The 112,422-nt window shown below is 63.5% G+C and carries 104 protein-coding genes, 2 tRNA genes and 5 pseudogenes (2 of these 111 cut by a window edge); 64 read left to right on the top strand and 47 right to left on the bottom strand.

The features are described 5' to 3' along the window. The 4 genes from ACVIGB_RS30535 to rpsT form a co-directional block, all read right to left on the bottom strand. Positions 1-218, bottom strand: partial view of a GIY-YIG nuclease family protein gene (locus ACVIGB_RS30535; RefSeq protein WP_456719865.1) — the 5' portion only. It extends 70 nt beyond the left edge of the window; only the first 218 of its 288 coding nucleotides appear in the window; the start codon lies at positions 216-218; its stop codon lies off the left edge, out of view. Between the two features lie 51 nt (positions 219-269). Beyond that, entirely contained in the window at positions 270-1,388 is a 1,119-nt protein-coding gene (gene dnaN, locus ACVIGB_RS30530) for a DNA polymerase III subunit beta (protein ID WP_074126563.1), read from the bottom strand. Between the two features lie 280 nt (positions 1,389-1,668). Then, a complete protein-coding gene (gene dnaA / locus ACVIGB_RS30525; RefSeq protein WP_456719866.1) occupies positions 1,669-3,099 on the bottom strand; it encodes a chromosomal replication initiator protein DnaA in 1,431 nt (476 codons plus the stop codon). A gap of 1,239 nt (positions 3,100-4,338) precedes the next feature. Further along, a complete protein-coding gene (gene rpsT, locus ACVIGB_RS30520; RefSeq protein WP_029079417.1) occupies positions 4,339-4,605 on the bottom strand; it encodes a 30S ribosomal protein S20 in 267 nt (88 codons plus the stop codon). A gap of 371 nt (positions 4,606-4,976) precedes the next feature. Here rpsT and ACVIGB_RS30515 point away from each other — a divergent pair, with 371 nt between their 5' ends. The 3 genes from ACVIGB_RS30515 (at position 4,977) to ACVIGB_RS30505 (ending at position 6,967) form a co-directional block, all read left to right on the top strand. Beyond that, positions 4,977-5,294, top strand: a complete 318-nt coding sequence (locus ACVIGB_RS30515) for a hypothetical protein (protein WP_092120555.1) — start codon at positions 4,977-4,979, stop codon at positions 5,292-5,294. 140 nt (positions 5,295-5,434) lie between these two features. After that, positions 5,435-6,091, top strand: coding sequence for a peptide-methionine (S)-S-oxide reductase MsrA (gene msrA, locus ACVIGB_RS30510; protein ID WP_092120552.1), 657 nt, complete (start codon positions 5,435-5,437; stop codon positions 6,089-6,091). A 126-nt stretch (positions 6,092-6,217) separates the two neighbouring features. Continuing rightward, positions 6,218-6,967, top strand: coding sequence for a polysaccharide biosynthesis/export family protein (locus tag ACVIGB_RS30505; protein ID WP_456719867.1), 750 nt, complete (start codon positions 6,218-6,220; stop codon positions 6,965-6,967). A 135-nt stretch (positions 6,968-7,102) separates the two neighbouring features. Here the strand turns inward: ACVIGB_RS30505 and ACVIGB_RS30500 are convergent, their stop codons facing one another. The 3 genes from ACVIGB_RS30500 to ACVIGB_RS30490 are packed head-to-tail and all read right to left on the bottom strand — an operon-like array spanning position 7,103 to position 8,954. Beyond that, a complete protein-coding gene (locus ACVIGB_RS30500; RefSeq protein ID WP_456719868.1) occupies positions 7,103-7,777 on the bottom strand; it encodes a dienelactone hydrolase family protein in 675 nt (224 codons plus the stop codon). Positions 7,778-7,827: 50 nt separating this feature from the next. Further along, positions 7,828-8,169 (bottom strand): hypothetical protein, encoded by a 342-nt coding sequence (locus tag ACVIGB_RS30495; protein ID WP_456719869.1) that lies wholly within the window; start codon positions 8,167-8,169, stop codon positions 7,828-7,830. After that, positions 8,166-8,954: an alpha/beta fold hydrolase gene (locus tag ACVIGB_RS30490; protein WP_456719870.1), complete on the bottom strand. Its 789-nt coding sequence runs from the start codon at positions 8,952-8,954 to the stop codon at positions 8,166-8,168. Before ACVIGB_RS30490 ends, ACVIGB_RS30495 begins: the two co-directional genes overlap by 4 nt. A gap of 287 nt (positions 8,955-9,241) precedes the next feature. Between ACVIGB_RS30490 and ACVIGB_RS30485 the strand changes: the two genes are divergently transcribed. The 4 genes and pseudogenes from ACVIGB_RS30485 (at position 9,242) to ACVIGB_RS30470 (ending at position 14,840) form a co-directional block, all read left to right on the top strand. Next, on the top strand, positions 9,242-9,733 hold the full coding sequence (locus ACVIGB_RS30485) for a (2Fe-2S)-binding protein (RefSeq protein WP_176534725.1): 492 nt from the start codon (positions 9,242-9,244) through the stop codon (positions 9,731-9,733). Next, positions 9,730-12,016: pseudogene (locus ACVIGB_RS30480) on the top strand (molybdopterin cofactor-binding domain-containing protein). Before ACVIGB_RS30485 ends, ACVIGB_RS30480 begins: the two are co-directional and overlap by 4 nt. A 294-nt stretch (positions 12,017-12,310) precedes the next feature. Next, positions 12,311-13,408 carry an HD-GYP domain-containing protein gene (locus tag ACVIGB_RS30475; protein WP_456719872.1) on the top strand — a complete coding sequence of 366 codons (1,098 nt, stop codon included), beginning with the start codon at positions 12,311-12,313 and terminating at the stop codon, positions 13,406-13,408. A 142-nt stretch (positions 13,409-13,550) separates the two neighbouring features. After that, entirely contained in the window at positions 13,551-14,840 is a 1,290-nt protein-coding gene (locus ACVIGB_RS30470) for a cytochrome P450 (RefSeq protein ID WP_456719873.1), read from the top strand. Positions 14,841-14,953: 113 nt separating this feature from the next. Here ACVIGB_RS30470 and ACVIGB_RS30465 read toward each other — a convergent pair whose 3' ends face one another. Beyond that, a complete protein-coding gene (locus tag ACVIGB_RS30465) occupies positions 14,954-16,534 on the bottom strand; it encodes an AMP-binding protein (protein ID WP_456719874.1) in 1,581 nt (526 codons plus the stop codon). Positions 16,535-16,752: 218 nt separating this feature from the next. After that, positions 16,753-17,172 (bottom strand): VOC family protein, encoded by a 420-nt coding sequence (locus tag ACVIGB_RS30460; RefSeq protein ID WP_456719875.1) that lies wholly within the window; start codon positions 17,170-17,172, stop codon positions 16,753-16,755. A gap of 199 nt (positions 17,173-17,371) precedes the next feature. Here ACVIGB_RS30460 and ACVIGB_RS30455 point away from each other — a divergent pair, with 199 nt between their 5' ends. The 14 genes and pseudogenes from ACVIGB_RS30455 (at position 17,372) to ACVIGB_RS30390 (ending at position 26,776) form a co-directional block, all read left to right on the top strand. After that, complete coding sequence (locus tag ACVIGB_RS30455; RefSeq protein WP_456719876.1) at positions 17,372-18,343, top strand: Bug family tripartite tricarboxylate transporter substrate binding protein; 972 nt, start codon at positions 17,372-17,374, stop codon at positions 18,341-18,343. Positions 18,344-18,512: 169 nt separating this feature from the next. Further along, positions 18,513-18,800: a DUF3551 domain-containing protein gene (locus ACVIGB_RS30450; RefSeq protein WP_456719877.1), complete on the top strand. Its 288-nt coding sequence runs from the start codon at positions 18,513-18,515 to the stop codon at positions 18,798-18,800. Positions 18,801-18,934: 134 nt separating this feature from the next. Continuing rightward, positions 18,935-19,126 (top strand): annotated as a pseudogene (locus ACVIGB_RS30445) (ArsR/SmtB family transcription factor); the annotation flags it as partial. A 137-nt stretch (positions 19,127-19,263) separates the two neighbouring features. Next, on the top strand, positions 19,264-19,743 hold the full coding sequence (locus tag ACVIGB_RS30440) for an SRPBCC family protein (protein ID WP_456719878.1): 480 nt from the start codon (positions 19,264-19,266) through the stop codon (positions 19,741-19,743). Between the two features lie 18 nt (positions 19,744-19,761). Beyond that, positions 19,762-20,499: a DUF899 domain-containing protein gene (locus ACVIGB_RS30435; protein ID WP_456719879.1), complete on the top strand. Its 738-nt coding sequence runs from the start codon at positions 19,762-19,764 to the stop codon at positions 20,497-20,499. Between the two features lie 111 nt (positions 20,500-20,610). Further along, positions 20,611-20,970: a DUF1428 domain-containing protein gene (locus tag ACVIGB_RS30430; RefSeq protein WP_456719880.1), complete on the top strand. Its 360-nt coding sequence runs from the start codon at positions 20,611-20,613 to the stop codon at positions 20,968-20,970. 128 nt (positions 20,971-21,098) lie between these two features. Next, positions 21,099-21,716, top strand: coding sequence for a hypothetical protein (locus ACVIGB_RS30425; RefSeq protein WP_456719881.1), 618 nt, complete (start codon positions 21,099-21,101; stop codon positions 21,714-21,716). Next, the gene (locus tag ACVIGB_RS30420; RefSeq protein WP_456719882.1) at positions 21,703-22,083 is read left to right on the top strand and encodes a transcriptional regulator; all 381 of its coding nucleotides are present in this window, start codon (positions 21,703-21,705) and stop codon (positions 22,081-22,083) included. The genes ACVIGB_RS30425 and ACVIGB_RS30420 overlap by 14 nt, the downstream gene beginning before the upstream one ends. Positions 22,084-22,112: 29 nt before the next feature. After that, positions 22,113-22,853 carry a di-trans,poly-cis-decaprenylcistransferase gene (locus ACVIGB_RS30415; protein ID WP_092120498.1) on the top strand — a complete coding sequence of 247 codons (741 nt, stop codon included), beginning with the start codon at positions 22,113-22,115 and terminating at the stop codon, positions 22,851-22,853. A gap of 107 nt (positions 22,854-22,960) precedes the next feature. After that, positions 22,961-24,487, top strand: a complete 1,527-nt coding sequence (bchE, locus tag ACVIGB_RS30410) for a magnesium-protoporphyrin IX monomethyl ester anaerobic oxidative cyclase (RefSeq protein WP_456719883.1) — start codon at positions 22,961-22,963, stop codon at positions 24,485-24,487. A 124-nt stretch (positions 24,488-24,611) separates the two neighbouring features. After that, the gene (locus ACVIGB_RS30405) at positions 24,612-25,022 is read left to right on the top strand and encodes an aminoacyl-tRNA deacylase (protein WP_456719884.1); all 411 of its coding nucleotides are present in this window, start codon (positions 24,612-24,614) and stop codon (positions 25,020-25,022) included. 54 nt (positions 25,023-25,076) lie between these two features. Further along, positions 25,077-25,232, top strand: coding sequence for a response regulator (locus ACVIGB_RS30400; protein ID WP_224943765.1), 156 nt, complete (start codon positions 25,077-25,079; stop codon positions 25,230-25,232). Positions 25,233-25,321: 89 nt separating this feature from the next. After that, complete coding sequence (locus tag ACVIGB_RS30395) at positions 25,322-25,471, top strand: hypothetical protein (protein WP_456719885.1); 150 nt, start codon at positions 25,322-25,324, stop codon at positions 25,469-25,471. Between the two features lie 66 nt (positions 25,472-25,537). Next, entirely contained in the window at positions 25,538-26,776 is a 1,239-nt protein-coding gene (locus ACVIGB_RS30390) for a threonine ammonia-lyase (protein ID WP_456719886.1), read from the top strand. A 167-nt stretch (positions 26,777-26,943) separates the two neighbouring features. Here ACVIGB_RS30390 and ACVIGB_RS30385 read toward each other — a convergent pair whose 3' ends face one another. The 3 genes from ACVIGB_RS30385 to ACVIGB_RS30375 all read right to left on the bottom strand — a co-directional run bounded on the left by ACVIGB_RS30385 (position 26,944) and on the right by ACVIGB_RS30375 (position 28,523). After that, on the bottom strand, positions 26,944-27,459 hold the full coding sequence (locus ACVIGB_RS30385) for a DUF1697 domain-containing protein (protein ID WP_456719887.1): 516 nt from the start codon (positions 27,457-27,459) through the stop codon (positions 26,944-26,946). A gap of 7 nt (positions 27,460-27,466) precedes the next feature. Further along, complete coding sequence (locus ACVIGB_RS30380) at positions 27,467-28,108, bottom strand: glutathione S-transferase family protein (RefSeq protein WP_456719888.1); 642 nt, start codon at positions 28,106-28,108, stop codon at positions 27,467-27,469. Positions 28,109-28,217: 109 nt separating this feature from the next. Beyond that, positions 28,218-28,523 carry a hypothetical protein gene (locus ACVIGB_RS30375; protein WP_456719889.1) on the bottom strand — a complete coding sequence of 102 codons (306 nt, stop codon included), beginning with the start codon at positions 28,521-28,523 and terminating at the stop codon, positions 28,218-28,220. A gap of 219 nt (positions 28,524-28,742) precedes the next feature. Between ACVIGB_RS30375 and ACVIGB_RS30370 the strand changes: the two genes are divergently transcribed. The 6 genes from ACVIGB_RS30370 (at position 28,743) to greA (ending at position 36,339) form a co-directional block, all read left to right on the top strand. Beyond that, a complete protein-coding gene (locus tag ACVIGB_RS30370) occupies positions 28,743-29,042 on the top strand; it encodes a hypothetical protein (protein WP_456719890.1) in 300 nt (99 codons plus the stop codon). Positions 29,043-29,110: 68 nt separating this feature from the next. Next, positions 29,111-29,551: a hypothetical protein gene (locus tag ACVIGB_RS30365; protein WP_456719891.1), complete on the top strand. Its 441-nt coding sequence runs from the start codon at positions 29,111-29,113 to the stop codon at positions 29,549-29,551. A gap of 301 nt (positions 29,552-29,852) precedes the next feature. Next, positions 29,853-30,986 carry a hypothetical protein gene (locus tag ACVIGB_RS30360; RefSeq protein ID WP_456719892.1) on the top strand — a complete coding sequence of 378 codons (1,134 nt, stop codon included), beginning with the start codon at positions 29,853-29,855 and terminating at the stop codon, positions 30,984-30,986. A 362-nt stretch (positions 30,987-31,348) separates the two neighbouring features. Next, the gene (locus ACVIGB_RS30355) at positions 31,349-32,584 is read left to right on the top strand and encodes an efflux RND transporter periplasmic adaptor subunit (RefSeq protein ID WP_456719893.1); all 1,236 of its coding nucleotides are present in this window, start codon (positions 31,349-31,351) and stop codon (positions 32,582-32,584) included. Continuing rightward, positions 32,581-35,727 (top strand): efflux RND transporter permease subunit, encoded by a 3,147-nt coding sequence (locus tag ACVIGB_RS30350; RefSeq protein ID WP_456719894.1) that lies wholly within the window; start codon positions 32,581-32,583, stop codon positions 35,725-35,727. Before ACVIGB_RS30355 ends, ACVIGB_RS30350 begins: the two co-directional genes overlap by 4 nt. 129 nt (positions 35,728-35,856) lie before the next feature. Further along, the gene (greA, locus tag ACVIGB_RS30345) at positions 35,857-36,339 is read left to right on the top strand and encodes a transcription elongation factor GreA (protein ID WP_092120461.1); all 483 of its coding nucleotides are present in this window, start codon (positions 35,857-35,859) and stop codon (positions 36,337-36,339) included. A 190-nt stretch (positions 36,340-36,529) separates the two neighbouring features. On the opposite strand, the gene ACVIGB_RS30340 is transcribed toward greA, so the two are convergent. After that, positions 36,530-37,168: a GntR family transcriptional regulator gene (locus tag ACVIGB_RS30340; RefSeq protein WP_456719895.1), complete on the bottom strand. Its 639-nt coding sequence runs from the start codon at positions 37,166-37,168 to the stop codon at positions 36,530-36,532. Positions 37,169-37,291: 123 nt separating this feature from the next. On the opposite strand from ACVIGB_RS30340, the gene bioB reads away from it, so the two are divergent. The 5 genes from bioB to ACVIGB_RS30315 all read left to right on the top strand — a co-directional run bounded on the left by bioB (position 37,292) and on the right by ACVIGB_RS30315 (position 42,976). Further along, entirely contained in the window at positions 37,292-38,287 is a 996-nt protein-coding gene (gene bioB / locus ACVIGB_RS30335) for a biotin synthase BioB (protein ID WP_456719896.1), read from the top strand. Positions 38,288-38,353: 66 nt separating this feature from the next. After that, positions 38,354-39,508, top strand: a complete 1,155-nt coding sequence (locus ACVIGB_RS30330) for an 8-amino-7-oxononanoate synthase (RefSeq protein WP_456719897.1) — start codon at positions 38,354-38,356, stop codon at positions 39,506-39,508. After that, positions 39,505-40,137, top strand: coding sequence for a dethiobiotin synthase (gene bioD, locus ACVIGB_RS30325; RefSeq protein WP_456719898.1), 633 nt, complete (start codon positions 39,505-39,507; stop codon positions 40,135-40,137). The genes ACVIGB_RS30330 and bioD overlap by 4 nt, the downstream gene beginning before the upstream one ends. Then, entirely contained in the window at positions 40,134-41,396 is a 1,263-nt protein-coding gene (locus tag ACVIGB_RS30320; protein ID WP_456719899.1) for an adenosylmethionine--8-amino-7-oxononanoate transaminase, read from the top strand. Before bioD ends, ACVIGB_RS30320 begins: the two co-directional genes overlap by 4 nt. A 377-nt stretch (positions 41,397-41,773) precedes the next feature. Next, a complete protein-coding gene (locus tag ACVIGB_RS30315) occupies positions 41,774-42,976 on the top strand; it encodes a TIR domain-containing protein (RefSeq protein ID WP_456719900.1) in 1,203 nt (400 codons plus the stop codon). Between the two features lie 188 nt (positions 42,977-43,164). Here the strand turns inward: ACVIGB_RS30315 and ACVIGB_RS30310 are convergent, their stop codons facing one another. Further along, positions 43,165-44,397 carry a hypothetical protein gene (locus ACVIGB_RS30310; RefSeq protein ID WP_456719901.1) on the bottom strand — a complete coding sequence of 411 codons (1,233 nt, stop codon included), beginning with the start codon at positions 44,395-44,397 and terminating at the stop codon, positions 43,165-43,167. A gap of 299 nt (positions 44,398-44,696) precedes the next feature. Between ACVIGB_RS30310 and ACVIGB_RS30305 the strand changes: the two genes are divergently transcribed. Then, entirely contained in the window at positions 44,697-46,106 is a 1,410-nt protein-coding gene (locus ACVIGB_RS30305; protein ID WP_456719902.1) for an MFS transporter, read from the top strand. Here the strand turns inward: ACVIGB_RS30305 and ACVIGB_RS30300 are convergent. Next, positions 46,103-47,005 (bottom strand): LysR family transcriptional regulator, encoded by a 903-nt coding sequence (locus ACVIGB_RS30300; RefSeq protein ID WP_456719903.1) that lies wholly within the window; start codon positions 47,003-47,005, stop codon positions 46,103-46,105. The two genes, ACVIGB_RS30305 and ACVIGB_RS30300, sit on opposite strands and share 4 nt — an antisense overlap. Positions 47,006-47,101: 96 nt before the next feature. On the opposite strand from ACVIGB_RS30300, the gene ACVIGB_RS30295 reads away from it, so the two are divergent. The 6 genes from ACVIGB_RS30295 (at position 47,102) to ACVIGB_RS30270 (ending at position 51,669) form a co-directional block, all read left to right on the top strand. Then, complete coding sequence (locus ACVIGB_RS30295) at positions 47,102-47,803, top strand: haloacid dehalogenase type II (RefSeq protein WP_456719904.1); 702 nt, start codon at positions 47,102-47,104, stop codon at positions 47,801-47,803. Then, positions 47,790-49,028 carry a CaiB/BaiF CoA transferase family protein gene (locus ACVIGB_RS30290; RefSeq protein WP_456719905.1) on the top strand — a complete coding sequence of 413 codons (1,239 nt, stop codon included), beginning with the start codon at positions 47,790-47,792 and terminating at the stop codon, positions 49,026-49,028. The genes ACVIGB_RS30295 and ACVIGB_RS30290 overlap by 14 nt, the downstream gene beginning before the upstream one ends. Before the next feature lie 25 nt (positions 49,029-49,053). After that, positions 49,054-49,476 carry a PaaI family thioesterase gene (locus ACVIGB_RS30285; RefSeq protein WP_092126350.1) on the top strand — a complete coding sequence of 141 codons (423 nt, stop codon included), beginning with the start codon at positions 49,054-49,056 and terminating at the stop codon, positions 49,474-49,476. 247 nt (positions 49,477-49,723) lie between these two features. After that, a complete protein-coding gene (locus ACVIGB_RS30280) occupies positions 49,724-50,536 on the top strand; it encodes a pentapeptide repeat-containing protein (protein ID WP_456719906.1) in 813 nt (270 codons plus the stop codon). A gap of 121 nt (positions 50,537-50,657) precedes the next feature. Then, on the top strand, positions 50,658-51,128 hold the full coding sequence (locus ACVIGB_RS30275; protein WP_456719907.1) for an aminoacyl-tRNA deacylase: 471 nt from the start codon (positions 50,658-50,660) through the stop codon (positions 51,126-51,128). Positions 51,129-51,249: 121 nt separating this feature from the next. Then, entirely contained in the window at positions 51,250-51,669 is a 420-nt protein-coding gene (locus ACVIGB_RS30270; protein WP_092120432.1) for a CBS domain-containing protein, read from the top strand. 76 nt (positions 51,670-51,745) lie between these two features. Here the strand turns inward: ACVIGB_RS30270 and ACVIGB_RS30265 are convergent. After that, a tRNA-Ser gene (locus tag ACVIGB_RS30265) sits at positions 51,746-51,833 on the bottom strand. A gap of 601 nt (positions 51,834-52,434) precedes the next feature. On the opposite strand from ACVIGB_RS30265, the gene ACVIGB_RS30260 reads away from it, so the two are divergent. Continuing rightward, positions 52,435-52,716: a hypothetical protein gene (locus tag ACVIGB_RS30260; RefSeq protein WP_456719908.1), complete on the top strand. Its 282-nt coding sequence runs from the start codon at positions 52,435-52,437 to the stop codon at positions 52,714-52,716. Between the two features lie 899 nt (positions 52,717-53,615). Here the strand turns inward: ACVIGB_RS30260 and ACVIGB_RS30255 are convergent. The 9 genes and pseudogenes from ACVIGB_RS30255 to ACVIGB_RS30215 all read right to left on the bottom strand — a co-directional run bounded on the left by ACVIGB_RS30255 (position 53,616) and on the right by ACVIGB_RS30215 (position 59,862). Continuing rightward, the gene (locus tag ACVIGB_RS30255; RefSeq protein WP_456719909.1) at positions 53,616-53,837 is read right to left on the bottom strand and encodes a hypothetical protein; all 222 of its coding nucleotides are present in this window, start codon (positions 53,835-53,837) and stop codon (positions 53,616-53,618) included. A gap of 62 nt (positions 53,838-53,899) precedes the next feature. Then, positions 53,900-54,475 (bottom strand): hypothetical protein, encoded by a 576-nt coding sequence (locus ACVIGB_RS30250; RefSeq protein ID WP_456719910.1) that lies wholly within the window; start codon positions 54,473-54,475, stop codon positions 53,900-53,902. 289 nt (positions 54,476-54,764) lie between these two features. Further along, on the bottom strand, positions 54,765-55,628 hold the full coding sequence (locus ACVIGB_RS30245) for a GIY-YIG nuclease family protein (RefSeq protein ID WP_456719911.1): 864 nt from the start codon (positions 55,626-55,628) through the stop codon (positions 54,765-54,767). Positions 55,629-55,938: 310 nt separating this feature from the next. Then, positions 55,939-56,406: a DUF6998 domain-containing protein gene (locus tag ACVIGB_RS30240; protein ID WP_456719912.1), complete on the bottom strand. Its 468-nt coding sequence runs from the start codon at positions 56,404-56,406 to the stop codon at positions 55,939-55,941. 69 nt (positions 56,407-56,475) lie between these two features. Further along, a complete protein-coding gene (locus ACVIGB_RS30235) occupies positions 56,476-57,054 on the bottom strand; it encodes a tetratricopeptide repeat protein (RefSeq protein WP_456719913.1) in 579 nt (192 codons plus the stop codon). Between the two features lie 88 nt (positions 57,055-57,142). Next, on the bottom strand, positions 57,143-57,730 hold the full coding sequence (locus tag ACVIGB_RS30230) for a type ISP restriction/modification enzyme (RefSeq protein WP_456725042.1): 588 nt from the start codon (positions 57,728-57,730) through the stop codon (positions 57,143-57,145). 468 nt (positions 57,731-58,198) lie between these two features. Beyond that, complete coding sequence (locus tag ACVIGB_RS30225) at positions 58,199-58,531, bottom strand: hypothetical protein (RefSeq protein ID WP_456725314.1); 333 nt, start codon at positions 58,529-58,531, stop codon at positions 58,199-58,201. Between the two features lie 178 nt (positions 58,532-58,709). Further along, positions 58,710-59,276, bottom strand: a pseudogene (locus ACVIGB_RS30220) (site-specific integrase); the annotation flags it as partial. Between the two features lie 509 nt (positions 59,277-59,785). Further along, a tRNA-Arg gene (locus ACVIGB_RS30215) sits at positions 59,786-59,862 on the bottom strand. A 231-nt stretch (positions 59,863-60,093) separates the two neighbouring features. On the opposite strand from ACVIGB_RS30215, the gene ACVIGB_RS30210 reads away from it, so the two are divergent. Next, complete coding sequence (locus ACVIGB_RS30210; protein ID WP_092120429.1) at positions 60,094-61,173, top strand: LLM class flavin-dependent oxidoreductase; 1,080 nt, start codon at positions 60,094-60,096, stop codon at positions 61,171-61,173. A 105-nt stretch (positions 61,174-61,278) separates the two neighbouring features. Continuing rightward, on the top strand, positions 61,279-62,316 hold the full coding sequence (locus tag ACVIGB_RS30205; RefSeq protein WP_456719914.1) for an alpha/beta fold hydrolase: 1,038 nt from the start codon (positions 61,279-61,281) through the stop codon (positions 62,314-62,316). Positions 62,317-62,354: 38 nt separating this feature from the next. Here the strand turns inward: ACVIGB_RS30205 and ACVIGB_RS30200 are convergent, their stop codons facing one another. After that, the gene (locus ACVIGB_RS30200; protein ID WP_092120423.1) at positions 62,355-62,759 is read right to left on the bottom strand and encodes a YccF domain-containing protein; all 405 of its coding nucleotides are present in this window, start codon (positions 62,757-62,759) and stop codon (positions 62,355-62,357) included. Positions 62,760-63,028: 269 nt separating this feature from the next. Between ACVIGB_RS30200 and ACVIGB_RS30195 the strand changes: the two genes are divergently transcribed. Beyond that, positions 63,029-63,670, top strand: coding sequence for a carboxymuconolactone decarboxylase family protein (locus ACVIGB_RS30195; RefSeq protein ID WP_456719915.1), 642 nt, complete (start codon positions 63,029-63,031; stop codon positions 63,668-63,670). 192 nt (positions 63,671-63,862) lie between these two features. Here ACVIGB_RS30195 and ACVIGB_RS30190 read toward each other — a convergent pair whose 3' ends face one another. Both ACVIGB_RS30190 and ACVIGB_RS30185 read right to left on the bottom strand, forming a co-directional pair. Then, positions 63,863-65,635 (bottom strand): putative bifunctional diguanylate cyclase/phosphodiesterase, encoded by a 1,773-nt coding sequence (locus ACVIGB_RS30190; RefSeq protein ID WP_456719916.1) that lies wholly within the window; start codon positions 65,633-65,635, stop codon positions 63,863-63,865. Positions 65,636-65,848: 213 nt separating this feature from the next. After that, positions 65,849-66,811: a sensor histidine kinase gene (locus ACVIGB_RS30185; protein ID WP_092120417.1), complete on the bottom strand. Its 963-nt coding sequence runs from the start codon at positions 66,809-66,811 to the stop codon at positions 65,849-65,851. A 177-nt stretch (positions 66,812-66,988) separates the two neighbouring features. On the opposite strand from ACVIGB_RS30185, the gene ACVIGB_RS30180 reads away from it, so the two are divergent. Continuing rightward, on the top strand, positions 66,989-67,831 hold the full coding sequence (locus ACVIGB_RS30180) for an SDR family NAD(P)-dependent oxidoreductase (protein WP_092120415.1): 843 nt from the start codon (positions 66,989-66,991) through the stop codon (positions 67,829-67,831). Positions 67,832-67,978: 147 nt separating this feature from the next. Next, positions 67,979-68,998: an adenylate/guanylate cyclase domain-containing protein gene (locus ACVIGB_RS30175; protein WP_456719917.1), complete on the top strand. Its 1,020-nt coding sequence runs from the start codon at positions 67,979-67,981 to the stop codon at positions 68,996-68,998. Between the two features lie 492 nt (positions 68,999-69,490). Here the strand turns inward: ACVIGB_RS30175 and ACVIGB_RS30170 are convergent, their stop codons facing one another. The 6 genes from ACVIGB_RS30170 to ACVIGB_RS30145 form a co-directional block, all read right to left on the bottom strand. Next, a complete protein-coding gene (locus ACVIGB_RS30170; protein ID WP_456719918.1) occupies positions 69,491-69,982 on the bottom strand; it encodes a hypothetical protein in 492 nt (163 codons plus the stop codon). Between the two features lie 58 nt (positions 69,983-70,040). After that, the gene (locus ACVIGB_RS30165; RefSeq protein WP_456719919.1) at positions 70,041-70,601 is read right to left on the bottom strand and encodes a methylated-DNA--[protein]-cysteine S-methyltransferase; all 561 of its coding nucleotides are present in this window, start codon (positions 70,599-70,601) and stop codon (positions 70,041-70,043) included. Positions 70,602-70,767: 166 nt separating this feature from the next. Further along, positions 70,768-71,127 (bottom strand): hypothetical protein, encoded by a 360-nt coding sequence (locus ACVIGB_RS30160; protein WP_456719920.1) that lies wholly within the window; start codon positions 71,125-71,127, stop codon positions 70,768-70,770. A 55-nt stretch (positions 71,128-71,182) separates the two neighbouring features. Further along, on the bottom strand, positions 71,183-72,295 hold the full coding sequence (gene ada / locus ACVIGB_RS30155; RefSeq protein ID WP_456719921.1) for a bifunctional DNA-binding transcriptional regulator/O6-methylguanine-DNA methyltransferase Ada: 1,113 nt from the start codon (positions 72,293-72,295) through the stop codon (positions 71,183-71,185). A gap of 237 nt (positions 72,296-72,532) precedes the next feature. Continuing rightward, complete coding sequence (locus ACVIGB_RS30150) at positions 72,533-72,982, bottom strand: ester cyclase (RefSeq protein ID WP_456719922.1); 450 nt, start codon at positions 72,980-72,982, stop codon at positions 72,533-72,535. A gap of 869 nt (positions 72,983-73,851) precedes the next feature. Further along, the gene (locus ACVIGB_RS30145) at positions 73,852-75,093 is read right to left on the bottom strand and encodes an LLM class flavin-dependent oxidoreductase (RefSeq protein WP_456719923.1); all 1,242 of its coding nucleotides are present in this window, start codon (positions 75,091-75,093) and stop codon (positions 73,852-73,854) included. A gap of 299 nt (positions 75,094-75,392) precedes the next feature. Between ACVIGB_RS30145 and ACVIGB_RS30140 the strand changes: the two genes are divergently transcribed. After that, entirely contained in the window at positions 75,393-76,799 is a 1,407-nt protein-coding gene (locus ACVIGB_RS30140; RefSeq protein ID WP_456719924.1) for an MFS transporter, read from the top strand. Positions 76,800-77,008: 209 nt separating this feature from the next. Then, complete coding sequence (locus ACVIGB_RS30135; protein WP_456719925.1) at positions 77,009-78,184, top strand: extracellular catalytic domain type 1 short-chain-length polyhydroxyalkanoate depolymerase; 1,176 nt, start codon at positions 77,009-77,011, stop codon at positions 78,182-78,184. A 15-nt stretch (positions 78,185-78,199) separates the two neighbouring features. Here the strand turns inward: ACVIGB_RS30135 and ACVIGB_RS30130 are convergent, their stop codons facing one another. Next, complete coding sequence (locus tag ACVIGB_RS30130) at positions 78,200-78,868, bottom strand: MBL fold metallo-hydrolase (protein ID WP_092120384.1); 669 nt, start codon at positions 78,866-78,868, stop codon at positions 78,200-78,202. A gap of 175 nt (positions 78,869-79,043) precedes the next feature. Between ACVIGB_RS30130 and ACVIGB_RS30125 the strand changes: the two genes are divergently transcribed. Both ACVIGB_RS30125 and ACVIGB_RS30120 read left to right on the top strand, forming a co-directional pair. Then, positions 79,044-79,856: an RMD1 family protein gene (locus ACVIGB_RS30125; protein WP_092120381.1), complete on the top strand. Its 813-nt coding sequence runs from the start codon at positions 79,044-79,046 to the stop codon at positions 79,854-79,856. A gap of 108 nt (positions 79,857-79,964) precedes the next feature. Continuing rightward, positions 79,965-81,572 carry an alpha-amylase family glycosyl hydrolase gene (locus ACVIGB_RS30120; RefSeq protein ID WP_456719926.1) on the top strand — a complete coding sequence of 536 codons (1,608 nt, stop codon included), beginning with the start codon at positions 79,965-79,967 and terminating at the stop codon, positions 81,570-81,572. On the opposite strand, the gene ACVIGB_RS30115 is transcribed toward ACVIGB_RS30120, so the two are convergent. Then, positions 81,569-83,260, bottom strand: a complete 1,692-nt coding sequence (locus ACVIGB_RS30115; RefSeq protein ID WP_456719927.1) for an alpha-amylase family protein — start codon at positions 83,258-83,260, stop codon at positions 81,569-81,571. The two genes, ACVIGB_RS30120 and ACVIGB_RS30115, sit on opposite strands and share 4 nt — an antisense overlap. A gap of 130 nt (positions 83,261-83,390) precedes the next feature. Here ACVIGB_RS30115 and ACVIGB_RS30110 point away from each other — a divergent pair, with 130 nt between their 5' ends. Continuing rightward, positions 83,391-83,873 (top strand): MmcB family DNA repair protein, encoded by a 483-nt coding sequence (locus ACVIGB_RS30110; RefSeq protein ID WP_456725043.1) that lies wholly within the window; start codon positions 83,391-83,393, stop codon positions 83,871-83,873. Between the two features lie 314 nt (positions 83,874-84,187). Here ACVIGB_RS30110 and ACVIGB_RS30105 read toward each other — a convergent pair whose 3' ends face one another. Together ACVIGB_RS30105 and ACVIGB_RS30100 are read right to left on the bottom strand one after the other, a co-directional pair. Next, positions 84,188-84,742 carry an ActR/PrrA/RegA family redox response regulator transcription factor gene (locus ACVIGB_RS30105; protein ID WP_092120369.1) on the bottom strand — a complete coding sequence of 185 codons (555 nt, stop codon included), beginning with the start codon at positions 84,740-84,742 and terminating at the stop codon, positions 84,188-84,190. Positions 84,743-84,876: 134 nt separating this feature from the next. After that, positions 84,877-86,196, bottom strand: a complete 1,320-nt coding sequence (locus ACVIGB_RS30100; RefSeq protein ID WP_456719928.1) for an ActS/PrrB/RegB family redox-sensitive histidine kinase — start codon at positions 86,194-86,196, stop codon at positions 84,877-84,879. Positions 86,197-86,301: 105 nt separating this feature from the next. Here ACVIGB_RS30100 and ACVIGB_RS30095 point away from each other — a divergent pair, with 105 nt between their 5' ends. The 4 genes and pseudogenes from ACVIGB_RS30095 to ACVIGB_RS30080 all read left to right on the top strand — a co-directional run bounded on the left by ACVIGB_RS30095 (position 86,302) and on the right by ACVIGB_RS30080 (position 90,455). Continuing rightward, positions 86,302-87,138: an ABC transporter ATP-binding protein gene (locus tag ACVIGB_RS30095; RefSeq protein WP_456719929.1), complete on the top strand. Its 837-nt coding sequence runs from the start codon at positions 86,302-86,304 to the stop codon at positions 87,136-87,138. Further along, the gene (locus tag ACVIGB_RS30090; RefSeq protein ID WP_456719930.1) at positions 87,135-87,959 is read left to right on the top strand and encodes an ABC transporter permease; all 825 of its coding nucleotides are present in this window, start codon (positions 87,135-87,137) and stop codon (positions 87,957-87,959) included. Before ACVIGB_RS30095 ends, ACVIGB_RS30090 begins: the two co-directional genes overlap by 4 nt. Positions 87,960-88,087: 128 nt before the next feature. Further along, positions 88,088-89,417: pseudogene (locus ACVIGB_RS30085) on the top strand (polyhydroxyalkanoate depolymerase). A 198-nt stretch (positions 89,418-89,615) separates the two neighbouring features. Further along, positions 89,616-90,455 (top strand): M48 family metallopeptidase, encoded by an 840-nt coding sequence (locus tag ACVIGB_RS30080; RefSeq protein WP_456719932.1) that lies wholly within the window; start codon positions 89,616-89,618, stop codon positions 90,453-90,455. 207 nt (positions 90,456-90,662) lie between these two features. Here the strand turns inward: ACVIGB_RS30080 and ACVIGB_RS30075 are convergent, their stop codons facing one another. Further along, a complete protein-coding gene (locus tag ACVIGB_RS30075; RefSeq protein ID WP_456719933.1) occupies positions 90,663-92,906 on the bottom strand; it encodes a transglycosylase domain-containing protein in 2,244 nt (747 codons plus the stop codon). Between the two features lie 139 nt (positions 92,907-93,045). Here ACVIGB_RS30075 and ACVIGB_RS30070 point away from each other — a divergent pair, with 139 nt between their 5' ends. Next, positions 93,046-93,471: a DUF1330 domain-containing protein gene (locus ACVIGB_RS30070; RefSeq protein ID WP_212312075.1), complete on the top strand. Its 426-nt coding sequence runs from the start codon at positions 93,046-93,048 to the stop codon at positions 93,469-93,471. A gap of 205 nt (positions 93,472-93,676) precedes the next feature. Here ACVIGB_RS30070 and ACVIGB_RS30065 read toward each other — a convergent pair whose 3' ends face one another. From ACVIGB_RS30065 to ACVIGB_RS30055, 3 genes are all read right to left on the bottom strand, one after another. After that, complete coding sequence (locus ACVIGB_RS30065) at positions 93,677-94,903, bottom strand: ABC transporter substrate-binding protein (protein WP_456719934.1); 1,227 nt, start codon at positions 94,901-94,903, stop codon at positions 93,677-93,679. A 229-nt stretch (positions 94,904-95,132) separates the two neighbouring features. Next, the gene (locus ACVIGB_RS30060) at positions 95,133-96,353 is read right to left on the bottom strand and encodes an ABC transporter substrate-binding protein (RefSeq protein WP_456719935.1); all 1,221 of its coding nucleotides are present in this window, start codon (positions 96,351-96,353) and stop codon (positions 95,133-95,135) included. A 360-nt stretch (positions 96,354-96,713) separates the two neighbouring features. Then, entirely contained in the window at positions 96,714-97,076 is a 363-nt protein-coding gene (locus tag ACVIGB_RS30055; RefSeq protein WP_456719936.1) for a DUF1304 domain-containing protein, read from the bottom strand. Positions 97,077-97,282: 206 nt separating this feature from the next. Between ACVIGB_RS30055 and ACVIGB_RS30050 the strand changes: the two genes are divergently transcribed. Beyond that, entirely contained in the window at positions 97,283-97,807 is a 525-nt protein-coding gene (locus tag ACVIGB_RS30050) for a methylated-DNA--[protein]-cysteine S-methyltransferase (RefSeq protein WP_456725044.1), read from the top strand. Between the two features lie 203 nt (positions 97,808-98,010). Here ACVIGB_RS30050 and ACVIGB_RS30045 read toward each other — a convergent pair whose 3' ends face one another. The 4 genes from ACVIGB_RS30045 to ACVIGB_RS30030 form a co-directional block, all read right to left on the bottom strand. Continuing rightward, positions 98,011-98,226: a hypothetical protein gene (locus ACVIGB_RS30045; protein WP_456719937.1), complete on the bottom strand. Its 216-nt coding sequence runs from the start codon at positions 98,224-98,226 to the stop codon at positions 98,011-98,013. A 330-nt stretch (positions 98,227-98,556) separates the two neighbouring features. Next, entirely contained in the window at positions 98,557-98,943 is a 387-nt protein-coding gene (locus ACVIGB_RS30040) for a response regulator transcription factor (RefSeq protein ID WP_456719938.1), read from the bottom strand. Positions 98,944-99,033: 90 nt separating this feature from the next. Continuing rightward, positions 99,034-99,708 (bottom strand): response regulator transcription factor, encoded by a 675-nt coding sequence (locus ACVIGB_RS30035; RefSeq protein WP_092120332.1) that lies wholly within the window; start codon positions 99,706-99,708, stop codon positions 99,034-99,036. Continuing rightward, on the bottom strand, positions 99,702-101,453 hold the full coding sequence (locus ACVIGB_RS30030) for a PAS domain-containing sensor histidine kinase (protein ID WP_456719939.1): 1,752 nt from the start codon (positions 101,451-101,453) through the stop codon (positions 99,702-99,704). The genes ACVIGB_RS30035 and ACVIGB_RS30030 overlap by 7 nt, the downstream gene beginning before the upstream one ends. A 371-nt stretch (positions 101,454-101,824) precedes the next feature. On the opposite strand from ACVIGB_RS30030, the gene ACVIGB_RS30025 reads away from it, so the two are divergent. The 3 genes from ACVIGB_RS30025 (at position 101,825) to ACVIGB_RS30015 (ending at position 105,724) form a co-directional block, all read left to right on the top strand. Next, a complete protein-coding gene (locus ACVIGB_RS30025) occupies positions 101,825-102,088 on the top strand; it encodes a hypothetical protein (protein WP_456719940.1) in 264 nt (87 codons plus the stop codon). Positions 102,089-102,413: 325 nt separating this feature from the next. Continuing rightward, positions 102,414-103,781 (top strand): HlyD family secretion protein, encoded by a 1,368-nt coding sequence (locus ACVIGB_RS30020; RefSeq protein WP_456719941.1) that lies wholly within the window; start codon positions 102,414-102,416, stop codon positions 103,779-103,781. Beyond that, positions 103,778-105,724 (top strand): glycosyltransferase, encoded by a 1,947-nt coding sequence (locus ACVIGB_RS30015; RefSeq protein WP_456719942.1) that lies wholly within the window; start codon positions 103,778-103,780, stop codon positions 105,722-105,724. Before ACVIGB_RS30020 ends, ACVIGB_RS30015 begins: the two co-directional genes overlap by 4 nt. A gap of 98 nt (positions 105,725-105,822) precedes the next feature. On the opposite strand, the gene ACVIGB_RS30010 is transcribed toward ACVIGB_RS30015, so the two are convergent. After that, positions 105,823-108,615, bottom strand: a complete 2,793-nt coding sequence (locus ACVIGB_RS30010) for a [protein-PII] uridylyltransferase (RefSeq protein WP_456749247.1) — start codon at positions 108,613-108,615, stop codon at positions 105,823-105,825. A gap of 198 nt (positions 108,616-108,813) precedes the next feature. Between ACVIGB_RS30010 and ACVIGB_RS30005 the strand changes: the two genes are divergently transcribed. From ACVIGB_RS30005 to ACVIGB_RS29985, 5 genes and pseudogenes are all read left to right on the top strand, one after another. Beyond that, entirely contained in the window at positions 108,814-109,788 is a 975-nt protein-coding gene (locus ACVIGB_RS30005; RefSeq protein ID WP_456719943.1) for an aliphatic sulfonate ABC transporter substrate-binding protein, read from the top strand. Positions 109,789-110,008: 220 nt separating this feature from the next. Beyond that, complete coding sequence (locus ACVIGB_RS30000; RefSeq protein ID WP_456725045.1) at positions 110,009-110,845, top strand: ABC transporter permease; 837 nt, start codon at positions 110,009-110,011, stop codon at positions 110,843-110,845. Then, positions 110,845-111,630, top strand: a complete 786-nt coding sequence (locus tag ACVIGB_RS29995; RefSeq protein WP_456719944.1) for an ABC transporter ATP-binding protein — start codon at positions 110,845-110,847, stop codon at positions 111,628-111,630. The genes ACVIGB_RS30000 and ACVIGB_RS29995 overlap by 1 nt, the downstream gene beginning before the upstream one ends. Before the next feature lie 56 nt (positions 111,631-111,686). Continuing rightward, positions 111,687-112,196: an OsmC family protein gene (locus ACVIGB_RS29990; protein ID WP_092120317.1), complete on the top strand. Its 510-nt coding sequence runs from the start codon at positions 111,687-111,689 to the stop codon at positions 112,194-112,196. Positions 112,197-112,354: 158 nt separating this feature from the next. Continuing rightward, positions 112,355-112,422 (top strand): annotated as a pseudogene (locus tag ACVIGB_RS29985) (hypothetical protein); its annotated part runs 475 nt beyond the window's last position; the annotation flags it as partial.

The raw sequence follows: 112,422 nt of genomic DNA, 5'->3' as shown, positions 1-112,422 counted from the left end.
TCACGCGACCAGTGCTTGATGTTTTTGTCGCGCTGAAGCGCCGCGGCGATTGTCTCATGCGCCTCAAAGTAGACGAGGGTCTTGATGCCGTGCCGCTTGGTAAAGCCTTCGGCGAGACCCTCGCGATGTTCGTAAACTCGCCGGACCAGATTATTGGTCACGCCAACGTAGAGAGTTCCACCGGGCTTGCTCGCGAGGATGTACACCCAATAGGTCATCTCTTGTTCGATGGATGGCCGGATCAAGCCCGGCCATGACGAGAGGAGAAGTCACACTCGCATCGGCATCAGCACGTAGAGCGCGCCCTTGCTGTCGCGGTCCTGCACTAGGGTCGGCGAGCCGGGATCGGCGAGCTTCAGCACCGCGACCTCGCCCTCGATCTGGGCGGCGATGTCGAGCAGATAGCGCGAGTTGAAGCCGATATCGAGCGCATCGGAAGCGTACTCGACCTCGAGCTCTTCGGTGGCGCTGCCGGAATCCGGGTTGGTGACCGAGAGCACCAGCTTGCCGGCGGACAAAGCCAGCTTCACGGCGCGGCCGCGTTCGCTGGAAATGGTCGAGACGCGATCGACGGCGGCCTCGAAATCCTTCTTGTCGACCACCAGTTCCTTGTCGTTGTTCTGCGGAATGACGCGGCCATAGTCCGGGAAGGTGCCGTCGATCAGCTTCGAGGTCAGCACCACATTGCCGAGCGTGAAGCGGATCTTGCCATCCGACAGCTCGATCGAGATCTCGGCGTCGTCGCCCTCGATCAGCCGCTGCACCTCGCCGACCGTCTTGCGCGGGACGATCACGCCGGGCATGCCGGTCGCGCCCTTGGGCAGCGCGAGGTCGATCTGCGCCAGACGATGGCCGTCGGTCGCAACCCCGCGCAGGGTCGCCGCCTTGGCGCTGCCGGCGGCGTGCAGATAGATGCCGTTGAGGTAATAGCGGGTCTCTTCGGTCGAGATCGCAAACTGGGTGCGGTCGATCAGCCGCTTGATGTCGGAGGCCGGCAGTGAGAACGAATGCGTCATGTCGCCGGCGGCAAGGCCCGGGAAATCGCTTTCGGGCAGGGTCTGCAGCGTGAAGCGCGAGCGGCCGGCGCGCACCGCGAGCACCGAGCGGTCGCCGTCGGCCTCCAGCACGATCTGCGAACCGTCGGGCAGCTTGCGGACGATGTCGTAGAACATGTGCGCCGGCACCGTGGTCGAGCCGGCGGTTCCGGTCTCGGCGGCCAAGGTCTCCGTCACCTCGAGATCGAGGTCGGTTGCCTTCAGCGACAATTTGGCGCCCTCGGCGCGGATCAACACGTTGCCGAGGATCGGGATGGTGTTGCGGCGCTCGACCACGCGGTGAACGTGACCCAGCGATTTCAGGAGTTGCGCGCGCTCGACGGTGACCTTCATTGCAATACCCGCCAGATCCCTCAGATGGAAAAGCCGGGCGGCCGTTCAGGGCAGCACCGCGGCATTGGAAACCCGATAAGCCGGATCAATACCGGATTTGATCAAACCCACGGGGGGACCGCAAGGTGGCGCGGATGGGCGGCCGGTGCAAGGGATACGGGCGCGAAACGGGCCCCGTTCCCCACGTTTTGGGCCGGAAAAAAGTTTAGCCCTCCCCTCTTGATAAAGGGGAGGGCTATGGAACGAGCCAGCCAAATGAGGCGGCCTCATTCCTGCAGTCTTATTCCTGCAATTGACGCTTCAGCGATTCGACTTCCTCCGACAGCGTCGTGTCCTTGGCGACCAGTGCCTCAATCTTGCGCACCGCGTGCAACACCGTGGTGTGATCGCGGCCGCCGAAGCGCCGGCCGATCTCCGGCAGCGAGCGCAGGGTCAGCGTCTTGGCCAGATACATTGCAACCTGGCGCGGACGCACCACGTTGGCGGTGCGGCGGGACGACAAGAGGTCGGAGCGGCTGACATTGTACTGCCGGGCGACCACGCGCTGGATGTCCTCGATCTTGATCCGCTTCGGCTCCTGCGGGCGGATCAGGTCGCGCACCTCGCGCTCGGCCATCTCCAGCGTCACCGGCTGGTTGTTGAGCTTGGAGTGCGCCAAGAGGCGGTTGATCGCGCCCTCGAGGTCGCGGCCGTTATGGGTGATGGTGCGCGCCAGATAGTCGAGCACTTCTTCCGGCACATCGAAGGTCGCATGGTGGGCGCGGGCCGCGGCGACGCGCGACTTGAGGATACCAAGCCGCAGTTCCTCGCCGAGCGAACCCATCTCGACCACTAGGCCACCGGCGAGCCGCGAGCGCACGCGGTCGTCGAGGCTTTCGAGGTCGGACGGCGGACGGTCGGCGGCGATCACGACCTGACGGCCAGCGTCGATCAGCGCGTTCAGCGTGTGGCAGAACTCGGCCTGCGTCGACTTGCCCTGCAGGAACTGCAGATCGTCGATGACCAGCACGTCGATGCCGCGCAGCGCCTCCTTGAACGCCAGCGCCGTCTGCGTCTTCAGCGCTGCGACGAAGCCGTACATGAACTTCTCGGCCGTGAGATACAGCACCTTGCGCTCGCCGCCGGAATTGCCGGCCCAGGTCACCGCTTGCAGCAGGTGCGTCTTGCCGAGGCCGACGCCGGCATGGATGTAGAGCGGGTTGAACATCACGGGATCGCCGCGGCGACCTTCCGCGACCTGGCGCGCAGCCGCATGGGCCAGCGTGTTCGAACGGCCGACGACGAAGCTTGCAAAGGTCAGGCGCGGATCGAGCGGCGAGCCGCCGAGCGCATCATGGCTGGCGGACACCGGCGCCGTCGCGAACGAGCGCAGTTCAGGCGCGGGACGGCCGTCATTGCGCTCGACACGGCGCGCTTCCACCGGTGCAGCCGCTTCCTTCACGGGGGCCATCGCGCGGATCGCCGAGCGCACGGTGAGGTCGATGCGATGCACTTCGGGCATCTCGGCCTGCCAGCAGGAGAGCACGCGTTCGGCGTAATGCGCCTGGATCCAGCTCTTGAGGAACCGGGTCGGAACCGACAGATGCACGCTCTCATCGTGCACGCTCTCGAGATCCATCCGCGCGAACCAACTCGTGTAGACGTCCTCGCCAACGCTCGTCCGCAAACGTCCCTTTACCCGCGACCAGCGATCCTGTTCCGTGTTCGTCATTGCCTTCGTACTTTTCCAAAACTGAGAGATGATGATTGCGAAAGCGCCGCGCAGGGGTCCTGCCACGACGCGACCTCTAGCGGGCGCGGTCTGCTCCGGACAAAGCTCTCCCGTGTGGCGGCCATGCGCCACGCGACAGGTCAGCTGTTTGGAGAAGATGCGTCCCGCGAGGTCAGCGCGTACTCGACGGCCTCTGCGGGTAAGAGCCAGCGTCCGAGGGGTTGATTACGGCACCACAGGAAATCTGCACTTGGGCTGTCGTTGGTTCGACTGCAGTGATGATACCGTAAGGCATAAGTCCTCCCCCTCCCACCGCGACGTATCGCGGCAAGTTGCCAGTTTGCTCGTGTCTTCAAAATCGAACTGCCGCTACCGAACACCGAGATGCCCGGCGCTTCGCCGCCGCGTGTCGTCGTCAACCCGTTCGCCCGCGCCGCGTTCCCGTTGCCAGATTCCGACTGACGCCCTGGTCTCTCTTGTTCGATCCCCCAAATCGTCGGGGGCACCGCCGGAGATATTTTGACACAGGTCGACCGTCCTCATATCGCTATGAGCCGTCAATCTAGCTTCGCTTGGAAAGCGTCGCTAACGCGCACACCGCCGCCGATTTGCACGTCCGCCCTTGGGTCTCAAACCGCGCTGATCTGGAGATCCGTGGGCGTCGCGAACAAGAAATAAATACACCAAGCGCATTTCCTGACAATCCGTGGATTCGACGGGGGTCGAGACTCTTGGCGACTGTTGCGGTGTTGCCGACGCTGAGTTGCGAAAGCAAGGTTTTGAATCAGCGCACAGATTCACGCGTGTCACAAACGACGGTGCAATACCAAAAATTTTTCATAGAAAATTTACATTTGGTCTCGCGCCGGTCATTTTTCCAATCGCTGTTCAGCGCTATGTGCATAAGTAATTCGCGAGACGTCATTTTTCGCGATTGCTTTTGCAGGGTAACCCCGCTGCGCAATTTTCAACGCGAGATATTCGCGCGCTATTCCATCTATCCAGCTTAGTGCAGAACAATCTGTGGGCGAGTGCGGCGCGTTAAGCATAATGAGCCGGTAGAACTACGGACGCGACGAAACATGGCACGCAGTTCGTTGCGCGGCAACGCCGACTCTTCTCGCGCTACGAAACTTCCACGACAAAATGCGAGACCAAAACAAAAAGCCCGGCGCGAGCCGGGCTTCGTGACAAATGTGTTCTTCGGTCAGCTCACGCGGCGAGCTGTACTCGCTGAGCTTACTTGGCGAGCTTGGCGATGCTCTGCGTGAGGCGCGACACCTTACGGCTCGCGAGGTTCTTGTGAATGATGTTGCGCTGCGCTGCCTTCATCAGTTCGGGCTCGGCCTTGCTCATCGCCTTCAGTGCCGCCTCGCGGTCGCCGCTCTTGATTGCTTCCTCGACGGTGCGCACCGCGCCACGCATCTGCGTGCGGCGCGACTTGTTGACGATGGTGCGGCGGGCAATCTTGCGGGTCGCCTTCTTGGCGGAGGTGGTGTTGGCCATGGTTCTCTAACTGTCCTTCGGCGGTGATCGCTCGGTGGTCGGGCTTGCGCGCACCGGCCGGTTCAAATCTCAACTCTGATGTATTTGTCCAAGGTGTTTTCTTGGGTGTCCTTGAGGCGGCCATGCCAAGGCGCATAATGCTGCCCCCGCATGCGGCACTGTCCAAAGAACAGCGGCGGCAGGATTGCGCCCGCCGCCATCGGCCGGTCTTATAGATGGCGCAGACTTAACCGTCAACGCTTTCGGGACCGAAAAAGGGCCTGAAATCGGCCTCGCGAGGTCCGGATAAGCCGCTGAAGAGGTTGAATTTCCGGGGGGCGCCCGGTAAGGCCTGTCGACGCGTGGGGCGCGACAGGGAGTTAGGGTGACGCATGATCCGCGGCTTTTTCCGCCTGATCGGCCTTTTGCTGCTGGCCGGCAGTTTCATCTTCATGGTCTATGACGGGGCCCGCTACGTCGCCGACCAGAGCCTGCGGTTCACCCAATTCGGCCAGTTCTGGAACGATATCCATCAGTCGAGCCAGCAGGCGTTCCATGCCTGGGTGGATCGCTTCGCGCCCTGGCTCTGGAACGGCGTGATCCGCGTGCTTCTGGAGCAGCCGGTGTTCGCGGTGCTTGGCATTGCCGGCATCCTGCTGATGATCCTGTTCCGGCCGCGCAAGCCGCTGATCGGCTACGCACGCGACTGAGCTGGCTGCAGCCCGCTTGAGCTTCTCTTGGCCGCAGCCGTCAGTAACGGGGCTGCCATCATCCGCGTAAGGACATATATAGGTGACAGCCGGCCCGCAGGCCGTTGCCGCGTCGGCCGATGTCCCGCCCGGAGGTATCCATGTTGTTCATGCGCAAGACCACCGCGTTGCCAAGCGCCGCCGAGGCGCTGCCAGGCCGCGCGACGCCGATCCCGACCGCGACCACGCATTTCGTCAATGGCAGCAAATTGACGCCGCCCTATCCGCAAGGCCTCGAGCAGGCCGTGTTCGGCCTCGGCTGCTTCTGGGGCGCGGAACGGAAGTTCTGGGAACTCGGCGACGGCATCTACACCACCGCGGTCGGCTATGCCGGCGGCCACACGCCGAACCCGACCTATGAAGAGGTGTGCTCGGGACGCACCGGCCACACCGAAGTCGTGCTGGTCGTGTTCGACCCGAAGAAGATCTCCTACGAGAAGCTGCTGAAGACGTTCTGGGAGAACCACAACCCGACGCAGGGCATGCGCCAGGGCAACGACATCGGCACGCAGTATCGTTCCGCGATCTACACGTTCAGCGACGCGCAGCACAAAGCCGCCGATGCGTCGCAGGCGATGTATCAGAAGGCGCTCGCCGCCAAGGGCCTCGGCGCGATCACGACGGAAGTGGCACCGGCCGGCGAGTTCTACTTCGCCGAGGACTACCATCAGCAATACCTCGCCAAGAATCCGGCGGGCTATTGCGGGCTTGGTGGCACCGGCGTGTCCTGCCCGATCGGCGTTGGCGTCACCGCCTGATCGCTCTGTCATGCGCTAAATCGAAGGGGAGGCGGGCTTTCGTCTCCCCATTCGGTCCTCGAAAACCCTTTATTAACCATAAGTGGTGCAAGACTGGGCTTGTCTCGCCGTTGAGGGATAGGTCCGGTGCCGGTTGCACGCGCGTTACGATTGCCGATCACTGCCGTTGTGGCTGCGCTCGCGCTGTCTGGCTGCATGAGCACGTCCGGTCCAGTCGCCGTGGGCCCCCAAGGTGTCGATGCCGTCACCTATGGACCGGCTTACGCATCCGCCCCGGTTGCTGACGGAGGCGGCGGAGGTGCGATCAGCGCACTGCGTTCCGCCTTCGCCAGCTCTTCTCCCGCTTATGGCTATACCGCGCCGGGTGCCGCCCCGGTGGTTTATGCCGCCGCACCGGGTGGGCCCGCCGGTTACGACAACTCCTATCATCTCGGCCCGGGCGACAAGCTCCGCGTCGTGGTCTACGGCCAGGAAGGCCTGACCAACTCCTACGCGATCGACGCCGCCGGCTCGATCACCATGCCGCTGATCGGCTCGGTGCCGGCACGTGGCCGCACGCCGGCCGGGCTCGCCGGCGAAATCTCGGCACGGCTGCGCAACGGCTTCATCCGCGATCCTTCGGTGGCGGTCGAGATCGAGTCCTACCGGCCGTTCTTCATCCTCGGCGAGGTCCAGGCTCCCGGCCAGTATCCCTACGTGCCGAACATGACCGTCGAAAGCGCGGTCGCGATAGCCGGCGGCTTCTCGCCGCGCGCCAAGCGCGACCAGGTCACCCTCACCCATACGGATGCGTCCGGCTCCGGCCGCTTCGTGGTGCCGCTGGGCACGCCGATGAGCCCGGGCGATACGGTGTTCGTCGGCGAGCGCTGGTTTTAAAGCAACGTCTCTCCATTAGTCATTCCGGGGCGCGCGAAGCGCGAACCCGGAATCCATCACTCCGCGCGTCTTGCGGCGAAATGGATTCCGGGCCTGCGCCTTGCGGCGCATCCCGGAATGACGAGATGGAAAGAGCTATCGCCGCAAATACTTCGCGAAAAATTCCATGCTGCGCGGCCAGGCGATGTCGGCGCTCGCCTTGTCGTAGCTGGCGCGCTCGTCGCAATGGAAGCCGTGCTGCGCGCCCGGATAGATGAACACCTCGACCTCGGGCCGCTTCGACTTGATGGTCTCGACATCGCTCAAGGGAATGCCGGCATCCTTCTCGCCGAAATGTAGCTGCGTCGGCACGGCCGGCTTGTCGTCGGCGAAGCGGATGATGGCGCCGCCGTAATAGCCGATGGCAGCCGAGAGCCCGGTCAACTTGGTGGCGGCCGCATAGGCGATGCTGCCGCCAAGGCAGAAGCCGATGATGCCGACCGGCCCGACCGACTTCACCGCGTCGATCGCCGCCTGGCTGTCGCGCAGCATCGCGGCAAAGTCCGGATTGGCGACGAACTTTCGCGCCTCGGCCACCTCATCGGGGGAGTAGCCGCTCTGGAAGTTCGGTGTGATGCGGTCGAAGATCGACGGCGCAACCGCGACATAGCCTTCCTTCGCCAGCCGGTCGCAAACCGAGCGGATGTGGTGGTTGACGCCAAAGATCTCCTGGATCACCACGATCGCGCCCTTCGGCGCGCCGGCGGGATCGGCGCGATAGGCACCGAGTTCAAATCCGTCCGAAGCCTTGAGTTTGATGTCTTGTCCCATGGTCCATCCTTGTCATGTTGGGGGTTGCATGAAGCTTTCGATGATGAGGTTTAGCGCCACATCCAGTTCTCGCCCCAGTCGCCCTTCCAGCCGGCGAGCCGGCCCTTGCGGAATTGCAGGAAGAGACGGTCATGGTGCGGGAACAGCCCGCTGCCGCCGAGGTCGCGGAAGGTCAGGAAGACCTCGTTGCCGGGCCGCCCGCTGACATGGGTGAAGGGGGTGCCGAGCGCGCGCTGCGCGTCCGCGACGTCCATGCCGAACACCAGCGGTGTGTTGTTCGACAGCGTCGCGGTGAAGGTCGGCGTGGCCGGGTCGGCGAACGGCCGTAGCTTCTGGGCGTTCGCTCCCGTCGCGGCCGCCGTCAGCAGCAAGGCGACGACAATCGTCTTCATGAGGCGGCCTTTCCCGGCGCGCCGGCTTCAAGGCTATCGAGGAACGGCAGCACGGCGGCGATGAAGGCCTGCGGCTGGTCGATGTTGACGGCATGGCCGGCGTTCGGAATCACCGCTTTCTGCGCACCCGGGATCTTCGCCGCCATGTAGTCGGACGCCGCCAGGAACGGCGTGTCGTCAGCCCCGACCACGACCAGCGACGGGACCTTGATCCCGGGCAATGACTCGATCACCCGCGCATCGCGTTGCGCCAGCATGCCGCGCGCGGCGAGCGCGAGGCCCCTGGCGTTGCGATGCGTGACCGACGCGCGCTCGGCGCTCAAGGACTTCAGCACCTCGAGCCCCTCACGATCGAAGCGGTCGCCGGTGTCGCGGGCGCGCGTGTTCCAGACCTCGCGGGCGTCGTCCTTCTTGAATCCCGGGCCGGTGTCGATGATCAAGAGCGCGCGCACCCGCTCCGGATGGGCGCGATGAAAGGCGAGCGACATGTAGCCGCCGAGCGACAGGCCGCCGACGATCGCCTTGTCGGCGCCGGCAACATCGAGCAGAGCGGCGATGTCGCCGACCGTCGCCGCTTCACTATAAGCATCCGGATTGTCAGGATAGTCGGACTGGCCGTGCCCGCGCATGTCCCACAGGATCAGCCTGTGCCGCTTCGACAGCGCCTCGATCTGGCCCTGCCACATCGCCGAGGTCGACGAATAGCCGTGGGTGAGGATCAGGGGCGGGCCGCTGCCGTGAATCTCGTAATAGATATCGACGCCGCTGCGGTTGAGCTTGGCCATTGACAGGCTCCTTCTGTTGTCGGTGTCAGGTCCGGCAGCGCTACCGACCTTGGTAGGAGTGATCGATACGGCATCAATACTGGCATTTCAAAAGCTTCATGCCGTTGCCGCATCGCACAACAGGCAGTTTCCGAAATTTATTCTTTTCGAGCAATTCCAAATTGGATTGCCTCCAGCCGGGAACCGGATCATTGTTTCGGCAACTGTCGCTTACCCGGTGGGCGCCAGCCATGACCCAACAGTGAGTTGCCGCCGTAAGCGGCTTCCGACACCGGAAGGGGAGAGAGATGCCAAATCTCAATATCAACGGACGGAATATGTCCGTCGAGGCGGCCAATGACACGCCGCTGCTTTGGGTCATCCGCGAGCAATTGCAGATGACGGGCACCAAATTCGGTTGCGGCGCCGGTCTCTGTGGCGCCTGCACGGTTCACGTCAACGGCGAAGCGGTGCGGTCCTGCCAGACCTCGCTCGCCGACGCCGTCGGCAAGAAGATCACCACCATCGAAGGCCTCTCCGCCAAGGGCGAACATCCCTTGCAGAAGGCCTGGGTCGCCGAGCAGGTGCCGCAATGCGGCTACTGCCAGTCCGGCCAGATCATGCAGGCGGCAGCGCTGCTGTCGAAGAACACCAACCCGACGAAGGAAGAAGTCGTCGCGCATATGGACGGCAATCTCTGCCGTTGCATGACCTATTCACGAATCCAGAAGGCGATCATGCGCGCTGCGTCCGACATGCGCACCGCATCGGCCACCGGATCCGAGCGGAGGGCCACATGAACAAGCACGTGAAAAACCTCGCTCCTGGGACGACCGATCTCAGCCGCCGTTCCTTCCTGGTCGGCACCGCTGCAACCGGCCTCGTGCTCGGCTACGCCGCATCCGGCATCGATGAGGCGCTCGCGGCTACCGCGCCCGCCAACTTCGAGCCGAGCGTCTGGTACTCGATCGCGCCCGATGGTCTCGTCACCGTGACCTGCGGCAAGGCCGACATGGGCCAGCACGTCGCCTCGACGATGGCGCAGATCGTGGCCGAAGAGCTCGGCGCGAACTGGAAGGACATGCGGGTCCAGCTCGCCTCCAACGATCCGAAGTTCAACGATCCCGTGCTGGGCGCGCAGATCACCGGCGGCAGCTGGTCGACGATGATGAACTTCGACGCCATGAGCCGCGCCGGCGCTGCCGGCCGCATCGCATTGACCGAGGCGGCGGCGGCCTCGATGGGCGTGCCGGCCAGCGAGCTGGTGGTGCGTGCGTCGACGATCAGCCATCCGAAGTCGAAGAAGTCGATGTCGTTTGCCGAAGTGGTGAAGAGCGGCAAGGCGACCAAGACCTTCACGGCGGATGATCTGAAGGCGATCAAGCTGAAGTCTGCCGACCAGTACACCATGATCGGCGTCTCGGTGCCGCAGCTCGACATTCCGTTGAAGGTCAACGGCACGGCCAAGTACGGCATCGACGTGATGCTGCCGGGCATGGTCTACGGCGCGCTGGTCACCCCGCCGGTCCGCTACGGCGCCACCGTGAAGTCAGTGGACGATAGCGCGGCGAAGAAGGTGCCGGGCTTCATCAAGGCCGTCACCCTGGACGACAAGACCACGACCACGACCGGCTGGGTCGTCGCGGTCGCCAACACCTATGCGCAGGCCAAGAAAGCGGCCGAGGCGCTGAAGGTGAGCTATGACGGCGGTCCGAACGCCAAACTGTCGAGCGAATCGCTGTTCGCCGAGGCCAAGCGGCTGCAGGGGCTCAGCGATTCCGGTGAGTTCTTCGTCAAGGACGGCGATCCGAACGCAGCCTTCGGCACGGCGGCCAAGGTGTTGGAGGCGGAATACACCACCAACATCAACATCCACGCGCCGATGGAGCCGATGAACGCCACCGCGGAGTTCAAGGGCGACATCCTGCACATCTATTCCGGCAACCAGTTCGCGACGCGCTCCGGTGCGATCGCCGCCGGCGCCGCCGGGATCGATCCGAAGTTCGTGGTGATGCATCAGATGTGGTTGGGCGGCGGCTTCGGCCGGCGTCTCGACGCCGACATGATGGTGCCCGCGGTGCAGGCGGCCAAGGCCGTCGGCAAGCCGGTCAAGGTCATCTACACGCGCGAGAACGACATGACGATGGATTTCTCGCGTCCGCTGACCTACCAAAAAGTAAAGGCTGGCGTGGACGGCGACGGCAAGCTCGTCGCGTTGAGCCACGATGTCGTCTCTGCCTGGCCGACCCAGCGTTGGGGCATCCCCGACTTCCTGTCGCCCTCGGTCGACAAGAAGGGACCGCTCGATGCTTTCACGGTGAACGGTTCGGACTTCTTCTACACTGTCCCCAACCACTATGTGCGGGCGATCAAGAACGAGATGGCGCACAACGCCACCCCGTCGGGTCAGCTCCGTTCGGTGGCGCCGGGGCTGGACGTTCTGGGCGGTCGAAAGCATGGTCGATGAGATCGCGCATGCGACCGGCAAGGATCCGGCCCTGCTTCGCGTCGAGCTGCTCGACGGCAAGGGCAAGAACGACGGCGGCGCGCAGCGTCTCCGTAACACCTTGCTCGCGGCGATGGGTCTCGCCGGCTACGGCACCAAGAAGCTGCCCAAGGGCGAAGGCATGGGCGTTGCCTGCGTGTCGTCGCAGGAGCGCGCCACGGCGAGCTGGACCGCCTGCGTCGCCCACGTCGCCGTCGCCCCGTCGGGCGAGGTGACGGTGAAGAAGCTGACGGTTGCGACCGACGTTGGTACGCAAGTGAATCCTGACGGCATCCGGGCCCAGGTCGAGGGCGCGGCGCTGTGGGGCATGTCACTGGCGCTGTTCGAGAAGGCGACGTTGAAGGACGGCGGCATCGAGCAGACCAATTTCGACACCTACACGCCGCTTCGGATGAGCCAGCTGCCGGAAGTCGCGGTCAATGTCATCGCCAATGGCGAGAAGGCGACCGGCGTCGGCGAGCCCGCCGTGACGGTGGTGGCGCCGGCGATCGGCAATGCCGTCTTCAACGCGGTCGGCGCCCGCGTCCGCGGCCTGCCGATCACCGCGGAGGCCGTCAAGGCCGCGATGAAGGCGTAACGGCCTGAACCAATGAGGACGCCGGAGAGCTTGACCGCTCTCCGGCGTTTTTCTTTGCTCCAGGCGTCCGCCGGATGGTGGCGGCGTCGACGCCTTGATGCTGCAAAAATTCATGATTCGCCGGCGCTGCAGCCGCCCGCCTGCATTTGCGGCGGGCCTGATTCTGCTGGCGGATTCCGCGGTTCCTCAAATTGTATCCATTGCGCTTAACCGCCATTCAGCATCCCCATTAAGCCGGAGGGAACGCATCGTCAGGTAGCGTCTGCTGTCGGTCGTTACCGCGACGGGGATGTCATGACTGCCTTGGCCAATAACCAGACTTCGAAGCGCCGCCTGCTGCTGGCGTCAGATCGAAGCGATCAGAGCAACGAACTCGCCAGCATCCTGCGCTCGGTGGGCGAGGTCGATACCGTTCCGACCTCGGATATTCCCGAGCAGCCGGCCCGCGATCTCTCCGGCATCGTGGTCGACATCAATTTGCGCTCGCCCGAAGCCGTGCAAATGGTCCGCGCCAAGCTGCAGACCGACGCCTATCGCGAGATGCCGCGGCTGTTCGTGCTGGCGGATGCGTTGCATCACGCCTCGATGCAGGCCTGGGCGCTCGGCGCCACCGACACGATCTCGCGGCCGTTCGATGCGCGGGGCATCCTGCAGCGCATCCGCGCCGCGTTTCCCGACAACAGCGGCTATGACGAAACCGACCGCGGCAAGGCGCTCAATCGCGGCGTCGAAGCTGCGCACGGCGTCATGGTCAAGATGTTCGAGCGGATGCGCGCCGGCGAGCCGCTCAGGTTCGAGGACATCGTTGCCGCCGAAAACAAGATCCTCAAGGCGATCAAGCACAACTCGCTGCGTGAATGGCTGACCACGGTCGGCTGCCATCACCAGGAGACCTATCGCCACTGCCTGTTCGTGACCGGCTTTGCGGTGGCGTTCGCGCAGCATCTCGGCATGCGCGACGACGACCAGCGCCGGCTCGCCCGTGCCGCACTGCTGCATGATGTCGGCAAGGCGTTCGTTCCGGTCGCGCTGCTCGACAAGCCCGGCGCTTTCACGGTCGAGGAAATGGCCGAGATGCGCGAACATCCGCGCCGCGGCTACGAGGCGCTGTCGGCGCAGGGCGGCTTCCCGCCGGAAATGCTCGACGTGATCCTGCATCATCACGAATTCCTCGACGGCACCGGCTATCCGAACGGGCTGAGCGGCAACCAGATCAGCGACATCGTCCGCGTCACCACGATCGTCGATGTCTATGCCGCTTTGGTCGAGAAGCGCGCCTACCGGCTGCAATTCACCCACGCCAAGGCGTTCTCCATGATGGAGGAGATGGGCGGCAAGCTCGACCAGCAATTGCTGCAGGCGTTCCGCCCGGTCGCGTTCGGGCATTACTGAGCCCGCCATCATTGCTCCGCCACGCCGCGCAATAGCGTGTGTGGCGCGGCGTTTAGCCAATCAACGCAAGTCGTCCTCCTTACCTCCGCCTAGATTTCGGCGATCATCGGCGCGACCGGTGCTTCGGCAGGTGAGGACGATCATGGACACGACAACGACCGGGGATCTCGATATCCCCGCCAACATCGCGGAAACCCTCGTCGATCCCGTCGCCTATGCCGACGACCGCATCCACGACAGCTATCGCTGGCTGCGCGCCAACAACCCGCTCGGCATCGCGCGGCCCGACCGCTTCGACCCGTTCTGGGTGGTGACCAAGCACGCCCATATCCAGGCAATCAGCCGGCAGAACGACCTGTTCCACAATGCCGACCGCCCGACCACGCTGACGACGCAGGCGCTCGAGGAGCGGGTGCGCAAGATCACCGGCGGGCCCAATCTGGTGCGCTCGCTGGTGCAGATGGATGCGCCCGACCATCCGAAGTACCGCGCGCTGACGCAGGGCTGGTTCATGCCGGCCAATCTCGGCAAGTTCGAGGGCCGCGTCCGCGAGATCGCGCGTGCCACGGTGCAGCGCATGCTCGACCGCGGCGGCGCCTGCGATTTCGTCGAGGACGTCGCGCTCGGCTATCCCCTGCACGTCATCATGGAGATCCTCGGCGTGCCCGAGGCGGACGAGCCGCGGATGCTCAAGTTAACGCAGGAGCTGTTCGGCCCGCAGGATCCCGACACCGCGCGCGTCCGCGAGGCGCTGAGCGCGGAACAGGTCTCGGCGATGTTGCAGGCGATCGTCGCCGACTTCTCCGCCTACTTCCGCAAGATCACCGAAAATCGCCGCCAGAGCCCGCGCGACGATCTCGCCACCGTGATCGCGAATGCGAAGATCGGCGGTGACTACATGCCCGAGCACGATCAGACCAGCTACTACATGATCGTCGCGACCGCGGGCCACGACACCACCTCATCCTCGACCGCGGGCGCGATCTGGGCGCTGGCCAGGGACCCCGCGGAATTTGCCAAGGTGAAGGCCAACCCGGCATTGATCCCAGGCCTGGTCGACGAGGCGATCCGCTGGATGACGCCGGTCAAGCACTTCATGCGCTCGGCCACCGCGGATACCGAACTCGGCGGCCGCAAGATCGCGAAAGGCGACTGGCTGATGCTGTGCTACGCCTCCGGCAATCGCGACGAGGAGGTGTTCGAGGATCCCGATCGCTTCCGCAGCGACCGCAAGCCCAATCGCCACGTCGCGTTCGGCTATGGCGCGCATCTCTGCCTCGGCCAGTATCTGGCCAAGCTCGAGATGCGCATTCTGTTCGAGGAGCTGCTGCCGCACCTGAAATCACTGTCGCTCGACGGCGAGGTGAAGATGACGCAGGCCTATTTTGTCAGTGGCCCGAAGAAGCTGCCGATCCGGTTTGAGGTGAATTGAGCACTTCGCGTCATTGCGACGAGCGAAGCGACGAAGCAATCCATACTTCAGCGTATGCTTAGGGGTGGATTGCTTCGCTTCGCTCGCAATGACGGCGAGGCAAAGCGTCGTTCCTACTCCAGAATCTTCCGCAGCTCCGCCTTCGCAACCTTCTCCAGCGTCGAGCGCGGCATCTCGTCGACGAAGCGGATTTCCCGCGGTACCTTGAAGTCGGCGAGCGCGGAGCGGCAGGCGGTCATGACCTTGTCGTGCAGGTCGGCGGGCAGCGCCGCGACGCCGGTTTGCGGGATGATGAAGACGACCGGCACCTCGTCCAGCATCGGATGCTTCTTCGCCACCACGGCGGCCTCGCGCACGCCCGGCACCACCGCGATCACCTGCTCGATCTCGGAGGCGGCGACATTCTCGCCGCCGACCTTGAGCATGTCCTTGGAGCGATCGCCGAACCTGACATAGCCGCGCTCCAGCATCGTGACGCGGTCGCCGGTGATGAAATAGCCGTGCTCGTCAAAGCTCTCGCGCGTGGCCTTCTCGTTATGCAGATATTCGGCGAACAGCGACAGGCCGGGGATACCCTTGATCAGGAGATTGCCGGTCTCACCGACGCCGGTCGGCGTACCATCATCGTTGGTGATGCGGATTTCATACTCCGGCGCAGCGCGGCCGATCGACATCGGCGGGTTCGGCTGGTCGACCTCGCCGATGATGCCGTGGGTGATGGTCTCGGTCATGCCCCACCAGCCGATGATCTTGATGCCGAACACGGCGAATGCCGGCGGCTCGTTCACGGCCGTGCCCCAGAGGCGGAACTTGTGGTTCTTCGGAACCTCGTGCTCCAGCAGCGCCTTCATGCAGAACGGGATTGTCGAGGTCCAGGTCGAGCCGTGCTCCAGCGCCACCGGCCAGAAGCGGCTCGCCGAGAAGCGCGGCTGGATCACGCAGGTCGCGCCGACCCACAGGCTCGCCAGCATCGAATAGGCCAGCGCGTTGGTGTGGAACAGCGGCAGATAGGTCTGGTGCACGTCGGTCGCGTGCAGGTCCTGATGCGCGGCGTTGATCTTGGCGCCCCACAGCGCGTTGGCATGCGTCCATAGCACCGCCTTCGGCCGCGACGTGGTGCCCGAGGTATATTGCACACTGCACGGTGCGAGCGGATCGATCGGGCGCTTCGGCCGGTCGGCGCTGTCGGCGAACAGCGCGTCAAAACTGTCGCCGCGCGCGGGCGGCTGTGCCGGCGTCTGCCCCGCGTCATGCGAGGTCACCGCGATCCAGCGCAGCCCCTTGCAGTTGGCTGATATCAGTTCGGCACAGGCCGGCTGGGTGATCGCGGCGACCGCGCCGCAATGGCCGGCAAAATATTCGATCTCGGCCGCAGCCGAGCGGGTGTTGGTGGTGACGGCAATGGCGCCGAGCTCGACACAGGCGAACCACGACATGATCGCCTCGACGCAGTTATCGAGATGGATCAGGACATAGTCGCCCTGCTTGATGCCGCGCTTGGCGAGGCCCACCGCGAGCGCGCCGACGCGCTCATGGAATTCGCCGTAGCTCCAGCGCCGCGCCGGCGCATCGAACGGCGCCCAGATCAGGAACGGATGATCGCAGCGCACCTCGGCGCGCATCCTGAGCAGCCATGGCACGTCCAGCCCCGCAAACGGTCCGACGATGCCCGGCACTGGCTGTGAATTGGTCATATGTCCTCCCGCGCAGCCTTGCCGGCCGCCATTGATCTTGGTTGGGAGCAGTTCTGCCATCGGCGTGCGCCGAGAGCAAATCGGGATTTGCAAAGTCATCTTGCGCTGACCCGACGAAGCAATTCCGTTCCGCCGCACGGAACGGACGGATCTATTCGCGCTGCCTGTCGTCGGGCGCGCATTCGCGCGAACAGTTGGCTCGCAGTGACGAACGATGGCTAGCCTGGATCCCTCTCATACGACGAGATCTCGATCAGGCTGCCGTCGGGGTCGCGGCAATAGACCGAGCGCAGCGTGCCGCGCGCGCCCTGCTTGGCGACGGGGCCTTCCTCGATCTTGACGCCATGGGCCTTCAGATGCGCAACCACCGCCTCGGGCGTGCTCGAGGTGAGGAAGCAGAGATCGTCGCTGCCGACCGCTTCATGATCGGCGGTGAACCAGTCCACCTTGTCGGCGTCGCGCGGCCGCACATTGATCTTCTGGTTGCCGAACACCAGCGAGGTGCGCGGTGTCTTGCCCTTGCCGGGGTCGAACACCTTCACCTCCATGCCGAGGATCCTGCTGTACCAGGCAACCGAGCGCACCACATCGGTGACGTTGATCACGAGATGGTCGAGCCCATTCACCTTGACGGACATGATCGATCCTCTTCGGTCCAGAGTCTTAGACAAGAATTCAACGCTTCGGCCTGATGCAGAGCCGAGGCTTAGCCTTTCGTCGCGGTCGGTGTCGCACGTGTCGCACTGGCCGCTTCAGACATTGTTTGTTAAAACCGCGCCGCACGCAACGCAACAGAAACGGGCAGGGGTCAAACCCTGCGGGATTGGGAGAGACTTCATGATTTCACGCCGCGCCGCGCTGGGCCTGATCGGGTCGGGGATTTCGACATTCGCGATCGGCCGCGCTTCGGCTGCCGACTATCCGGCGCGACCGGTGCGCTGGATTGTTGGCTATCCGCCGGGCGGCGCCACCGACATCATCGCGCGCCTGATCGGGCAGCGGCTGTCGGAGAAGCTCGGCCAGCAGTTCGTGATCGAGAACAAGCCGGGCGCCGGCAACAATATCGGCACCGAAGCTGCGATCAACGCCGAGCCGGATGGCTACACCGTGCTGCTGGTCAATCCGGCGAACTACATCAACGCCTCGCTCTACGCCAATCTGAAGTTCAATTTCGTGCACGATGTCGCACCGGTGGCTTCCTTCAACCGCGTGCCGAACGTGATGACCGTCAACAAGGACGTGCCGGCGAAGAACGTCGCCGAGTTCATCGAGTATGTGAAGGCCAATCCCGGCAAGGTGAACATGGCCTCTTCGGGCAACGGCACCTCTGTGCACCTCTCCGGCGAGATGTTCATGTCGATGACCGGCTGCAAGATGCAGCACGTGCCGTATCGCGGCGCTGCGCCTGCGATCACCGACATGCTCGGTGGCCAGGTGCAGGTGATCTTCGACAACATGCCTTCGATCATCCAGCACATCCGCGCCGGTTCGCTGCGCGCGCTCGGCGTGACCACGACGGAGCGCTCCTCGCAATTGCCGGACGTGCCGGCGATCGCCGAGACTGTGAAGGGCTATGAAGCAAGCGCGCTGTTCGGCATGGGCGCGCCGAAGAACACGCCGAAGGAGCTGATCGCCAAGCTCAACACCGAGATCAACGCCGTGCTCGCCGAGCCCGATATGAGGAAACGCCTGGTCGAGCTCGGCGGCGACTCGCTGATCCAGACGCCGGACGCCTTCGGCAACGACATCAAGGCCGAGACCGACAAGTGGAAGAAGGTGGTCGAGTTCGCCGGCCTCAAGGTCGAGTAATCTCACACTGAACGGGCAGGACGAGTCCGGCCGCCAGCGCGGACTCGTCCTGCACCCCGGCCGCAAAAGTTGACCGGTCCTGATGCGGAATAAAGTGGCCTTCAGGTACCATACCGGTTATGCCGCGCTTGATTGACTGCGGCTCTTCAGAACCGGAACGGGTGGGATCATGCGGACATCGCGATTGGCAGTGCTGGTGTTGGGAACGATGACGCTGGCCGCCGTGGCCGGCATCGATCGCGCGTCCGCCGATCCCTATGATTACCCGTGGTGCGCACAGGGCCCGAGCCTCGGCTATCCCGGTGAATGCGCCTATCGGACCTACGATCAGTGCCTTGCAAGCGTGTCCGGACGCTTCCTTGCTTGCGGAGAAAATCCGCGATTCCTGTTTCGCGAGCAGCTCGAGCCGGAGCAGCCTCGGCCGCACCGTCACCGGCATCGGCACCACCGGCAGTAGCCGCCGGCTTGGGAGGGCGCTTCTGCTCTCCGCCTGCGATCGTCCCAACCATCCGGCGTCGTGCCGCCTCGGCATTGACGTGATCGTGAAGCCGGGCGCTTGACGCCGCGCCGTTTGCGTCTATACTAAACCACATGGTTAAGTATCAGGACGAAACGCTGGACCGCACTTTTGCGGCGCTTTCCGACCCCACCCGCCGCGCGCTTCTGGCGCGGCTCGGCGAGCAGGAAAGCCTGTCGGTGAGCGAGCTGGCGCAGCCATTCGCGATGTCGTTGCCGGCGATCATGAAGCATCTCGACGTACTCACGGATGCCGGCCTGGTCGCGCGCGAAAAGACCGGCCGCACGGTGGCGTGCCGGCTCACCGCGAGGCCGATGGAGCAGGCGATGAACTGGCTCAATCGCTATGCGCAATTCTGGTCTGACAATCTCGACCGCCTTGCCGCTTTTGTGGAGGAAGACCCATGGCAATTAAATCGGCAAACACAGTTGCAGCCGACGCCGGCCTTGCCGCGCGCCCAAGCCTCACCCTCACGCGGCGCCTCCGCGCCCGGCCGGAAAAAGTCTACGCCGCATGGACCGAGCCGGAAAACCTAGTGGAGTGGTTCGGCCCGGGCCAGGTCAAGCCTGGCACGACGCAGGCCGAGCTCGATGTCCGTGTCGGCGGCCGCTACCGGATCAAGTTCACCGGTGCCAACGGCGAATATCACGAGGTCGGCGGCGTCTATCGCGAGGTGGTGCCGAACGAGAGACTGGTGTTCAGCTGGGCCTGGCATTCGACGCCGGAACGCGAGTCCGAGGTGACCGTGTCGATCAAGCCCGACGCCGGCGGCACGTTGCTCACCTTCCATCACGCGCAGTTCGTCGACGAGACCGCGCGCGACAACCACCAGCGCGGCTGGACCGAATTCCTCGGCAATCTGGCACAGTACGTCGACGCCTGAACCGCAAAGGAGCATCTCATGCAACAGCACAAGATCGTCTCGCGCGAAGAATGGATCGCAGCCCGCAAGGCATTGATGGCCGGCGAGAAGGAGCTCACCCAGGCCCGCGAAGCGCTGAGCCGGCAGCGCCGCGAACTGCCGTGGGTGAAGGTCGACAAGGACTATGTGTTCGACGGACCGGATGGCAAGGTGACGCTCGGCGATCTCTTCAAGGGCAGGCCGCAGCTCGTGGTGCAGCACGTGATGTTCGCGCCCGAGTGGGACGCAGCCTGCAAGAGCTGCTCGTTCTGGGTCGACGGTTTCGAGCGCATGGTGCCGCATCTGGCCGCGCGCGACACCACGATGGTGGCGATCTCGCTTGCGCCGTTGGCCAAGCTGGAGGCCTTCAAGCAGCGGATGGGCTGGACCTTCGACTGGGTGTCGTCGGGCGTCAATGACTTCAATTACGATTACGGTGTGTCGTTCACGCAAGGGCAGATCGATTCGGGCGACGCGAAATACAATTATGGAACGACCCCGCTCTATGGCCCTGAACTGCCTGGCATCAGCGTGTTCTTCCGCGACGAGAACGGGAGCGTGTTCCACACTTACTCGACCTTCGCGCGCGGCCTCGACATGATGAATGCGGCCTATCACTATCTCGACCTGACGCCACTCGGCCGCCATGAGGAAGGGTTGCCCTATCCGATGGATTGGGTGCGGCTACGTGACCAGTACCAACCGGCGCCGGTTCAGGCATCCTGCTGTCACTCCTGATCGTCATTGCGAGCGAAGCGAAGCAATCCATCGCGCCGCAAGCGTCGAGATGGATTGCTTCGTCGCTTTGCTCCTCGCAATGACGACGGAACCAAACAGCAGGAAACGCCCATGCCCTACGTCGATGGTTTCGTCGTCGCTGTGCCGAAGAAGAAACTCAAGGCCTATGCGCGGCTCTCCAGGAAGGCCGGCAAGGTCTGGCGCGAACACGGTGCGCTGGATTATCGCGAATGGGTTGCCGACGACGTCAAGCCGGGCAAGCTGACCTCGTTTCCGCAGAGTGTGAAACTGAAGGCCGGCGAAACCGTCGTGTTCGCCTGGATCACCTACAAGTCGCGCGCCCAGCGCGACAGGATCAACGCCAAGGTGATGGCCGATCCCCGCCTGGCGTCGTCGATGGATCCGAAGACGGCGCCGTTCGACGTCAAGCGTATGATCTATGGCGGCTTTGCGAGTCTGGTGAAGGTGTGACGCGGCACGGTTTCGCCGCAATCCGCGCAGTAACCGGCCGTTAAACATCGCGCTCGGCACGCCGCGCGATGCCGCTTGCGTTTACTTGGCAATCCCGTATACTTTGCATTACAAAGTGCGGGCAAAATATGCGCGACCTCGACAAGGCGTTGGCCGATATTCTCGCGATCCGCAGCCAGATTGCGGCCGGAACCGCGTTCCGCGGCTACGGTCCGGCGACGGTCGCCGCCACCAGCGGCATCGCGCTGGTCACGGCGCTTGCGCAATATCTCTGGCTCGATGATCCGACTCATCATCCGATCTTGTTCCTCGCGGGCTGGGCCACAGCCGCGTTGCTCTCTGCGGTCTTGATCTGGCTCGAGATGCAGGCGCGCTCGCGGCGGCATCATTCGGGCCTGGCGGATGCGATGATCCAGCAGGCGATCGAGCAATTCGTTCCCGCTGTTATCGCCGGCGTGCTGCTCGCGATCCTGCAATGGAAATTCGCGCCCGAGACGCTGTGGATGCTGCCCGGCCTGTGGCAGGTGCTGGTCAGCCTCGGCGTGTTCGCCTCGGTCCGCCTGCTGCCACGCACGATCGCGCTCGGCGGCGCCTGGTATTTCCTGTCGGGCTTCACGGTGCTGCTGATCGCAAGCCAGAGCCACGCACTGTCGCCCTGGACCATGGGCCTGCCATTCGCGATCGGCCAGTTGCTGCTCGCAGCACTGTTGTATTTCGCTTCCGGAGGCAATGATGTCGAAGATTGACCTGACCACCGCGCCATTCGCCTATGATGGCCTCGACCGCGTCATCCACGAGAAGGCACGGCTCGGCCTGTTGACCTCGCTGATGGCGCATCCGAAGGGGCTCGCCTTCGCCGATCTCAAGCAGCTGTGCGGCCTGACCGACGGCAATCTCAGCCGGCATCTGCAGGTGCTGCAGGAGGCCGGCCTCGTCGATGTCATCAAGGGCTATGAAGGCAATCGCCCGCACACCACCTGTCGCCTGACCAAGAGCGGCCGCCGCCGTTTCCTCGATTATCTCGCCGTGCTCGAGCAGCTTGTGCGCGACGCGGCCAGCGCCGCCGGCAAAGACGAAGGCAGGTCTGGCCGCCTTGGTATCCAGCCGATTTGATCATCCCATTTTTGTCCGGAGACTTTGTGATGCAAAGTAACGTCGCGCTCAAGCCGGAGGTGGCCGGACGGCTCCACGTCGGCATCATCATGGACGGCAACGGCCGCTGGGCGACACGGCGCGGCCTGTCGCGCCTCCGCGGACATGAGGCGGGCGTCGAGGCGATCCGCCGCATCGTCGAGGCCGCACCGGACCAGGGCGTCGGCACGCTGACGCTCTACGCGTTCTCGAGCGACAATTGGCGCCGCCCGAAGGCCGAAGTCACGGCGCTGATGGGGCTGCTGCGGTTCTATCTCGCCAACGAGATCGCAGCCCTGGTGCGCAACGGCGTTCGCCTCACCGTGATCGGCCGCCGTGACCGGCTGCCCGACGGCATCGCCGCCGCGATCACGCGCGCCGAGGCCGAGACCGCCGATGGCACCACGCTGCATCTGCGCATCGCGATCGACTATTCGGCGCGCGATGCGATTCTGAATGCGGCCGCCCGTGTCGCCGGCGCCGGCCCGCTGAGCCGTGAGGCCTTTGCCGATCTCATCACCGGCGAGGCCGGCCTGCGCGACGTCGACCTGATCATCCGCACCTCGGGCGAGAAGCGGCTGTCGGACTTCCTGCTCTGGGAAGGCGCCTATGCCGAGCTGCATTTCACCGAGCGGATGTGGCCCGAATTCGATGCCGACGATCTCGCGGACGCGCTCTCTTCGTTCCATCGCCGCGAGCGCCGTTTCGGCGGGCTGACCGCGATCGTACCGGCGGAGGTGCCGAACCTCTAGCGCGCGGTTGCGCTAGTTGCTGCAAAAGCCCGGCCGGGGGGTTGGGCTCTCCTAACACAAGATGCGGGGACGAACGATCACGCCAACCAAAGCGGGAGCGATCATCCATGCGCATACTTCTCATCAACGTGCCGCATCCGGCGATCGGCAGCCGGATTCCCGACGACCATTTGCCGCCGCTCGGCCTGCTGTCGATCGGCGGTCCCCTGATCGATGACGGACATGAAGTCCGGCTTCTCGATGCCGAGTTCGGGCCGATGCCGCTGACTACCATTCTGGCGGAGGCATCGCGGTTTTCGCCGGATGCGGTGTTGTTCGGCCACTCCGGCTCGACCTCGGGCCATCCCGTCATCGCCGAGGTGGCGCAGGCGATCGTCAGGGCTGTGCCCGAGACGCTGATCGTCTACGGCGGTGTGTTCCCGACCTATCACTGGCGCGAGATTCTGCGCGAGGAGCCCTATGTCACCGCGATCGTGCGCGGCGAGGGTGAGGAGACCGCGCGCCGCCTGATGCGGGCGCTGGAATATGGCGGCGATCTTGCCGGCATCGACGGCATCGCATTCCGCGACCATGATGAGCCGCGTGCCACCCGGCCCGCGCCTGTCATCCGCGATCTCGATGCCTATCGCGTCGGCTGGGAGTTGATCGATCACGCGCGCTACAGCTACTGGGGCGGGCTGCGCGCCGTCGTGGTGCAGTTCTCGCGCGGCTGTCCGCATCTCTGCAGCTATTGCGGCCAGCGCGGCTTCTGGACGCGATGGCGGCACCGCGATCCCGTGCGCTTCGCCAGGGAACTGGCGCGACTCCATCGCGAGCACGGCGTCAAGGTGATCAATTTTGCCGACGAGAATCCGACCGTCTCGAAGAAGGCCTGGCGGACCTTCCTCGAGGCCCTGATCGCGGAGAATGTCGATTTGATCCTGGTCGGCTCGACCCGCGCCGACGACATCGTCCGCGATGCCGACATCCTGCATCTCTACAAGAAGGCGGGCTGGCAGCGCTTCCTGCTCGGCATGGAGAACACCGACGAGAAGACGTTGGAGCTGATCCGCAAGGGCGCGACTACCACGATTGATCGCGAGGCCATCCGCCTGATGCGTCAACACGGCATCCTGTCGATGGCGACCTGGGTGGTCGGCTTCGAGGAGGAGACCGATCGCGATCACTGGCGCGGCCTGCGGCAGCTGCTGTCCTACGATCCCGATCAGATCCAGATGCTCTACGTCACGCCGCATCGCTGGACGCCGTATTTCCGTCTCGCGGCAGATCGGCGCGTCATCCAGACCGATCGCCGGCTCTGGGACTACAAGCATCAGGTGCTGGCGACACGGCACATGCCGCCGTGGCGCGTGCTGCTGTGGTTCAAGTTCACCGAGATGGTGCTGCAGTGCCGCCCGAAAGCCTTGCTCCGCGTGCTGCTGCATCGCGACGCCGGACTTCGTCATGCGATGCGCTGGTACACGCAGATGGGGCGCCGGGTCTGGCCGCACGAAATTCTCGGCTTCCTGCGCGCCCGCAGGTTGAAGCACGGGCCGACCGTGCGGGAATTTTGGGGCGCGCCCCAGGATATGGAAGAGGAATCGATGTCGTCGCAGCGGCCCGAGCGCCGCGTCGGCACATCACGCGTAGCGTAAATCGATACCGTCATGCCGTCTTCTGGATAACTGGCGCTGATGACTGGACGCCTGAGTCATCAGCGCGATAATTTCCAGATCGGCTGCGCAGAACAAAAAGAACCGTGGCGGTCGAGGCGTCGAGTTGAGCATACAGGTTGCGATCTTAAAAATATTGGCCAGTCACGTCAGCGGCAGAACCACGCTCGATTCACTCAAGCATGACCTCGCCATTCTCTCGTCGAGCGGCGACGATTGGCATGCGCGGATCAAGCGCCTCGCGTCGCGGGTTCCCGAACTCGACATCTTTAGCAATGGCTACGTGCTGCGTGACGCCGAAGGCTGGGAGATCACAGCGGCCGGTCGCGAGTTCCTGCGCGCGCTGGAGGCCGTCACCCAAGACAATCTGCCGCCTGAGCCATTGGCCGAGGCCGCGATCCGCGAAGAAGGCAAGCTGATCGTGGTCGGTCACCGCTTCAGGAACAGGGCACGGCCGCAGCGTGACCCGGAGCCGAGTGCATCGGTGCGCCGCCGGCCGTTCCGCGAGCCGCGTTGAACCTCATAGCCCTGCGCGCGACCTAACTTCGGGACGTGGCTCTGGAGGTCGCAAATGACTGCTTTGGCTCAATCGATCGCACGCGTGTTTCCGGCCAATTCGCTTCGGAGCAGCATCGCCCGGCATGTCCTGCTGTTCGGCTTCGCGGTCCTGTTCGTCGCGGTGCTCAGGGCGAGCTACGGTCTCGATCTCAGCGCGGGCTTCTTCTAGATTTTCCGACGGCACGTCATATTGGGTTAACCGGACCGGGATAGCTAAGCGCACGCTTTCCTTGCATCTCGAACCCGGGTCGATTTTCCATGGACAAGCCGATGCGCTGCCGGTGCGGCAGGACGCGCACCATTGTGCTCGACAAGCATTTCCGGACCGCGCTGGTTTGCCCCAAATGCGATGAGATCGAGCTGGCCGGGCCGGCCAAGCCGGAGGAAGAGGCATCGACCGAGCGATAGCGCGGTCGTTTTCGGCGTCGAAACACGCTAGGTTCCGTCTGACGAAACGGTCCAAAGCGAAACCCGATGCCGCGTCCTTCCGATCCTACCGCCGTAACTCCTGCTGACGTCACTCTTGCTGACGTGCGCCGTGCCGCCGACGTGATCCGGGATTCGGTCATGGTCACGGCGTGCAACGAGAGCCGCACGCTGGGCGAGATCTGCGGCTGCCGCCTGTTCCTCAAATTCGAGAACCTGCAGTTCACCTCGACCTTCAAGGAGCGCGGTGCGCTGAACCGGCTGCAGGCGCTGACCCCCGAAGAGCGCAAGCGCGGGGTGATCGCGATGTCGGCCGGCAATCACGCCCAGGGCGTGGCCTATCACGCCAAGCGGCTCGGCATCCCCGCCACCATCGTGATGCCAATTGGCACGCCGATGGTGAAGATCGAGAACACCCGGCGGCACGGCGCCGAGGTCATCATCACCGGGCAGACGCTGGAAGAATGCTTCGCGTTCGTCAGCGCGCATGCCGCGGATCGGGGCCTGATCCTGATCCATCCCTATGACGATCCGCTGATCATTGCCGGACAGGGCACGATCGGACTCGAGATGCTCGCGGCGGTGCCGGAGCTCGAGATCCTGGTGGTGCCGATCGGCGGCGGCGGGCTGATCTCGGGCATCGCCACGGCGGCGAAGGCGATCAAGCCGTCGGTGCAGGTCGTCGGCGTGCAGGCCCAGCTCTATCCGTCGATGTACAATGCCGTCAAAGGCGAGCAACTGCCGATGCGCGGCGATACGCTCGCCGAGGGCATCGCCGTCAAGGCGCCCGGGCAGATCACCACCAGAATCGTCCGCGAGCTCGTCGACGATATCGTCCTGGTCAGCGAGGACCAGATCGAGCGCGCGGTCGCGACCCTGATCTCGATCGAGAAGACGGTGGTCGAGGGCGCCGGCGCCGCCGGCCTCGCCGCGGTGCTCGCGGCACCCGGGCGCTTTGCCGGCCGCAATGTCGGCCTCGTGCTCACCGGCGGCAATATCGACACCAGGCTGATCGCCTCGGTCCTGACCCGCGAGCTGGCGCGCGAGGGACGGCTGACCCAACTGGCGCTCGACATCGTCGACCGGCCCGGCCAGCTCGCGGCGGTGTCGATCCTGCTTGCGGATGCCGGCGCCAACATCATCGAGGTCTCGCATCAGCGCACCTTCTCCGACCTGCCGGCGAAGGCAACGCTGCTCGAGCTCGTGATCGAAACCCGCGACCGCGCGCATTTGGAAGAGGTGCTGGCCAGGCTCGGCGCCGAAGGATTCGCGGTGCGGGAGAGCTAGCAATGCTGCTCCTATCCGCGAGTCAAAGCACCTAACCCGTCATCCTGAGGTGCGAGCTCTTGCGAGCCTCGAAGGATGCACGGCCCGGCTGGTGGCCGATTCATCCTTCGAGGCTCGCCGAAGTGGCTCGCACCTCAGGATGACGGGGTTGGGTTCTCGGACTGGGCTCAATCCTCGCCCGCCGCCAGCTCGGCGAGCTTCGCGATCGTGTTGAGGTTGCGCGCGGTGCCGTTGGCGGCGGCGGGGATCTTCAGCTTCGAGCGGCCCATGCCGCTGCCATAGGCGACATAGATCTCGCGCTTGCCGAGCCGCATCTGCTCATCCTGCTGGCCCTTGACGTCCTTCAGGGCATCCTTGGGCGGCGGCTCGTCGAGGAAGATCGCGACCGTCGTGTTCGGCGGCGCTTTCGGAAACGGATTGGCCTTCAGCACCGCGGCGATCTCGTCCGCGCTTCGCACTGCGACGCCGACCGGCTTGCCGGCATAAGCCTGCAGCCGCTTCTCCAGCGCGGCCTTGACCTTGGGCGCGCCGAGCTTCGAGGAGAACACGACATTGCCGCTGGCGATATAGGTCTGCACGTCGGCAAATCCCTCGTCGACGCACATCGCCTTCAACTCAGTCATCGGCAGCTTGCCGGTACCGCCGACATTGACCGCGCGCAACAGAGCGACGTAACGCGGCATCACGATCTCACGTCAGCAGCAGCGCCATGCCCGGATCGCCCTTCTGCATCGCGCGCTGATAGGCCGGGCGTGCGGCGATGCGGCCGAGATAATTCCTGATGTTGGGGCAGCGGCCGAGGTCGTAGGGCAGGAAATAGCGCATCGTCGTCAGCGAGAATCCGATCATGATATCGGCCGTCGTGAACGCCTCGCCCGCGAGATATTCGGCGTCGCGCACCCGTGCCTCGATCAGATCGAACGACCGGTCGACCCGCGCCCGGGTCGCAACCAGCATCGGATTGTCGGCCGCGAGGTTGAGCCGGTTCAGGATCATGCTGCGGCCCATCTGCGCCTGCAGCGTGCCGTTGGCGAAGTGAAACCAGTACAGGAACTGCGCGAAGTCGGGATGGTCCAATGTCAGCGTCAGCCGTCCATTGCCATACCTGGCGACGATATACTCGACGACCGCGCCGGATTCGGCCAGCACCAGGGCGCCGTCGGTGATGACGGGCGCGGCGCCGATCGGGTGCAGCGCCTTGTAGTCGGCCGGCGCGAGCATCGTGACCGGATCGCGCGTGGTGCACTTCAGCTCGTACGGGATCGCAAGCTCCTCGCACAGCCAGACGATCCGCTCCGATTGCGACTTGCCGAGATGGTGAACGGTGAGCATGGGCGCTCCTAATGCATTTTCGAGCGAAGTGGATACCGGTTCGCGTGAAGAAAATGCGTCAAAACAAGAATCTAGAGCCCCGTTCCGATTCAATCGGAACGGAAGAGGCTCACGCGTCCGCTTTCTTCTTCGCAGCCTTCTTGGCCGGCGGCGGCTCTTCCATCGCCTTCTTCATGGCGCGGGCATAGGCGTCGGCGGCGTTCTCCGCGGAATTCTGCAAGCGCTTGGCGGTCGCGGTCGCATTCAGGATGGTGCTCTTGGCGAGGAAGCGAAAGCGCGCCTTGGTCTCCTTGTCCTTGGCCTTGGCGGCGCGCGCGACCCAGACGGCCTGGCGCTTCTTGGCAGCCGCCATCACGGCCTTGGTCTGCGTTCTTGCGGTTTGCCGGATGACGGCGTCGAGGTCGGCTTCGGCCATTCAGATACACTCATTGACTGGACATGCGCCGGGGAGGGCGCACGGTGGGAGGAGGGGAGGTATCACTAGCGCAACCCGGGCCGTTTGAACATGCGATCCTTTGCGATGCCCCCGAGGGGTGTGGCCCGGCGGATGGTTGCACGCTCTATCGGGCGTGCAGTTCGGCATAATATAGCGGCGCGGCCGGGCCGGGGGCCGTGCAGTCCAGGCGAGGTTTCGATGCAAGCGATCAGCCGAAGGAGCCTGCTCGGCGGCGTTGCCCTGCTGGCGGCGTCGCCTTCACTTGCCGCGGCGACGGCCGAGCAGCTGACTGCCGGCGAAGGCCGCGTCACGTTCAGCCGGTTTGCCTCGGAGCGCAGCGGCAAGCGGCCGGCCGTGCTTGTCCTGCACGGATCGCGCGGCTTCGAACTCAGGCCGCAGGCCTATGAGCGTTGTGCCAAAGCGCTGACGGCAGACGGCATCGACGCTTATTTCGTTCGTTACTACACCTCGCCGACGAGCAGGCATTCAGGACACTGAACACGCGCGAAACCCGCGAGGCCTACGAGACCGGGCGCTTCGATGCCTGGGCCGCGCGCGTCTCGTCGGTGCTGTCAGCGGTGCTGCTCTACACGGCCAAGGCCAAGTACCAGACGGGTTCATGGACATTCGGCGTCGGGTCGTCGCGAACGGTCTCGGACACCACGCTCTCGTTTGCATCGCTCGATGTCGGGCAGTCGAACGAGGCCTCGGTCAGCTACAAATTCGACGACAAGAACGCCGTCAGCCTGCTGGCGCGCTATCGCCGCGACGATTATCTCAACACCGATCTGTGGAGCACGACGTTCCTCACCGGCCTCGATTTCGCGCACGATTTCGGCGACGCACATATCGGCACGGCCGGAGCCTCCATCCGCCAGGTCCGGCGGCCCGACGAGGTGCAGCCCTGGGCGCCGAACGTGCAGATCGGCTTCCAGAAGAAGCTCGATTTTGGCGACGCGCCGAAGGCCGCCGATGCCAAGGTCACCGAGGTCAAGCCCAAGACTTGATCAAGATCTGAAAATCAAGACGTGAAGGTCACGGCCTGAAGATCGAGACAAGGCCTGACCGATCATCGCCGCGTGTGGCGAAATTGAACCTGCGAGACAGTCAGACATATTTCCGAAGCGTCTCGAAACGTATTCGGATGAATTGCTGCGGCGCGAGGCCCGCAAGCGTCACACGTTTGCAACGCTGCGCGCGATCATTCGACCATGAACATCCTTTAATTTGTATCCGCGCGACTTGTCGCGCCTGTTAGGCGGCGATCCGTGACAAGCAGTCGAGCCATCGCCGGCTCGGGGAGGGCCGATGATCAGCCGCAGGGCACTTTCCGGATTGTTGATGACGCTGGTCGGGCCCTCATCGGTCACCGGCAACACGTTGACGCTGAGTCACTGCCAGGGATCGTGCGCGAATGTCGATCTGCCGGCGCTTGGCTACGATACGTTCTGCCGGTCGTTCTTCGATATCGCGACGCGAGGAAAGCTGCGCGCCGTCGCCAGCGGCCCCGGCATTCGAAGGGAGATGCACTCGCTGTTCCGGGAGCGGCGGCTGTATCGGCCATCGCACGACGAGATCCGGGTTCTATGGCGCGGCACGGCGGATGGATTCTCGGTCGTGAAGGTCGAGTTCGATCTGGAATGCGGCGTGCCGGTGCGCGGATGTCTCGGGATTCCCGACGGCGCGTTCAAGGGATTGATCCTGCTCGGCCACGGCATGGCGAGTACGCCGGAGCGGTGCTTCGATGATGCCGACAAGGATTACATGAACGCGCTCGGCAAGCAGCTTTGCCAGGACGGCTATGTCGTGTGGTGCCCCTACATCGTCCAGATCGGAAATCAGGAAAGCCAGAACAACATCGCCGCGATGCTGGCATCCCATGGCGTCTCCGCGCACAACGTGTCGTGCGCATCGATCGACGCCGGCGAAACCGTCTGCCGGAAGCTGACCGGCGCGTCCGGTTTGAATGTCGGCGTCTATGGGGTGTCCTCGGGCGCCTTTCTCGCGCTGCACCTGGAAGCGGCGACGGGGCGGATGCGGCCGACCGTCGCCTCCGGATATATGCGTGACGAGAAGAAGTTTCTGACGTCGTCCGCCATCAGCAAGAACCTCGGCATCGAACTTGCGGCCTACATTCATTTCGCCAACAGCCGCGCCAAATACACCGGCGCGGAGCTGGCGTACCTGCTCTGTCCGTGTCCGCTGTTCGTCGAGATCGGCAGCCGCGATGCTGCAAACGCGATCGAGCTGGGGCGGGATGAGAAGTTCGCGGAAATGCAGTCCGTCTATACGTCATCGGCCCATTCGCATCTGATCGACATGGACGTCTTCGACGGCGTGCACGAGGCCAGCGGCAGGTGCGCAAGACCGTGGCTGTACGGCCATCTGGCGTCGCCGGCCTATCAAGGGACGTCGCGTTTGAAGAACGCGATCGCGTTGTAAGGGACGGCAGCCATCCTCGCTGCGATACGTTGCCGGGCCTGCACCGTCTTGCGAGCACCCACGCCTGACTTCAATCAGGTCACGCTTTCGCGCATCACATTCATGAGAGCTTTCGGCGTCCGCGACGTCCCCCGGTGCGGACGGTATGGTTGCAATCGCCATGGCATCGCGGCGTCGCGACGTTTCTCGAAGCGGCCTGCTGTCGGGATCAGCGAAGCGGGCGATCGGGCTACAGGATTGTCGGATTGGCCGCGTTATGATCTCCTGTGATGTACCTTGCCCATCCTGACCTTCCCGGTCTGAGGGAACTCGACGTCATATCCGTCTCGTAGAGCTTGTTGGTAGCCGAAGGGTTGGACAGCATGAGTGGTACGGAACGAATGCTCGGTGGATTGGCAGGGCTTCTGGTATCGGCGGGATTGGCGGCTCTCGGGATGTCGGCGGCCCATGCGCAGGCGGGGCCGCCCGGGCCTCCTGCCGTGGGCGTGTTCGAGGCGGTGAAGCGGCCGGTCACCGAAACCAGTGAATTCCTGGGACGCATCGAGGCCCCCAACCGCGTCAACGTGGTGGCGCGTGTCACGGCCTTCCTGGAAAAGCGGAACTTCGTCGAGGGCGCCGAGGTCAAGTCCGGCGACCTCCTGTATCAGCTCGAGCGGGGTCCGTTCGAGGCCGACCTTGCATCGAAGAAGGCGCAGGTCGCCCAGTTGCAGGCGACCCTGGTCAACGCCAAGCTGACGGCCGATCGCGCCAAGGCGCTGCTCGGCGGGCCGGCCGGCCAGCAATCGAGCGTCGACGCCGCAGTCGCCAACCAGCAGAGTCTCGAGGCGCAGATACAGGCCGCGCAGGCACAGGTCGACCTGTCCCAGATCAATCTCGATTATACCCTGATCCATTCCCCGATCGACGGCAGGATCGGCCGCACCGCGGTCACCGAAGGCAACGTCGTGACGCCGAGCTCGGGAACTCTGACGACCATCGTCAGCCAGGACCCGATGTATGTGACTTTCCCGGTGCCGGTGCGTGAGTCGCTCGATCTGCGCGAACGCTATGCGACACGCGGCGGCTTCAAGGCTGTCGTCATCCGCGTGCGTTTGCCGGACGGCCGGCTCTACGACAAGGTCGGCGAGCTGAATTTCGTCAACAACACCATCGCGCAGAACACCGACACCATCACCTTGCGCGGCACTATCCCCAATCCGTCGATCTACAACTCCGCCGAAACCGGCGGCCCGGTCCGCGAGCTCACCGACAATGAGTTCGTCACCGTGCTGCTGGAAGGCGTGCAGCCGATCGAGGTGCTGGCGATCCCGCGTTCGGCGGTGCTGTCGGACCAGCAGGGCGAATATGTCTACGTCGTCGGCGCGGACAACAAGGCCGAGCAAAAGCGGATACAGCTTGGCCAATCGACGTCGACGATCGCGGCGGTGACGAGCGGCATCGCGCTCGGCGACAAGGTCATCGTCGAGGGGTTGCAGAAGGTCAAGCCGGGCGAGGTGGTCGCGCCGGGGCCCGCCAGCGCGCTGATCCAGTCCAGCATGAAGGTTTCGGCGGACGGCGGCGCCGGCAGCACGCCGAAAGCGACGGGCAATAACCCATGATTTCCGCTGTCTTCGTCGATCGTCCGCGGCTTTCGATCGTCATCGCGTTCGTGATCACGATCGCGGGCGCGCTGGCGCTGATGCAAATCCCGGTCGCCCAGTTCCCGGACATTGTACCGCCGCAGGTGACGGTCTCGGCCGTATTCCCCGGTGCTTCGGCCGAAGTGGTGGAATCGAGCGTCGCCCAGCCGCTGGAAGCGCAGGTCGTCGGCGTCGACAAGATGCTCTACATGAAGTCGACCAGCGGCAATGACGGCAGCTATACGCTGACGGTCTCGTTCGCGCTCGGCACCGACCCCGACATCAACACCGTCAACGTCAACAACCGGGTGCAGAGCGCGCTCGCGCAATTGCCGACCGAGGTGCAGGCGCAGGGCCTGACCGTGCAGAAGAAATCCTCGGCCGTGCTGCAGTTCATCGTGCTCTACAGCAAGAGCGGCGAGCAGGACCCGCTGTTCATCACCAACTACGCCATCATCAACGTGCTGGACGCGATCTCGCGCACGCCCGGCGTCGGACAGGCCTCGCTGTTCGCCAAGCTGAACTATTCGATGCGGATCTGGTTCGACACCCAGCGCCTGACCAGCCTCAATTTGGCGCCGTCGGACGTGATCGCCGCGATCCGTGCCCAGAGCGTGCAGGCGCCGGTCGGCCGCATCGGCGCGCGTCCGATCAGCAACGACCAGCAATTCCAGTTCAACGTGCAGACCCAGGGCCGCCTGACGACATCCAAGCAGTTCGGCGACATCGTGCTACGGGCCAATCCGGACGGATCGGTGCTGCGGATCAGGGATGTCGCCCGCGTCGAAATCGGCGCGCAGAACATGGATTCGGAATCGCGGATCGACGGCAATCCCGGTGTGCCGATGGGCATCTATCTCGCACCCGGCGCCAACGCCGTGACCACGGCCAGGGCCGTGCAGGCCACGCTTGCGAAGTTGTCGGAGCGGTTCCCGTCGGGTCTGACCTACCTCGTGCAGTACGACTCCACGACCTTCGTCTCCGATACGATCAAGGAAGTGATGAAGACGCTCGGCGAGGCCTTCGTGCTCGTCGTGATCGTGGTGTTCCTGTTCCTCGGCAATCTGCGCGCCACGGTGATTCCCGCGGTCGCGGTTCCGGTCAGCCTGATCGGCGCCTTCGCGGTGCTTCTGGCGCTCGGCTATTCCGCCAACACCGTCTCGCTGCTGGCGATGGTGCTTGCGATCGGCATCGTCGTCGACGATGCCATCGTCGTGGTCGAGAACGTCGAACGGGTCATGGAGGAGGAGCCGGAGCTGTCGCCGGCGGATGCCACCAAGAAGGCGATGGCGCAGATCACGGCGCCGATCATCGCGATCTCGCTGGTGCTGCTCTCGGTGTTCGTGCCGATTGCGTTCATTCCCGGCATCTCAGGTACGCTGTTCCGCCAGTTCGCGGTGACGATCAGCGCCGCGATGGTGATCTCGGCGCTGAATGCGCTTACGCTGTCGCCGGCGCTATGTGCCGTGTTCCTGCGTCACGGCGGGCCGCGCCGCGGCATCATGGGACGGGTGCTCCGCGGCATCGACTGGGTGCGTGACGGCTATGCCGGCGTGGTGCAGCGGCTGGTCCGCGTGGCGGTACTGTCGCTGGTCGCGGTGCTGGTGTTTGCCGGTGCGGTGTTCGGCGTGTCGAAGATCACGCCGACCGGATTCCTGCCCGAGGAAGACCAGGGCGCCTTCTTCATCGCGGTGCAGCTGCCTGACGGCGCGTCGGTGGCGCGCACCAGCGAGGTGACCAAGCAGGTCGAAGCGATCCTGAAGAAGAACCCGGCGGTCGACCATGTGCTGTCGATCATCGGCTTCTCGCTGCTCGACGGCGCCAGCGAGCCTAACTCGACATTCATGGTGGCGCGCATGAAGCCGTTCGCCGATCGCAAGGCCGTCACCGACTCGGTGCAGGCCGCGATCCGGCAGACCTTCATCGCGGGATCGCAGATCCGTTCGGCCTCGGTGCTGCCGTTCAACCTGCCGCCGATCATCGGGCTCTCGACCTCCGGCGGCTTCGAATATCAGCTCGAGGCGCTGGAAGGGCAGGATCCGGCTGCCCTCAGCAGCGTGATGGGTGGGTTGATCGGCGCCGCGAACCGCAATCCAAGTCTGACCCGCGTGTTCTCGACCTTCACCGCGACCAACCCATCGGTCTATCTCGATATCGACCGCGCCAAGGCGCAGGCGCTCGGTCTCAACATGGCCGACGTGTTCACCGCGCTGCAGGCCACGCTCGGCGGCATCTATGTCAACAATTTCAACCTGTTTGGCCGTACCTGGCAGGTCAACGTGCAGGGCGATGCGGCCGACCGCGGCGACATCCCCGACATCTGGCAGATCTATGTGCGCAACACCGGCGGCGAGATGGTGCCAATCCGCTCGATCGCAAGCTTGCGGATCGTCACCGGCCCGCAGGTGATCACGCGCTACAACAATTATCGCTCGGTCACGGTGAACGGTAGCCCGGCGGCGGGCGTGTCCTCGGGCACCGCGATTGCGACGATGGCCGACCTGTCCAAGACGACGCTGCCTTCAGGCTATTCCTATGAATGGACCGGCACCGCCTATCAGGAGCAGGCGGCCTCCGGCCAGACCGGCATCATCCTCGCGCTCGCGGTGCTGTTTGCCTATCTGTTCCTGGTGGCGCTGTATGAGAGCTGGACGATCCCGATTCCGGTGCTGCTATCGGTCACCGTCGGCGTGCTGGGTTCCTATCTCGGCATCAAGCTCGCGGGCCTCAATCTCGATCTCTACGGCCAGATCGGCCTCGTGGTGCTGATCGCGCTCGCCGCCAAGAACGGCATCCTGATCGTCGAATTCGCCAAGGAGCAGCGCGAGGCCGGCAGGCCGATTGCGGAGGCCGCGACGATGGGCGCGCAGATGCGCTTCCGCGCGGTCATGATGACCTCGATCGCCTTCATCCTCGGCCTGGTGCCGCTGGTGGTCGCGACCGGCGCGGCGGAAATCAGCCGCCGTGCGGTCGGCACCGCGGTGTTCGGCGGCATGCTGGCCGCGAGCTCGATCGGCATCTTCCTGGTGCCGATGCTGTTTGTCACCTTCCAGGGCTGGCGCGAGGGTGTAAAGAACCGGTTTGGTCGTCGGGGCAAGGCGGAACAGCCGGCGTCGCATTAGCGCATGATCCGGAAGGATCATGCGTGAACAATGAGCTAATCTGCGATGACGATCAGCCTAATCCCATCGCGCATTAGCGGCGCGGGTGAGGCGGGGCTATACTGCCCGCCTCAGCGATGGAGTTCTGGATTGAGCGTTGCCTTCACCAAGGAAGAAAGTGCCGAGACCGCGTCCGAAACGCTGTTGCCGGACCGCCCGATTTCGCCGCATCCCAATCTGGTGACCGAAGCAGGACGCAAGGCGCTGGAGCGCCAACTCCAGGAAGCACGCGAGGCCTACGAGACCGCGCAGCAGCTCGACGACGTCAACGAACGGCGGCGGCAGTCGGCGGTGCCGTTGCGCGACACACGCTATCTGACGGAAAGGCTCCGCACCGCGCAGGTGGTGCCTGACCCGGCTTCGACCGAAACCGTTGCCTTCGGCAGCACCGTGACGTTCAGCCGCGCCGATGGCCGCGTGCAGACCTATCGCATTGTCGGCGAGGACGAAGCCGATCCAAAGGCCGGCTCGATCTCCTTCGTCTCGCCGGTGGCGAGGTCGCTGATGGGCAAAGCCGTGGGCGACGTCGCAGGGTCGGGCGCCCAGGAGCTGGAGATCGTGGCGATCGCTTAAGTGCGAAATCAGCGCGTCCCGCATATTCGGTTCGCCTCTCCCGCACGCGGGGGAGGCCGACGCGCGTAGCGCGGCGGGTGGGGGTCACTCCACAATGGGGATTCGTGGCGAGACCCCCACCCCAGCCCTCCCCCGCAAGCGGGAGAGGGGGCAGACCAACTTCGCGGTTGCCAGTTCAACCAGGTCCCGATCACGCCGCCGGCAGGGCAAGCCGCTCGATCGTCTGAATATGCCGCGCGAGCAGGCTGCAGGCTTGCGCGATGTTGCGCGCGCGCAGCGCTTGCAGGATCACACGATGATCCTGGCTCGGCCGTGGTCGCCAGCCGGCGTTGCGCGCCATCGCGAATACCAGTCGTGAATTTGCGAGCTGCAGGCCGTCGAGGCTGGCGAGCAGACGCGGCATCGCGCAAGGCGCCACCAGCGCGTGATGAAAGGCGCGATTGGCCAGTTCGAATTCCTGAACCGTCTCGGCGTTGTCGCCTTCGATCAGCGCGACCTCGATGCGTGCCAGATGGGCGGACGTGAATTTCGGCGCCGCATTGCGCAGCGCGACCACCTCGAGCGCGGCGCGCATCTCGGCGATCTCCTTCACCGACTTGGTGTCGAGCGGAGCAACCCGCACCCCGCGACGCGGCACGGCAACGACCAGATGCTGCGCCTCCAATTGCCTGAAGGCCTCGCGCACCGGGACGTGGCTGGAATGGAATTCCCGCGCGACATGGTCCTGCCGGAGCGGAGCATCCGGTGGCAAGGCGCCGCTGATGATGCGCTCGCCGATCGCCTCGGCAATGCGCCCGGCAGTCGTCGTGTTCTCGCCCTCGCCGGTCATAGATTATCTATCACAAAAACGGGTGCGCTCATGATCGGGCTCAGCTAGCATCATTCTAAGGTTTAATATCATAGATAATATATAGAATTATCTATGATTTCCACAAGCAAGAAGGTAAGCCCGATGGTTGATGTCGTTGAGATCGAACGGACCGACAGCCGCAGCAGCGCACTGTTCCGCAAGAACTGGGAGCGCGCCGAGGCCGAGGCGCTCTACAACCTGCCGTTCGCGGATCTGATGTTCCAGGCGCAGGGCGTCCACCGCGCCAACTTCAATCCGAACCACGTCGAAACCGCGAGCCTGCTCAGCATCAAGACCGGCGGCTGCGCGGAAGACTGCGGCTACTGCTCCCAGAGCGCGCATTACGACACCGGCCTGAAGGCTACCCGCCTGATGCCGCGGGACGAGGTGGTCGCGGTCGCGCAGCGGGCCAAGGACGCCGGCGCAACCCGCTTCTGCATGGCCGCGGCCTGGCGCAGTCCCAAGGACCGCGATCTCGATCAGGTCTGCGACATGGTCAGCGCGGTGAAGGGCCTCGGCATGGAAACCTGCGTCACGCTCGGCATGCTGACGCCAAAGCAGGCCGAACGGCTCTCCGACGCCGGGCTCGATTTCTACAACCACAACGTCGATACCTCGCCCGAGTTCTACGACAAGATCATCACCACCCGCACCCTGCAGGACCGCATCGATACGCTCGCGCATGTGCGCGACGCCGGCATCAAGGTCTGCTGCGGCGGCATTATCGGCATGGGTGAACAGGTCGAGGACCGGCTCGGCATGCTGATGCTGCTCGCCAATCTCCCGAGCCATCCGGAGAGCGTGCCGATCAATCTGTGGAACGAGGTCAAGGGCGTGCCGGTCAACGACACCGCCGAGCGGCCCGATCCGATCGCGCTGGTGCGGCTCGTTGCGACGGCGCGGATCATGATGCCGAAGAGCGTGGTGCGGTTGTCGGCCGGACGGCAATACATGACCGATGAACTGCAGGCGATGTGCTTCCTCGCCGGCGCGAACTCGATCTTCATCGGCGATGTGCTGCTCACCACCAAGAACCCGCAGCGCGATCGGGACGCCGATCTGCTGGATCGGCTCGGCATCACATCCCGCCTCGCCTGACCGCAACCTTCGGCGTGCGCGGCGTCATTCGCCGCGCGACCAGCCACCATCCTGAGAGTAAGAGCATTGAGCGCAATCCATGCGGCCAAGGCCGCTGATTACGCCGCGGCCTTGCACGCCCTGAGCAAGGACGATCGGCTGCGCGGTCTCAAGCCGCGCGCGGGCATCGATTTCGTATCGAACGACTATCTGGCGCTCGCGAGCGCGCCACGCATCAAGCAGGCCGTGTCGGCCGCGCTCGAGGCCGGCACGCCGGTCGGCGCCGGCGGGTCGCGGCTGTTGCGCGGCAATTGCGAGGAGCATGAACGGCTGGAGGCCGAGGCCGCCGCGTTCTTCCGCGTCGAGACCGCGCTGTTCTTCGGCGGTGGTTATGTCGCCAACTTTGCCGTGCTGACGACGCTGCCGCAGCGCGGCGATCTGCTCGTTCTCGATTCGCTGGTGCACGCCAGCATCCACGAAGGCGCGCGGGCAGGCCGGGCCGCGTTCCGGTTCAGCGCGCACAACGACCCCGGGTCGGTCGAGGACACCATTCGCGACTGGCGCGCCGAGGGCGGAACGGGCCGGGTCTGGATCGTGGTCGAAAGCGTCTACAGCATGGACGGCGATGTCGCGCCGCTCGACGACCTCGTCGCCATCGCCGAACGACACGACGCGTTCCTGATGGTGGACGAGGCGCACGGCACCGGGGTCTACGGCGAACAGGGGCGGGGGCTGACGGCGCCCTATGAAGGCCGCGAAAACCTCGTGATCGTTCATACCTGCGGCAAGGCGCTGGGCGCCGCCGGCGCATTGGTCACGGCCTCGACCGTGCTGCGCGACTTCATGGTCAATCGCTGCCGCCCGTTCATCTTCGCCACCGCGCCGTCACCGCTTGTGGCCGTCGCCGTCCGCGAGGCGCTGCTGATCCTGCGAGAGGAGCCCGAGCGCCAACAACGCCTCGCAGAACTGGTCGCGTTCACGCATCGCGAGCTCGATCGGCGCGGCTTGCGCAGTCCGTCGCGCTCGCAGATCGTGCCCCATATCGTCGGCGACAATGCGCGCGCGATGCAGCTTGCCTCGGCGTTGCAGGCGCGCGGCTTCGACGTCAGAGGCATCCGCCCGCCGACCGTGCCGGCGGGCACCGCGCGGTTGCGCATTGCCCTGACCCTCAATGTCGACGAGGGCGATGTGCGCGCGCTGCTCGATGCGCTTGTCGAGGAGACGAAAGGCTGGTCGCGATGATCAGCCGGATCGTGGTGACCGGCACCGATACCGGGATTGGAAAGACGGTCTTCTCCGCGGGCCTCACTGGCTTCCTCGGCGCGAGCTACTGGAAGCCGGTTCAGTCCGGCCTTGAGGAAGAGACCGATGCGCAACTGGTGACGCGGCTTGCAGGTCTCGCGGCCGATCGCATCGTGCCGGAGTGTTACCGTCTTCGCACGCCGGCTTCGCCGCATCAGTCCGCGGCGATCGACGGCGTGCGCATCGATCCCGCCGCGCTCGATCTGCCCGACAGGGGGGACCGGCCGCTGGTGATCGAGGGCGCCGGCGGGCTGATGGTGCCGCTGAATGGCGACACGCTCTTTATCGACATGTTCGAGCGGTGGCGGCTTCCGGTCGTGCTCTGCGCCCGCACCGCGCTCGGCACCATCAATCACTCGCTGTTGTCGGTCGAGGCGCTGCGCAAGCGCAACATCAATGTTCTCGGGATCGCCTTCATCGGCGAGAGTAATCCCGAGAGCGAGCGCGCCATCTGCGAGATCGGGCAAGTGCGCCGGCTGGGCCGGTTGCCCTGGCTGTCTCCGCTCGCGGCAGACACGCTGCAAACGGCTTTCCACGCCTCGTTCCGGCGCGACGATTTCAACCCATGATATCAGCGCAGAAGTCGCCGATCTGGCACCCGTTCACCCAGCACGCGCTGCACGATCAGATGACCAGGATCGTGCGCGGGGAGGGCGCCTATCTCTACACCGCGGAGGGACGCCGCATCATCGATGCGATCGCATCCTGGTGGGTCGTGACCCACGGCCATTGCCATCCGCATATCGTACGCGCGATCCAGAACCAGGCGGAACAGCTCAACCAGATCATCTTTGCCGGCCATACCCATGATCCAGCCGAAGAGGTTGCGGCGCAGCTCCTGAAGCTGGCGCCGCGTGGCCTGGAATATGTGTTCTTCTCCGACTCTGGTTCGACCAGCGTGGAAGTGGCGCTGAAGATGGCGCTCGGCTACTGGCACAATATCGGCGTGTCGCGCACGCGCATCATCGTCATGCAGCACTCCTACCACGGCGACACCGTGGGGACGATGTCGGTCGGCGCGCGCGGCGTCTTCAACAAGGCTTACGAGCCGCTGCTGTTCGACGTCGCGTCAATCCCGTTTCCGGCCGCCGGTCACGAGCAGGCGACACTCGATGCGCTCGAAGCCGCGTGCAGGACGGAAACCGCGGCGGCATTCATCGTCGAACCGCTGATCCTGGGCGCCGGCGGGATGCTGATGTATCCAGCGTGGGTGCTGAAGGAGATGAAGCGCATCTGCGAAGCCCATGATGTGCTGTTCGTTGCCGATGAGGTGATGACCGGCTGGGGCCGCACCGGCACGTTGTTCGCGTGCGAGCAGGCGGACGTCACGCCCGACATCGCCTGCTATTCGAAAGGTCTCACCGGCGGATCGCTGCCGCTCGCAGTGACGCTCTGCCGCCCCGAGATCTTCGACGCGCATTATTCCAGCGATCGTTCGCGAACCTTCTTCCATTCGAGTTCCTATACGGCAAACCCGGTCGCCTGCGCCGCCGCAAGGGCAAACCTCGAACTCTGGCAACGCGGCACGGGCGAGCGCACAGCCTCGCTCGCCGCGATGCAGGAGCGCCTGATCGCACCATTCCGCGCCGACGCACGCTTCGAGAACGTCCGCCGTACCGGCACCATCACCGCGCTTGACCTGAAGGCAAGCGATGCCGGCTATCTCGCAGGCATCGGCCCAAAGCTTCAGGCCTTCTTCGCGCGTCGAAACCTGCTGCTGCGCCCGCTCGGCAACACGATCTACGTCATGCCGCCCTACTGCGTCACCGAGGCAGACTTGGAAGAAATCTACGCTGCAATCAAGGATGCGGCCGACGAGCTGGGCTGACGGCGCGCGTCGCGGGCCTCGCCAGCAATCAGGCTAACCAAGACGCAAATTTTGAATGGCGCGTCCCGCAAGATGAAGTTATATTTCAACTGTAGATTGCTGAACTGCTGCGGAAGACAAGATTCGCTTCGCGCCCATGTCGGTCAACCAGCCCTCTTCGACCGGCCTCCCCGGCGGGCGCACGACCGCTGACTGCTTCGCTGACTGTGCTTGGCGAGCGTCAGCGCGAAGCGGTCTTTGAGCGCTGACAGTTCTGGCAGCAAGTCGATGTGCTGTGGATCATAGTCGGGATCGTTGTAAACGTCCCGGCTCGCCGAATTCGTTCGATGTTTAAGTTAAATCGCCGATGCTGGCCTGACCCGACAAGGGGATGTGACATGCTCAAGTTGCGGCGCCTTCCGACTGATACGGAGCAGCTTTTGAGAAGGCTGGATGTGCTTGAGAAATGGGAGACCGCCGGAAAGATAGAGCCGTCGTCTGCGGTGGTTCTTGCTGAGTGGGCTCGCCTGACAAAGGATCGGACGGACAATCCGCCCCCGACCACTCGCGAGCATCGCGATATGTTTCTCGACAAGGAACTGCTCGGGATCATGCGCGCGCAAGCCGATGGTCCTTGGGCTGTTTACGTCGATCAAGCACGAGGAGAGGCGGCGGCCGCCAATGTGGGGGAAGGTCTCACGGCTCTCGATTTGGCGTCCAGCCCCGCACCCGAACCGCTCCCCGATGCGAAGGATCTAATTATGACAGAGCCGCTGTTTCCCGACCACAAGTGGGATGTCGCTATCTCCTACGCCGGCGAGGATGCCGGAACCGTCGACCCGATCGTTAAGCGTCTCCGATTGGCCGGTCTGCGCGTCTTCTACGCCAATTGGGACGAGACCCGGGCCTACCTCTGGGGAAAAGATCTGGTTACCGAACTACCGCGCATCTATCAGGAGGAAGCCGCGTATTGCATCGTCTTTGTATCGGAGGCCTACGCACGCAGTGTATGGACGCGTCTCGAACTCAAGAATTCGTTAGCCCGTGCCTTGGAGAACGAGGAATACGTGAAGCCCATCCGGCTTGACGACGCCAAGCTGGCCGGGTTGTCGCCCACGGTTTCATATCTCGATGCGCGCCCGGGTCACCTCTACTCCGATCCCTCGAGATTGGTCCCGCTCATGCTGCATGCAATAAGTTGCCGCGGCCAATTCAAGCCGACACCTCTTCGCCCCGAAGCAACGTCCTCCGCTTTGACGGTCAACGAGTATTTCGAAACCGTCCTGCCGGCCATGGTGCGATGGCGGGGCGAAGCCGCAACAAGCGTCGGGGGCACAGTCCTGTTCGTTCTGACCGCAGCCGAGGCGGGCGTATGGCTGTTGCGGCTTTGCCCACCGGAGGCCACCGTCAAACGGATATTGCCGGACGATGACATGAACGCGCTCTCGCTGCCGCGTCACCTCGAAATTAACATCACTCCCACGGAGATGGCGAAGATGCTGACCGGCCAGTTCGATGCGCGCAAGGCGCTGATCGAAGGAAACGTCGAACTCAAAGGCGACCTCACGCTCCTCAAACAGGTTGGAGCTTTTTTTTCTTAGTCCTTCGCCTGTCGTGGTCGGCGGCATAAGTCACCAGGCGCCGGCACAATGTCCTGCAACGCGGAACGGGAGATGAGAAGGCGGGCGCTCCCATGAAGGCTTCGCTACCCTTCGTTTCCGACGCCGTCAGCGATTGGTCCTTATGTGAAATCGGCGTGCCCTTGCAGGCACGCCGACGAACTGGATCGTCAGTGCTTGTGCGGCGCCGGATGCGGCCGCGCAGCAGGATGCGGCCGCGGTGCGGGATGAGGCCGCGGTGCCGGCCGTGACACATGCGGCGGCGGCGCACGCCGGGGCGGCGCCGGAGGACGGTGCACGGCCGGCCGCGCGACGTGTGGCGCCGGCGGATGCACGACCGCGCGTGGCGGCGGTGGTGCATGCTGCGCGAGCTGCGGCCTGGGTGCATGCACGACCGGCGCAGCGACGTGCGGCGTCGGTGCGGGATGATTGCCCGCGCCGGGCACGGCGTGCGCTGTCGGCAGCGCGTGGGCTGCCGGCAGAGCGTGTCCCGCAGGCAAGGCATGTCCAGCTGGCGGTGTGTGCGCTGGCGGCAGAGCGCTTCCGCTCGGTAGTGCATGTGCCGCCGGTAAAGCGTTTCCTGTCGGCAGTGCGTGTCCTGGCGGCAGCGCATTCCCCGTCGGCAGAGCGTGTCCGGTCGCGGGTTGCGCATGCCGGGGCGGCGGCGCCGCGATCGGCTTGCCCGGGTGCGCTGCGATCACGCCCGCGCCGCTGAACTTTGCTGCGTGCGCAGTCGCGGCGATCGCCGGGTGACCATGATTGCTGGCCAGCGCCAGCGCCGGATCCTTCATCGCCGCTTCCGCGTGCCGAGTCTGCTCGCCGGTCGCAGCCACGTGGTGCTCGCTCGCGGCGGCGAGCTGCTGCGGCGTCGGTCTCACCGTGGTGCCACCGGTGCCGCCGTTGTAGCTGATGTTGGCCGTGTTGTTGATGACGGTCTTGTTGTAGACGTTGGTGACCGAGACGTTCGTGATGTTGGTGACGGAGCGGTTGTAGAAGAAGCTGCCGCCGCGCCAGTAGCCGCCGTCATAGCCGAGGCCGGTGTAGCCGAAGCCGTAAGCGATGCCGCCGTAGAAGCCGACGCTCGCTCCCCAATATCCGGCGTGGAACGCGTAGACGCCATCGTTCCAGCCCCAGTAGCCGGGTGTCCATAGCAATTCAGGCGCGGGCGGCAGCACCCACGTGCCGGGCACCCAGTAGTAACCGATATCGTCGCTCCACGCCCAATAGCCTGGGGTCCAGATGTAGCCGTCGCCGGGGATCGGCGGCTGCTCGTACACCGGCAATGGCGGCGGTGCCGCATCGACGGTGATGCTGATGGCGAGCTGCGCGCGCGCAGCGGGAGGTGGCGAGAGACAGCAGAGGCTGAGAGCCAAGGCGAAAGGCAGTCCGGCGATGCGGCGCATGGCAGATACTCCAATCTTGCTTCCCCCAGCTTCGGACTCGAATAGTCGCGCCGGCATGAACCCGTTGTGAATGCGTGCGTCGATGAGCGATCACGTGATCGCGCGACGACGGGATCGTTAACGACGGCAGATGCAAGTCAGCTCGGTGTCAGGATGGAACGCGATCGTGCGGTTTCGGCGGCTTCATCACTGCGCCAAATAGTCGAATTTTCGTTTTGAATTGGACGGCGACCCCCTGCGCGTCATCAATCGATCATTGGAGCATCCGGCTCGCACAAGGCCGGGCAGGGAGGTTTGGAATGGCGCGATCCGCCGACATCGACATCAACGCGGGCGCGCGCCTCGACAGGCTGCCGATCTGCGGATTCCACTGGCGCATCCTGGCCCTGATCGGCGCCGGCATGTTCCTTGACGCATTCGACATTTATCTGGCCGGCGGTGTGCTGGGCGCGGTGCTCAAGGAAGGCTGGTCCACGCTCGAGCTCAACGCCGCATTTGTCTCCGCGACCTTTGTCGGAATGACGATCGGCGCCTGGTTCTCCGGCATCCTTGGCGACCGCTTCGGTCGCCGCTTCTCCTACCAGATGAACCTTGCGATCTTCGGCCTCGCGTCGATCGCCGCCGCCTTCGCGCCCGGCATGACGGTTCTGATCGGCCTGCGTTTCATCATCGGCATCGGGCTCGGCGCCGAGATCGTGGTCGGCTATGCGACCTTGACGGAGTTCGTGCCGGCCGCCTCGCGCGGACGTTGGATCGGGCTGCTGGCTGTCATCACCAACTTCTCGCTGTTCGCGTCGTCCATGATCGGGCTGTGGCTGATCCCGACGCTGGGATGGCGCTACATGTTCGCTCTCGTCGGCCTCCTCGCGATGATCGTCTGGTTCCTGCGCAAGTCGATGCCGGAATCGCCGCGTTGGCTCGCCGCCAACGGCCGCGCCGACGACGCGGAGGCAATTCTTTCGGCGATCGAAGCGGAGGCCGCGCGCAAGGGAGCGCTGGCTCCCGTCGCCGCCGGCGCGCAGGCGCAGGAATCGCCCGGCGCTGTCTGGCGCCTGTTCCAGCCGCCATATCTCGCGCGCACGCTGCTCGGCAGCCTGCTGCACATCGTCGTCGGCTTCAGTCTTTACGGGTTCATCGGCTGGCTGCCGACCTTTATGGTCAAGGGCGGCCACAGCGTGGTCTCCTCGCTGGGCTACACCACCGTGATGGCGCTGGGCGGGCCAGTCGGATCGCTGATCGGGCTTGTGCTGGCGGACCGGCTTGGACGCAGGCTCTCGATCGTCTGCTCGTCGATTGCGGCTGCGGTGCTCGGTATCGCCTATCCGTACATGGCGGACGGTGTTGCGCTCGCAGGCGTGGGCTTCCTGCTGGTCACCGCGATCTACGTCATGCTGGCGACCGGCTTCGCGATGCATGTCCCCGAACTGTTCCCGACGCGGTATCGGCTTCGTGGCACGGCGATCTGCGCCACGTCCGGACGGATGGCGACCGCGCTGGTGCAGTACGTCGTGGTCGCGATCTTCGCCTGGCATGGCTTGGCCGGCGTGCTGACGACGCTGGCGGGCATCCTCGTGTTCCAGGCCGTGGTGTTTCTTGTGTTCGGATTCGAAACCAAGGGACGCTCGCTGGAGGACGCGTCGGCCGTCACGGACGCCGAGGCAGGACATCCATCGTCGATCGCGAGGAGGCCGGCGGACATCGGGGCCTAGCCCAGATCGGAGCACGCCGCCCTGAGCCGATCGCGGAGCCAGCCGTTGGCATTGCTCTGATCGTATCTGCGATGCCAGTACAACATCCAGTCGAACGGCGCGGACTCGAACGGCAGTTCCTCCATCCGCAGACCGTCGTCCATCAGCACGGCGGCGAGATGCCTCGGCATCACCGCGAGCAGATCGGTGCTCTTCAAGACATGAGGTACGACCAGCCAATGCGGCACGTTCAGTGCGATGCGTCTCCGATGGCCGCGTTCGGCGAGCACGTCGTCGACGAAGCGAAGATCGGTCGGGCTCATCGAGACCTTCATGTGCTCCTGCGCGATGAAGCGCTCGAAGGTCAGCCGCCCGCGCTTGATCTGGTGACCGCCCCGCATCAGGCAGACCATGCGGTCGCGCAGCAGCGTCTCGGAACGGATCGATGCGGAATGCTCGAGCCCCATGCTGACCGCGACATCGATCTCGTCCCGCTCCAGCGCATCGATCGTCAAAGCGGGCGGCAGATGGATCGTGTTGTAGGAGATCCGCGCATCGGGTGGCCGCGCCGCGGCGAGTCGCGGCAGCAGCAAGCAGGCGAGAATGTCCGACATTCTGATCGTGAAGGTGCGTTCGATCCGGGCTGGATCGAAGCCGGCGTCGCTCGCCATCACCCGCTCGACCTGGCGCAGCACCTGGCGCAGCGGCTCCGCCAGTTCGGTGGCACGGGGCGTGGGCTTCATCCCGCTCGTCGTCCGCACCAGCAGCTCGTCCTCGAACATCGCACGCAGCCGGTTGAGTGCGTTGCTCATCGCAGGTTGACTGAGGCCCACGCGGTCGGCCGCCTTGGTGACATGACGCTCGGTCAGCAGTGCATCCAACGCGACGAGCAGATTGAGGTCGATGGATCGGAGGTTCATGCCATCATTCATATCGTGAATAGTGAGAGATCACAAATCCATTTCATCTATGGCGATGCGGCGCGTATCCAATCGATCTGAACCAAGGAGGCACCAATGAATTCCGAGACGATCAAACGCGAAGTGAAGATCTGCATGTTCGATCAGTACGGCACGGTCGTCGACATGCAGGGCGGCCTGACCAGGATCGCGGCGCCGTTCCTCGCGAAGAAGGGCTGGAAGGGCGATCCGAATTCCTTCGTCACATGGTGGCGTCGCACGCATTTCGAGAATTCGATGATCGATGCGCTGCTGCATCGCGAGCACACGCCCTATCGCGAGATCGGCCATCGCGCGGTGTCGCACGTGATGGACCGCGCCAAGATCGACTACACGATGGATGAGGTGCGTTACCTCGTCGGCGAGATCGAGAAGCTGGTGCCGTTTCCCGAGGTGCCGGAAGCGCTGGCGCGGTTGCAAGCCAAATACAAGCTGGTGGTGCTCTCGAACGGCGATCCGGACATGCTCGAGACCGCGAAGCAGTATCACAAGGTCCCGTTCGATCGCGTGATCTCGGTGGCCGAGGCCAATTCGTTCAAGCCGCATGTCGCGACCTACACCAAAGCAGCCGAGATCATGGGCGTGAAGCCGGCCGAGGTGCTGTTCGTGGCCAATCATGCCTTCGACTGCATCGGCGCCAAGTCCGCCGGCATGCGGACGGCCTTCATCGACCGGCGCAGCCGCCCGTTCGGCATCACGCCGCACCAGCCCGACATCCTGGTGCCGTCGATGAAGGACCTCGCTGATGCGATCGTCTGATCGCGAGCCGCTGTCGGGCATCAGAGTTCTCGACCTCTGCCGGGTGGTCTCCGGCCCCTTTGCCACGATGCAGCTCGGCGATCTCGGCGCCGACATCGTCAAGATCGAGGATCCGCGGCAAGGCGACGAAAGCCGCCGCTACGGACCGCCCTTCGTCGGCGGCGAGAGCGCGTATTTCCTCTCGGTGAACCGCAACAAGCGAAGTTGCGCCATCGATTTGAAGTCGCCGGCGGGGCGCGACGCGGTGCTCGATCTTGCATCCGCAGCCGACGTCGTGATCGAGAATTTTCGCCCGGGCACACTCGACAAATGGGGCCTCGGCTTCGACGCGCTGCGCGCCCGCAAGCCCGACATCATCCTGTGTAGCATCTCGGGGTTTGGGCGCACCGGTGCGGACGCCGGGCGCCCCGGCTACGATCTGATCCTGCAGGGCGAATCCGGCGTGATGGACATCACCGGTGATCCGATTGGGCCGCCGACCAAGGTCGGCACCTCGATCGCCGATCTCGTCACCGGCCTGTATGCGTCGCATTCGGTGCTCGCCGCCCTGATGCGGAAGAACCGGACGGGCGAAGGTGGGCGGGTCGACGTCTCCATGCTCGACGCCATGGCATCGCTGCTGACGTTCAACGCCGGCATGTATTTCGCCTCGGGACAAAGCCCGAGGCGCCGGGGCAACGTCCATCCAACCATCAGCCCGTACGAGCCGTTCGAGGCGAGCGACGGCTGGATCAATGTCGGAGTCGCGAACGACAAGTTCTGGGCGGCCTTTTGCGATGTCATCGGCCGTCCGGAGCTGCGCGATGACGTGCGTTTCGAAACTGCCCCGAAGCGCGCGGCGAGCCGCAATGAACTCGTCGCGATCCTCGCCCCCATCCTTGTCCGGAAGAGCCGCGCCTATTGGCTGCAGGCGCTCGCTGCCGCCGGCATTCCCTGCGGCGCGATCAAGTCGGTCGGCGAGGTCTGCGAGACGCCGCAACTCACGCAGCGCGGCATGGTCCAGAGCGTCCGCCATCCAGCCGCCGGGGATGTGAGGTTCATCGCGAGGCCAACGCGGTTCGGTGACGAGCCGCCGGCGCCTTCCACGCCGCCGCCAATGCTTGGCGAACACACGCGCGAGGTGCTTGCGGAATGGCTCGGCTGGACCGACGATCGGCTGGAGAGATTCGCGCTCGAAGGCGCGTTCGGAGACTTTGGACGGAGCTTCGTGCGATCGCCCACGTGAGTATCGTGATCAAATGAGTGTCGTCATGAGAGATATCGCCGAGCAGATGATGCGTCGCGCCGTCGAGGACGAGCGGCAGGAATTCGGGTCGTTCTTCCTGTCGCGCTTCTTCGGCCTCGAGATCGCCTACCAAAGCGAGGCGTGCATCGTCTCGTTCGACGTCGAGAGGCCGCTGTTCAACCCGCAAGGCACGCTGCACGGCGGGGTTCTCGCGACCGCGCTCGACATCTCGATGGGGCATCTGGTCAACCACGTCGCCGGTGCCGGCACCACGCTCGAGATGAAGGTGCAGTATCTCGCCGCGGTGCGCGAAGGGCGCGTGACCTGTCACGCGACCTTCCTGAAGCGCGGCCGGAAGACCTTCTTCGTGCAGTCCCAGGCCTCCACCGCAGCCGGCGAGCCGATCGCGCATGCCACGTCAACCTGGCAGCTGCTGAACCGAGGCTGAGAAGCGCGGCCGGTTCGCGTCGGGTCGTTGTCGCGCTGCAAAAACGTGGGTTTCGCGGCGGAGCGGACCCTGGCGCGAATCTCCGATGTCTGAAAGCACGACCTCCCGAGGCCCCGTTCCTTCGTACGAAACGGCCACGAGCATTGCCAGGATCATGATCCGGTTTCATACTCGGAACGCCGGAAGCGCATCTCCACGGCGTGGCCGGCGCGAAGAGAGGCGATACCTCAAAAGCGGAAAGACGGCGATGCGGTTTCGTCTCGCATTTGCCTTTGTATCGATGGCGGCGCTGCTCGTTGATCCGATTGCCGCCACGTCACAGGACATGTTGCGTAGCGTCGACCTCGACAGTCCCGAGATGACGACGTCGGAGATGACGCGCGCCGAGGTCGACGCGCTCCTCAAGGCCGTGCATCAAGGGGACCGACGCAGCGCAGATTTGGAAGGCAAGCGGCTGTCGCACCTCGATCTCTCGGGCCTCGACTTCTCCGGTGGCAACCTTCATCTCGTCAAGCTCAACCGAACCAATCTGAAAGCCGCGCGCTTCGATCGGGCCATACTGAACCAGGCTTGGCTCATCGACGCAGATCTGACGGGGGCGTCCCTCGTTAAGGCATCGCTGCTCGGCACGCAGATGCAGCGCGCCAAGCTTGGCGGCGCCGATTTGAGCGGCGCTCGCATCACCGGCGATCTATCCGGTGCCAGCCTGATCGGGGCCAAACTCGCGGACGCGGATTTGAGCGCCGATATGCGCAACCAATCGATGGGTCTGATGCGTGGCGTGCTCAAATCCGCCGATCTCCGGAATGCGGATCTGAGCGGCGCCAATCTTGCGCGCGCTGATCTCGAATTCGCGCAGTTGCAGAACGCCAATTTGGCGAACTGCAACCTCAGCAAGGCTGACCTTGCGGGAGCCGATCTATCGGGCGCCAATCTCGCCGGCGCCGATTTCACCGAGACCGACCTCGCGTCGGCCCTCTTGCCGAGCGCGGCCGCGCTGGCAGAGGCCCGCAATCTGGACAAGGCCCGGAATTTGAGCCTGGCGCGGCGTCCAAATTAGGGATCGCATTGCGGTGTCCTGCAGCAGGACATATATTTTGCCTCGAGAACCACGCAGCCGCTCATCGTGCGGCGGGCAGGGACCACGCTGGATGGTTGCATGTCGCACCGGAGGTGACGCCATGACCATTTCTCCCACACTGCACAAATATCTCGCAGCGGAAAACATCGCGTACGACGAAATCCCGCATGTGCTGACGATGTCGTCAGCCCTGACCGCCCAGGCATGTCACGTCCCGGGTGATCGCCTGGCCAAGGCCATTGTGTTGCGTCGCAATGGCGGCTACCTGCTCGCCGTGCTGCCGGCATCGCATCACCTCAGGCTGGCGGATCTGAGGGCGGGCTTCGGTGATGATGTTGCGATGGCCGCTGAAAGCGAGATCGATCGACTGTTCGCGGACTGTGCGCATGGGGCGGTTCCCGCTGCCGGCATCTGCTATGGACTCGACGTTATCGTTGATGACAGCATCCAGATGCAGCCCGAGATCTATATCGAAGCCGGCGATCATGAGACGTTGCTTCACCTCGGTCGTGCGCAATTCGCGCGCTTGACCGCCGGCTGCCTGCACGGCCGCTTCAGTACGCACGACTGAGGGCGTGATAGCCGGAGCACCTGTCGCTGCGCGCTGACCAGGGCGCAGCACACATGCGGTCACGCCCGATCTGCTGTATAGTTGCAAGCGAGGGGCTGCTGCCTTGCAAGGGAGGTCCTCCATGAAGGTCAAGGACGTGATGCACAAGGGCGTCGATTGGGTCAGCCCAGATACCCCGATCACTGAAATCGCAAAATTGATGCAAGGGCACGACGTCGGCTGCATTCCGGTCGGACAAGACGATCGTCTGATCGGAATGGTGACGGATCGCGACCTCGTCTGCAAAGGTCTTGCGAGCAAGAGCTTCAACTCTGCGCGCACCACAGCGCGCGATGTGATGACCGAAGGCATCCACTGCTGCCGGGAAGACGACGATCTGGCGAAAGCGGTGCATCACATGGAGACGCTGAAGATCCGCAGGCTGCCTGTCATCAACAAGAGCAAACGGATGGTCGGCATGGTCAGCCTGGGGGATATCGGCCACTTTGCCGGTGCCGATCTCATGTCCCAATGCATGAAGAGCGTGTCGGCTCATCATTGAGGCGAGGCCGGTCTGCTGGAAACCGGCAGATCGGCCGGCACCATGGCCGGACATCGAAGCGGACGAAAAATCGAAGTGGCGCACCCGACACGATTCGAACGTGTGACCTTTGCCTTCGGAGGGCAACTCGATCTGGTTTGCGCCGGTTGGCTTCTCTGACGTGCTTGTCTCTAAGTCCCTTAAAACACAGCCAATCTGTGAAGTAAGCTAGGGTGGTACCCCCCTTAAGGTCAAGTCCAAGCCGAGCGATTTGGTGTGACCGCTGTGACCGAGTTGTGACCGTTGCGCCGAACCAGTCGGAGCGGCACGGGGGGAACTCGCGTGCGGTTGATCTTGGATTCCCCCACAAAAAAATCCGTCATTTCTGGCATCTAAACTTGGCGCAGTCGCCCGGTTATCAGGAGAAATCTTTCTCCTGCACATCTTTGGGTGATTCGGGCCGGTTTCCCATGACGCCCCTTGACCCGACTCACGAAGAGGACCACTAAGCCCGAAGGGCAACTCCACTTTTTTCATAAGGAGAGTTGCGCCTATGTCCGATCACCAACTGCGCTTCAAAGGCCCGTTCTTCGAGTTCGACGGTAAAGGATTGGGTATCCTTGCTGCAATCGTACTCGTAGCCATGCTGATCTTTTCCCGCTTCTTGTACTGATGGTCATGCCGAGGAAGCTCAAGCCCATTCCGGCGGTCCCTTTCGATGTGCTCATAAGGGGCCACGAGGCCGTAATCGCGGATCGCGAGCGGCTAGGTCCAGGAGACCCGTCCATGTCGCTGATAGCGGCTCTGCACAAAGAACAGAAGCCGGACGTAATCATCGCCCTCGACTACAGGCTCCGCGCACTAGCCAAGCTAATAGGCGATGGGGAAGGAAAGCCTTGGACGTATGCCATCGCGGAAGACGGCGGCCACATGGTCAACGAGGCCCTATTCAGAGCAGCCGCACGTGCCCCGCTGTTCGAGGCAAAGACGGTCGGGGACGTTGCTTTCAAGCCCGATGAGTTCATGAAGATCGCCCTTGAGGAAAGCGAGGCAGACGGACGAGCCTAGCGCGTTGTCCCGGCCCGCAGCCGAGTCCGCCTGTGCGTTAAAACTGGCGCACCCTACAGGTTGCTCCTGCTCCTATACTTGGCGATGAGCGGCGCAATGATACGACGGGCGGCATCCGTGGCATTGTACCAAAGGTTTTTTATCTCCGGAGTTCTCTGCGGAGTTCCGCTGGGCAGCAAGCCGCTTCGCTTGGCGCACACAGTACGTCGCCTTGCAGTCCGGTGCGTTGCACTCGTCTCCCTCTGGGCAGGAGAAATACTTCCTCTCCATCGACGGTCCTCTCGTCTGATACGCTCCAAATATACAGCACCACCATTCGCTCCCGTCCTTTCTAGCCAGTAGCCGGAAGGCCACTTAGCCGGCGTCTCTGGCGATACTGGCCGGAGGGAAACCGTCATCGAACATCTGGCAAACGAAGCTCTCCGCCTCCACCTTTTCTTTCGCGCCTAGCTTCACGGAATGCACGCCGCCTAGATGCAGGTAATTGCACCGATTGTAATACAGGTACGCTCCTGGGTTCTCGGGCGGCCAATGTTCTGCAGTCACGTGGGAACCCACAAGGATGCCACGGTTAAGTACGTAGCCAGCCAACAAGAGCGCCAAGCCAAAAAAAGCCCAGCCTACAGAATGTATTCGCATTTCCCCTGCGTGCCCCTTTACGTCGTGGACCACAATGCGGGAATGCGGGTGGACATTCCGGCATCACGTTGAAAGCTACTCGCAATCGGACTAGGCCTGCATCATGACGGCGTGCAGTAGATAAGACCGAGATGTATAGTTGCGCCCAGTCACAGCGTCGATGTGCGCCGCACCGCGAGCACCGATCGGCAAGAGAACGTTTCTGTTTTTGTCTGTTCCAAACCTTAGAAGGAACGAAAGGACTACAGCCGACGATCGCGTCACAGCAGCCAATGTGGTATGCCAAAGAAGAATGACCAGAGACCAAGGAAGCCTGCAACTAGTGCGAACGGTCCCAAAATCCCGAAGAAAAACATTCCGAACTTGCCGAGGATAATGGACATCCACATCCAGTAAGCCCAGCCCAGTGTCCCCGCCGCCAGGAAAATTATACCGAACGCCGAACTGGTCAGCGACGCCAGCAGCCCCTTGATTGCCCCCATTGCTCTCTCCTCGCCCTAAGATGGAATTGCAGAAGTGCAAAGTTAATGAAGAATATGCGTGCTCAAAGGCTTCGCGTACCTGTATACACGTCGCGAAAGCTGCGGTCGTTTTCGAGCAGAAACGATGCAAACACTCCCGCCTGTGACATCAACTGGACTGCGATAGGCTTACCCGCAAACAACACATCCAAGCATTGATCCGTATGCTCATGAAGAACATACAGTTGGTTTGCGGTAGCAGTTGCCTCGACCCTAAGAATAATGGCCGTGTATTGCTTGACTGAATCGTGCGGGGCAAAGTTGGCAGCCAGAAAGCCTCCTCCGTCTCCCATTCGAGGTTGCACAACGAAGTAGATCAGCGGCTTCGCCGATTCATTTCCGACAGGTTTGGTTTGTCGGCAGCGGATTTCGATCTTCCGATGCTCGTTTGGAGGAGGAAGCCCCTCAAATTGGTATGTCCTAACTATTTCGAGATGCGGATGAGTAATCATCGTCCATGCAGTGTGTTCTGAGCGGACTATCGAGCCATCACTTGGCGATATGAACTCCGCTCGTCCCCCTCTTGAGAGCGATTCCCGCTTCGCGGGGGCGGACTGATTGTTCCGCCCGATGCCAAAGAGCTTGTCGAACAGTCCCATGCAGTTTTCCTTCGATACGGACTTGAGTGCGGATACACGACGTATGATGCCGCCCATATGTGAGGACTTAGCTAGTTTCTCGGTCGGGGAATGCCTTCTGACGATTGCCTAGCAAAGATGGGGCGTGCCTTATGCGGAAGTCCCGGCCTCGTGCAGAAGCAGTAAGATCGATGCTGCCTCAAGGGGCACCTTGAGAGTCGGCCGGCTGTGTCGTCGTCCCGTCCGATTGAGAGCCGGTTGAAAGCCGCTCGCCTTCGGCCTCCGCTTCTTTCAAGGCGGCTTGCCGAAACTAGCCGTAGGTCCTGTCTGTGCCTGCTAGTTTCCAATTCGCAGGCCCGCTCATCGAAGCGCCGTAAACAACTGAGGCTGCAGCAGATGGGCTGGTGAACGCCACGTCTCGTGTAAATATCAGCGTTTGATTCTCTCCTTGCACCAATGCCCCGTCAGTTTTCAGTTTCATTCTCAATGATCGATACCCGTCATTGAGAGAACCTGCTTCGCTGTCTCTTGCAACAGAACCATTTTTAACAATGAAGTCGCCGTCTAGCTCTACGGCCTTCGCTAGCGTGGGGCCGACTTTCAACTCAAACGTTGGGCTCGAATTGGTCGAATCGAGCGCAGGCATTGCAGAGCCAGGCTTCGGATTCGTCGCTCGCAATGTTGCAACTGGTCTGAGCACATCCAGACCTAATACCGGCAGGACAATCTCTATCTGATCGAGAAAATACTCCATGTCAGCCACGTCTGCCTCGGGCAACGCGGCGCCACCAGGATTGTTCGTGTTCGTGGGAGTTGAACGACCCGCGGCTTTTATTCTACCCGTTAGATGACGCTCTAAGAACCGAGCATGAGCGTTTGTGAGATTCTCATCCTTGCTCACAAAGACAATAGCTCGGTCGAAGAAATCTTTCTTGGGGTCGCTGTCGTGTTCGACAAGCCGACGTCCCACCGTCTCGCTCTGTCCCACGTAGAGAAGTTGACGGAAGGGATCGTCGGGATCGGGGCCGGTTAGAATATAGACACCGGCACTCTGAGCCTCCTCTCTCTTGAGAAAGCCAGCGAAGGCAGGCCGTGGGACCACGAGTGCCTTTCCAGTCCAGTTGACGATTTCAGCGATGATCAATCCGGTGGGCGTTCCGTCGGCGAGGAACATCCGTATAGAGCGGCCCCTGGGCTTTGGTGTCACGACAATACTCTTGAAAGAGAGAAGGGCGGGAATAAATTGGACCATACTCGCTGAGGTATATAGCCTTGTTCCGTAGCCGAATCTACCTGCGCATGCGTATTTGGGCTCGTAGCCGCCGGCTTTCAGCGGGCTTCTCGGGCGATCCTGACCGGGAGTTTAGGCGTTCGCAAGGTGGCATTCGAAAGGAAAAATAGAAGGCGACGTGAATGCACGTCGGCATTCGGTCAATTTCAGACCAATCGCCTGATGCCCTCAATCCTTGACTTGCCAGTTGAGCTTAGCGTCGAACCAAGTTGAGATTGCGCATTCGCGGTATACGTTCATGATTGGCGACCTCAGCATTGAGAGCCCGCAGTCGCCCCATCGCCATCGAATGCTGACCGTTCTTTGACGGCTTGACGCTGGCGCACTTCCAGGCGATCTCGCCAGGGCCGTTGAATACCTCAACTACTTCTTGGCGGCCGACAAGTTGCAACGCGATGAGATGTTGGGGCTTAGAATAGATGCCGTAACCGGACTTTCCTGCCGTGAATTTGATCTGCACCAGCGTCCTGCCGTCCTTCGTCTCAGCATCATGGGTCTCAAGCGACGGATCGGCGAGCACCAAATCGTACATGTACACCGCCATCGCTTCGCCGAGGCTACCCATGAGGTGCCCATCGGGAGTGAACTTGCACCCGAACGCTCTTCCAACTCGTCCGTTAGTTCGTAGAGTTGCGTTATCAAGCGCGGCACTTCTCGCCAATGCTCACTCACGCCGGCTCCCCATGAAGTGTCGCGGTACCACAAGCCACTGCCTAGCAGCTCAAACCCGTTATCGCCCCTTCAATGCTTTCCATTCCCGTGCTCGCTTCTGCGCCTCGGCGACCTGAGCGGCAGTCATGCTTTGCCCAACGGCATCTCGAAATTGCGCGGCTCTTTGATTGCCTTCGGTCGCCAAATGGAGCCACATATATGCAAGCACGTAGTCCTGCGGAACGGATTGTCCTTTCGCGTACATTATTCCGAGCATACCCTGAGCATTAGCTAGCCCCTGTTCAGCGGCCCTGCGAAACCACTTCACCGCCTCGCCATCGTTCTTGGCGACGCCATCGCCGGACATATACATGTCTCCAACTCGAAACTGCGAATGGGCATGGCCCTGTTCCGCGGCGAGGCGAAACCATTTAAACGCCTCAGTATAGTTTTTTGCAACGCCAAGCCCTCCATCGTACGCGGTCCCAAGCTTGTACTGGGAATCGACATCTCCTTTCTCAGCAAGGGAACGAAGATGGCGATCAAATGAAGCCGCATCCTTCGTTTGCGCCGCGGCCTGCGTTAGAGCAAACCAACTGCTCAGCAAAACAATTCCAACAATTGGACTAGACAGTGCCGACCGCTTCCGTCTCGTCATCCCACCTCCACGCAGTTCCCTGCAAAGTTTGCCGACGACCATCGGGACGTGCAACGCGAGCCCTGGCCATGTCAGCTACTGAAATATTCTACCTTTTCTCTACTTTCATCGCGTCAACGATTCGCATCGTCTCGACGCTCACGCGCGTGACCCGCATAAGGAGATCGATGACCTTCTCTTTGTGATCAGCAAACCGATAGGTGTTGAACTTATCGCGAATGGTTGCATCCTTTGGCGTCCATTCTTTGTATTGGTCGAGTATCCACTCTAGCGCCGATCGATTTGCGAGTTGATAAGCCCACGCCTCATCTGGAATCGCGGTCAGTTTCGTCTCAGAATCCAGTGCAATGATGCCGTTGTCTCGGTCCACCTTGAGTGCAGGCTTCGGCGAACTGTCAGCCTTTGTGGACTTCGCGTCAGCGGCTTCTACACGTTTCAGCTTCCATGGCTTCACAGTTTCGTAGCCGACGTGCATTGCTATCAGCTTCTCTCCCCATTCCGCCCATTTCCAGAAGTCAGCATAAAACGGAATGCGGGGAAATTCGCGCTTGAGATTCTGCGCATACCTTTCGCGATAAACAGGGTCATGAAGAACGCCGTAACCAACACGGGACTCTCGGTCATCGCTTGTATCGTCGCTGGAGCTTTCCCATGTGCTGCCAAAGCTATATGCAATCCGGCTCTATCATTGATCCGGATCGCAACCGTGCTGGCTTCCTCGGTGAACTTGGTGACGATCAGTGCAGCGGGGTGGCACTCAAGTCCAGGCCCTGCACAGAGGCCTGTAAGAGCTTCTGTCTTTCCGGTACCCGTTGGCCACTGGATGATTTGCCACTTGCGTTGATCAACAGCAGTAGCTACCGCCTGCTCCAATTGGTGCCAGCCTTCGATCAATCCCTTCGGACACGGACGCGATCGGAAGAGTTGGGTCATGCTTTCGATGAAGTGAGATTTCATGTTCTCGCAGTTCTGTTTTCGGTTTGTAGAATGAGAAAAGGCCCACCGTTCTTGCGAACGGCAGGCCCTTGGGTCGCGCAGGGAAAATCCGACAGGTTTCCCTATAGGACTATCTTATGGGGGAATTGTCGTATTATCCGGCCAATCCGGGACGAGGTCGGTTCTTCCTAAAAGGGAGGTAATGGATTTACTCGTCAGGTAGCTCTCGGCTTCTTGGGCGTAACCTAGAGGCATTGCGTCTTTTTGGTCTCGCTTGTCGCTTATTGGCCGCCAGAAATGCCAGCACCTTCTTGAGCGCCATTGCCCCCGAAGGTTCCGCAACGACGGTGGTCTTGCGCGGCCGTTCACTGTTTAGCTTCTCTTCTAAAAGCGCGCTTCGTATCAACGACAGGTTCTCTTCCGTGAATAGTTTGCGATTGCCGTTTGGGTAATAAAAGGGGTGACGCTTTACAATGTCTTGGAGCCGCCGGTAGCTGATGCGCAGTTCGGCGGCTGCTTCCTTTAACGTGAGCGCTGGCATGTTTGGGGCCTCCTATCAATCGATCTGCATTCACCGGCATCGGATCGAGATCGTTGCGCGCCTCTGGTTGTTTCCCTTTAGGTTTACGGGGCGATTGAGCGGACTTGTCGTCGCGCTCTGTGCCAGGCGCGCTTTTGTTCGCGCGAAGCTTTGCGCCGAGATATTCAGGCGTCAAGTGCGTGTAGCGAAACAGCATCCGCAAATCGCGATGCCCGCTGATTGATGCGACCTCGGCAGTGTTCAGTCCTAACTCGAAGAACCTGCTGATAGCTTCGTGCCGTAGATCGTGAAAGCGTAGCTCTCGTACGCCGAAGCTCCCGGCTCGCTCCGCACGCCGCTTGCAGCGTTCCCATGCAAGGCGGAAAGCATTGGCCCCAACCGGAAATGCGTATTCGGCATCTGTAGTGGATGCCGCCTTACGCTCCTTCAGTATGTCCACGGCTCGATCAGTGAGCGGTATTGTGCGGGCTTTGTCCGTCTTGGTGAAAGGCACGTACAGAACGGCAGTATCGAAGTTCACGTCCTGCCATCGGATGCCCAGTAGCTCACCGCGCCTTAGACCTGTCTCGATTGCGAGGTGGAAGCCATGCAAGAGCCACGTGCCGTTGACGACACTGCACGCCTGGGTAAGCGCCTGTAGCTCACCGGCCCTTAACCTCCGGTCGCGCCCCTCCGGTGTCTTGGGCTTTCTAAGTGCCGCCAGTGGGTTTTGGAATGTGGCGTAGCCCCATTCTCGGCGCACCATCTCGAAGATGGATCGTAGTAGTCCTAGCTCCCGTATGACTGTGCCGGGTCGTACCTGCTTAAGTCGTGCGTCACGGTATCGGCTGAAGAGTGCAGCATCGATCTTTGCAAGTGGCAGTGTGCTCCATCGTTGGCGAAGGAACACTTCGATCCGCTTGCGCTCTGGAACCAGCCCACGCTTCTCGTTGGTGACGGTGTCCCGATAGCGCGTAAGGACTTGCGCAACTGTGGTTGTATTGAGGGTCCGCACGTCGTTCGGGATCAACGTGCGATCTAGCTCGGCTTCGATTTGCCGTGCCCATCGTTGTGCATCGGATTTGGATTGAAACGATTGGGCTCGTGTCGAGTGTCCGTGTCGTCTGACTTGGACCTGCCACTTCCCGTTTCTCAATCGTAGGCTTGCCACGTGAAAAGCTCCTCTCGTGTGACCCGGTTGTGACCGGCTGGTCCGAGGAGCTTTTGAGGAGCTACCACCAACGCTCTAAAACGTTGGTAGATCAAGAGAAACGCTGGCGCACCCGACACGATTCGAACGTGTGACCTTTGCCTTCGGAGGGCAACGCTCTATCCAGCTGAGCTACGGGTGCGTACCGGCCACCATTTAGCTGATTGGCTCGGTGTCGGCAACGGCGTTGTCCGGCCGGTCAAGGGCTGTAAACTGCCTGCGCCAATATGACAGGCCAGAGCGTTTTCGAGCGAAGTGGGTACCGGTTCGCGTGAAGAAAACGCGTCAAACGAGAATCTAGAGCCCCGATCCGATGCAATCGGAGCGGAAGGGGGCTCTAGAGGAAAAAGGCCGTCTTTCGAGGGGGGTGCCCATGCGTCCGCTGGAATTCGGCTGGTATCTGCCCACGCATGGCGACACCACGGCCTATGGGCTGATGGAGGCGCAGGTCGCGGGGTCGCCGGAACTCTGCGACCGCGTCGTCAAGGCGGCCGAGGATGCCGGGTTTGAATATCTCCTGATCCCGGTCGGCTCGGTGTGCTGGGAGGCCTGGATATCCGGCGCCTTCATGGCGGCACGCTCGGCGCGGATCAAGCCGCTGATTGCGGCAAGGCCCGGCTATATCAACCCGGTGCTGATGGCCAAGATGATCTCGACCTTCGACCAGATGTCGGGCGGGCGGATCTGCATCAACCTGATCGCCGGCCAGAACGAGAGCGAGGTCGAGGCCGAAGGCGTGCGCTACGCCAAGGAGGAGCGCTACGCGCTGATGGAGGAAGAGGTCTCGATCCTGAAAGCGCTGTGGACGACGCGCGGGCCGGTCAACTTCCAGGGCAAGTTTCACACCATCTCGGGCGCGCATATCCGGCCGCGTCCGCTGCAGCAGCCGTTTCCAAGATTCTATCTCGGCGGCGGCTCGCGGCAGGCCTGGGAGGTGTCGGCGAAGCATTCCGACGTCCATCTGTTCTGGGGCGATCTGCCGGAGCGTATCGCGGAGAATATCGCCGAGATCAGGCAGATGGCGCGGGCGCATGACCGCGAGGACGCGATCGGCTTCGGCATGCGGCTGCAGGTGATCTGCCGCGAGAACGAGGCGGATGCCTGGGAGGCGGCCGACCAGCTGGTGCGCCATGCCACCGAGCGGCAGAAGCAAGAGATGAAGACGCTCTATGTCAGGTCCGAGGCCAACCAGCGGGTGCAGCAGCTCGCGCGCGACTATGGCGACCTCCTGATGCCGCACCTGTGGACCGGGATCACCAAGGTGCGGCCCGGCGCCGGCATTGCGGTTGTCGGTAACCCCGAGCAATGCGCCGCGACCTTGCAGCAGTTCATCGACGCTGGCTGCCACTCTTTCTGCCTGTCCGGCTATCTGCACGACGAAGAGGCCGAGCGGTTCGGCCGCCTGATCCGCCCGATCCTCGCCGCGAACAATCGCGGACGGCTCGCGGCGTGAGGTGTATCCGGAAGCTTTCCGAAAATTCATGGGTGAATCGGCGCCCGACGCGCCATGATCCAGCCGGATTGCATCGTGCCTCGCGGCATTAATGGAGACTGAACCATGCATCACCGAGCCTGGCTTGCGGCGTTGACACTGCTCATCGCGACCGTTCACGCGCCGATCGCGTCGGCAACGCAGGAGCAGATCGACCGTGACAAGAAGCCGGTGAAGGAGATCGCCAGCGGACGCATTGCCGTCGGCAGCGCGACGTTTCCCGTCTACCTCTCGGCCGACTGGTCCAATCCGCTGCCGGACGTCACCCGCGCGGTGCTGGTGCTGCACGGGGTGCTGCGCAACGCCGACGATTATTTCCGCGCGGCGCTCAGCGCGCAGGCCGCGGCCGGCGATGTCGGCAAGAGCACGCTGATGATCGCGCCGCAATTCCTGATCGAGCCCGATGTCGAGGCGTTCAAGCTGCCGGCGGAAACGCTGCGCTGGAGCCTCTATGGCTGGCAGGGCGGCGAGCCCGCGGTCGCGCCGAACCCGGCGAGCTCGTTCGAGGCGCTCGATGCGATCCTGGCCAGGCTCGGCGACCGCAAGCTGTTTCCGAGCCTGAAGCAGGTCGTCGTGTTCGGCCATTCCGGCGGCGGCCAGGTGGTGCAGCGCTATGCGATCGCGGTGAAGGGCGGTCAGGTGCTGCTGCGCGAGGGCATCGGCGTGCGCTACGTCGTCGCCAATCCTTCCTCCTACGCCTATTTCACCAAGGAGCGGCCGGAGCCTACGATCGTGGCGAAGTGTGAAGGCTACAACAGCTGGAAGTTCGGCATGGACGATCGCCCGCCCTATCTCGCCGAGCCGACCCCGGCCGCGCTGGAGCAGGCCTATGTCGCGCGCCGCGTGATCTATCTCCTGGGAACGCTCGACACCAACCCCAATCATCCCGCGCTCGACAAATCCTGCATGGCGGAAGCCGAAGGGCCGTATCGCTACGCGCGCGGCCATTCCTATGTCGCGGCGATGCAGGCCCGCGACAACGGTACGCCGAACCACAGCGTGTGGGATGTGCCCGGCGTCGGCCACGAGGGCGGCAAGATGCTCAACTCACCCTGCGGCCTCACCGCGGTGTTCGACATCCCCGGCTGCGAGGCCGCGCGCTAGAGTTCGCGCGAAAGCCCGCTGATCGCGATGTGGTCGCCTTACGCCGGTACGATCACCTTGCCGATCGGCCACAGCGCGATGCCGGCGAGCTTGAGGTGCGCCCAGGCGAAGGGGATGCCGATGATGGTCACCGCGAGCAGGATCGCGGTGATCAGATGGCCGATCGCAAGCCACCAGCCGGCCAGGATGAACCAGATCAGATTGCCGATCACGCCGAGCGGTCCGGTTCCGATATCGGACATGCCGGTGACTTCATCGCGGCGTACCGCACGCGAGCCGAACGGCAGTAGCGTGTAGACCGCGATGTTGAAGGCGGCGCGCGCCCAGGGCAGCCCGATGATGGTGACAGCCATGATCACCGCGGCTATCAGCCAGCCGAACGCCATCCAGGCGCCGCCGATCAGGATCCAGAGGATGTTCAGGAGGATAGATACAGGCTGCATGGCTGACACCTTCGCGCCGCTTCGGACGGCCTCAATATAGGCTGATGTCGGGCGTGGCGGTAGGTGCGGCGCAAACGCGCGCTCGCCGCGTTGCATCTCTTTTGATCGCGACTAGAGCTTCGGTTCTGATTGAATCAGAACCGAAGCTCTAGATTCTTGTTTTGACGCGTTTTCTTCACGCGAACCGGGTCCACTTCGCTCGAAAACGCTCTAAGCTCGCGCGGCTGTGCAGGACGACGAGAAGCCTGCATCGGAAAGGGAGAGCAACAGTGAGAAAATTACTTGGGGCGGGCGTTCTGGCAGTGCTGGCGTTGACCGCGCCGGCCGCTGCGCGAGCCGAGGACGCCGTGCGGTTCGCGCCGCTCAAGGCCGAGGAACTGTCGCCACCGCAAAGGTCCTGGGCCGACCTGATCAGCGCGCCGCCGCGCAACGCCAGGTTCACCGTGCCGCCCTACCGCGCCTATATCCGCAACCCCGATCTGGCGCCGAAGCTGTCGAACCTGTCGGACTATCTGCGCTGGAATACCTCGCTGCCGGCGCGGCTGAGCGAAATGGCGATCCTGATCACGGCGCGGCACTGGACCGCGCAATATGAATGGTCCGCGCACTATCCGCTGGCGATGAAGGGCGGGCTCGATCCGAAGATCGCAGACGGCATCGCCAAGGGCACGCGGCCCGACGGCATGAAGGACGACGAGGCTGCGCTCTACGATCTCGGCATTGCGCTTTATCGCGACAGGAAGGTCAGCGACGCCGTCTACAAGGCGGCGCAGGAGAAATTCGGCGAGCGCGGCATCATGGATATCATCGGCATCATGGGCTACTACGACTTGGTCTCGATGACCCTGATCACGATGCAGGCTGGCTCCGCCAATGACAGCGTGCCGCCGTTGCCGGTGCTGGAGAAGTAGCTCGACCTTCTCCCTCTCCCCGTTCTTACGGAGAGAGGGCCGGGGTGAGGGGCTGTCTCCACGAGTTCCGACCGAGGTGAGACTTGTACCCCCCCACCCGGAACGCATCTGACGATGCGTTCCGACCTCTCCCCGCAGGCGGGGCGAGGTGAAGCGACAACCAGCCATCGCCTGCTTGAAACGAAGTGGTCTTTACCGCCTGAAACCGCTGGCGCGCGAGTAGCTCTGCCGGCCTTCCTGGGCCGGGCGCGCCGCCATGCTGGCGCGGGTCTCGCTGGCGACCGGCGTCGCCGGCTTCAGGTCCTCGAGGAAGATCGGCTTGGCGAAGTAAAAGCCCTGGGCGTAGCGGATCTTGGTCGCCGCCTGCAGATAGGTGAGCTCCTCGTAGGATTCGATGCCCTCGGCGATCACGGTCATGCCGAGCGCCTCGCTCAGCGATTCGATCGCGCGCAGGATGCCCTGGCTGCGCGGCCGCTTATGGATGTCGGTGATGAAGGAGCGATCGATCTTGATCTCGTCGGCGGTGATGTCGGCGAGCGCCGACAGCGACGAATAGCCGATGCCGAAATCGTCGATCGAGATGCCGACGCCGATGCCGCGCAGGATCGGCAGGATCTGGTCCTGGAAATGCGATCGGGTCACGAACGCGTCCTCGGTCACCTCGATCATGAAGCGTTTCGGGAAGCCGGTCTCCTCGAGCGCGCGCGCGAAGCCGCGCATGAATTCGACGTTGCCGGCCTGCTTGGCGGCGACATTGATGCTGATCGTCGCCGTGGGGCCGAACGTGTCATTGATCAGGTCGATTGACTTGACGATCTCCGCCAGCACCAGAAACGTCAGCTCGTCGATCAGGCCGAGCTCCACGGCGAGGTTGATGAAGGTGCCCGGCGCCTGGATCACGCCCTCGTCGTCGCGCAGCCGCACCAGCGCCTCGATGCCCTTGATCTCCTGGGTACGGATATCGACCTTGGGCTGGAATGCGCAGCAGAAGCGCTTTTCCAGGATCGCCAGCCGCAACGACTGCTCGATCTTCATCCGCGCCAGCGCCTCGCGCTCCATGCTGTTGTCGAAGAACGCGGTCGCGCCCTTGCCGTTGTTCTTGACGCGGTACATCGCGATGTCGGCGTTCTGGCGCAGCGCCTCGTAGCTCCTGCCATGCATGGGGTGGAGGCTGACGCCGATCGAGGTCGAGGCGAAGATCTCGGAGTCCTCGATGAAGAACGGCGCCTTCAGCCGTTCCTGCATGACGTGGATGAATTCGGCGACCTCGTCGTTGCCGCTGATCGGGTTCAGCAGCAGCAGGAATTCGTCGCCGGAGATCCGTGACAGGATATCGGTCTCGCGCAGCGCGTGGCCGAGCCGCTTGGACAGCTCGACCAGCAGCGCATCGCCGATCGCGTGGCCGTAATAGTCGTTGATGTGCTTGAAGTTGTCGACGTCGAGGAAGGCGAGCGCGAAATGGCTCTGCGCGGAGTCGCGGATCAGGCCGTTGACGCGATGCTCGATCACCCGCCGGGTCGGCAGGCCGGTCAGTTCATCGTAATAGGCCGAGCGGAACAGCTCGTCTTCGAACGCCTTCTGCTCGCTGATGTCGGTCGAGGTCGAGATCAGGAGATTGCGCCCGGCGATCTGGACCGGCCGGTGCGCGGTGAGGAACACGTATTTGGATGCGCCGCGGGCGAGGACTTCCTCGAGCACCACCGGACGGCCGCTGCGCAAGAGCTCCAAATTGGCGGCGTGGCGTTCGTCGACCGGCGATGGCTCGCTCGCGCCGGCCGCCAACTGCAACTGGCTCGCTGCCGCTTCGTTCACCAGGATGAACTGGCCCTGCTCGTCCTGGACGGTCACGCCGGCCGGCAGCAGTTGGAGAAGATCGCGCAGGATGTGCAATTCATAGCTGGAAATGTCGTCTTGCCCGGTCGCTGCCGTGCCCGCCTGAAAATCGTTTTTGGTGAAACTATGCATGCGCCGACCTTGGCAAAGTCCGTTGTAGTTTTGGTTAAGCGGACTTGCGAAATGCCGTGACAGAAAGAGACCCGGGCTGCTTTCGCAAGCCGTCGCGGCAATCGTCATTAACAGAGTATCAATATCGGCATCGGCCGCCGGTGAAAGCGATTGCGGCGCGCGCGGTTGCATCGGCACGCGCAAATAAAGCGCGTGTACCGAAAAGCAGACTTATCAACAGTTGGGCAGATTGCACTGCATGATGCAGTGAACACCGGTCTTCAGGTAACTGATCTCGGTCTTGCCGTCGAACGGCCGCAGCGCCGACTTCAACAGCTTGGTGCCGAAGCCGGCTTCGCCGATGACCTCGACCACCGGTCCCTCGGTTTCGTCCCAGATCACGTTGAGACGCCCATCGTCCACCGTCCATGACACCTGCAGAAATCCGCGCGGCGAGGAGAAGGCGCCGTATTTTCCGGCGTTGGTTGCGAGCTCATGGAAGATCAGCGCCAGCGAGACGGCGAGCTTGGCGGGCAGGAACAATTGCTCGCCATTGAGATTGAACCGCACATGGCCGTAGGGCCCGAGCTCCGAGCGCAGCAAATCCTTGATATCGCAGCCATAGCCGTCGACCCGCGCGATCAGATCGTCGGTCGCCGCGAGCGCGCGGATGCGATGGTCGATGCGCTGCCAGACGTCGGGCCGGTCCTGCAGCGCCTGATGCAGCACGGCATGAATGGTCGAGGATTTGTTCTTCAGCCGGTGCTGCAATTCATCGACCACGATCTTGCGGTACTGTTCCTCCTCGATCAGCCGCTTGGAAACCTCGCGCTGCTGCGCGACCAGGGAACGGTAGTGCTCCACCCCCCAGATCGCGATGCCGCACACCACCCAGAAGATCATCAGCAGCGCAAAGCGCGCCGGATCGGCGTGCGCGCCGCTGAAATTGAGCAGGACGCCGAGCAGGCCGCTGGCCAGCGCGGTGGCGATCCCGATCCGGAAGCCGCCAAGGGCGGTCGCGAAGAACACCGCCGGGAAATAGGGCGTGAAGAACACGTCCGGCCTGATCTGGGCGAGCCCGAAGCGCGCGGCCGTGGCCAAAACGAGACAGAACACGGCGAACGCGACCGCAAGCAGCAACGACGGCTGCGCATCGCCCCGCCAACTCGCCCTGAAATCGTCGATCCATCTCGCCATCGGTCGTTTCAGTTCACGTGAACAGGCGATCCAAAATAAGGCCGCTGCGACCGAAAAACCGCAGTTGTGGCCTTCTGGCCACAGGCGGACCTCGCCGGCCGTTAACCGCACCTGCGCTTGCGTTGTCAGGAGCGGCTGGGGAATATCCGCAACATCAAACGTCAGTTGGGGGATCGCATGGGACGGCTGGATGGCAAGGTTGCGGTGATCACCGGGGCGACCAGCGGCATCGGGTTGCGCACGGCCGAGGTCTTTGTCGCGGAGGGCGCGAGGATCGTGGTCGCCGGGCGCCGCGCGCCGGAGGGCGAGGCACTGGCGCGCCGGCTCGGCGGCAACTGCATCTTTCGCCAGACCGACGTCACGGTCGAGCAGCAGATGCAGGCGCTGATCGCGCTTGCGGCGGAGAAATTCGGCCGGATCGACTGCCTGTTCAACAACGCCGGCGGCCCGGCGCAGACCGGCGGCATCGAGGGCCTCGACGTCGAGCGGTTCGACGCCGCGATGGCAACCCTAGTACGCAGCGTCATGCTCGGCATGAAGCATGTTGCGCCCATCATGCGCCAACAGGGCTCCGGCAGCATCATCAACAATGGCAGCATCGCCGGCCGGCTCGCCGGCTTCTCGTCGTCGATGGTCTACGGCGCCGCGAAGGCCGCGGTGATTCATTTCACCAAATGCGTGGCGATGGAGCTCGGCGAGTCCGGCATCCGCGTCAACTCGATCTCGCCCGGCGCGATCGCCACCGGCATTTTCGGCAAGGCGTTGGGGCTGTCGACCGAAGCCGCCGAGCAGACCCCGGCTGTCATGCGCGAGGTCTACAAGGCGGCGCAGCCGATCCCGCGCGCGGGCCTGCCCGACGACATCGCGCATGCCGCGGTGTTCCTGGCGAGCGACGAATCGAGCTTCATCAACGGCCATGACCTCGTCGTCGACGGCGCCATGACCGGCGGCCGCAACTGGAGCCAGCAGCAGGCGGGCTACGTCGCGCTGCGCAAGGCGTTCGATCAGGGGACGGGGTAGTCGCATCCGTCATTGCGAGCGAAGCGAAGCAATCCATCGTGCCGTTAGCTGGAAAATCGATTGCGTCGTCGCTTCGTTCCTCGCAATGACGTTGGGAGAGCACACGATGGCATACGCAATTGCGATCTGCTGTTGGCCGTGTTTCGCATGAACGCGAAGCTTGAACGCCGGCTGCACTATCTCGTCGCCGTCATTGTCGTGGGCACGGTGGCGAGCATCGGAATCAATCTCGTGCAAGGCCGTCATACGCTTGGGCCGCTGGTTGCGGGATTCGCTTATGCCTTCGTGACATGCGTGGCGATCGGAGTGGTCGAACTTTTCATCCTTCAGGGCCCGATGACGGAGCGGCTCAATCGCTTGTCCTTCGTCGGGCTCCTTGCCGTACGCAGCACGATCTACGCTGTCATCATCATCGTCATACAATTGCTCCAGGTCGGCGAACGGGTTGCCGGGTTTCCACTGCAAACCTCGATCGCGGATTTCGGCGTCAGCATCGCCTATTCCGCCGCGGTCTCGGTGCTGCTGAACCTGGGTTTCAGCATCGCCAATCTGATCGGCCCGCGCGTCTTCATGAACTTCGTCTCCGGCCGCTACCACTCCCCGGTCGAGGAGAACCGCTTTGTGCTGTTCGTCGATATCGCGGGGTCGACCGGGCTTGCCGAACGGCTCGGCGGCATCGGCATTCACCGCTTTCTCGATCGTACCTTTCGTCTGCTCACGGAATCTGTCGTGGATTATCGCGGCGAGGTGCTGAACTATGTCGGCGACGAAATCATTGTGACCTGGCCGGAGCACCATGGGGCGATTGATTGCCGGCCGCTGCGCTGCTTCGTGGCGATGCGCGCAGCGCTGCGGAAGGCGGCGCCGCAATTCGAGCGCGAATTCGGCGCGGCGCCGCAGATCCGGGGCAGCCTGCATTTCGGACCGGTGATCGTTGGCGAGATCGGCGACATCAAGCCGGCCATCGTGTTCAACGGCGATGTCATGAACACCGCGGCGCGGCTGGAGGAGCTGAGCCGCAAGGTCGATGGCGGCTTTCTCGCCTCCCGCGCGGCGATGGCGCGCTTCGCCGCGCCGCCGCCGTTTCCGGTGAGCGATCTCGGAACGCTTCCGATTCGCGGCCGCGTCGACGGCATCGACGTCGTGGGGATCGGGGCGGTGGCGTAGAGCGTTCGCCTCTGCTGCAAGCGGGAGGCGGCGCTTCAGGATGCCGACCCCAAAGCGATGCGCTCAGATTTGAAAGCAAGAACCGGAGTGCGAAAGCAAATCCGGCGACCGATGTTGCGGCTGCATCGTGTCTGGGAGCATTTCATATGAGGATAACGCTGGCGCTGGTGCTGTTGCTGTCGGGGACCGTCTCGAGCAACGCCGCTTCCTTGCTCGAAAGACGTCAAATGGCGCAAAGAGATGTGCCAACGGAGTGCGTCGCAACCTGCAACTCGGCCAACTATACCTGCGCGACGAGTTGCGGCCTGTCCGGTGCCTGCGTCGCCCAATGCACTGCCGAGGCAGCTGCGTGCAAGAGCCGTTGTGGCGCGAACACAAGGAACTGAGCTTCGATCAGACCAGACCGCACCTGCTATCGCTGGGAGGGGCGTACCCTACGTCCCCGATCGACCGGATGGCTATAGCTGCATCCGTCAGTCTCGCAACGATGCGTCACCGCTTCCAGGACTCGTCCTTGTTGGGACGCACGAAGCCGATGACTTGAGCCGTCTCTGGTGTGGCAGTCGAGTCCGCTTCAATCGCTTCCTGCGGCGGTGTCACGAACTGCCGTTTCATGGCGCGCCAGCCAGTCGGATCCCGTTCATCGAACGGCTGCATATCCGTGATGTCGATGGCGACGATCGGAATGGCGGACCCGCTTCTTAAATTCTGATCGGCAAGCGATTGAACGACCAGGCACGGGTGGTCCGGGCAGGTTTCCGCGATGTGAGCAAGCCGCTTGAGGGGCCATTGCAAACGCGCCCAGTGCTTGAGGATCGACGGCCAGTCGACGCCATCCTTGAAGGCGCCGTTCAAGAGGCCGCTCGACAGCGGATCGTGCGGCGCAAAGACGCCCGCGCTCTTGGCGATGTCGACGATCTGGGGGCCATTGCGAAGCGTTACGACGAGCCCGATTGTCTCACCCGTCATCACGGCTAGTTTCATGACGTCCTCCTTTGTCGCGAGGGGGCCATCCGCCAACGCGATGGGCGGCGCTGCAACTTCATGCGCGGGCTTCCTTTTCGAGCAGCTCGCGCTTGCGCTCGAGGCCCCAGCAATAGCCAGCGAGTTCGCCGTCGGCGCGAATGACGCGATGACAGGGAATGACGAGCGCGAGCGGGTTGGCAGCACAGGCGTTCGCTACGATGCGCGCGGTGACCTGTGGATAGGCGGCGTTGATCAGGCGAGCCACCTGCATGTAGCTCCTCGTCCTGCCGAGCGGGATCGAACGAAGCGCGTTCCATACGCGGCGCTGGATCGGCGTGCCGCGCATGTCCAGCGTGAGATCGAGTCCGTCGGAGGGCTTGTCGGCGTAGCGTGCCACCTTCGCCATGTCATCGCGCACCATCACTTCGTTCGGAACGACCGTGGAGTGCGGGAAGCGTCTCGCAAGATCATCTTCCAGTGCGCGTGCATCGTCACCGAGCAGGATGGCACAAACCCCCTTGACGCTGCGTGCGATCAGAACGGTGCTGAACGCGCAGCCGCCAGTCGCGTAGAAAAGCACGTCGGCGGTGGTCGTGGCCAGGTCGGCCGAGGGCTCAGCGTGGGTCATGTGATTCATGGATTGTCTCCTTCATCTGTCCTCATGACCGAACGTATGTGGAAGCTGGCGACGCCAAACTCCGATGCTTGCTTTCAAATCGAGAAAGGTTTCAAGCCGCTGACTAAACAAAAAAGCCAAGCGCATTGGCGCCAGGCCGTAGAAGATCAGGGACCCGTATCGCCGATCACGCGATGCGCGTGATCGTGGTCTGTTCGAGGAGATATGTCTCGCCCGTGGCGAGGCGCAGGCGGATGGTCCCATCGTCCAGCGTTCGCCATTCGGCAAACCCGTCTGCGACGAGTTTGCGGAAATGGGCCATCACCTTGACCCTGGCGAGATCGGATTGCATCGGGGCTGCAATCGCATCGAGCGTCGCCTCGACGCGCTCTCGTTTATCGAGCCGTTTCTTCGGTGCGAAGCGAGGATCCATCGTCAGGGACATTCCATGTACCGGGAGCCCGGCACCAAGCATCAGCGGTTGTTTGTCCGCCGGACTTGGATCACTTGTCATCGCCAAATAGCAGCGCGGCGCGCGACCCGACACTCCGATTGTTATTCTCAAACTGAATGAAGATATCCGAAAAATTCATTGTTTCAGTTCAGAGCTGTCGGTCAGGCACTTCGACCTTTTGCGATGCCTCCCGGTCGAGCAGCGCGCGCTTTCGCTCAACGCCCCACGCGTAACCTGAGGCCGAACCATCCGTGCGGATCACGCGGTGGCAGGGAATGGCGACAGCGAGCTTGTTCGCGGCGCAAGCGCCCGCGACCGCGCGCACGGACTTGCACGACCCGATGCGTTGCGCGAGTTCGGCATAGGTGACGGTTTCTCCGACGGGAACGTCCTGGAGCGCCTGCCAGACGCGTTGTTGGAAGGCGGTGCCGCGGACATCGAGCGGCAGATCGAGGCCGAGTTCCGGCGCTTCCACGAAGCCGACAATGCGCGCGACGATGGCCTCGTAGTCCTGATCGGCACCAATCAGGCGGGCACTTGGGAAGCGGTCTTGCAGATCGCGGAGCAGTGTCTCCGCGTCATCCCCCAAGAGGATCGCTGCAACACCCTTCGTGCTCGACGCGACCAGAATGGCGCCCAGGAAAGTCTGGCCGATCGCAAACTTGATCTCCTCATTCGCGCCGCCTGCGCGGTATCGCGACGGCGTCATGCCGAGCATGCCGGTGGATTTTTCGTAGAAGCGGCCGCTTGAATTGAACCCGGCGTCATAGATCGCTTCCGTGACACTGTTTCCCGAGACGAGATTTTCGCGAACCTTCTTGGCGCGGTAGGCGGTGGCATATCCTTTGGGCGTCAGGCCGGTTGCCGCTTTGAACATGCGGTGGAAGTAGCTGGGGCTCAAGCAGACCGCGTCAGCCAACTCTTCCAGCGAAGGCTCTTCTTCCCTCTGTTCGACAAGACGGCATGCCTTGACAACAAGTGCGGCATTTCCCGCCTCGATCGATAGTCCGTCCGGATTGCAGCGCAGGCACGGCCGAAAGCCGGTCGCCTTGGCGCTCTCCAGAGTGTCATGCAACTGAACATTCCCGGGATTCGCGGTGCGCGAGGGACATGAAGGCCGGCAGTAGACCCCGGTCGTCGCAACCGAGTACCAGAACGCGCCATCCGCCGTTTTGTCGCGTGCAAGAACCCGCGCCCATCGCGGGTCGGTGGCGACGGAGAGCGGTGTCGATTGTCCGGTCTTTTTGAGGTTCACGTTCATCGATCGCATCACGCCACAGGATAGCCAACACTGCCACCCGCTTTCAGAGAATAAACTCCGGTCCTTGCTTTCAAATCCGGGCGGGCCATCAAATTCGGTCCGGCAACTCGGGCCTCAGTAGATCGGCGTGGCGATACATGCGCTGGAAGACAGAATGTCCGGCTTGCACAGGCGAATGAGGCCCGCAAACCGGCGCGGGCCTCGCTCGACTTCGCTTTTGGTGCTCGACCTCGCCGATTACGCAGCTTTCAGCAGTCCGAGCTGCGTCAGCGCGGCGACACCGTCGTCGAGGCCGATCTCCTCGACGATCTTGCCGTTCACGACCTTCAGCACGGTGGTGCCGGTGAAGTGCATCTTGCGTCCGGTCGCGGCCGGCAGACCGCCGATCAGGAAGTCCTTGAACGCGGGCCCCGTGTGGGTGCCGCCGCCTTCCCACTGACCGACGACATAGTCGCCCTCGGCGATCAGATCAGCCGTTCCCCAAAAATTCAGATCGGGGAAAGCAGCCCGGAAATCGGTCATGAACGCCCTGATGTCGTCGCGTCCGCGGCGGGGCTCATGCAGCGAATATTTCAGCAGCATGTCGGGCGCGGCGATCTCGTCGATCACGCCGAGGTTGACGGACTTGCCCCAAAACTCGGTGAACCAGCGGCCGACGACCGCCTTGTTGTCTTCTTGCTTGCTCATTCGGATGGCTCCTTGATCAGACTCGTCAGAGATCATTGGCGACGCCAGCGACCCTGGAGAGCGTCTACGTCTGAATCCAATCGGCCAAACTCCGGTTCTTGTCGTGGAATTCCAAGTCCGTCGCAGCCGCTGAAGGACTGCTCGACGTCAGCTAGGTCACAAGGCGACATTGGCGTCGCCGGCTCGTCGAGCTGCGACAAATTAACCCGACGGGCAAATTAGCGCTTCGCGTTTCACCCAACTCAGATGTTCAATATGCCGGTCTCACCCGATCGAGGGGCGGATCGCGATCGTCACGAACGCGATGTGGGATGCGGTGGACGCGGATGTCACGGCTGACGAGTGTGACTGAAGCGGACGGTGAAGTCGTGTGGTCCTGACGCCCTAGCGGCCGGTGTCTTTTCGCATTGCGCGATGCGCGTTGTGAAGACGGTGACAAACAAGCCCAGTCTCGCCGGGGAGAGCACGAAGTAAGCCGTAATCCATCGCGCAGGGAAAGCCGGATTGCTCCGGTTACACCTGTGGTCCTACCCCCGAGCTTATCTCCATTGCTCGGGGCCCATGGGTGCGATCGGCACCCGGCTTTCCCTGCGCCCTCTGTGTGAAGGGGGTGAAAACGAAGAGCAAAGCTCGGACAATTCGAGTCGCGAGAATGCGGAAGTATGACTCACAAATGGTGCAACAAATTCAGTGTCGTCCCGGCGCAGGCCGGGACCCATAACCACCGAAGGTGATTGTTGCGCGACGTTGGGGCCACAGCTTTTCTCACCACCCCAATCCTATGGTTATGGGTCCCGGCTTTCGCCGGGACGACGGCGGTGGATGCGGTGCGAGCTGTAGTTCTTTCTTCCTCCAGGAAGGGTAGCAAGTCACACCTTCTGCTTCGCAGCTTCCTTTGCGAGGTCGGGCGCATTCACGGCCGGGATCGCGACGCGGCCGGTGCCGGTATGCTGAAGCGCGGCGGCGGCCTTGTCGTTCTGCATGATCTTGGCCATGACAGCCTGGCCGGCGCGCTCGAACACCGCGCGGTTGTCGATCACGAACTGGCGCGACTTGCGCAGGCCGTCGATATAGCCATTGATCTCCGGCACGACATAACGCGCGACCATGTCCCAGCTGCGGCGGGTGTTTTCGGGGTTGGCCCAGTCATGGGCGAAGCCGATGATCGAGCCGACGCCGCCGGAGACGTCGACCAGGTTCTTGATCATCTTGATCAGGTCATCCGGCGTGCCGATCGTGGACGCAGCACCTTCGACGAAGGCGGTCTTGTCGACGGCTTCATCCGGCGAGGCGAACGCGGTCAGGCCCTGCCGCATCAAGGTGCCGACGTTATATTCGTTGTGCCAGCGCAGCAGCCCGGCGCCGGCCTCGCGCCGCGCCTGCTCGCGCGTTTCGGCGATGTGCCAGGACAACAGCACGCGCCAATTGGCGCGGCTCACCGTGGTGCCGGCCTTCTTGGCGGCGTCCTCGGCGAATTGCCATTGCTGCGGCAGCGCCATCAGGCCCTGGGTCGACATCGAGCCCAGCGAGATGATGCCGATGCCGTACTTGCCGGCGAGCGTCATGCCCGACGGCGAGATCTGCGAGGCCACCACGAACGGCATGTCCTCCTGCAGCGGCAGGATCTGCAACGCAGCATCGTGCATCTCGAACCAGTCGGTCTTGGCGGTGACGCGCTCGCCGTTGAACAGGCGGCGGATCACCGCGATCGCCTCGTCCTGGCGGTCGCGCTGGGTCATCGGGTCGATGCCGAGCGTATGCGCGTCGGAGGCGAGCGCGCCCGGCCCGGAGCCGAAGATGGCACGGCCGCCGGTCATGTGGTCGAGCTGCACCATGCGCTGCGCGACGTTGAAGGGGTGGTGATAGGGCAGCGAGATCACGCCGGTGCCGAGCTTGATGCGCTTGGTGCGCTCGCCGGCTGCGGCCAGGAACATTTCCGGCGAGGCGATCGTCTCCCAGCCCGAGGAATGGTGCTCGCCGCACCAGAATTCGTCGTAACCGAGCGCGTCGAGCTGTTCGACGAAATCGAGGTCGCGGCGGAATTGCAGCATCGGATGCTCGCCGATCGGGTGATGCGGGGCGAGGAAGGCTCCGAACTTGAGGCGCGCCATGGGTCGTTCTCTCCGGATGATTGTTATCGGGGGCTTTCCGCCAACCTACGGGGTGGCCCGGGGCAAGGCAATGCTCCGGGGTTGCGGCGCCCGCATGGTTGTTGCGCAAATCGGCGGCGATTGCCGCCCTCCGGAATGTTTCCCAGCGCATCAACGCAAATTGGCGCCGGTACTGCGGATGGGAGGACGGGCCATGGATGACGCCCCCGTGAATGAACGCCTACGTCTGAGGTAATCGATGGGATGACCAGAATCTGCTGATGTCGGCCGCAACGTCATTTCGGGCAGGACCACAGCACATGCACCAGATCGTTTCGACGCGCGCGGAGACCTCCCGCCGCTGGTGGGTGCTTGCGATCGTGGTCGCCGCGCAGTTCATGTTCGGCGTCGATGCCTTCATCGTCAACGTCGCGATCCCGACGATCGCGGCGGAGCTGCACGCGACGCCGGCACAGATCGAGGCCGTGATCGCGATCTACCTGATCGCCTATGCCACGCTGGTGGTCACCGGCGGCCGGCTCGGCGACATCCATGGCACAAGGAACGTGTTCATCGCCGGCGTCGCCGGCTTCTCGGTGAGCTCGCTGTGGTGCGGTCTCGCGCAGTCCGGACCCGAGCTGATCGTCGCACGGCTGGCACAGGGCGCGACCGCGGCGCTGATGGTGCCGCAGGTGCTGGCGACGCTGCATCTGCTGTTCTCCGATGCCGCCCGTGCGCGGGCGTTCGGCATCTACGGCATCGTGCTGGGGCTCGCCGGCGCGGCCGGTTTCCTGCTCGGCGGCGTCTTGGTGACGCTCGATCTCGCCGGCCTCGGCTGGCGCGCGGTGTTCTTCGTCAACGTGCCGTTCGGCGTCATCATCATCGCAGCCGCGCTGAAGATCATGCCGACGGTGGCGCGCCGATCCGGCACACGGCTCGATATCCCCGGCGCGATCGTGCTGTTTGCGGGCCTGCTGTGCCTGATCGGGCCACTGCTGTTCGGTCACGATCTCAACTGGACGGCGTGGATTTGGTTGGTGATGGCGGTGGGCGTCGCGATCATCGCGGCCTTCGTGCGGCTCGAGCGACGCGTCGCGCGCCGCGGCGGCATGCCGCTGATCGACCTGTCGCTGTTGTCGGATCGCGCCTTCATGCGCGGCCTGGTCGCGGTGTTTTTCTTCTTCTTTGCCAACCTGTCCTTCTACCTGATCATGACCATGTTCATGCAGAAGGGCTTGCAGATCCCGCCATTGCAGGCCGGGCTGGTGTTCGTGCCGCTGGCGCTGACCTTCGTGATCGCCTCGCGTCACAGCGGCATGCGCGCGAGGCACCGCGGCACGCTGGTGCTGATCGAAGGCTGCGCGCTGCAGATCGTTGGCCTCGGCGTGCTGGTCGCGACGGTTCAGGCGATCGCATCGCCATCGGCGCTCTTGCTCGCGCTCGTGTTGATGATCTTCGGCTACGGTCAAGGCTTGGTGATGGCGCCGCTGTCGAGCGCGGTGCTCTCGAGCGTGAAGCCTGCGAGTGCCGGCGCCGGCTCCGGCATGTATGGCACGACGACGCAGATCGGCAACGCGGCCGGCGTCGCCGCGATCGGCGCGGTGTTCTTCGCCGTGGAGAGCAAGACACCAGCGCATCTGGCGTTGTTTACGGCATGCGCATTGTTTGTGCTGTCGATCACTATTTCAGCCGCATTTCTGTCATGGATGCGCCGCGCGAGCGCATGAATCCGCAGCCATGTGGCGCGCAGTCTTGAAAAGTTGGTGCTCAAACAAGGTGCTACGGCAACTATTTCGACCAGCCCGCAGCGCGATCACGCGTTAACGCCGATTCTCACATTTCCGCGGGGAAAGACAGCGCACGGTCTTTTCATTTTGCAGTGCAGCAATTATCTGATCGGGTGACACAGAAGAATAAATCACCTCAGGAGTTGCTGTTGTCCCTGGTCAACAACGTCGAATTCTTGCGTCATCTGCCCAAGATGAACGCGTTCAGCGGTCTCGGCGCGCTTGCGCCGGCCGTGCCGACGCCGCTCGTCGAGACGACCGAATTCGGCGTCAACCCCGGCGATCTGAAGATGTTCTCGTTCGTGCCCGCCCAGCTTGCGCGGTCGCCCGCGCTCGTCGTGGTGCTGCATGGCTGCGGCCAGACGGCTGCGTCCTATGATCTCGGCGCCGGCTGGTCGACATTGGCGAAGCATTACGGCTTTGCGCTGCTGATGCCGGAGCAGCAGGCGATCAACAACGGCAACACCTGCTTCAACTGGTTCAATCCGCAGGATATCGCGCGCGGACAGGGCGAAGCCGCTTCGATCCGGCAGATGATCGCGCACATGGTCGGCGCGCATCAGATCGACCCGCGGCGCATCTATGTAACGGGATTGTCCGCAGGTGGCGCGATGGCCTCGGTCATGCTCGCGACCTATCCGGATGTGTTCGCGGCGGGCGCCGTCATTGCCGGCCTGCCGTTTGGCGTCGCCACCGATCTGCGCGAGGCGCTGAATGCGATGATGCATGCGAGCGCACTGTCCGCGCCCGAGCTCGGCGGTCTCGTTCGCAACGCGTCCACGCATAGCGGCGCCTGGCCGCGGATTTCGGTGTGGCACGGCAGCGCCGACCGCACCGTGCATCCCGGCAATGCCGATGCGATCGTCAGGCAATGGCTCGACGTGCACCGCCTGCCGCTGGCGGCGATGTCGAAGGCGGATGTCGACGGTCATCCGCGCGAGGTCTGGTGGAATGCCGACGGCGAAACGCTGGTCGAGTCCTTCTCCATCACTGACATGGCGCATGGCACGCCGCTCGGGCTGGCCGACAATGACGAGCGCTATGGCGTGGAGGGTGCGTTCCTGATCGAGGTCGGGATCTCCTCCTCGTATCACATCGCGAGCTTCTTCGGCCTGACCGACAAGGTCCGTCAGCCGCATATCGCGCCGACCGGTATCCCGCGCGAGCGCGCCGACACGATCTCGATGACGATACCGGTGCCTGCCGAAGCGCCCGAGGCTGTATCCGGCCGCAAGAGCGACCGGCCGCGCAAGCGACGGAGCAAGGGTGTCGACGTCGGCGGCGTCATCACGCGGGCGCTGACCGCCGCAGGCCTGATGAAGTAACGGTTGATGAAGTAGTTACATCTCGCCGGTCAGGAACGGGTTCGTCATCCGCTCCTGGCCGATGCTCGATCCGGCGCCATGGCCGCAGATGAAGCCGACGTCGTCGCCGAGCGGCAGCAGCTTCTCCTTGATCGACTGGATCAGCGTCGGGTGGCTGCCGCCGGGCAGGTCGGTGCGCCCGACCGAGCCGGCAAACAGGACGTCGCCGACATGGGCGAAGCGCAGCTCCTTGTTGAAGAACACCACGCTGCCAGGCGAATGGCCGGGGCAGTGCAGGATGTCGAAGGTGAGGTCGCCGATCGAGACCTGGTCGCCCTCGTCGAGCCAGCGGTCCGGCCCGAAATTGCGCACCCCGGTCATGCCGAAGCGCTCGCCGCTCGAGACGACGTTGTCGAGCAGGTATTTGTCCGCGATATGCGGGCCCTCGATCTTGACCTGTAGCGCATCGCGCAATTCGGCGGCGCCGCCGACATGGTCGATATGGCCGTGGGTCAGCCAGATCTTCTCGACCGTCACGCCGGTCTGCTTGATCGCGGCCTGGATCTTCGGCACGTCGCCGCCTGGGTCGATCACGACGGCCTTCTTGGTCGGCTCGTGCCAGATGATGGTGCAGTTCTGCTCGAACAGCGTCACCGGCACGATGATCGCGCCGGCCTTCGGTTTGGTGTCGGTTGTCTCGTTCATAGGGGCACCATAGGCTACCGGAAAATGCCGTCAACACGCTCGGGAAATGCTTTTGCCCCGGCGTGTGATCCCAAAACGGACCGTGATAAGGTCACCTCCAGCAGAACACCTTCGTGAGCAGGCCGGTATGCGGTTGCTCTCGATCATGCGCTAAGTCCTCGCAGTCCGGAACTTCATGACCCAGGCCCCCAACTCACCGCTCGGCGGACCCCGGACCACCGCCCGCGCCTTCTTCGTCGCGGACCGCATCAATACGTCCGGCCTCGAGCGCGGCGACGTGCTGGCCACGACACCGCTGGCGTTTCGCGTCAATGACAATGGTGTGGCGATCCTGTTCCGCTATGGCGTCGTCGTCCTGATCGGTCTCAACGCGCTGGAGGAGGATGAATTCCTGCGCAGCCTGCAGTCGCGCATGACCGGATTGTTCACGCGGCGCGAGGAGGAGATCGCGATCATCGAGCTTGCGGCCGACAGGGAAGACCAGATTCCGCCGGGCGGCCCGATCTATCTGCAAAGCCTGTCGCCGGAGCGGCTGATCCTGGTCGGCGAGGCGCTGGCCAAGAGCGTGGTGCTGGCGCGGCATGAGCGCGAGGTCCGGGCCGTCTTCGACACGACCGAGCCGTTGGCGCGCGAGCTCGCCAAGGGCGGCCAGGTCCGTGGCGGCCGCGTCGCGATCCTCAAGCACATCGGCAACGCGCTGTTGGTGCGGCATCGCGTGGCCGGGCCGGTCGAGGTGTCGGAGAAGCCCGACATCCTCTGGGACAAGCCGCATCTCGAGCGGCTCTATGCCCGGCTCGAGGATGAGTACGAACTGAAGGAGCGTGCGGAATCGCTGAACCGCAAGCTCGCGGTCGTGGCCGAGACCGCGCAGGTGCTGACCGATATCATCGACACCAGCCGCTCGCTGCGGCTGGAGCTGATCATCGTCTTCCTGATCCTGTTCGAGGTGCTGATCACGATCTATCAGCTCGCAATCGCCCGCCACTGACGCATTGCAGCCATTTTTCCGTCCCGAATTATGCGTCATCCCTGAACCGACAGGCTGCCCCGGGGCGCGGGGCGGCCTCAACCGGGCTGTGAGCTTGGGGGGGGCGGGATGGATCAGGACGGCAGGGACTGGTGGCGGCGCGGTATCTTCTATCAGGTCTATCCGCGCTCATTCGGGGATAGCGATGGCGACGGCGTCGGTGATCTCAGGGGGATCATCGCGCGACTGCCCTATCTGACGCGGCTTGGCGTCGACGCCGTCTGGCTGTCGCCGATCTTCCCGTCGCCGATGGCCGATTTCGGTTACGACATCGCGGATTACAACGGCATCGACCCGCTGTTCGGGACGATGGAGGATTTCGACGCGCTGGTTGCAGCCGCGCACGATTCCGGCCTCAAGCTGATCCTCGACCTGGTGCCGAACCATACATCCGATCAGCATCCCTGGTTCATCGAGGCGAAGATCTCGCGCGATAACCCGAAACGCGACTGGTACATCTGGCGCGACCCGGCGCCGGATGGCGGTCCACCGAACAACTGGCTGTCGGAGTTCGGCGGCAGCGCCTGGACGTATGACGAGGCTTCTGGCCAGTACTATTATCACGCGTTCCTCACCCAGCAGCCTGATCTGAACTGGCGCAATGGCGAGGTGAGAGACGCGATCTACGACGTGATGCGCTTCTGGCTGCGCAAGGGCGTCGACGGTTTTCGTGTCGACGTGATCTGGCACCTGATCAAGGATGCAGAATTCCGCGACAATCCGCCGAACCCGCATTATCGCGAGGGCCGGCCGCCGCACGAGAAGGTGCTGACGCAATATTCGACCGATCAGCTCGAAGTCCATGCTGTTATCACCGAGATGCGCCGCGTCACCGAGGAGTTCGACAACCGGGTGTTGATCGGCGAGATCTATCTGCCGCTGCACCGGCTGGTCGCCTATTACGGCAACGATCTGCGCGGCGCGCAGATGCCGTTCAATTTCGCGCTGCTGTCGACCTTGTGGAGCGCGCGCTCGGTCGAGCAGATCATTGCCGATTACGAAAAGGCGCTGCCGCCGGGTGCGTGGCCGAACTGGGTGCTCGGCAATCACGACCGGCCGCGGGTGGCGAGCCGGGTGGGGCCCGCGCAGGCGCCGGTCGCCGCGATGCTGTTGCTGACGCTGCGCGGCACGCCGACGCTGTATTACGGCGACGAGATTGGCATGCGCCAGGTTGCGATCGCGCCGGAGGAGGTGCGTGATCCCTTCGAGAAGAACGTGCCTGGCATCGGCGTCGGCCGCGATGGCTGCCGCACCCCGATGCAGTGGAGCGCCGAGCGCTATGCCGGTTTCTCGACGGCCAGGCCGTGGCTGCCGCTTGCGCAGGATTTTGCAAGCGACAATGTCGCAAGCCTGGAGGCGGAGCGGGCGTCGATCCTCAACCTCTACAAGGCGCTGATCGCGTTGCGGCAAAGGCTGCCGCAGCTCGTCCATGGCAGCCATGAGCCGGTGACGGCGCACGGCGATGTCCTGCTCTACCGGCGGCGCAGCGCCGAGGGCGTCGCCGTGATCGCGCTGAATTTCGGCGCGGCCCCCGCGTCGGTCTCCTCCAGCGCCATCGGCTTCAGCAACGAGGTTCTGCTCTCGACCTTCATGGACCGGCAGGGTGAGACGGTCGAAGGCGTCCTCGACCTGCGCGGCAATGAAGGCGTGATCCTCGGGCCGCATCAGGACGACTAACGCGACGTGCGGGGCTCCTTGGTGTCGATATCGCTGCGCTTGAGCAGGTAATCGAGCCCACCGACCCTGTACCAGCGATAGCCGTAGGCTTCGATCAGAAGCTTGTGACGGCCGCTATCGTCGGCGCGGCTGTGATCCTCGGTCAGAAGGTTGACGAGGTGATTGCCGGCGTCGTCGGGCAGCCCGACGTCGAACGATATCTCGAGCGGCTTTTCCGCGAAATTGTGTACGAACAGCACCGAGTTGTTGCGCCAGTCGTAACGAATGATCAGGACGGCAGGATTTCGGGTCGCAATGATCTTGAAGTCTCCCCAGCCGACCTCGGGGACTTCCTTGCGCATACGAATGATGCGCTCGGTCCAGTTCAACATCGAATTGGGGTCGCGCCGCTGCTTGGCGGCGTTGACGTGTTCATAGCCGTAGGGTCCCTTGTCGATCACGGGCACGCATGGCCGATCGCTTTCGGTAAAGCCGCCGTGCGGCTCGGTCGACCATTGCATCGGCGTCCGCGCGCAAGCGCGCTCGGGCAGGTCGAGATCATCGCCCATGCCGAGCTCATCGCCGTAGCGGATCACCGGCGTGCCGGGAAGCGTGCACATCAAGCTATAGGCGAGCTCCAGGCGCCGCCGGTCGCCGCCCAGCATCGGCGCAAGGCGCCGACGGATGCCGCGATCGTAGAGCTGCATGCTCTTGTCGGGACCGAATGCCTTGAACACCGCCTCACGCTGCGTTTTGGTGAGGCGGCCGAGGTCGAGCTCATCGTGATTGCGCAGGAACAGGCCCCATTGTGCGGTCGCGGGCCGTGGCTTGGTCGCCGTCAATGCTTTCGCCAATGATTTCGAATCCGCTGACGCCAGCGCGTAGAACAGATGCTGATTGACGTGGAAATTGAACATCATCTGCATGCGGTCGCCGTCGCGACCGAAATACTCCATGTCCGTCTCGGGCAAGACATTGGCTTCGGCGAGGATGATCGCGTTGCCCTGGCGCCATTGCAGGAATTCGCGGAACGATCGCAGCATGTCGTATTGCTCGACCGGCTTGCGCACGGAGGCGCCCTTGGTTGCGATCACGAAGGGTACGGCGTCCATACGGAATCCCGAGACGCCGAGCTGGATCCAGAACCCCATGATCTTGAGGATCTCGGCCTGGACATGCGGGTTCGACGTGTTGAGGTCCGGCTGGAAATCGTAGAAGCGATGAAAGTACCAGGCGCCTGCCTGCTTGTCGCGCGTCCAGGTCGATTTCTGGACCCCGGGAAACACCATGCCCGTGTTGGCATTGGCGGGCTTCTTGTCCGACCAGACATACCAGTCGCGGTAAGGCGAGTCCTTTGCGCTGCGCGCTGATCGAAACCAGGCGTGCTGGTCCGAGGTGTGATTGACGACGAGATCGATGATCACGCGGATGCCGCGTTGCCGGCAGCCATGGGTAAACTCGACGAAATCGCCCAGCGTGCCGTAGCGCGGATCGACACCGTAATAGTCTGAAATGTCGTAGCCGTCGTCCTTGCAAGGTGAAGGCTGAAACGGCATCAGCCAGATCGCAGTGATGCCGAGCCCGTGCAGATAATCCAGACGCCGCAGCAGGCCTCTGAAATCGCCGATGCCGTCGCCGTTGGCATCCATGTAGGTGCCGACGGAGAGGTAGTAGATCACGCCGTTCTTGTACCAGAGGTCGTCGATCACCAGGCAGCCCTCATCGGTCCGCCGATGGTGGCGGCCGTGGGATAAGCGGCGAGGCGGCGGCGGGTTCCTGCCTGGAGCGTCGTCCCACTTTTCCGGATCATGCTCTCGTGGAATCGGCTATTCTTGAATGATGGAATCGCCCGCCCGCCAGATCGCGCTTGTGCCCGCGCCCGACCGACGCCAGTCGGAGACCGCGCTGGCGATCGCGCGCGGGACGGCGCGGCTTCTGAGGTCGCTGGGATTTTCCTGCATCAGCGAATTGCCGCTGCCGTCCGGCCGCCGCGCCGATCTGGTCGCGCTGAACGAGCGCGGCGAGATCTGGATCGTCGAGATCAAGTCGTCGATGGAGGATCTGCGTGCCGACCAGAAATGGCAGGATTACCGGATGCATTGCGACCGGTTGTTCTTCGCCTTCACGCAGGATCTGCCGTGCGAGATTTTTCCCGCCGACACCGGCCTGATTATCGCCGACGCCTATGGCGCGCATTTGCACTGCGAGGCGCCGGAGCATCGGCTGCCGGCTGCAACCCGCAAGGCGATGACGGTGCGCTTTGCGATGGCGGCAGCGCAGCGGATCAACCGGCTGGTCGATCCGCAAGGGCATGAATTCTAGGGCAGAGTACGGCCGTCGCCCCGTCATCCTGAGGTGCGAGCGGAGCGAGCCTCGAAGGATGAATCGGCCGGCTGGTGGCCGTCGACCCTTCGAGACGCGCGCAAGAGCGCGCTCCTCCAGCGACAAAGGCGAAGCCTTTGCGCGGGGGTGACGGTGATAGAGCTGTAGGATAGGTAGAGCGCAGCGAAACCCATCATTTGTCGCCGCGGGCACGAAGCCGATGGGTTTCGCTTCGCTCTACCCATCCTACGAAGCTACAAAAGCAAATGGCCGGGACAAAGCCCGGCCATCGCGAAACTATATGAAGCTATCGCTTAGCGCGGCGCTCGCTTGGCGAGGATGCGCTGCAGCGTGCGGCGGTGCATGTTGAGGCGGCGCGCGGTCTCCGAAACGTTGCGGTTGCACATCTCGTAGATGCGCTGGATGTGCTCCCAGCGCACGCGGTCCGCCGACATCGGATTGGCCGGCAGCTCGGATTTCTCGGTGCCGGTCGCGAGCAGCGCAGCGACGACATCATCGGCGTCGGCGGGCTTCGAGAGATAGTCGACGGCGCCCATCTTCACCGCGGTGACGGCGGTCGCGATGTTGCCGTAGCCGGTCAGCACGATCGCGCGCGCCTCGGGGCGCTTGCGCTTCAACGCCGAGACGACGTCGAGGCCGTTGCCGTCGCCGAGCCGGAGGTCGACGACCGCGAAAGCGGGCGCGGAACGGCCGATCTCGGCGAGACCATCGGACACCGTGTCGCATGACTTCACCGCGAAACCCCGCGTCTCCATCGCGCGCGACAGGCGTTCCAGGAACGGCTTGTCGTCCTCGACGATGAGGAGCGAGCGGTCGGCATGGTCATTCAGTTCAGTGATGGCGTTCACGGTCCATTTTTCCCTGTGGCAGACACCTATTATATGGGGTCCTACTGCGGCGCTGCCAAGGCAGCCGAAAGTCGCGTGCAACTCTGGAAAGAGCGATGCATCCGGTATGCCAGAGTCGCGATTAAGAATCGTTCTTAGGCTTCGGTTTCGTCGGCCGGCGTGGCTTCCTCGAAGCGCTCGCGGGGCCAGACGATCTGCACCACGGCGCCGTGATCGGGGAAGGTGCGATTGGTAAACGACACCTTGGCTCCGGTGCGTTCCAGCAGCGTCCTTGCGATGAAAACGCCCAGACCCAGGCCGCCACGCGCATTTTGGGCCTCATCTGCGCCCCGGCGGCGCGACAAATACGGCTCGCCGATCCGTTTCAGCATGTCAGGCGCGATCCCCGGGCCATCGTCGGAGACGACGATCTCGATGGTTTCGGCGTTCCACCACGCGTTCACCTCGACGGTCTGGTGCGCGAAATCGACCGCATTTTCGAGAATGTTTCCGACGCCATAAAGGATCGCCGGATTGCGCGCGGCGACCGGTTCACGCGTTGCTGCGACAGCAAGCCGCACCTTGATGTTGATGCCGAAATCGCGATGCGGCGCCACCGCCTCCTCGATCAGGGTCGACAGCTTCATGGTGTCGAACGGCGCGCCGCTCGATGACAATTGCGCAATCTTGCTCAGGATGTCGCGGCAGCGCTGCGCCTGCTCGCGCACCGTCTTGAGGTCGTCGGCGATCGCCGGGTCGTGCACCGTCTTCTCGAGCTCGCGCGAGATCAGGAAGATCGTCGACAGCGGGGTGCCGAGTTCATGCGCGGCGGCGGCGGCAAGACCGTCGAGCTGGGTCAGATGCTGCTCGCGCGTCAGGATCAGTTCGGTCGCGGCAAGTGCATCGGAGAGCTGGCGGGCCTCCTCGGTCACCTGGAATGCGTAAAGGCTGGTGACGCCGATCGCGAGCAGGATCGAGAGCCAGACGCCGATCAGATAGATCGGCGGCAGCACCAGCGGGTCGTCACCATCCCAGGGCAGCGGCAGATGGTAGAAGAACAGCGCCGAGGCGCAGGCGACCGCAAGGCAGCCGAGCGCGATCGTCAGGCGGATCGGCAACACGGTGGCCGAGATCAGGACCGGCGCCAGGAACAGGAACGAGAACGGGTTCTGCAAGCCCCCCGTGAAGTACAGCAGGCCGCCGAGTTCGACGATGTTGAACGCGAGCAGGGCCGCGGCATAGGCCGGCTCCAGCCGCTGCATCGGGTTGAACGCGATCTGCAGCGCCAGATTGAGCAGCGCCGAGAACGTCACGATGATGACGCAGGGGACGATCGGAACGTCGAATTCCAGTCCCTGGGCCACGATGAAGATCGCGACGAGCTGGCCGAGCGCGGCGAGCCAGCGCAGCCGCAGGATCGTATCCAGGCGGACATAGCGGCGAGGTTGGCGGAAATCGGAAGCGAAGTCGGTCATCTCTGGACCTTAGCTGTGCCGTGGGCGGCGCACAAATTCGCGACTTAGCGCAATGACGCCGGGCAAGCCTTGCGCTTATTGTCGCAATGCCCCAATGACGGCGATATGCAACAGCGCGGGACAGGTCAGGCGCAAGCGCCTGCGGCCAATCAAGCGCCCAACCAGGCGCCCGCGGCCGATCGGGACGGATCGACCGCGATCGACGTTGCGCATCTGGTCAAGGTCTACAAGACCACGCGCGCGGTCGACGATATCTCCTTCCGCATCGCGCGCGGCAGCATCACCGGCCTGCTCGGCGGCAACGGCGCCGGCAAGACCACGACGATCGCGATGATCATGGGGCTGGTGCTGCCGACCTCGGGCAGCGTCACGGTGCTGGGCGCAAGAATCCCCGAGCAGCGCTATGATGTGCTCGGCCGGATGAATTTCGAGAGCCCCTATGTCGACATGCCGATGCGGCTCACGGTGCGGCAGAACCTGACCATTTTCGGCCGCCTCTATGCCGTGAAGCATCTGCGCGAGCGGATCGACCAGCTCGCGGCCGATCTCGATCTGACGGAATTCCTCGACCGCTCCAACGGCAAGCTCTCCGCCGGGCAGAAGACCCGTGTCGCGCTGGCGAAAGCGCTGATCAACGAGCCGGACCTGCTGCTACTCGACGAGCCGACCGCATCGCTCGACCCGGATACCGCCGACTGGGTGCGGCAGCACCTCGAGACCTACCGCAAGACCCATAACGCGACCATCCTGCTGGCCTCGCACAACATGCTGGAGGTCGAGCGCCTCTGCGACCGCGTGATCATCATGAAGCGCGGCAAGATCGAGGACGACGACAGCCCCGAGGGGATCATGGCGCGCTACAACCGCGACACGCTGGAAGAGGTGTTCCTCGACGTGGCGCGCGGCCGCCTCCGGGAGGGCGCGCCAGAGGGCACACCATGAGCGAGATCGTCAGCCATCAGCCGCGCGGCATTTCACTGCAACGCATCAACGCGATGGTGCTGCGCTATTGGTATCTGCTGATGTCGTCATGGCCGCGGCTGCTGGAACTGGTCTACTGGCCGGCCTTGCAGATCATCACCTGGGGTTTCTTGCAGAACTACGTCTCGCAGGCATCCGGCTTCTTCGCCAAGGCGGGCGGCACGCTGATCGGTGCCGTGATCCTGTGGGACATCCTGTTTCGCGGCCAGCTCGGTTTCTCCATCTCGTTCCTGGAAGAGATGTGGGCGCGCAATCTCGGCAACCTGATGATGAGCCCGCTGAAGCCGATCGAATTCCTGCTCTCGCTGATGATCATGAGCCTGATCCGGCTCGCCATCGGCGTGATCCCGATGACGCTGCTGGCGCTGTTCTTCTTTGGCTTCAATTTCTACGCCATCGGGCTGCCGCTGATCGCGTTCTTCTGCAATCTGATCTTCACGAGCTGGTCGGTCGGCGTGTTCGCCTCAGGCCTCGTGCTGCGCAACGGGCTCGGCGCGGAGAGCATCGTCTGGACGCTGATGTTCGCGGTGATGCCGCTCGCCTGCATCTACTATCCGGTCGAGGTGCTGCCGGTCTGGCTGCAATATGTCGCCTGGACGTTGCCGCCCACCTATGTGTTCGAAGGCATGCGGTCGCTGCTGATCGATCACGTCTTCCGCGCCGACCTGATGGCCTGGGCGCTGGTCATCAACGCCATCCTGTTCGTTGCCTCTTTTGCAGTCTTCCTTGCCCTTTTGCAGAGCGCCAAGCGCAACGGATCGCTGCTCGGGGGTGGTGAATAAATGTCACTTTCACGTGGATTCTCGGTGTATTAGCCCGATATCGACCCCAGATTCGGCTCGCGGCGCATTGACGCATTGTTGCGCATTGGTCAGTATGCTGCGGCGCAAAACAGGGGTCTGAAAATACTATGCCCATCGGTGAATTTGGCGGTGCCCCGCCACTAGCGGCGGAAGGCAGCCCGGCACTCACGACGCCGCTGTACTGGATGTACGAGATGGCGCATGCGTCGCTCAATCCGGTACGCGCCGTGACCGACGCCACCAAGATCCTGTTTCAGAATCCGCTCAATCCGTGGACGCACACCGAGTTCGGCAAATCGGTCGCCGCCGGCTGCGAGTTGTTCGAGCGCACCACGCGCCGCTACGGCAAGCCGGATTGGAACCTGCCGACGACCGAGGTCAAACGGCATCCGCACGGCGGTCGAGGTTCGCACCGTCTGGGAAAAGCCGTTCTGCCGCCTGCTGCATTTCGATCGCAAGCTGACGCGTCCGCTGCGCTCGCCGCAGCCGCGCGTGCTGATCGTGGCGCCGATGTCGGGCCATTATGCGACGCTGCTGCGTGGCACGGTCGAGGCGTTCCTGCCGACGCATGAAGTCTACATCACCGACTGGGCCGATGCGCGCATGGTGCCGCTCGCGGAGGGCCGGTTCGATCTCGACGACTATGTCGACTACGTGATCGAGATGCTGCACGCGCTCGGCGGCAACATGCATATCGTCGCGGTGTGCCAGCCTTCTGTGCCTGTCGTCGCAGCTGTTTCGGTGATGGAAGCCAGCAACGACCCGTTCGTGCCGCTGTCGATGACGCTGATGGGCGGCCCGATCGACACAAGGCGCAATCCGACCGCGGTCAACAACCTCGCGGAAGAGCGCGGCATCGAATGGTTCCGCAACAATGTCATCACCAAGGTGCCGTTCCCGCATCCGGGCGTGATGCGCGACGTCTATCCGGGCTTCCTGCAGCTCAACGGCTTCATCAGCATGAACCTGGATCGGCACATGGACGCGCACAAGGCGCTGTTCGCCAATCTGGTGAAGGGTGACGGCGATCTCGTCGACAAGCACCGTGAATTCTATGACGAGTATCTCGCGGTGATGGACCTCACCGCCGAGTATTACCTGCAGACCGTCGACCTCGTCTTCGTCAAGCACGCGCTGCCGAAGGGCGAGATGACCCATCGCGGCAAGCCGGTCGATCCGTCGAAGATCCGCCGCGTCGCGCTGATGACGGTTGAAGGCGAGAAGGACGACATCTCCGGCCTCGGCCAGACCGAGGCAACGCACGCGCTCTGCACCGCGATTCCAAACCATCGCCGCGTGCACTATGTCCAGAAGGGCGTCGGGCACTACGGCGTGTTCAATGGCTCACGGTTCCGCTCCGAAATCGTGCCTCGGATCTCCGATTTCATGGTTTCGGCGGCCAATACGCGGCTTTCCCTGGTCGCCGCGGCCGAATAGGTATCGTCCCGGCCGCGATTCTCGCAGTCGCGCAAGCCACTGATTTAACTAAAAGAATCTCAAATCAGCCGAGGCCCAAGTGATGAATTTAATTTCATCTCTTGGGCCTTTTTCGTGACTCTGATTCATCAGAAAAATTCCGGTTCCGCCCCCTGCCGGTAGAGGTCAATTAACGGCCAACCCCTGTATATTGGGCAAATGATTTGTTTTTGCGCCGAGCGCTTTCCCTGGCGGCGGATATGGCAAAGTTCGGGCGAACTCCTGCTCCCCGGACTCTCAGAAATGGCTACTCGCGCGCTCCTCTATCGGCGGCCTGCCGAACCCGCGACCGTATTGGTCAGACACGGCTCCCAGTTCTTCACCGTCAGGCTGCGCCGGCACCGGCGCGCGCGCCGCTATACGCTCAGAATTCATCCAACCGATCGCGAAGCGATCCTGACCATGCCGCCGCGCGGCACGATCGTGGAGGCCAAGGAGTTCGCCAATGTCCATGGCGGCTGGATCGCCGCCCGTCTTGGCCGCTTGCCGAAGGCCGCGCCGTTCCAGCCCGGCACCGTGGTCCCGTTGCGCGGCGTGCCGCATCGGCTGGTGCACCGCTCGGGCGAGCGCGGCACGGTCTGGACCGAGACGCGCGACAGCGGCGAGAAGATCATTTGCGTCGCCGGCGGCGTCGAGCACATGGATCGCCGGGTGCATGACTTCCTCAAGCGCGAGGCGCGCAAGGATCTGCAGAAGGCGGCGCAGCTGCACGCAGCGGAACTCGGGGTGCGGGTCCGGCGGATCTCGATCCGCGACCAGTCGAGCCGCTGGGGCTCGTGCACCTCGGCCGGTTCGCTGTCGTTCTCGTGGCGGCTGATCCTGGCACCGCCCTTCGTGCTCGATTACCTCGCCGCGCATGAGGTTGCGCATCTCGTCGAGATGAACCACTCGGCGCGGTTCTGGCGGGTGGTCGACAAGGTCTGCGCCTCGGTCACGCGCGCCAAGAACTGGCTCGACACCTACGGCAACGACCTGCATCGCTACGGGATTCAGGAGTAGGCGGCGCACTCGTAGGATGGGTAGAGCGCAGCGAAACCCATCGCTTCTTGCACGCGCCATGATGGGCTTCGCTTCGCTCTACCCACCCTACGCACTTTTGTAGCCCGGATGAAGCGCAGCGCAATCCGGGGCAGCTTTCACCGATGGCGCGACTGGTCCCGGATTTCGCTTCGCTTCATCCGGGCTACGTAGTCAGGGACTGTCGGCCTACCGAAACAACCGATCCGCCAACCACCCATCCAACCCCGCCGCCGCTTCGGGCCGCGCGTTCGGGTTGGGTGGCGCCGAGGCGCGGGCCGGCGTCGGCGGGGGCTGGCGATAATAGCCGCCGCCGGACGGGGCCGGCGCGGGCGGCGGCGCCTGCATTGGCGGTTGAATCTGCATCGGCGCCGCCGGTGCTGAAGGCGCTGATATCTGCGACGAGATCTGCATCAGGTTCGCCGGGGCCCAACTGCCCTGCGAGTTCGGGATCGCCGCGACCGGCACGCCCTGATGCGCGGCCTTCATGAAGCGGGTCCACACTTCCACCGGCAGTCCGCCGCCGGTTGCCTTCTTGGTCGGCGAATTGTCGTCATTGCCGAGCCAGACGCCAGTGACGAGCTTGGCGGTGTAGCCGATGAACCAGGCGTCGCGATAATCCTGGCTGGTGCCGGTCTTGCCGGCGGCGGTCCAGCCGGGGATTTCTGCCTTGCGCGCGGTGCCCGAGATCAGCGTCTCGCGCATCATGCTGTTCATCATCGCATCATAGCGCGGCTCGATCACCTGGTTGGGCGGCTCCGTCGGGCGGTCATAGAGCAGCTTGCCGGAGCTGGTGCGGATCTTGGTCACCACATGCGGCGACACGGCGTAGCCGCCATTGGCGAACGGCGCATAGGCGCCGACCAGCTCGATCACGGATACTTCCGACGTGCCGAGCGCGATCGAGACGTTCGGTTCGAGCTTGGAGGAGATGCCGAGCCGGTGCGCGGTGCGCACCACATTCTTGGCGCCGACCTCGACGCCGAGCCGCACCGCAACCGTGTTCAGCGACATCGCCAGCGCCTGGGTCAACGTCACCGAGCCGAAATATTCGTGGGTGTAGTTCTCCGGCTTCCAGCCCTTGATGTCGAGCGGCGCGTCGGTGCGGATGGTGTCCGGCGTCAGCCCGGCCTCAACTGCGGTGAGATAGACGAACGGCTTGAACGACGAGCCCGGCTGCCGCTTCGCGGTGACGGCGCGATTATACTGGCTCTCGGCATAGTTCCGGCCGCCGACCATGGCGCGCACCGCGCCGTCGGGCGTCATCGCCACCAGCGCACCCTGGCTGACATTGAACTTCACGCTCTTGGCGGCGAGCTCGTCGATGACGGCGGCTTCGGCGACATTCTGCAGCTTCGGATCGATCGTGGTCTGCACCACGATGTCCTGGTCGATCTGGCCGACCAGATCGTCGAGCACTTCACCGATCCAGTCGGCGACATAGTTCACGGTGCCGGCGCCGGCCGGCTTCACCGCAATCGAGGGCTGCCCGATCGAGGCCTTTGCCTGCGCCTCGGTGATGAACTTGGCGTCGGCCATCGCCGCGAGCACGACCTGCGCGCGCTGCTCGGCGCCTTCCGGGTTGCGGTTCGGCGCCAGCCGCGACGGCGACTTGACGAGGCCCGCGAGCATCGCAGCTTCCGGCAAGGTCACGTTCTTCGCCGACTTGCCGAAATAGCGTTGCGCCGCGGCCTCGACGCCGTAGGCGCCGGAACCGAAATAGACGCGGTTGAGATAGAGCTCGAGGATCTCGTTCTTGGAATGCTTGCGTTCCAGCCACAGTGCGAGCTCGGCCTCCTGCAGCTTGCGCTGCATGGTGCGCTCCTGGGTCAGGAACAGGTTCTTGGCGAGCTGCTGCGTCAAGGTCGAACCGCCCTGCGATACACCCCGATGCAGCACGTTGGTGACGGCTGCGCGTAAGATGCCGAGCGGGTCGACGCCGAAATGCGAATAGAAGCGGCGGTCTTCAATGGCGATGAACGCCTTCGGCAAATAGGGCGGCAGGTCCTTCAAGGCGATGTTGGCGCCGGCCATTTCGCCGCGCTGCGCCAGCACGCTGCCGTCGATGCCGACGATCTGGATCGTCGGCGGACGCTTGGGAATTTCCAGGGACTGGATCGGCGGCAGATGCGCGCCGACCCACACCACGACACCGATCACAGCGATGCCCGCCCACAGGCCGAGCACCGCGGTCCAATAGAACAGGCGGCCGATGCCGAAGCCGCGCGACTTGCTGCGCCGCTTGCTGCCGCTGCGCGACGGGCGCGGTTTCTCGCTACCGGAATCGCTGCTTTTGGGTTTGGATTTGGCGGGCGTATCGTCGCCACCGCCGGGAACGCGATCGGAGGGCGACAGTCGGAGGTCGGCAAGCGCGGCCGGAAGCCCGAACAGTGGCTCCTTGCGCGCACCGCCTTTTTTACGTCCCCACGCCATCCGCAACGCTCACACCCTGACAGGGGCGCACGCTAGCGTTCCCGGTTTAAGGGGCGGTTACGCAAAGCTTAACGGGGGATTAGGAGGTGAGGCGGCGCGTGCTACATAACGGTGGAACAATAAAACAAAGGAGCATCGCATGGGCCATATCGACCCGACGAAAGACGTGTTTGCGCAATTCCGGGACAACAACCGGCCGGGCCCGATCCACATGCTCAACCTGGTGCGCCTGCGTGAGTGGGCCGCCTATCCCGACGGCCGCAAGGCGACCGGCGCGGAGGCCTATGCCGCCTACGGCCGCGAGAGCGGGCCGGTGTTCGAACGGCTCGGCGGCCGCATCGTCTGGCAGGGCCGCTTCGAGCTGATGCTGATCGGTCCGCAAGAGGAGCGCTGGGATCACTGCTTCATCGCCGAGTATCCAAGCGTCGCCGCCTTCGTGGAAATGATCCGCGATCCCGTCTATCGCGAGGCGGTGAAGCATCGCCAGGCCGGTGTCGAGGATTCGCGGTTGATCCGACACGCCGTGCTGCCGGTCGGGAAGAATTTTGGCGAGATTCCGGAGTAGGGTACGAAGCGAGATTTCTATCCCGTCATGCTGAGGTGCGAGCGGAGCGAGCCTCGAAGCATGCACGGCCCGGCTGGTGGCCGTCGACCCTTCGAGACGCCGCTTCGCGGCTCCTCAGGGTGACGGGGATAGATGGTGTGGAAGCCCCAAAAGCAAAATCGGCGGCCTGCGGGCCGCCGATTGCATCTCAACTCTGCGCGAACCGCTAGCCCGCCGGGCCGGCGTCCTCGAGGATCGGGCCGAACAGCTCCCAGCGCTCGCCGTTGAACTTCATCATCTGCAGCTGCTTGTTGACGCGATAGTCGTTCGGTGTGGTGTTGCCCTTGATGCCGGGCAGCGCCATGTCGAGGTCGACGTTCTTCAGGTTAGTCGCCTGCTTCAACACGTTCTCGCGCGTCAGCTCGTCGCCGCACTGCTTCAGCACATGCACCATCAGCTGGGCGGTGGAGTAGCCGTAGGTGTTAAAGTTCGAGTTCTTGTCGCCGTCGGGATAGTACTTGGCCATGAAGTCGAAATAGCGCTTCATGCCCGGATCGTCCTTCCACTGCGGATCGGCCGGATCCTTGCCGTAGTTGGTCGAGATCAGGCCCTTGGAGGCCTCGAGGCCCGCCGGCTGCAGCACGGCGCCGACCGAGGTGGCGTTGATGTCGACGATGTGGACCGGATGCCAGCCGAGCTCGGCAATCTTCTTGATCGCCTGCGCGGCCTGCTTCGGCGTCGAGGCCGAGAAGAACAGGTCGACGCCGGCATCCTTGATCTTGATCACCTGGGAATCGATGGTCGGGTCGGAGACCTCATAGGAGGCTTCGGCCACGATCATCTTGGCGGCCTTGTCGCCGAGGCCGGCCTTGATGCCGTTCAGATAATCCTTGCCGAGGTCGTCGTTCTGATAGAGCACGCCGATCTTGGCGTTCGGATGCTCCTTCAGGATGTACTGGCCGTAGATGCGGCCTTCGACGAAGTAGTTCGGATTGAAGCCAAGCGTCCACGGGAAGTTCTTCGGATCGGTGAACTTCGAGGCGCCGGTGGCGGCGAACAGCTGCGGCACCTTCTTGGCGTTGAGATACTTCTGCACGGCGGCGTTCGACGGCGTGCCGACGATCTGGAAGGTCAAGAGCACCTCGTCGCTCTCGACGAGCTTGCGCACCTGCTCGACGGCCTTCGGCGGCGAATAGGCGTCGTCATACTGGATCAGGTTGATCTTGCGGCCGTTGATGCCGCCCTGATCGTTGATCATCTTGAAATAGGCCGCCTGGGTCTTGCCGATCGAGGCATAGGCGGAAGCCGGTCCGGAGAAGGGGACGGTCTGGCCGATCTTGATCTCGGTGTCGCTCGCGCCGGGATCGTACTTCTTTTGCGCGGAGGCCGACGTTGCAGACAGCGCGATCGCGAGCGCCGTTCCCGCGACCAGGTGGAAAATCCCATTCCTCATAATGCTGTTTTCCTCACGTGACTGATGGTTGGCCGATGATCTTGTCCGCGGGTTCAAGGTCCCGCGGTCGCCATCGCTGGGCCGGGATACTGGAGGAACCGTTGCTCGATGCAAGACGACGGATGCCGAAAAGGCGAGCAATTTCAGTCAACCAAAGTAGGGGGCGGCGCAAAAAGAAACGGCGCAGCGCGGATGCGCTGCGCCGGCTTTCGTGGCCGGAGATGGCTGCCTAACCCGCCGGTCCGGTGTCCTCGATGATCGGGCCGAACAGCTCCCAGCGTTCGCCGTTGAACTTCATCATCTGCATCTGCTTGTTGATGCGATAGTCGTTCGGTCCCGTTGTGATCGACATGCCGGGCAGCGCGAGGCTCGGCACGAACTTCTTCAGGCTGGTCACCTGCTTCATCAGGTTCTCGCGGGTGAGGTCGTCGCCGCACTGCTTGAGGACTTGGATAAGGAGCTCGGCCGTCGAATAGCCGTAGGTGTTGACGGTGTTGAGCTTGTCGCCCTCCGGATAATACTTGTCCATGAAGGCGAAATAGGCCTTCACGCCGGGATCGTCCTTCCACTGCGGATCGGCGGGGTCCTTGCCGTAATTGGTCGAGATGATGCCCTTCGAGATGTCGAGGCCGGCCGGCTTCAGCGTCGCCGACACCGGGCTCGCATTGATGTCGAGGATGTGCACCGGGTGCCAGTCAAGGTCCGCGACCTTGCGGATCGCCTGAGCGGCGAATTTCGGCGTCGACGCGTTATAGAGCAGGTCGACGCCGGCGGCCTTCAGCTTGACGATCTGGGAATCGACGGTCGGGTCGGTCAGCTCGTAGGACACCTCGGCGACGATCATGCTCGCGGCCTTGTCGCCGAGCCCGCTCTTCAGGCCGGTGATGTAGTCGCGGCCGAGATCGTCGTTCTGGTAGAAGATGCCGATCTTGGCGTTCGGGTGATTGGCCAGGATGTATTTGGCGTAGATGCGTCCCTCGGACTGGTAGTTCGGGTTGAAGGCGATCGTCCACGGCGCGTTCTGCGGATCGGAGAAGCGCGACGCGCCGGTGGAGGCCAGCAGCTGCGGCACCTTCCTGGCATTCAGATATTTCTGCACGGCGGCATTTGAGGGCGTGCCGATGATCTGGAAGGTGAACAGCACCTCGTCGCCCTCGACCAGCTTGCGCACCTGCTCGACCGCCTTCGGCGGCGAATAGGCGTCGTCATACTGGATCAGGTTCAGCTTGCGGCCGTTGATGCCGCCCTGCTCGTTGATCATCTTGAGGTAGGCCGCCTGGGTCTTGCCGATGCCGGCATAGGCGGATGCGGGGCCCGAGAACGGCACGGTCTGGCCGATCTTGATCTCGGAGTCGGTCGCGCCGACGTCGTATTTCTTCTGCGCGGTGGCCGATGTAACCGACAACGCGATGGCAAGCGCTGTCGCAGCGAGCAATTGCACGCTCCTCATGTCCGTGACCTCCCATGTTGCCGGTGATCTTGTCCGCAAGGCTCAAACCCGCGGATGTCACCGTTATCAGGGATGATGGAGGAAGGGCGGGGGCATTGCAAGACGATGGACCCTGCGCGCGATGTCGCGTCAGCGCACAAGATCTTCTCCCTCTCCCCGTTCTTACGGGGAGAGGGTTGGGGTGAGGGGCTCTCTCCGCCTGCGGTGCTAGCAGACGCACCTGTACCCCCTCACCCGGATCGCATTCCGCTACGCTGCATGCGACATAGCCGAAGCTCCGCTTCGGCGTTCTAGAGGACGGCCGCCATAGGCGGCCTATGCCTCTCCCCGCAAGCGGGGCGAGGTGAAGCAGAGCCGTCGTCAGGCGAGCCAGAGCAGGATCAGCGCGAGCGCCGCGGGCGCCGCCTGCACATAAAGGATGCGCCGGCTGACGGTGGCAGCGCCATAGGCGCCGGCGACGATCACGCAGAGCAGGAAGAATGTCTTGATCTGCAATGCGAAGGCGGCATTGCCGTGCACCAGGCCCCAGATCAGTCCGGCGGCGAGGAAGCCATTATAGAGCCCCTGATTGGCGGCAAGCACCGCCGAGTCGGTCGCCTTCTCGATCGAGTTGCGGAAGGTCTTCAGCCCGAGCGGCTTGGTCCACAGGAACATCTCGAGCACAAGGAAATAGACGTGCAGCGCGGCCACCACCGCGACCAGGACATTGGCAAGCAAAAGCATATTGCGGTCCCCCCAGAGCTTCGGTTCTGATTGAATCAGAACCGAAGCTCAAGATTCCTATTTTGACGTGTTTTCTTCACGCGAACCGGTGTCCCACTTCGCTCGAAAACGCTCTAACCGGAATTCGGGTGGACGCTAGCACGCGCACGGTGAATTGTATGCTGAGCGACCTGTTTCGAGCGCAATGACGTTCCAGAGTGACTGATATGGCCGACCGCAAGACCGCACAGACCTTCAACCTCGACCGCCTCAAGACGCCGATCGGCACCGCGCTGCTGGTGACCGATGACGACGGCGTGCTGCGCGCGCTCGACTGGGACGACTATGAAGGGCGCATGCTCGACCTGCTGCGGCTGCACTATGGCGCCGTGACGCTGCGGGACGGCCGCGCGCCGGCTGCGATGCGCAAGGCGCTCGGCGGTTACTTCAACGGCGATCTCGATCGGCTCGCCGATGTCGAATGGCGCGTTGCCGGCACGCCGTTCCAGCAGAAGGTCTGGCACGCGTTGCCGAAGATTCCGCCGGGTACCACCATGAGCTACGGCGCGCTGGCGGCGAAACTGAAAGTGCCGAATGCGATGCGCGCGGTCGGCCACGCCAACGGCTCCAACCCGATCAGCGTCGTCGTGCCCTGCCACCGCCTGATCGGCGCCAACGGCTCGCTGGTCAAATATGGCGGCGGACTGGAGCGCAAGCGCTGGCTGCTGCGGCACGAGGGCGTGGAGATATAGCGGCCGAACCGGGCCGCCGTGAGACGATCAATCGAGATCCTCGCGCGGCATGTTTCGCAGATCGCGCACGATGTAGAGGAATACAACGAGCGAAGGCACCCACGCGAGGATCGCTCCTACCAGCATCGCATCGACCGTCGTCATCGGAGCTCCCTTGAGCGTTTTCGAGCGAAGTGGCCGCCGGTTCGGGTGAAGAAAACACGTCAAAATAAAAATCTGGCCTTCGCCGTCAGATCAGCTTTTCGATGGGCCGCCGGTTCTCGGAGAGGATAGAGCCACTTCCAATAGACCTTGTTGCGCTCGAGCTGCCGCTTGTAGATCTCGCGGCACTTCGTCGAGCAGAACTGCTCGAAGTACCAGCTGTGCCGGATCAGTCCGAAGGGCCGCCGGCATCCTGGATTCCCGCAGCGGCCTGTCATGAAGCTGCCTCCGCATTCGCTCGCCAAAGCCAGCGAATGAAGTTCTCCTGACCCTTGTGAAGACAGAGCCGTCCGCAGTAGCGTTCACCCGCTGGATTTCGCAAGCAGATGATCTTGGCATCTTCACTGTCACACTGGGCGCAGCGCGGTTCCGTACGCATTGGCGACTTCCCTCCGAGGAACTGCCATTTGCCAATCAAGAATGTCTGATGCTGTCGTTGCCATCGATCTTCTTGAGGGACGGCGCCGCGAAATCTCGCGCTGCCACCGTCGATGTGCAACTTGTCCAGATGTTTCTCGGTATCATCCTTGCGTATACCCGATTCGAACTCACCCGCTCGTCGTTGTGCCGCGCTGTGCCAGAGCGACATCGAGGCATTTGACCAGCGTATCTCCGTCAAACGGCTTGATCAGAAAGCAGATCGCTCCCGCCTGCATGGCTCGGGCCCGATCGGCTTCGACGGAGAAGGCCGTGATGAAAATGAACGGAAGGCGCCGGCCGTCAGCAATCAGGCGCGCCTGCAGGTCGAGCCCGCTCATGGCCGGCATCCTGACATCGGCTATCACGCAGGATGTGTCGTTCAGTTGCGGCGAATGCAGGAATTCTTCGGCCGACGCATAGGTCTGGACCGCGTAGCCAAGCGACCTGACCAGATTGTCGGTCGCGGTGCGGACCGACATGTCATCGTCGACGATTGATATCACCGGGCTGGACAAGAAGGCTTTTCCTGGAACGGCCAGAGGGGCCTCTGGTGTCTGCGATCACGGAGCCACAGTGCGTCGTCGGCCGCGGCCGGAGAATCATACTTAGGTTTGCGCGCCGCCGGATGCCTGCTTGAACCCGAGGATCTGCGCCATCCTGACCAGATCAGGCAACGATTTCGCCGCCATTTTCCGCATAATGTGCCCGCGGTGTATCTTGACTGTGATCTCGGCTACGCCGATTTCGGCGGCGACCTGCTTGTTCATGAGCCCCGCGGTGACGAGGCTCATGATCTGGCGCTCACGAGGGGTCAGGGTCGCGAAGGCTGCACGCAGGTTCGCGAGCGCCCTGGCCTCATTGCGGCGAGTTCTGTCGCGTTCGATCGCAGTCGTGACGGCATCCAGCATGTCCTGATCGCGGAACGGCTTGGTCAGGAAGTCGACGGCTCCGGCCTTCATGGCCCTGACCGTCATCGGGATATCGCCATGGCCGGTCATGAAGATGATCGGAATATGAATGTCGGCCTTGGCCAGCTCCGCCTGGAAGTCGAGGCCGCTCAGCCGGGGCAGCCTGATGTCCAGGATCAGGCAGCTTGGAACATCGGGGAGCTTGTGCTGCAGAAATTCATGGGCCGACCCGAACGCCGCGGTCCGCAGGCCGACCGACCGGAAGAGATTGCTCAATGCGTCGCGCACCGACACATCATCGTCGACGACGAAGACGATCGGATCCTCGGCGTTCGCGAGGGCGGGAGGCGATGCCGCGCGTCCAATCACCATGCATGATCCTCCTGACGCAGCGGCAGGGTGAACTGGAACGTCGTGCCGGGGCCGATATTTCTGGACATGGACAGGCGCCCTCGGTGGGCTTCGACGATCGAGCGGCAGATCGACAACCCCATTCCCATGCCGCTGGCTTTGGTGGTGTAGAAGGCGTCAAACAGCCGTTCGGCATTCTCTGTCGCAACCCCGACACCACAGTCGGTGACCGTGACCAGGATCTGCCCGGCATCGTCATGGCGGGTCCGGATCACGAGCTCCCGTGGCCTGTCCGTGACCGGCTGCATCGCCTCGATGCCGTTGACGACAAGGTTGAGGATGACTTGCTGCAGCTGGACGCGGTCGGCGACGACAGGCGGGAGCGCGGGAGCGAGGTCGAGCTGCAGGGATACAAGGTGGCTCTGCAGTTCATGCTGCACCAGGCCGATCACCTCGTTGATGGCTTCATTGATGTCGAGCGGCGCCATCTGACCGGTCGTCTTGTTCATCAGGGCGCGGACGCGCTGGATGACCTCGCCGGCCCGGTTGCCGTCGCTGATGATCGACCTGACCGCCCCGCGCGCTTCATTCAGATCGGGAGCCGCCCGGTTGAGCCAGCGCAGGCATGCCGCGGCGTTGGCGACCACGGCGGCAAGCGGCTGGTTCACTTCATGGGCGATCGATGCGGCGAGCTCGCCGAGTGCCGTCACGCGCGTCACGTGCGCGAGGTTGGTCTGCGCTTCGTGCAACTCCGCCTCGGCGCGCTTGCGGGCGGTCACGTCGGAGACCGCTCCGATGAATTCGGTGTCGCCCGAGGGGGTGGTCACCGCATGCGCCCTGGCGTGAACATATTTGATCGCGCCGTCCGGCATCAGCAATCGGTAGCCGTGCTCGAAGTCCTTGCCGTCGAGCGAGGCGCTGTCGACGGTCCGTTGCACGCGGGCGCGATCATCCGGATGGATGCGTTGAAGGACCGTGGCATGCTTGATGGAAGGAGCCCTGTCGAATCCGAAGATCCTGAACGTCTCTTCCGACCAGATCACCTCACCGCTGGCGACGTGCCAGCCAAAGCTGCCGGTGTGGCTCAATCGCTGGGCTTCGCTCAGGTACATTTCGCTCTGCTGCAGCGCGTTTTCGGCCTGTTTGCGCTCGGTGATATCCTCGCATGCGATCAGCACGATCAATCGGTCGTCCTGCCGCCGCACGGCCTTGGCATTTTCACGAACCCAAAGTCTTGAGCCGTCCTTGCGGATCTTCCGGATTTCCCAATTGTGGGTTTGGCCGATGTTGTCGAGGCACGCCGCGACGTTGCGCTGGACCATCTCTCGGTCTTCGGCGGCAAAAACCCGCAGCACGGATTGTCCAAGCAATTCGTCGACGGTGTAGCCGAGTTGTGCCGCGCCGAACGTGTTGACCGACAGCACGAGACCCGTGGCGTCGACCATGAAGTACATGACCGGATTGTGCTCGAACACCTCCTTCCATTGCGCTTCGCTGTTGCGCAGGGCCTCTATTGCGCGCTCTTCGCCGCTGGCCCGGCCGCGCAACATCGCTTCCATTTGCCTGTGGGTGCGCCCCACCACGCCCATCATCAGCAATGCGGCCGCAAGCGAGGCGATCAGCAGCGCCAGCGCAATTAGATGGGCGGAAGCTGCAGGCTGCGGACCAAGCAGCAGCCCAATGCAGGTTGCGGCCAAAGCCAGCACCATGCCGCCGAGCAGCCATTGCTCGGCCGACCAGGATTTCGTGGTCGGGATGCGCATCATCGGCAGCACCAGCACTTGACCGTTATGGGCCGCGCTGCGTCGCTAGGTGACCGCTACCATCAGCGGCGACAACGTCGCCCTCCTAACAAACTGCATACTAGCAGCTTTCTCGACGTCCGAACGGGATCGTGGGGGCGATTTAGGCGATCCGCTCGCGTGGCGCGAGATCGCGCGGAAGGCGCAATCGCCGGACGAACTCAGGCCCAGGTTGCGGCTATACCAAAGTATGTCGTCCCCATCCGAATGTAACGGCCGGATCAACCTCCGTTCAATGGCCGGTTTCCTCCCGGCGGCTACGCTTATTGGGTAACTCGATGACAGTAGAGGCCTTTCGGGGTTCAGCAATCGCCAATCAGAGACAGGAGATTGAAATGCCCAACACGCGCCTGCATCTGATCCTTTGCTCCGACGACGTCGCGCGCGAGACGACTCAGAGACGCAACCGCAGCTTCCAGCCCTCCGTGATCGACGGCGGCAAGCAAGCAGCGACCGTGCAGGCCGACAATTCCTGGATCGATCTGCTCGACGTCTTCGATTTGAGCGTTGTGCTCTGTCAGGCGAGCTACCTGGCCTTGCTGGGGGCAAGCCTCGCGGCGCTGCAGCCGCAATTGAACGTGCCGGATCCAGGGTCGTAGCCCGCTCTGGATCCAAGTCCGGCAGGCTGCCGGGACCGACGCGCTGGCTGCTCACGCCTGGGTCGCGCAAAACGGGTCCGACAACAGCCTCCGTGAGAGCCCGGAATCCACTCCCCGTCTAGCCCCGGCCCTGATGGATTCCGGGCTCAGTCCCTGCAGGTGCACCGAGCTCCTGAACGTGGCGAATTGCAGCAGTTTTTCCGAAAGATGGCCGGTTCGCTTTAGCCGCTTTTGAAGCACCTGACTATTGGATCTGTCGGGCCACAGTATCGCTCCGCCGAGTTGTGCGTTGGTTTGCGCACTGACAGTTCAGGGGCCGGTCATCATGAATCAGGCGCAGCCGCAGAAGCCGCTTCCCGAAGGCGATATTTCCGTCATCAAGGACGAGGAAGCGGGCGCGCGGGGATTGCAGCGCGACTTGCAGGACCGCTTGCGTCCGGCGGACGACGAGCCGGTCAGCGAGCCTGTCAATGATAGCGCCCCCCATCCCGAAGCGCCTGCAGGCTCGGGCCGGTGGGTTCGACGCCTGCTCAAGGTCGGCATTGGCCTCGCCCTCGTCGCGATCTTCGGATGGCTGCCGCTGAAAGCCGTGTTGCAGACCTCGAGCGTCGAGGCCGTGGTCAATGCCAGGATCGTAACCCTGCGCTCGCCGATCGACGGCACCGTGAGTGCGAAGCCGCAGATCTCCACGCAGCTCAGTGTGGTCCACGAAGGCGACACGATCCTTCATGTCGTCAACGCGCGCGGCGATCGGGTGCGGCTCGACGATCTCCGGCGGCAGATGTCCCGGATGGAGAATGAGCGCCCGAGTCTCGCCGCAAAGCTTGCGGCCGCCGAGACGTCGCAACAGGACCTCGCGCGCCAGGCGGCCCAGTTCCGCGACGGCCGCATCCTCCAGCTCGAGGCGCGCATCGCCGAAATCCAGACCGCGATCGAGGCCGCGGCCGCGCGACGGGAAGAAGCGACGGCGGCGGTTGAACGCGCCTCGTCGCTGATCAAATCGGGCAGTGTCTCGACGGTCGAAATGGCCCGGCTGACGCGCGAGCAGGCGATCGCCCATCAGACCGAGATAGGCGCGCAGCGCCGGCTCGACGCCGCCAAGGTCGAACTCACCGCGGCAAGGAACGGCACCTATCTTGGCGACAGCTACAATGACCGGCCGAGTTCCGTGCAACGCGAAGAGGAGATGCGCCAGCGCGTCAGCGATCTGCGCGCCGATCTGGTGCATTCCGATGCGGAGATTGACTGGCTCACCCACGAGATTGCCTCGGAGCAATTGCACTACGTTAACCGGGCCGAAGCCGACATCAAGGCGCCGGTCGGCGGGCGCATCTGGGAGATGATGACGTCGCCCGGCGAGGACGTCAGGGCCGGGCAGCCCTTGCTCAAGTTGCTCGATTGCACCGGCGCGGTGGTTACCGCCAATGTCACCGAAGGCGTCTATAACCGCCTCAAGCTCGGCGAGCAGGCGAGCTTCGAGCCGAACGATGGCAGCGCCGCGATCCAGGGTGAGATCGTCAACCTTACCGGCGCGTCCGGTGCGCCCGCGAACCTCGCGATCAATCCGGATGCGCTGAACAAGGAACCGTATCGTGTGACGGTCTCGATGCCGGAGCTCGACACCACGGGCAAGGATTGCGCGGTCGGCCGCACCGGGCGGGTGGTGTTCAACGCGGACGCAGCAAAGTCATGATGGCGGCATTCGCGCCCGGGCTGGTCGCCTTCGGCGCCTGTCTTGCGATCCTGCCGCTGCTCCGGCGCGAGCAGACGCTGGGGCGCGTCATGATGACCGGCATATCGTTCCTGCTGCTGTTGCACTACTTCGTCTGGCGGGTGACCCAGACCTTGCCGCCGTTGGGGCTCACCGCCGACGCGGTGGTCGGCTATCCCTTCGTGGCGGCCGAGGCGGCCTCGATGATCGCGGTGTGCCTGTCGCTGCTGTTCCTCAGCCGCACCATCGACCGCTCGCCCGCGGTCAATGCCATCCTGCGTCAATCCAAGGCGCCGACGGATGCGCCGCTCGTCGACGTCTTCATCTGCACCTACAATGAGGAGAAGGCGATCCTCGAGCGCACCATCATCGGCGCGACGGGGCTGAACTATCCCAACTATCGCGTCTGGGTGCTCGACGACGGGCGGCGGCCTTGGTTGCGCCGGCTCGCCCAGGAGCTCGGCTGCAATTACCTGACCCGTCCGGACAACCGCCACGCCAAGGCCGGCAACATCAATCATGCGCTCCGGCACGTATCCGCCCTGCCGGACCGCCCTGAATTCATCTCGATCCTCGATGCGGATTTTGTCCCGATGCCGGACTTCCTGACACGGGCGATGAGCCTGATGCAGGACGGCACCGTCGGCGTCGTGCAGACACCGCAGCACTTCATCAATCCGGATCCGATCCAGACCAATCTCGCCGCAACCGACGTCTGGCCCGACGAACAGCGTTTCTTCTTCGACATCCTGATGCCGGCCAAGGACGCCTGGGGCACGGCATTTTGCTGCGGCACCTCATCGCTGATCCGCTTTTCCGGCCTGATGCAGATCGGCGGCTTTCCGACCGATTCGGTGACGGAGGATTATCTCGTCACGCTGCGCCTGAAGGAAAGGGGATTGCGCACGGTCTATCTCAACGAGCGCCTGACCATCGGCCTCGCGCCGGAGGGATTGAAGGAATACATCACGCAGCGCGGGCGCTGGTGTCTCGGCTTCATGCAGATCTTCAGGGGCCGCAGCGGGCCGTTCTCGCGGCAATCGAAGCTCGCCTTCATGGACCGGCTGTCGCTGGTCGACGCTTTCATGAGCTGGGCGGCGGTCTATGGCACCAAGGTTTTCGGCCTGGTCGTGCCGTGGCTCTATCTGCTGTTCGGCATCAAGGCGGTTCATGCCGATCTGTTCGAGCTTCTGAAGTACTTCATGCCGTTCTATGTCTGGCACGCCTTCACCATGGCCTGGATCTCGCGCGGTCGCTCGCTCGCGATCATGACCGACGTGTCGCAATACATCGCAGCCCCGGCGGTCCTGAAGGCGGTCGTGACCGGCCTCGCCAAGCCGCAAGGCCACAAGTTCAAAGTGACGGCCAAGGGCGGCGACCGCAATCGCCGCTTCATCGAGTGGCCGCTGCTGCGGCTCTATGGCAGCGCCTTGCTCATCACGCTGCTGGCGATCGCTTACGCATTCATCCTGCATCTGCGCGGCGACAGCATCGCCTATGGCGGGCTGGCGCTGGCCTGGAGCCTCTATAATTGCGCCGTGCTCGCGATCGTGTGCTTCATTTGCATCGAGCAGCCGCGCCGTCGCAAGGCCGAGCGCTTCGAGCGTGACGAGCCGATCCTGATTCACGAAGGTACGGAGCCGCGGCTGGTCCGGATGGTCGACATTTCGATCTCGGGCGCGCGCTTCATCGATCCCGCCCCTCCCGCAATCGGCGCCTCGATTAAGTGCAATGTCTACGGACAGAACGTGGCCGCGCTCGTGGTCCGCCGCACCCGCGATGGCTTCGGCGTCCGTTTCGAGGACGCGGTTGCGACGCGGATCAATGTCGTGCGCGCATTCTATGCCGGCGAATATGTCCGCGCCTTCCGCAGTGTCCGCGCAGCGCCGGTCGGCAAGGCCCTGCTGATGCGGCTGTTCGGCTAGAGCGGCATGAATGAGGTGGGCCTGCAGCAGTCCCATCCGTCGTCATTCCCCATGCGCAATTGCGCATCGGGGAATGACGAGTGGAGAGAGGCGACGCGTCAAGCCGCCGGCTTCGCCGCCTGGTCCTCGGTCGACAACAGATGCAGCAGCGCGCTCTTGATCGCGGCCTGCCGGGTCGGCGCGCTGATCTGCGCGCCGAGCAGGTCGGTGACATAGAACACGTCGCGGGCGCGTTCGCCGAACGTCGCGACATGCGCCGAGGCGATGTTGAGGTTGAGCTTCGAGATTGCTGTCGTCAGCTGGTAGAGCAGGCCGGGGCGGTCGAGGCCGGAGACCTCGATCACGGTGTAGCGGTCGGACCACTGGTTGTTGATGGTCACTTCGGGCTCGACGATGAACGGCCGCGCCTTGCTGCGCACCGCGCGCTTCGCCACCGCCTCGGGCAACCTGAGCTTGCCTTCCAGCACCTGCTCGATCATCTCGCCGATCCGCGTCGCGCGGCGGCCCTCGTCATCGTCGCGGTCGTATTCGCGCGAGATCGAGATGGTGTCGAGCGCGCGGCCGTCGGTCGTGGTGTAGATCTGCGCGTCGACGATGTTGGCGCCGGCCGAGGCGCAGGCGCCGGCGATGATCGACAGCAGCCAGGGATGGTCGGTCGCCAGAATCGTGAGCTCGGTGACGGCACGGACCTCGTCGAAGCCGACATTGATCGCCAGCTTGTGGCCGGCCTGCTCGCTGGCGCGGATGAAGCGCGCCTGGCGGATCTTGCGTTGCAGCTCGACCTTGAGCCAGTAGGCCGGGTAGTGCCGGCCGATATAGGCGTTGAGCTCGACCTCCGGCCATTCGGTGAAGGCGCGGCGGAACTCGGCCTGCGCCACCGCGATGCGCTGGGCGCGGTTGACCTCCGAGAAGCCGCCGGTCAGCACCGGCTCGGTCTCGTAATACAGCGTGCGCAGGAGCTGCGCCTTCCAGCCGTTCCAGACGCCGGGGCCGACGCCGCGAATGTCGGCGGTGGTCAGGATCGTGAGCAGCTTCATCTGCTCGACCGACTGCACCACGGCGGCGAAATTCTCGATGGTCTTGCGGTCCGACAAATCGCGCGATTGCGCCACCGTCGACATCGTCAGATGTTCCTCGATCAGCCATGCCACCAGCTCGGTATCGGCTGCCGAGAAGCCGAGCCGCGGGCAGAGCCGCCGCGCCACCTTGGCGCCGGCGATCGAGTGATCCTCAGGCCTGCCCTTGGCGATGTCGTGCAGCAGGGTCGCGATATAGATCACCGGGCGGTGCTCGGGACGAATCTTGCGGAACAGGTCGCTGGCGACCGTGAACTCCTCATTGCCGCCGCGCTCGATGTCCTGCAGGAAGCCGATGCAGCGGAGCAGATGCTCGTCCACCGTATAGTGGTGGTACATGTTGAACTGCATCATCGAGACGATCTTGCCGAAGGCGCGGATGAAATGGCCGAGCACGCCGGTCTCGTTCATCCGCCGCAGCACGGTCTCCGCATCGTTCGAGGTCAGGATCTCCATGAACAGGCGGTTGGCTTCCTCGTTGTCGCGGAGCTGGGTGTTGATCAGCTTCAGCGAGCGCGTCACCGTGCGCATCGCATCGGGATGGAAGGCAAGGTTGTTCTGCTGCGCGAGGCGGAAGATCCGGATCAGGTTGACCGGATCGTGCTTGAACACATCGGGCGCGGCGAGGTTGATGCGGTTGTTGTCGACGATGAAGTCGTCGCTGCCGGCCACCCGCCGCCGCTTGGTGCCGGGCCGCAGCCGCGCCACCATCCGGCTCAGCACCGGCGCCGGCTTGTTGTGCTCCTCCTCGAGCTTGGCGCACAGGATCGCGGTGAGGTCGCCGACGTCTTTCGCGATCAGGAAGTAGTGCTTCATGAAGCGCTCGACGTCCTGCATGCCGGGATGCGAGGTGTAGCCGAGGCGCACCGCGATCTCGCGCTGCATGTCGAACGACAGCCGCTCCTCGGCGCGTCCGGCGAAGAAGTGCAAATTGCAGCGGACCGACCACAGGAAGTCGGCGCAGCGGCGGAAGGTGCGGTACTCCTGTGCGTCGAACACGCCGCGTTCCAGCAGCTCATCGGTCTCGCGCACGCGGTAAACGTATTTGGCGATCCAGAACAGCGTATGCAGGTCGCGCAGGCCGCCCTTGCCGTCCTTGACGTTGGGCTCGACCAGATAGCGCGACTGGCCGGCGCGTCGATGCCGCTCCTCGCGCTCGGCGAGCTTGGCGGTGACGAATTCCGCCGCGGTGCCCTGCACCACTTCCTTGTCGAAGCGTTCGACCAGCTCGTCATAGAGCGGCTGGTCGCCGGTCAGGAAGCGGGTCTCCAGGATCGCGGTGCGGATCGTCATGTCGCCGCGCGCCTGGCGGATCGATTCATCGACCGAGCGCGTGGCGTGGCCGACCTTCAGCCCCATGTCCCAGAGGCAATACAGAATGGCTTCGGCGACCTGCTCGCCCCAGGCGGTCTGCTTGTAGGGCAGGATGAACAACAGATCGATGTCGGATTCCGGCGCCATCAGCCCGCGGCCATAGCCGCCGGTCGCGACCACCGCCATGCGTTCGGCGCCCGAGGGGATCGGCGAGTGGTAGAGATGCCGGGTCGCCGCCGCGTAGAGGATGCGGATGATCTCGTCCTGCACGAAGCACAGCCGTTCGGCGCAGCGCCGGCCGTGGCGGTCCTTCAGCAGCAGCTCCTGCGCCGTGGCGCGCGCCGCGATCAGCTCGGCCTTGAGCAGCTGCGCCATCGCGGCGCGGAACTGGTCCTCGCGGCCGGCATGCTGTTCGGCGAGTGCATTGACCGCCGCGGTGATCCGCTCGGTCTCGAAACGACCATCCGCTTCAGGGCGGACTTCGGCTACGACGCTGTCCATAGGTTCATCCGATATCGGACCAAGCTGTTGCTGTCACTGACCAAAGTATATGGACAGCAGCTCCATTCTGTTTCCTGGGCACCCAGAGCAAGCCTGTGCTCGCGCCGCCAAACAAAGGGTAGAGATTTTCTCGTTGACCGCAAGGCTAACTCATTGAATTAAAAGTGTGTTTCTTAATCAACCCAAGGGGGGCGACGAATGCAGAATTTTTCCCGGCGCGCGTTTGCGGCGCTGCTCGCGGTCTCGACGTTCTTGCCCGGCGCGGCGTTCGCCGCCGACGCGCTGAAGGAGATCCGGATCGACTGGGCGACCTACAATCCGGTGTCGATGGTCCTGAAGCAGAAGGGCCTGCTGGAGAAGGAGTTCGCCAAGGACGGCATCAGCATCGTCTGGGTTCAGTCGGCCGGCTCCAACAAGGCGCTCGAATTCCTCAATGCCGGCTCGATCGATCTCGGCTCGACCGCGGGCTCGGCCGCTTTGGTCGCCCGGATCAACGGCAACCCGATCAAGTCGATCTATGTCTATTCGCGCCCCGAATGGACCGCGCTGGTCACGACAAAGGATTCCAAGATCGCGTCGGTTGCCGACCTCAAGGGCAAGCGCGTCGCGGTGACGCGTGGCACCGACCCGCACATCTTCCTGGTCCGCGCGCTGCTCGGCGCCGGTCTGACCGAAAAGGACATCACGCCGGTGCTGCTGCAGCACGCCGACGGCAAGACTGCGCTGATCCGCGGCGACGTCGACGCCTGGGCCGGCCTCGACCCGATGATGGCGCAGGCCGAGGTCGAGGACGGCGCAAAACTGTTCTACCGCAAGGCCGACGCCAACACCTGGGGCATCCTCAATGTGCGCGAGGAGTTTTTGAAAGCGCACCCCGATATCGTCCGCCGCGTGCTCGGAGCTTACGAGGAGGCGCGAAAATATTCGCTGGCGAATTATGACGAGCTGAAGAAGACCTTCATCGCCGTCACCAAGCTGCCGGATGCCGTGGTCGACAAGCAGCTCAAGGAGCGTACCGAGCTGACCCACAGCCGGATCGGTGGCCCCCAGCGCGAGTCGATCTTGGCCGCGGGCCTCGCCCTGCAGCAGGCCGGCGTGATCGACGCCAAGACCGACGTGAAGGCCGCGCTCGACAGCCTGATCGACGATCAGGTCCCGCTGCCGACAAATTAGCTCCGTCGCCAAACTAGCTTCCGTCGTCCCGGCGAAAGCCGGGATCCATAACCACGAATGGCAATTGTTTGAGCTGGCTGGGTCCACAGCTCGCTTCAACAACTCGACCCTGTGGTTATGGGTCCCGGGTCGCGCTTCGCTTGCCCGGGACGACGCGGGGATGGAGTTGCGCGATCACCCACCTTGCAATCCCGCCGGAAGAATAGTTCTTGCTATGGCCATGACCGTTGACCTGCCCGCGCTGGAACAGACGGCCGCGCCGCGTGCGGCGTCGGCGCGGTGGTCGCGTTATGCGCGCCCCGTGCTCGGGCTCGTGCTGCCGGTCGCGCTCGCGCTAGGCTGGGAGTTGGTTGTCCATCTCGGCTATTCCAACGGCCGCCTCGTGCCGCCGCCGTCGAAGGTGTTCGAGACCATCGTGGCGCTCGCCAAAAGCGGCGAGCTGTCGCGCCATATCCTGGCGACGCTGTGGCGGGTCGGCGCGGGCTTTGCGCTCGGCGTTATTGCCGGCACCGTGTTCGGTGCGATCTCCGGCTACTGGAGCCTTGCGCGCCAGCTGCTCGATCCGACGGTGCAGGCCCTGCGCGCGATTCCCTCGCTCGCCTGGGTGCCGCTGTTCGTGCTCTGGCTCGGCATCTTCGAGACCTCGAAGGTCGCGCTGATCGCGATCGGCGTGTTCTTTCCGGTCTATCTCGGCGTGATGGGCGCAATTCTCTCGGTCGATCGCAAGATCGTCGAAGTCGGCCGCGTCTTCCGTCTCTCCGGACCTGCCATGATCCGCCGCATTCTCCTGCCCGCCGTGCTGCCGGCCTATGTGGTGGCGCTGCGGGTCGGTCTTGGTCTCGGCTGGATGTTCGTGGTCGCGGCCGAACTGATCGGCGCCTCCGAAGGGCTCGGCTATCTCTTGCTCGACGGCCAGCAACTCGGCAAGCCGGCGCAGATCCTCGCTGCGATCGTGATCTTCGCGATCCTCGGCAAGCTCACCGACTGGCTGATCGAGGTCGCGGCGGCGCCGCTGTTGCGCTGGCAGGACGCGTTCGGTGCACGGGGAGGGCAGTAATGCTGGCGCTGAAAGAGGTCGGCAAGACCTATCCGAACGGCGTCCACGCGCTGGAGCGCTTCTCGGCCGAAATTCTGCCCGGCGAGATCATCGCCATCATCGGCGGCTCCGGTTGCGGCAAGTCGACGCTGCTGCGCGCCATCGCCGGCCTCGATCGCGCCAGCACGGGCAGCGTGACGCTCGACAATGCGGCGATCACGTCGCCGCACGCCAAGATCGGCATCATCTTCCAGGAGCCGCGGCTGCTGCCCTGGCTCAGCGTCGCCGACAATATCGGCTTCGGCCTCGCCGATCTTCCGGCCGAGGTCAGGCGCGAACGGGTCGCATCCGCGCTCGCCCGCGTCGGCCTCGCCGACAAGGCCGCAGCCTGGCCGCGCGAATTGTCCGGCGGGCAGGCGCAGCGGGTCGCGATCGCCCGCGCTTTGGTGCCGCAGCCCGAAGTGCTGCTGCTCGACGAGCCGTTTTCGGCGCTCGATGCCTTCACGCGGCGCGACTTGCAGGACCATCTGCTTGATCTCTGGGCCGACACGCGGCCGACCCTGATCCTGGTCACCCACGACGTCGACGAGGCCGTGGTGCTGGCCGACCGCGTGCTGGTGATGCGGCCGCGGCCGGGCCGGCTATTCGAGGAGATCACCATCAATCTGGCGCGACCGCGCGACCGCAAATCGGAGCTGTTCGACACCTTCAAACGCCGCGTGCTGACCGCGCTCGACCGCTCGCTGGACCGTTCGGTGCGTGACGTCACGGACAAATCCAGCGCCGGCGAGGCGATGTGGTGGTGACATCCGCTCATTAAGGCCTTACATCGGCATAAAGAAGAACAGCCGGGAGCAGAACCATGGACTCCGCCGAACTCCGCGCAATGCAGGCTCCGATCAAGGAGCGCTACAAGTCCGATCCCCAGGCCGCCGTGATCACGCTGAAAGCCAAGGGCACGATCGACAGCGAAAGCCTGTCCTGCAAGGTCGAAACTGGGCGCGCGCTAGCGGTCGCCGGGCTGCACCCCGCCACCGGCGGCTCCGGGCTCGAGCTCTGCTCCGGCGACATGCTGCTGGAGGCGCTGGTCGCCTGCGCCGGCGTCACGCTGAAATCGGTCGCCACCGCCGTCGAGGTGCCGCTGAAGGTCGGCAACGTGTTCGCCGAGGGCGATCTCGATTTCCGCGGCACGCTCGGCGTCGACAAGGAGGCCCCGGTCGGCTTCCGCGAGATCCGCCTCCGCTTCGACGTCGGCACCGACGCGCCGCAGGACAAGCTCGATCTGCTGCTGAAGCTCACCGAGCGCTACTGCGTGGTCTATCAGACCATCAAGAACGGCCCGAAAGTGTCGGTGACGATGCAGCGGGTGTAGCCGCTTTCACCGGTGTCGTCCCGGCCTAGTGCGCAATTGCGCACGGGAGCCGGGACCTATACGCCGTGTCATCTCGATTCAAGCTCCGCTGCCCGACGACTTCGCTCCACACGAATAGTCGTGGTTATGGATCCCGGCCTTCGCCGGGATGACGCAGAATGTCCCCCGAACTCCACTTCGTCCTGCTCCTCGTGCTGCGCATGGCGGTTGCCGCCGCCTTCGTGGT

The sequence above is a fragment of the Bradyrhizobium sp. USDA 4341 genome, from assembly GCF_054063755.1.
Note: the sequence above shows the minus strand (reverse complement) of the source record. Positions and strands in the feature narration are given on the sequence as shown.

What these genes read in the sequence shown, in the direction of transcription:
- dnaN (WP_074126563.1), bottom strand. Translation starts at nt 1,388, where the DNA reads ATGAAGGTCACCGTCGAGCGCGCGCAACTCCTGAAATCGCTGGGTCAC.
- dnaA (WP_456719866.1), bottom strand. Translation starts at nt 3,099, where the DNA reads ATGACGAACACGGAACAGGATCGCTGGTCGCGGGTAAAGGGACGTTTG.
- rpsT (WP_029079417.1), bottom strand. Translation starts at nt 4,605, where the DNA reads ATGGCCAACACCACCTCCGCCAAGAAGGCGACCCGCAAGATTGCCCGC.
- ACVIGB_RS30515 (WP_092120555.1), top strand. Translation starts at nt 4,977, where the DNA reads ATGATCCGCGGCTTTTTCCGCCTGATCGGCCTTTTGCTGCTGGCCGGC.
- msrA (WP_092120552.1), top strand. Translation starts at nt 5,435, where the DNA reads ATGTTGTTCATGCGCAAGACCACCGCGTTGCCAAGCGCCGCCGAGGCG.
- ACVIGB_RS30500 (WP_456719868.1), bottom strand. Translation starts at nt 7,777, where the DNA reads ATGGGACAAGACATCAAACTCAAGGCTTCGGACGGATTTGAACTCGGT.
- ACVIGB_RS30495 (WP_456719869.1), bottom strand. Translation starts at nt 8,169, where the DNA reads ATGAAGACGATTGTCGTCGCCTTGCTGCTGACGGCGGCCGCGACGGGA.
- ACVIGB_RS30490 (WP_456719870.1), bottom strand. Translation starts at nt 8,954, where the DNA reads ATGGCCAAGCTCAACCGCAGCGGCGTCGATATCTATTACGAGATTCAC.
- ACVIGB_RS30485 (WP_176534725.1), top strand. Translation starts at nt 9,242, where the DNA reads ATGCCAAATCTCAATATCAACGGACGGAATATGTCCGTCGAGGCGGCC.
- ACVIGB_RS30475 (WP_456719872.1), top strand. Translation starts at nt 12,311, where the DNA reads ATGACTGCCTTGGCCAATAACCAGACTTCGAAGCGCCGCCTGCTGCTG.
- ACVIGB_RS30470 (WP_456719873.1), top strand. Translation starts at nt 13,551, where the DNA reads ATGGACACGACAACGACCGGGGATCTCGATATCCCCGCCAACATCGCG.
- ACVIGB_RS30465 (WP_456719874.1), bottom strand. Translation starts at nt 16,534, where the DNA reads ATGACCAATTCACAGCCAGTGCCGGGCATCGTCGGACCGTTTGCGGGG.
- ACVIGB_RS30460 (WP_456719875.1), bottom strand. Translation starts at nt 17,172, where the DNA reads ATGTCCGTCAAGGTGAATGGGCTCGACCATCTCGTGATCAACGTCACC.
- ACVIGB_RS30455 (WP_456719876.1), top strand. Translation starts at nt 17,372, where the DNA reads ATGATTTCACGCCGCGCCGCGCTGGGCCTGATCGGGTCGGGGATTTCG.
- ACVIGB_RS30450 (WP_456719877.1), top strand. Translation starts at nt 18,513, where the DNA reads ATGCGGACATCGCGATTGGCAGTGCTGGTGTTGGGAACGATGACGCTG.
- ACVIGB_RS30440 (WP_456719878.1), top strand. Translation starts at nt 19,264, where the DNA reads ATGGCAATTAAATCGGCAAACACAGTTGCAGCCGACGCCGGCCTTGCC.
- ACVIGB_RS30435 (WP_456719879.1), top strand. Translation starts at nt 19,762, where the DNA reads ATGCAACAGCACAAGATCGTCTCGCGCGAAGAATGGATCGCAGCCCGC.
- ACVIGB_RS30430 (WP_456719880.1), top strand. Translation starts at nt 20,611, where the DNA reads ATGCCCTACGTCGATGGTTTCGTCGTCGCTGTGCCGAAGAAGAAACTC.
- ACVIGB_RS30425 (WP_456719881.1), top strand. Translation starts at nt 21,099, where the DNA reads ATGCGCGACCTCGACAAGGCGTTGGCCGATATTCTCGCGATCCGCAGC.
- ACVIGB_RS30420 (WP_456719882.1), top strand. Translation starts at nt 21,703, where the DNA reads ATGTCGAAGATTGACCTGACCACCGCGCCATTCGCCTATGATGGCCTC.
- ACVIGB_RS30415 (WP_092120498.1), top strand. Translation starts at nt 22,113, where the DNA reads ATGCAAAGTAACGTCGCGCTCAAGCCGGAGGTGGCCGGACGGCTCCAC.
- bchE (WP_456719883.1), top strand. Translation starts at nt 22,961, where the DNA reads ATGCGCATACTTCTCATCAACGTGCCGCATCCGGCGATCGGCAGCCGG.
- ACVIGB_RS30400 (WP_224943765.1), top strand. Translation starts at nt 25,077, where the DNA reads ATGACTGCTTTGGCTCAATCGATCGCACGCGTGTTTCCGGCCAATTCG.
- ACVIGB_RS30395 (WP_456719885.1), top strand. Translation starts at nt 25,322, where the DNA reads ATGGACAAGCCGATGCGCTGCCGGTGCGGCAGGACGCGCACCATTGTG.
- ACVIGB_RS30390 (WP_456719886.1), top strand. Translation starts at nt 25,538, where the DNA reads ATGCCGCGTCCTTCCGATCCTACCGCCGTAACTCCTGCTGACGTCACT.
- ACVIGB_RS30385 (WP_456719887.1), bottom strand. Translation starts at nt 27,459, where the DNA reads ATGCCGCGTTACGTCGCTCTGTTGCGCGCGGTCAATGTCGGCGGTACC.
- ACVIGB_RS30380 (WP_456719888.1), bottom strand. Translation starts at nt 28,108, where the DNA reads ATGCTCACCGTTCACCATCTCGGCAAGTCGCAATCGGAGCGGATCGTC.
- ACVIGB_RS30375 (WP_456719889.1), bottom strand. Translation starts at nt 28,523, where the DNA reads ATGGCCGAAGCCGACCTCGACGCCGTCATCCGGCAAACCGCAAGAACG.
- ACVIGB_RS30370 (WP_456719890.1), top strand. Translation starts at nt 28,743, where the DNA reads ATGCAAGCGATCAGCCGAAGGAGCCTGCTCGGCGGCGTTGCCCTGCTG.
- ACVIGB_RS30360 (WP_456719892.1), top strand. Translation starts at nt 29,853, where the DNA reads ATGATCAGCCGCAGGGCACTTTCCGGATTGTTGATGACGCTGGTCGGG.
- ACVIGB_RS30355 (WP_456719893.1), top strand. Translation starts at nt 31,349, where the DNA reads ATGAGTGGTACGGAACGAATGCTCGGTGGATTGGCAGGGCTTCTGGTA.
- ACVIGB_RS30350 (WP_456719894.1), top strand. Translation starts at nt 32,581, where the DNA reads ATGATTTCCGCTGTCTTCGTCGATCGTCCGCGGCTTTCGATCGTCATC.
- ACVIGB_RS30340 (WP_456719895.1), bottom strand. Translation starts at nt 37,168, where the DNA reads ATGACCGGCGAGGGCGAGAACACGACGACTGCCGGGCGCATTGCCGAG.
- bioB (WP_456719896.1), top strand. Translation starts at nt 37,292, where the DNA reads ATGGTTGATGTCGTTGAGATCGAACGGACCGACAGCCGCAGCAGCGCA.
- bioD (WP_456719898.1), top strand. Translation starts at nt 39,505, where the DNA reads ATGATCAGCCGGATCGTGGTGACCGGCACCGATACCGGGATTGGAAAG.
- ACVIGB_RS30320 (WP_456719899.1), top strand. Translation starts at nt 40,134, where the DNA reads ATGATATCAGCGCAGAAGTCGCCGATCTGGCACCCGTTCACCCAGCAC.
- ACVIGB_RS30315 (WP_456719900.1), top strand. Translation starts at nt 41,774, where the DNA reads ATGCTCAAGTTGCGGCGCCTTCCGACTGATACGGAGCAGCTTTTGAGA.
- ACVIGB_RS30310 (WP_456719901.1), bottom strand. Translation starts at nt 44,397, where the DNA reads ATGCGCCGCATCGCCGGACTGCCTTTCGCCTTGGCTCTCAGCCTCTGC.
- ACVIGB_RS30305 (WP_456719902.1), top strand. Translation starts at nt 44,697, where the DNA reads ATGGCGCGATCCGCCGACATCGACATCAACGCGGGCGCGCGCCTCGAC.
- ACVIGB_RS30300 (WP_456719903.1), bottom strand. Translation starts at nt 47,005, where the DNA reads ATGAACCTCCGATCCATCGACCTCAATCTGCTCGTCGCGTTGGATGCA.
- ACVIGB_RS30295 (WP_456719904.1), top strand. Translation starts at nt 47,102, where the DNA reads ATGAATTCCGAGACGATCAAACGCGAAGTGAAGATCTGCATGTTCGAT.
- ACVIGB_RS30290 (WP_456719905.1), top strand. Translation starts at nt 47,790, where the DNA reads ATGCGATCGTCTGATCGCGAGCCGCTGTCGGGCATCAGAGTTCTCGAC.
- ACVIGB_RS30285 (WP_092126350.1), top strand. Translation starts at nt 49,054, where the DNA reads ATGAGAGATATCGCCGAGCAGATGATGCGTCGCGCCGTCGAGGACGAG.
- ACVIGB_RS30280 (WP_456719906.1), top strand. Translation starts at nt 49,724, where the DNA reads ATGCGGTTTCGTCTCGCATTTGCCTTTGTATCGATGGCGGCGCTGCTC.
- ACVIGB_RS30275 (WP_456719907.1), top strand. Translation starts at nt 50,658, where the DNA reads ATGACCATTTCTCCCACACTGCACAAATATCTCGCAGCGGAAAACATC.
- ACVIGB_RS30270 (WP_092120432.1), top strand. Translation starts at nt 51,250, where the DNA reads ATGAAGGTCAAGGACGTGATGCACAAGGGCGTCGATTGGGTCAGCCCA.
- ACVIGB_RS30260 (WP_456719908.1), top strand. Translation starts at nt 52,435, where the DNA reads ATGTCGCTGATAGCGGCTCTGCACAAAGAACAGAAGCCGGACGTAATC.
- ACVIGB_RS30255 (WP_456719909.1), bottom strand. Translation starts at nt 53,837, where the DNA reads ATGGGGGCAATCAAGGGGCTGCTGGCGTCGCTGACCAGTTCGGCGTTC.
- ACVIGB_RS30250 (WP_456719910.1), bottom strand. Translation starts at nt 54,475, where the DNA reads ATGGGACTGTTCGACAAGCTCTTTGGCATCGGGCGGAACAATCAGTCC.
- ACVIGB_RS30245 (WP_456719911.1), bottom strand. Translation starts at nt 55,628, where the DNA reads ATGTTCCTCGCCGACGGAACGCCCACCGGATTGATCATCGCTGAAATC.
- ACVIGB_RS30235 (WP_456719913.1), bottom strand. Translation starts at nt 57,054, where the DNA reads ATGACGAGACGGAAGCGGTCGGCACTGTCTAGTCCAATTGTTGGAATT.
- ACVIGB_RS30225 (WP_456725314.1), bottom strand. Translation starts at nt 58,531, where the DNA reads ATGCCAGCGCTCACGTTAAAGGAAGCAGCCGCCGAACTGCGCATCAGC.
- ACVIGB_RS30210 (WP_092120429.1), top strand. Translation starts at nt 60,094, where the DNA reads ATGCGTCCGCTGGAATTCGGCTGGTATCTGCCCACGCATGGCGACACC.
- ACVIGB_RS30205 (WP_456719914.1), top strand. Translation starts at nt 61,279, where the DNA reads ATGCATCACCGAGCCTGGCTTGCGGCGTTGACACTGCTCATCGCGACC.
- ACVIGB_RS30200 (WP_092120423.1), bottom strand. Translation starts at nt 62,759, where the DNA reads ATGCAGCCTGTATCTATCCTCCTGAACATCCTCTGGATCCTGATCGGC.
- ACVIGB_RS30190 (WP_456719916.1), bottom strand. Translation starts at nt 65,635, where the DNA reads ATGCATAGTTTCACCAAAAACGATTTTCAGGCGGGCACGGCAGCGACC.
- ACVIGB_RS30185 (WP_092120417.1), bottom strand. Translation starts at nt 66,811, where the DNA reads ATGGCGAGATGGATCGACGATTTCAGGGCGAGTTGGCGGGGCGATGCG.
- ACVIGB_RS30180 (WP_092120415.1), top strand. Translation starts at nt 66,989, where the DNA reads ATGGGACGGCTGGATGGCAAGGTTGCGGTGATCACCGGGGCGACCAGC.
- ACVIGB_RS30175 (WP_456719917.1), top strand. Translation starts at nt 67,979, where the DNA reads ATGAACGCGAAGCTTGAACGCCGGCTGCACTATCTCGTCGCCGTCATT.
- ACVIGB_RS30170 (WP_456719918.1), bottom strand. Translation starts at nt 69,982, where the DNA reads ATGAAACTAGCCGTGATGACGGGTGAGACAATCGGGCTCGTCGTAACG.
- ACVIGB_RS30165 (WP_456719919.1), bottom strand. Translation starts at nt 70,601, where the DNA reads ATGAATCACATGACCCACGCTGAGCCCTCGGCCGACCTGGCCACGACC.
- ada (WP_456719921.1), bottom strand. Translation starts at nt 72,295, where the DNA reads ATGAACGTGAACCTCAAAAAGACCGGACAATCGACACCGCTCTCCGTC.
- ACVIGB_RS30150 (WP_456719922.1), bottom strand. Translation starts at nt 72,982, where the DNA reads ATGAGCAAGCAAGAAGACAACAAGGCGGTCGTCGGCCGCTGGTTCACC.
- ACVIGB_RS30145 (WP_456719923.1), bottom strand. Translation starts at nt 75,093, where the DNA reads ATGGCGCGCCTCAAGTTCGGAGCCTTCCTCGCCCCGCATCACCCGATC.
- ACVIGB_RS30140 (WP_456719924.1), top strand. Translation starts at nt 75,393, where the DNA reads ATGCACCAGATCGTTTCGACGCGCGCGGAGACCTCCCGCCGCTGGTGG.
- ACVIGB_RS30130 (WP_092120384.1), bottom strand. Translation starts at nt 78,868, where the DNA reads ATGAACGAGACAACCGACACCAAACCGAAGGCCGGCGCGATCATCGTG.
- ACVIGB_RS30125 (WP_092120381.1), top strand. Translation starts at nt 79,044, where the DNA reads ATGACCCAGGCCCCCAACTCACCGCTCGGCGGACCCCGGACCACCGCC.
- ACVIGB_RS30120 (WP_456719926.1), top strand. Translation starts at nt 79,965, where the DNA reads ATGGATCAGGACGGCAGGGACTGGTGGCGGCGCGGTATCTTCTATCAG.
- ACVIGB_RS30110 (WP_456725043.1), top strand. Translation starts at nt 83,391, where the DNA reads ATGGAATCGCCCGCCCGCCAGATCGCGCTTGTGCCCGCGCCCGACCGA.
- ACVIGB_RS30100 (WP_456719928.1), bottom strand. Translation starts at nt 86,196, where the DNA reads ATGACCGACTTCGCTTCCGATTTCCGCCAACCTCGCCGCTATGTCCGC.
- ACVIGB_RS30095 (WP_456719929.1), top strand. Translation starts at nt 86,302, where the DNA reads ATGCAACAGCGCGGGACAGGTCAGGCGCAAGCGCCTGCGGCCAATCAA.
- ACVIGB_RS30090 (WP_456719930.1), top strand. Translation starts at nt 87,135, where the DNA reads ATGAGCGAGATCGTCAGCCATCAGCCGCGCGGCATTTCACTGCAACGC.
- ACVIGB_RS30080 (WP_456719932.1), top strand. Translation starts at nt 89,616, where the DNA reads ATGATTTGTTTTTGCGCCGAGCGCTTTCCCTGGCGGCGGATATGGCAA.
- ACVIGB_RS30075 (WP_456719933.1), bottom strand. Translation starts at nt 92,906, where the DNA reads ATGGCGTGGGGACGTAAAAAAGGCGGTGCGCGCAAGGAGCCACTGTTC.
- ACVIGB_RS30070 (WP_212312075.1), top strand. Translation starts at nt 93,046, where the DNA reads ATGGGCCATATCGACCCGACGAAAGACGTGTTTGCGCAATTCCGGGAC.
- ACVIGB_RS30065 (WP_456719934.1), bottom strand. Translation starts at nt 94,903, where the DNA reads ATGAGGAATGGGATTTTCCACCTGGTCGCGGGAACGGCGCTCGCGATC.
- ACVIGB_RS30060 (WP_456719935.1), bottom strand. Translation starts at nt 96,353, where the DNA reads ATGAGGAGCGTGCAATTGCTCGCTGCGACAGCGCTTGCCATCGCGTTG.
- ACVIGB_RS30055 (WP_456719936.1), bottom strand. Translation starts at nt 97,076, where the DNA reads ATGCTTTTGCTTGCCAATGTCCTGGTCGCGGTGGTGGCCGCGCTGCAC.
- ACVIGB_RS30050 (WP_456725044.1), top strand. Translation starts at nt 97,283, where the DNA reads ATGGCCGACCGCAAGACCGCACAGACCTTCAACCTCGACCGCCTCAAG.
- ACVIGB_RS30045 (WP_456719937.1), bottom strand. Translation starts at nt 98,226, where the DNA reads ATGACAGGCCGCTGCGGGAATCCAGGATGCCGGCGGCCCTTCGGACTG.
- ACVIGB_RS30035 (WP_092120332.1), bottom strand. Translation starts at nt 99,708, where the DNA reads ATGGTGATTGGACGCGCGGCATCGCCTCCCGCCCTCGCGAACGCCGAG.
- ACVIGB_RS30030 (WP_456719939.1), bottom strand. Translation starts at nt 101,453, where the DNA reads ATGATGCGCATCCCGACCACGAAATCCTGGTCGGCCGAGCAATGGCTG.
- ACVIGB_RS30025 (WP_456719940.1), top strand. Translation starts at nt 101,825, where the DNA reads ATGCCCAACACGCGCCTGCATCTGATCCTTTGCTCCGACGACGTCGCG.
- ACVIGB_RS30020 (WP_456719941.1), top strand. Translation starts at nt 102,414, where the DNA reads ATGAATCAGGCGCAGCCGCAGAAGCCGCTTCCCGAAGGCGATATTTCC.
- ACVIGB_RS30015 (WP_456719942.1), top strand. Translation starts at nt 103,778, where the DNA reads ATGATGGCGGCATTCGCGCCCGGGCTGGTCGCCTTCGGCGCCTGTCTT.
- ACVIGB_RS30010 (WP_456749247.1), bottom strand. Translation starts at nt 108,615, where the DNA reads ATGGACAGCGTCGTAGCCGAAGTCCGCCCTGAAGCGGATGGTCGTTTC.
- ACVIGB_RS30005 (WP_456719943.1), top strand. Translation starts at nt 108,814, where the DNA reads ATGCAGAATTTTTCCCGGCGCGCGTTTGCGGCGCTGCTCGCGGTCTCG.
- ACVIGB_RS30000 (WP_456725045.1), top strand. Translation starts at nt 110,009, where the DNA reads ATGACCGTTGACCTGCCCGCGCTGGAACAGACGGCCGCGCCGCGTGCG.
- ACVIGB_RS29995 (WP_456719944.1), top strand. Translation starts at nt 110,845, where the DNA reads ATGCTGGCGCTGAAAGAGGTCGGCAAGACCTATCCGAACGGCGTCCAC.
- ACVIGB_RS29990 (WP_092120317.1), top strand. Translation starts at nt 111,687, where the DNA reads ATGGACTCCGCCGAACTCCGCGCAATGCAGGCTCCGATCAAGGAGCGC.